This is a genomic window from Escherichia sp. 10290, assembly GCF_030295155.1.
GTDB lineage: Bacteria > Pseudomonadota > Gammaproteobacteria > Enterobacterales > Enterobacteriaceae > Escherichia > Escherichia coli_F.
In genome coordinates this window covers 5,232,138-5,347,480 of sequence record NZ_AP025741.1, presented here as the reverse complement: position 1 = coordinate 5,347,480, position 115,343 = coordinate 5,232,138, and the positions used below count along the sequence as shown (strand labels likewise).

Below are 115,343 nucleotides of genomic sequence, written 5' to 3'. Positions count from 1 at the left end.
ACGCCGATGCTGCCAGTCATGCTGGCGGAAGGCGAGTTTTCCTTTAGCGAACTCTCGTGGATCGCCAGTGGTAACTATGCCGGGTATCTGGCGGGGAGCCTGCTGTTTTCATTCGGCGCGTTTCATTTGCCCTCACGCCTGCGCCCATTCCTGTTAACTTCCGCCCTCGCAACCGGATTATTAATCCTCGCGATGGCGTGGTTGCCGCCGTTTCTTCTGGTTTTCATCATTCGCTTTCTGGCAGGGGTCGCCAGCGCCGGGATGTTGATTTTCGGCTCGACGCTTATCATGCAACACACCCGCCATCCCTTTGTTCTTGCGGCGCTATTTTCTGGCGTTGGCGTCGGTATTGCTCTGGGTAATGAATATGTACTGGCAGGCCTGCATTTTTCCCTCTCTTCACAAACGTTGTGGCAAGGTGCCGGGGCACTTTCTGCCATAATATTGCTTGTTCTGGCGCTGCTCATTCCGTCGAAGAAACATATTATCGCACCAGCACCATTGGCAAAAATTGCCCGACAACCCATGAGCTGGTGGTTACTGGCGATTCTGTATGGTCTGGCGGGTTTTGGTTATATCATCGTCGCCACGTACCTGCCGCTCATGGCGAAAGACGCGGGCCAGCCTGTGCTGACGGCTCACCTCTGGACACTGGTTGGCTTGTCAATTGTCCCAGGTTGCTTTGGCTGGCTATGGGCAGCCAAACGGTGGGGAGCATTACCTTGCCTGACCGCAAATTTGCTGGTGCAGGCTGTCTGCGTGCTGTTAACCCTCGCCAGTAGCTCTCCTTTATTACTCATCATCAGCAGTATTGGTTTTGGCGGCACCTTTATGGGGACTACCTCGTTGGTGATGACCATCGCCCGCCAGCTTAGCGTGCCGGGAAATCTTAATCTTTTGGGCTTTGTGACACTTATTTATGGTATCGGGCAAATTCTTGGCCCGGTGCTGACCAGCATGCTCGGCAACGGAACGTCGGCGCTCGCCAGTGCCACGCTCTGCGGCGCAGCTGCGCTATTTATCGCAGCGTTAATCTGCGGGATGCAAATATTCAAAATACATACGAATTACTCTTAGTTGATTTAATGAATTTAACTTTTCAGTACAGCACGTAAAATAACTAAAACACCCTTGTTCTTTGGCGGTGCTCAGCCACCGCCACTATTATTCATGGTTTAGCAAATTTACGGCTAATTCATTATTTCTGGTCATATTATAGTCAGGATCGTTTTATACCTCCGTGCTAGAAAAAACACGTTTAATTCTGTTTTTTCACGGAAGGTCACTATGGCTTCGACAAATGCGCAGCAAATAAAAAATAATGATCAAAACTCTTTATGCGGTCTGGGTGACAAAATACGCCGCCTGGCCGCCGGAGTTTGTTTATTCACACAAATTTTTTTCCCCGTCATCGCGACGGCACAAAATGTGGTACACGCTAAACCCCAGATGACAGTTTCATCTCCTCCCCCTCTTACAGAAAATAAAACCGTACCTTACACGCTTGGCGCGCTGGAATCAGCGCAAAGTGTTGCTGACCGGTTCGGTATTTCACTGGAAGAGCTTCGTCGTCTTAATCAGTTTCGTACTTTTGCTCGCGGCTTTGATAACGTGCGTCAGGGTGAAGAACTGGATGTTCCGGCAACAACCTCGCAGAGAAGTCATGAGCTACAAAATGCCGTATCACCGGCGAATGCCGAAAACACACTGGAGAATCAAATAGCCAGTACTTCACAGCGAGTTGGCACTCTGCTTTCACAAGGTATGAATAGTGAGCAGGCGAGCAGCATGGCGCGTGGTTGGGCGTCTTCAGAAGCCTCTGGCACGATGACTGATTGGTTAAATAACTTTGGCACCGCGAAAATCTCTCTGGGCGTGGATGAAGATTTTAGCCTGAAAAATTCGGAATTCGACTTCCTGCATCCATGGTATGACACACCCGATTATCTGCTCTTCAGCCAGCATACCCTTCATCGAACGGACGATCGCACCCAGATCAACACCGGTTTAGGCTGGCGTTACTTCACCCCCAGTTGGATGTCAGGCATCAACCTGTTTTTTGATCACGACCTGAGCCGCTATCACTCCCGCGCGGGACTTGGCGCAGAATACTGGCGTGACTATCTGAAGTTGAGCAGCAATGCTTATATCGGCCTGACCGGCTGGCGTAGCGCACCAGAATTGAATAATGACTACGAAGCCCGCCCGGCTAACGGCTGGGATTTACGCGCAGAAGGCTGGTTACCTGCCTGGCCGCATCTGGGTGGAAAACTGGTCTATGAACAATACTATGGCGATGAAGTGGCGCTGTTTGACAAGAATGATCGTCAAAGTAATCCCCATGCTATTACCGCAGGCCTCAACTATACCCCCTTCCCGCTTCTGACTCTCAGTGCAGAGCAGCGTCAGGGGAAACAAGGTGAAAATGACTCACGGTTTGCCGTTGATCTGACCTGGCAACCCAGCAGCTCAATGCAGAAACAGCTTAACCCGGACGAAGTGGCCGGACGGCGCAGTCTGGCCGGTAGTCGTTATGACCTGATTGATCGCAACAACAACATCGTTCTGGAATACCGCAAGAAAGAGCTTATCCGCCTGAGTCTGCTGGACCCAGTGAAAGGGAAATCGGGAGAAATAAAATCGCTGGTTTCCTCGCTACAGACCAAATATGCCCTGAAAGGCTATAAAATCGACGCTGCTGCGCTGGAATCTGCTGGAGGAAAAGTCAGCACTTCCGGAAAAGATATCACGGTCACGCTGCCTGGTTACCGCTTCACTAACACCCCGGAAACCGATAATACGTGGCCGATAGACGTTACCGCTGAGGATGTAAAAGGTAATCTGTCACATCGTGAGCAAAGCATGGTCGTCATCCAGGCTCCGACATTAAGCCAGAAAGATTCTCTGTTATCCGTTAATCCGCTAACCCTGGCAGCAGATAAAAAATCGACTACCACATTGACTGTGACTGCGCACGATTCCGACGGAACTCCGGTTCCGGGGCTGGCACTGCAAACCCGCAGTGAAGGTGTTCAGGATATCACGCTGTCTGACTGGACAGATAACGGGGATGGTAGCTACACACAGATGCTGACTGCAGGAACGACTTCAGGTTCAGTAACACTGACACCGCAACTTAACGGTGAGAGTGCGGTAAAAGAATCCATCGTCGTTAATATCGTCCCTGTTGTCTCATCCCGCGACCATTCTTCAATATCCATAGATAACATATTGTATTATGCCGGAGACGACATCAAAGTCAGGGTAGAACTGAAAGACGACAACAATAAACCGGTTGAATATCAAGAAGACGCGTTGGTAAAAGCCGTCACTGTCGAGAACAGCAAACCAGGCGCCACGGTTGTCTGGCACGAAGAGCATCCGGGCGTTTATGCAGCGAATTATCCGGCCCATAAGCAAGGAGCAGCCCTGAGGGCACAACTTAGCCTTCACAACTGGAATACTCCTCTGCAATCGCATATTTATAATATCGAAGCAAACCAGAATAAGGCTCACGTCGCTACATTATCCGCAACGAATAATGACGTTTACGCCGATAAAAAGACGTTTAATACCATCACTATTAACGTCACTGATGAGAGTGATAATCCCCTGAGAAATCATCAGGTCACCTTTAAGAATGAGAAAGGAAGCGCGGAATTTGTAGAACCGACGCAACAAAATACTGATGCACATGGTGTTGCCACAATCAACATGATAAGTCAGGTTGCGGAAGAAAATACGATTAGCGCTACGCTGCCAAATGGTTCTACTCAACGGGTAACTGCGAAATTTGTTAGCGATTCGAATACGCCAAAACTCAAACAACTGGTTGCCGCTCCAGATACCATTAGTGCTGGTAATAGCCAGGGTAGTACCCTGACCGCCACCGTCACAGACTTTCATAACAACCCGTTAAAAGATATGAAAGTGAATTTTGTGGCACCAACTGACTCGCAACTGGACAACACGACCGCCACAACTGACCAGTCCGGGATTGCGCGGGTGCACCTGACCAGTTCAAAAGCAGGTAACTATACCGTCGATGCCTCGCTTGAGGCGGATAAAAATATTCACCAGTCGGTTACGGTTACCGTGGTCCCAAACAGGGAACAATCGGTAATTATTTTGAATGCCGGATCGGGCAGTACGATTGCTAACAATACAGATACCGTTACCCTGACTGCCAGTGTGAAAGATGTTTATGGACACTCACTACCGGATGAGGATGTGAAATTTACCTTGCCAGCATCTATGACAGGGAACTTCACGCTAAGTAGTGACACCGCTCGCACCGATTCAAACGGCAATGCCGTGGTCACATTGCGAGGCACAAAAGCGGGTGAGTTTACAGTGACGGCGACACTGAGCAGAAATAATACCAGTGCTAATCAGCTAGTCTATTTTATTGGGGATACAAGCAGCGCGCAGCTCCAGCCGCTGACTGCCTCATTAAATACCATAGTTGCTGGCAACAGTACGGGGAGTACCCTGACAGCAACGATCCTGGACGCTTACCAAAATCCGCTTAAAGACCAACAGGTCACTTTCCAGAGTAACGATGTCACACTAAGCGGAACAGAAGTCACCACCAATACGCAGGGTCAAGCGACGGTAATAATGACCAGCAATATTGCCGGACAACATAACGTAGTGGTGAGCCGGAAAGCGCAATCATCCGATAATAAAACGTTTAGTTTATCAGTGCTCCCGGATGAAAGTTCGGCGAAGATAATAAGTATAACCGGAGCCGAAAAAACGATAATGGTTGGCGAAAACATCACGCTACGAATACACGTACAGGATGCGTTTAATAACGTCATAGCCGGTCAACGCGTCAGATTAAGTGCGCTGCCAACAGCTAACATTACGATAGACGATACGGCTTACACCGATAATAACGGCTATGCGTACGTTAACCTTATCAGCACCCAGCCTGGGGTCTATCAGGTGACAGCATCGCTGGACAATAACAGTAGTCGTAAAGTTGACGTGAGTGTGGCAAAGGGCAAACTCGAGTTAACATCATCGAAGCCAGAAACCACGGTCCATAACAGTGAAGGTATTACACTGACCGCAACGGCAAGAAATATTCAGGATGAATTGATGCCGGGGCAAATTATCACCTTTAGCGTAACACCTGATGGTGCAACGCTAAGCAATACAGGGGAAATCCTGACTGATCAGTCAGGTCAGGCCAAAGTGACGCTGACCAGTGACAAAGTCAATGTATATACCGTTACGGCCACAATGGGCAAAGACGTTCCCGTTCAGAGCCAGGTGACGGTTGCGGTTAAGGCTGATGCTACAACGGCACATGTTGTGAGTGTAGTGGCTTCTCCTGACACCATAATCGCCGACGGGGTTGATAGCAGCACCATCACTTCACGAGTAGAAGATGATTATGGATTCCCGGTTGAAGGTGTCGACGTTAGTTACAGCTTAGACACCAAAGGCAGCCCGGTGATTAATAATCCAACTACGCGTACCGATCAGTCCGGGCAAGTCACGGCGACAATAACAGGTACATTGGCAGAAGCTCTAATTGTCAATGTTCAGGTCCCTGGCACAGTCCACAAATCCGCAGCCATTACATTGATTCCTGGTACGGCAGATGAAAGTAAATCAACATTGAAATCTAGCGTTAGCTCTTTTATGGCTGACTTCCAGGAGAGCGCGACACTTACGTTAATATTGCAAGACAAGTACGGTAACCCGATAGTGACGTCTGATCATCTGGAATTTGTCCAGTCAGGTGCCTACGTGAACCTCCTGAAGTTGAGCAATATTGATTACAGCCAAAGAAATTACGGCGAGTACACCGTCACTGTCACTGGCGGCGTAGAGGGCAGAGCGACTCTCATTCCTATGCTGAACGGTGTTCATCAAGCAAACTTAAGCATATCACTGGATCTTGTCCGCTCAATAAAAGACATGCACGGTCATGTAACAGTCAACAACCATACCTTCACAACGGCTACATTCCCCAGTGAAGGTTTTATAGGGGCGTACTACACACTTAATGATGACAACTTTGAAGCGGGTAAAACCGTTAGTGATTATATGTTCACAAGTTCACAGAGTTGGGTGTCTGTCGATGCTTCAGGTAAAGTTTCTTTCACAAATACCGGCGACCAAACTTCAGTCGTAATAAGCGCTGTTCCCAGACAAGGAGGTACAACCTACCAGACATTAATTAAGCTGAAAGGCTGGTGGGTGAATCATGGGAATCAAACCAATATCTGGCTAACTGCCAATGCGTTCTGCAACGCGAAAAGTGATGGATATAATCTTCCTGGCGTCGCACATTTAACGTCTGGCGAAAACAAACGCACGTTGGGATCGCTATATGGTGAGTGGGGGAACGTTGGGGAGTTTTCCAGTGATTCGCAATTTACCGCGGGTGCTTACTGGACCAATCAACAGGATGATTACAATAGTCACGTCTATGTGCAGATGCTGACGGGCAGGATTGGAAGCGACGCAGATTCCAGCGCTCAACTAACTGCCTGCCGTAAATCACTTTAATTTCTGAAGTAGTTATTAAAGGATACCCTTTTGCGAGGGTATCCTTTCAGACTCATGACAAAAGCCAAATTGCCTGATGCGCTACGCTTATCAGGCTTACACTATCTCTCTAATATATTGAATTTTTATGCTTTTGTAGGGAGCACAAGGCGTTTATGCCGCATCTGGCACGAGCAAACATTAATCAGCTCTTTTCTCCGGGCACTCAAGAAACTCAACAGCAACCGTTGATGTCAGCCAGACCCCGTTTTCCGCTTGCCAGAAAGGGATGCCTCGTTTCGCCATTTCCTGTGCTTTGACGGTTAAAATAACCGGCGATCCGTGTCTTGCTCCCACTTTGCGTGCCGTTGCTTCATCAGCAGAGAGATGCACGTAATGACGCTCTCCTGGAATCAGCCCTTGTTTTTTTATCTCGTCAAGAAAGCGGCTTGCTGTACCGTGGTAGAGAAATTGTGGCGGTGTTTTTTCGGCAAAGGCAATGGCGACCTGCGAAGTCGAATGCCCCTGAACCGCGCGAATGCACCTACTATCACTGGAATAACTAAAACGCTTTTTATCGCTGGTGGCGACAACGGTATCCAGTAATGCACGGGTTAACCGCTTACCTGCTTTTTGTGCACAAAGTATGAGCTTATCAATATCCGCCCATCCTTCACGGTCAAGTACGATACCAATCGCCTCCGGTTTATGTCGGAGAACAAAACTTAAAAACTTGCTCGTATCCGCCAGCTCTTTTTCGTTGTACTTTGCCATCGCATTTTCGTCCCTGGATTTTCCGTTTTTATTTACTCACGTCATTGTCACTGGATTTATGAATTTTCTGCAACGAAATCCTTCGCAGCATCTTGTTCAAACAGCGTAATTTTTCCGCTATGCAAAAAACGCATAGCCAGAAACATACTTGCATTTTCCCCATACCCACATGGCTGATAAGGTTTTTCAGCTCCAGGAATTTTCCTGGCTAAAGCAACACACAAACACAAAAAAACAATGGGGATTGTTATGACACAACAAGGGGATGCTGTAGCCGGGGAGCTGGCGACAGAAAAAGTTGGCATTAAAGGGTATCTGGCTTTTTTTCTTACCATAATCTTTTTTTCCGGTGTTTTTTCCGGGACAGACAGCTGGTGGCGCGTTTTTGATTTTTCCGTTCTGAACGGATCGTTTGGGCAACTGCCTGGTGCGAACGGAGCCACCACCTCATTTCGCGGCGCGGGTGGCGCGGGGGCTAAAGATGGCTTTCTCTTTGCGCTGGAGCTGGCACCATCAGTCATTCTCTCTCTGGGGATTATTTCAATTACCGATGGTCTTGGCGGATTACGCGCCGCGCAGCAGTTAATGACGCCAGTGCTAAAACCGTTGCTTGGCATTCCAGGCATCTGTTCGCTGGCGCTAATCGCTAACCTACAAAACACCGATGCTGCCGCCGGTATGACCAAAGAACTGGCACAGGAAGGAGAAATTACCGAACGCGATAAAGTGATTTTCGCCGCATATCAAACCAGCGGTAGCGCCATTATCACCAACTACTTCTCTTCCGGCGTCGCGGTGTTTGCCTTTCTGGGGACGTCCGTAATCGTACCTTTAGCCGTCATCCTGGTATTTAAATTTGTCGGTGCCAATATTTTGCGCGTCTGGCTTAACTTTGAAGAACGTCGCAACCCAACGCAAGGAGCGCAAGCATGACAACTCAGGTCCGCAAAAATGTCATGGATATGTTTATCGATGGCGCGCGCCGTGGCTTTACTATCGCCACCACCAACCTGCTGCCCAACGTGGTGATGGCATTTGTCATCATTCAGGCACTGAAAATTACTGGCCTGCTCGACTGGGTGGGGCATATCTGTGAACCCGTAATGGCGTTGTGGGGATTGCCAGGTGAAGCGGCAACCGTCCTTTTAGCCGCATTAATGAGTATGGGCGGCGCAGTCGGTGTTGCCGCCAGTCTGGCGACCGCTGGCGCATTAACTGGCCACGATGTCACTGTTTTACTGCCTGCAATGTATTTAATGGGCAACCCGGTGCAAAATGTCGGTCGCTGCCTGGGGACAGCCGAAGTGAATGCCAAATATTATCCGCACATCATTACGGTCTGCGTCATTAACGCATTGCTGTCGATCTGGGTTATGCAGCTTATTGTTTAACAAGGAGTTATCATGATTGATTATTCCGCAGCCGGTTTTACCCTGCTGCAGGGAGCGCATTTGTATGCGCCGGAAGATCGGGGAATTTGCGATGTCCTCGTCGCTAACGGCAAAATTATCGCCGTTGCCAGCAATATCCCTTCTGACATCGTACCTGACTGCATGGTCGTCGATCTCCGCGGGCAGATCCTCTGCCCAGGTTTTATTGATCAACACGTCCATTTGATTGGCGGTGGCGGAGAAGCTGGTCCCACTACGCGTACGCCGGAAGTGGCGTTAAGTCGTCTGACAGAAGCGGGCGTCACGTCAGTGGTTGGACTGCTGGGCACCGACTCTGTCTCTCGCCACCCGGAATCCCTGCTCGCCAAGACCCGTGCGCTCAATGAGGAAGGCATCAGCGCCTGGATGCTGACCGGCGCTTATCATGTACCTTCCCGCACCATTACAGGTTCCGTGGAAAAAGACGTGGCAATTATCGATCGCGTGATTGGCGTGAAATGCGCTATCTCTGATCACCGCTCTGCCGCACCGGACGTTTATCACCTGGCCAATATGGCGGCGGAATCCCGCGTTGGCGGTTTGCTCGGCGGTAAGCCTGGCGTCACTGTGTTCCACATGGGCGACAGCAAAAAGGCATTGCAGCCTATCTATGACCTGCTGGAAAACTGCGATGTTCCCATCAATAAGTTGCTGCCGACCCACGTTAACCGCAACGTACCGTTGTTTGAGCAGGCGCTGGAGTTTGCGCGCAAAGGCGGTACCATCGACATCACCAGCAGCATTGACGAACCAGTCGCCCCTGCCGAAGGTATTGCCCGCGCCGTTCAGGCCGGTATTCCGCTGGCACGCGTCACCCTCAGCTCTGACGGCAACGGTAGCCAGCCGTTCTTCGATGACGAAGGGAATTTAACCCATATCGGTGTTGCAGGTTTTGAAACGTTGCTGGAAACCGTGCAGGTGCTGGTCAAAGACTACGATTTCAGTATCAGCGATGCCCTGCGCCCGCTCACCAGTAGCGTAGCCGGTTTCCTTAACCTGAGCGGGAAAGGCGAAATTCTGCCAGGCAATGACGCAGACTTGCTGGTCATGACGCCAGAACTGCGCATTGAACAGGTATACGCTCGCGGCAAACTGATGGTTAAAGACGGCAAAGCCTGCGTGAAAGGAACGTTTGAAACGGCATAAACGGTTGTCAGCCGCCCGAATGGACGTAGAATGCCCGCAAGGGCGGCTGACAGAGTAAAACGTAATGGATGACTGTGGTGCAGTTTTGCATAATATTGAAACAAAATGGCTTTATGATTTTCTGACCCTGGAAAAATGCCGCAACTTTTCCCAGGCGGCAGTCAGTCGCAACGTCTCACAACCCGCATTTAGCCGTCGCATCCGCGCGCTGGAACAGGCGATTGGCGTTGAATTGTTTAACCGCCAGGTGACACCTCTGCAACTCTCGGAACAAGGAAAAATCTTCCATTCGCAGATCCGCCATCTGCTGCAACAGTTAGAGAGCAACCTTGCAGAACTGCGTGGCGGCAGCGATTACGCGCAACGTAAAATCAAGGTAGCCGCTGCACACTCTCTTTCTCTCGGTCTTTTACCGTCCATTATCAGCCAGATGCCGCCGCTCTTTACCTGGGCGATTGAAGCCATTGATGTTGATGAAGCGGTCGATAAACTGCGTGAAGGGCAAAGCGACTGTATTTTTTCCTTTCATGACGAAGATTTGCTGGAAGCGCCGTTTGACCACATTCGCTTATTTGAATCTCAATTGTTCCCCGTCTGCGCCAGTGACGAACACGGAGAAGCACTTTTTAACCTCGCACAGCCACACTTTCCGTTACTGAATTACAGCCGCAACTCCTACATGGGGCGATTGATTAACCGTACCCTGACGCGCCACAGTGAGTTAAGTTTCAGCACCTTTTTTGTCTCGTCGATGAGCGAGCTTTTAAAGCAGGTTGCCCTCGACGGCTGTGGGATTGCCTGGCTGCCGGAGTACGCCATCCAACAAGAAATTCGCAGCGGGAAGCTTATCGTTCTGAATCGGGACGAACTGGTGATCCCGATTCAGGCCTATGCATACCGGATGAATACCCGTATGAATCCCGTGGCCGAACGCTTCTGGCGCGAACTGCGCGAGCTGGAGATTGTGCTTAGCTGACATTCTCCAGCGTCGCACTACACCAACCGCCACTATCCCAGACCAGATCATACGTTAGCGGTTCATCGTCGTGGTGCAGCATTATCTCAAGGCTGATCGCCAGCGTGTGGCTGTACGCTTCTTTCAAATTGACCTGCAACGCCGCAATCCGAGGCTCATGAAATAACAGTGCAGAACGTAGTTGACGGCAATACCAGCTCTGGAGATGTTTGTCGCTCTGGTTATGCACTTGCCACTCAGGCATACCTGAAACAAGTAATGAAGGTAATGCCGAATGAGGAGAATTAAAAAGAGTGAGGAGATCGCTGCATACCGATTTACGCAGTGATAACGTTTTATTGCCTGAAATTTCAGGTGAAACAGCCTGAAGTGATTGGCGCATCATTTTGCGCACTCCTGACGTTTAGCAACATATGTGGCTTGCCCTGAATACCGGGCACCACTGTATTGATGCTCATTTTCCATAGCCATTCCCTTTTGTTCATTACATCCATGTCAGTCTGAGACAGGCCTGAATCCTGTCAGCAAAGTATAAAACCTTACTTGCCTATGAATATCTACTGACTTTTCAGGAAAAAAGTCATGATTTGATAAAAATCATCAAACTCAAAAAAAAACCGCTAGTATATTCTGAATATTCCGAATAGTTACGTAGATGAAAATACTTGTCACCGCCGCTACTTAATTTCGGTGGGAGATTATTTATTTCCGCATAATCAGCCATGCATTATTTGAAACAATTAGTTTGTAAATAATATAAATTGATAACATATCAAATACATCAAAAACACCATTCACAGGCATTATTAATATAGACATCAATATAACAACATCAAATTCCAATTAGTAATAAGATATGCTTTTAAATTGCATGCAAATAATTTTAAATGAGCGTTTTTTGATACTTTAGAGTGTTTCCCACCCTTTAATATCACTGTGTAGAGTTGATATCACTACAACAGAAACATGCATGTCATTTGTTTACTTCTCTTTTTACTACAGAAAAATTTATCTATTTTTCTAAAACATCAGTGAAATACTCATAAAAGGTTATTAATATGTCTATGCCAATAAGCAATGCCGCTAACAACAAAATTTTTACAGATAATCATTTCGCTCATCATCCAAATGCCGATAAAGAATTAGCAGACAGTATGCCCTCGCATCTTAACTCGGAAAACATCTATGTCAGACCTCTTGTTCGTGGAAATAACCATAACTATGATGGGGGAAGTGTTGTCGAAATTAGACAGCTTGAAATTGGTAAACAAGGGTATTGGCCATTCAATTACGTAACAGCCGCATGTAAAGAATCCGATGGTATTTCAATCACAGGAAACATACGCTGTGGTACCTGGAAGGCCAGCTCAGTATTAGACGGAATATACGGTGGAGTATGTAAAAAGGCGCATGTTTCCGCAGCGTTAGAAGCTGGTCTACGGTTTAACCTAACTATGGATTCTAAAATTCCAAACACGATACATGAAATAACCCTAGGCCCTGGTTGCAATGTTCCAGGCTATGCGGGAACCACGATAGGATACCTGGCAACACTCCCCCTTGAAAAGGTTGAAAATTGGCAAGATACAACATTGCCAAGAATTGATATCTATATTGATCAGATAATGACTGTGTCAGGGGTAGCAAATTCTTCTGGATTCGCCCTTGCTGCATTACTTAATGCTAATATTGGAATGGGAAATGACCCAATAATTGGTATAGAAGCCTATCCTGGTACCGCTGAGATCCACGCTAAGATTGGATATAAAGTTATCCCCGGGGATGAAAATGCACATGTCAAACGTATGACTCTGCAACCGTCATCTCTCCCAGAACTGTTTGAATTAAAAAATGGTGAATGGAATTATATTGGTAAATAACCACTGGGAAGAATGAGTACTAACATTCAGGTTATACAGATATTTAAACAATACCCTGCAATTTACAAAGTAATACTCATTGCAACTTCTTAATTTAAGAAAGCGCAAGGAACGTTTACCCTTGCGCTTATCATAATAAGTCAGGCGTCGACTTTATCCAGCGGCCATGAATCAAACAGATAGCCATCAAAATAAATATCGTCAACGTTCGAGAATTCAAGCAGACGTTGCTTCACGTTTTCCAGATGCTGCCACATTGCCAGCTTCGCCGCTCGGGCGTCTTTTTTGATTAACGCGGCGAGGATCTGTTTGTGATCGCCCAACCACTCTTTGCGATACAGGCTGTCATCCAGATGGCTGTGCAATTGGATCCACATTGGATTGTTTTCCCGCCACTGCCAGGACTGACGGAATAGCTCCACCAGCATGCTGTTATGCGTTGCTTCGGCAATGGCGAGATGGAACTGCATATCACCGCTTTCGCTGCTACCCGGCGCGCTGGAAGCCAGTTCACGCTCTTCCAGTTGCAATGCCTGACGCATTTTGACGATATCTTCGCGGGTAGCCTGCAGGGCGGCAAATTCCGCGATGTTACTTTCCAGTAACTGACGCGCCTGTAACAGCTCAAAAGGACCCGCATCATTGCAAACGTTGGCATCCGGACCGTCTGTGTTCTGGCTGTCTGAGCTATCAAGAACATAAATACCGGCACCCCGGCGCACTTCCACCAGCCCTTTGATCTCCAGCATGATCAGCGCTTCACGTACCACCGTCCGCGTGACATCAAGCATTTCTGCAATTTCACGCTCCGGCGGCAGCCGTTCGCCAGGATTGTACGGCGTCTTTATGATCAGATCGCGGATCATCGCCCCGACTTCCTGGTAAGGTCTTTGCGCAGAGGTGGCAGATTTCATGGTGTTGTGTCCGTTAGGTGCAGTTAATCAAATTTTTGCCGGATGCGTCGTGCACGCCTTATCCGGCCTACAACGGGCGATTTTACGGCCCCCGTCAATCTCAAACTATACCATTAGCACTGGAAGTTGGCACGTACAGGTGGGCAAAAAACGAAAACTGGTCAACCAAATATTATTTTGATTGACCAGTAAGTCTGTTGGGTAATCAGTTAGTTACAGCGCAGCCACACACTCGCGCGCACCGCGTTCGCACAGCTGCTGATATGCCGCCGTCACCGCGCCAACAAAGTCGGCATTCTGCGGCAGATCATCGGCAAAAATACCGCTCAGGCCCAGCAGCGCTTTCACGCGGTCTGCGCCCTGATACTGCGCGTTAATCTTCTGGAACTCGGCCAGCATCGGGTCAACCACGTCAATGGCATTACCCTGCTCATCCACACCCTGGGTGTAGCGCATCCAGCCAGCCACGCCGAGCGCCAGGTGACGCCAGCTACCGCCGTTTTGTAGGTGCAGACGCACCGGGTCCAGCAAACGCTGCGGTAACTTCTGGCTGCCGTCCATCGCAATCTGCCAGGTACGGTGACGCAGAGACGGGTTGCTGAAACGCTCGATCAGCAGCGTCGCATAGGCGTTCAGGTCCGTACCTTCCGGCATCGACAGCGTTGGCGCTTGTTCCTGCATCATCAGGGCAAAGGCCGCTTTGCGATAATCCGGATTAGTCATGGTGTCGGCAATGGTTTCATAGCCGCCGAGGTAACCGAGGTACGCCAGGAAAGAGTGGCTGCCGTTCAGCATACGCAATTTCATCATTTCGAACGGCACAACGTCTGCAACGAACTGTGCGCCCACTTTATCCCAGTCCGGGCGACCATTAACGAAGTTATCTTCAATCACCCACTGACGGAACGGTTCGCAGGCAATGGCACACGGGTCATAAACACCCAGCTGGTCAGCAATTTCCTGTAAGGTTTCTGGCGTCGCAGCCGGAACGATGCGGTCAACCATGGTGCACGGGAAGGTGACATTCTCTTCAATCCATGCAGCCAGCTGCGGATCACGCGCCTGAGCCAGCCCCAGAACGGCAACTTTTGCCACGTGGCCGTTTTCACGCACGTTGTCGCAGGACATGACAGTAAACGCTTTCAGCCCTTTTTCACGACGCAGACGCAAAGCTTCAACGATGTAACCAATCGCGGACTTCGGCGCAGTCGGGTTTTCCAGATCGTGCTTGATCAGCGGGTTATTGAGATCCAGCTGACCGCTCGCCGCATCGGCGCAATAACCTTTCTCTGTGACTGTCAGGGAGACAATCGCCGTCTGCGGACGCGCCATCGCGTTGAGAATACCTTCACAACCGTCGATTTCCGGGTGCAGCGCTTCTTTCATCGAGCCAATAATTTTCAGCTCGGTGCTTTCTGCGCCTTTTTCCGCTACGGTGTACAGCAGTTGCTGTTTTTTCAGGTTTTCGATCAGCACACGGTCGTTGCCTGGCATCAGGTTAACTTCGCAGATCCCCCAGTCGCTATCCGTGCTTTCCAGCAGGTGATGGGTGTACAGCGCCTGGTGCGCGCGGTGAAACGCCCCGCAACCGAGATGCACAATGCGTGATTCCAGACGAGAATGATCCCATGACGGGCGGGCAACCGGCAGATTGCTGTCAACAATAGTAGTCATCGTAAACTCCAGAATCCGTCTTCAGAGAGTGACGGCAAGGAAGAAGGAACCGGCACGGCGCGCAGCCATGCCGGTGGATATTAACGGCTAAAGAAAGCGCGCTGGATCGCCATTTCGACGCCGCGAACTTCAGCCAGACCTTTCAGACGACCAATCGCGGAGTAACCTGGGTTGGTTTTCTTCTTCAGGTCGTCCAGCATCTGATGACCGTGGTCCGGACGCATCGGGATCAGGTCTTCTTTGCCTTCCGCTTTACGACGGTGTTCTTCTTCAACAATCGCTTTCACCACTTCGTACATATCAACGTCACCGTTCAGGTGCGCCGCTTCGTGGAAGGTTTTCGGGTTATCTTCACGCATGGTGGAACGCAGATGGGTGAAGTAAATACGCGGACCGAACTGCTTGATCATATCAACCAGATCGTTGTCAGCACGCACGCCGTAGGAACCGGTGCACATGGTGAAACCGTTCGCCATGCTGTTTACGGTATCAACCATCCACTGCATATCTTCAATGGTGGAAACGATACGCGGCAGGCCGAGGATTGGGCGCGGCGGATCGTCCGGGTGAACAGCCATACGCACGCCAACTTCTTCCGCAACTGGAATGATCGCCTTCAGGAAGACCGCAAAGTTTTCGCGCAGTTTGGCTTTGTCGATATCTTTGTACAGCTCCAGGTGCTTACGGAACTGGTCAAGGGTGTAGCCTTCTTCCGCGCCCGGCAGACCGGCAATGATGTTACGGGTCAGACGCGCTTTGTCTTCGTCGCTCATAGTGGCGAAGCGTTCAGCGGCCTGAGCAATTTCTTCTTCGGTGTAATCCGCTTCCGCGCCTGGACGCTTGAGGATGTGCATTTCAAACGCAGCAAATTCGATCTGGTCGAAGCGCAGAGCTTTGGAGCCATCTGGCAGCACGTATTCGAGGTCAGTACGGGTCCAGTCGAGCACCGGCATGAAGTTGTAGCACACGGTGCGAATGCCGCACTGCGCCAGATTGCGCAGAGTTTGCTGATAGTTAGCGATCCACTGCTCGTAGTTGCCAGTATGAGTTTTGATATCTTCGTGAATTGGCACGCTTTCTACGACAGACCACACCAGGCCTGCGTCTTCAACGATCGCCTTGCGTTTGAGGATCTCTTCTACGGACCATACTTCCCCGTTCGGGATATGGTGCAAAGCGGTAACCACGCCAGTCGCGCCCGCCTGACGGACATCAGCTAAAGTGACCGGATCATTAGGGCCGTACCAGCGCCAGGTCTGTTCCATGATTTTTCCTCTTTCACATAGTGGGTTCCACAGCAAAAAAACGCGGAATCCCGGAGTTGTTTAGGTATCCGGATGAACAACCAGACCGCAGCCGTGGCATTGCATCGGATGAGATGGCGTATAAGTTCTACCTTTTGGTAAGACATGTCAACCCGAATTCCAAAATTGGTTAACCACATCACAAGATTTTCACGCGCACGCTCGTTGCTGCAAATTGCAGCAAAGGGTAATTGATAGTTATTAATCAGAGGGTGTGACATTCATCGCAACAATGGTTGACCAATTTACATAACATGTCGCCCAAAATAACAACGGTTCAACCAGGTAAGGTAAAACGTTATGCATGTGCTTAACATTCTTTGGGTAGTATTCGGTATCGGTCTGATGCTGGTACTGAATTTGAAGTTCAAAATCAATTCAATGGTGGCTTTGCTAGTGGCGGCGCTATCCGTCGGGATGTTGGCGGGCATGGATTTGATGTCGCTGCTGCACACCATGAAAGCGGGCTTCGGCAACACGCTGGGGGAACTGGCAATCATTGTTGTGTTCGGTGCGGTCATTGGTAAATTGATGGTCGACTCCGGCGCGGCTCATCAGATAGCGCATACGCTGCTGGCGCGTCTCGGCCTGCGCTATGTCCAGATATCGGTGATTATCATCGGCCTGATTTTTGGTCTGGCGATGTTCTATGAAGTGGCCTTTATCATGTTAGCGCCGCTGGTTATCGTCATTGCCGCCGAAGCTAAAATTCCGTTCCTGAAACTGGCTATTCCGGCAGTAGCGGCTGCTACCACCGCACATTCACTTTTCCCTCCGCAGCCGGGTCCGGTGGCGCTGGTGAATGCTTATGGTGCAGATATGGGGATGGTTTATATCTATGGTGTACTGGTGACAATCCCAAGCGTAATCTGCGCAGGCCTGATTCTGCCGAAGTTCCTCGGTAATCTTGAGCGCCCAACGCCATCATTCCTCAAAGCGGATCAACCGGTGGATATGAATAATCTCCCCTCTTTCGGCGTTTCGATTCTGGTACCGCTGATCCCGGCGATCATTATGATCTCTACCACTATCGCCAATATCTGGCTGGTCAAAGACACCCCTGCGTGGGAAGTCGTTAACTTTATCGGTTCATCGCCGATTGCAATGTTTATTGCGATGGTGGTTGCATTCGTACTCTTTGGCACCGCGCGTGGTCATGACATGCAGTGGGTGATGAACGCCTTTGAAAGCGCGGTAAAAAGCATTGCGATGGTGATTCTGATCATCGGTGCGGGCGGCGTGCTGAAGCAGACCATCATCGACACCGGCATTGGTGACACCATCGGCATGTTGATGTCCCACGGCAATATCTCGCCCTACATCATGGCGTGGCTGATCACTGTGCTAATTCGTCTGGCGACGGGTCAAGGTGTGGTTTCGGCGATGACTGCCGCCGGGATTATCAGTGCTGCAATCCTTGATCCAGCAACCGGTCAACTGGTTGGCGTGAATCCGGCGCTGCTGGTACTGGCGACGGCTGCGGGTTCCAACACCCTCACCCACATTAACGATGCCTCATTCTGGTTGTTCAAAGGTTACTTTGACCTGTCAGTAAAAGACACGTTGAAAACATGGGGTCTGCTGGAGCTGGTCAACTCCGTGGTTGGGCTGATTATTGTGTTGATTATTAGCATGGTAGCGTAAAAGAACACCAGAGCCTGCCAATGGCAGGCTCAGTTCGGATTGTCGGCAAAGTGCGCTTTGTTTATGCCAGATGCGACGCTGGCGCGTCTTATCTGGCCTACAAAGGGCTAACGTGCGGGTTTGTAGGTAGCGTAGCGCATCAGGCAATATTGCGTACCAGCATTAGCAATGTCCTGTGATTTCTTTATTGATAAACAAAAGTCACGCCAATAATCGATTGCACATTCCCTGCAGTCACCTGCCCTCCGGTACGTGCGTAATTTGCCGTTAATCCCAGACTTACCGCCGAAGTCCCTACTGCTCCTAACGATACCGTGTTATTCGCTGGAATAATCGTACCGTTGCGCGTCAACTGTACGCCGACGCCCTGTGCTGGTGAAAACGACGCGGTATTGGTGAAAATCGAATTGCCCGCATCTGCGGTTGTGCCGGAGAGGTAATACCCCAGGTTCTGGCTTTTCGCACAATAAACGGTAAGAGGAATAGGTACCGAACCGGGATAGTCCGGCAGAGTCACGGTGACATCACGAGCAGAAACATCACAGCCGCCAGTAGGCACCACCACATCATTATTGGCGTAAATATTCCACACAAACTGGAAATCATCGCTGTTATAGTTATTGGTCTGTCGCAAAATTAGCACGGCAATTAATGAGCCAGCCTTAATCGCCACCCCACCCGCACTGCTCACAGGCGTCAAATAAAGCGCCACCGGCCACGGCTTATCCGTTCTCGAATTATAAACAACGCGCGGCGTTTCGCTGGTAGTCGGGAAAGGATAGCTACTGCCATTATATTTTACGGTCCCGGAAAAATTAGATAACACGCCGCCATAAGCCGAACCTCGTTGCAGTGTGACATAGTCTGTAATGGTTTCCGGGTAATCGTTATGGCAAAAGATTTGCGTCGAAAGATCTACGACCAGGTTTTGCCCCACATTCACGGCGGGCGCAAGGTTTACATAAACATTGGCGCTGCCACCGCCAATAGGGATAGCGGTGCCATTGGCGGTTTTACAGGCGAATGACCAGGCATTTACCGACCAGCCCATCAGCAGTACAGCAAACAGGGTAATAACTCTTTTCATTACAATCATCTCTTCGGATTCAGCTGTAGGTATAGGTGATGCTAATCACTGCCTGAATGGTTCCCTGAGTGGCTCCGCCATTTACCGTCAATGCTCTAACCTGTAACGGGAAGTGCGCTGATTGTGAGGAATCATCCACCTGAACTGTTTTGGTTGCGCCAGTATTCAATGTGTTGCCACTGTCATCTTGCAGCTCTAACTGGATGTTTTGCGCGGTCCCCTGGTTTTTATAATATCCCGTACTATCGGCTGCCCCGCTGAAGCTGGCGGTGACCCTCGATGTTCCCACCGGACAATGAGTCAACTCTAACGCAACATCATGCCAGGCCGATGCCGCACCGGCAGACACGAGACTGAAAGAATAAAGATCGCCGAGATCAACCGTGGCATTAGTGGTGGAAACCGTGCACGGTTTGGCGACGACCTTACCGTTCACGGTGATCGTGACATCGGCTGCCTGTAGCGTCGCACTTACGAGCGTCAACATTGCCGCCAATAAACACCCACGTATGCGCCATTTCATGAGCATCTCCTGTTACTGATATTCAAGAGTGAAGGTAGCCGTGGCATTGATATGCCCCGCAGTGACAGGCACCTGTGTCGCCATTAGCCGGGCGTAAAAATTCAGCGTATTTGGTTTACCCGGCGTCAGGGTCGTCCACGAAATCGCGGAGGATGGCGCATTAAGGGGGATCTGATTTTGTTGCTCATTCAGAAGCTGTATTCCCAGCCCCGCAGCCGCTGACACCGTATTTTCAAGTGCAAGCAGATTGGCATTGTGACTATCTGCAACGCCGGTAAACCCAACCTTTACGGCAGAAACGGCATTACCACAGGGTGACAGCAAAATACGAAATGGAACGACAGGAGTCGTCGCGCCAATGTTGTTAAATTGCTTCGCCGCGTTTTCCATCAGATCAACAGTAAAATTGGTTGATTCAGCGGCCACACTACAGCCGTTATCTCTGACATAGCCGCGGATAGTAATCGTGCTATCCGCAGCCAAAGCGTGACTTACCGCCAGCCACAAAAAAGCGCACAGAAGATAAAAAGGTTTGCTTTTCATCACGCCCCCTTAACGACATTCAGCTGATAGCTGGGTTAATAACTGCTGCTGACTCTCTGGTGGCAGTTGATAATTGGCGACACAGTGAGCATTTTCCTCTTCTCCCCATTTCACCTGAACTTTTCCCGCTAAAGGCATCCCGCTGAGATAAACCTGACCATTATCCGCAACAATGCCGCTACTCTGGCTACTCTCTGATGTGACCATCGCCCCAAACGGCAGCGGCTTATTATTATGGGTTAGCGTCATGAGCAGTTTTATCCCAACACGCGCTTTAAACTCTGCTCGCACAATTGCCCCACGGGTGGGAACAACGTTAGCGACCGCGTTATCTAAATCGACGTTATCAGCCAGGGTATTGGTATCCAGCGCCACTCTATTTTCCCGATATTCTGTGGCATAAGGCAGCACGGCATAGCCGCGCCAGTCGGTACGCACCCCCGTCTGGTTTTCAACTTTTGCATCTTTTGCGCCAGGCGCTTTAACAAGCACCACCGTATCGTTTAACGGCTGCCCCAGCGTTACGCCATTGGCATGAGCCAATACCCCACCGCTGATTCCGTAATAGAGCTGCTTAATATCATCGCTATGGCTGTAACCAATGTTGGCATTGCCGTAGCCACCGCGATAATTCAGCGCGGCGTAGCCTGTACTTCCGCTATTTCCATCGCCTCCCCCGGCATAGCCGGTTTGCACGCTATAACTGAGGTTGTTGTCTTCCAGCAACGTACCGTATACACCGGCCAGATTGGTCATCCGACCGTTGAGATCGTGTGACATGCTGTAGCTGGCACTGGCATGTCGCCACTGAGATTTACTGTCAGAACGCAGCCAGTGGCTGAAAGGAATATTGATGTTAAGAGCCAACATCTGATCCCGTCCTTTTTGCCACGCGTTTTTCGTCAGGCTATAGCTGAGCGTCCAGTTGATATCTTCGAAAGCAGTATTTAATCCAGCCTGGAATTGCTCATCGACATTACTCGTTCCCCAATAAGTTTGATGGCTACCACTCAAATACAGTGTTGATGTGCGTCCGAGTTGCTGAGTAACAGTGAGCTGTAATTTCCCGCGTTTGTTATAAGCGAGATTGTAATAGTCGGTAAATTTCGGCTTAACCTGAATAACACCATCCTGTGTTTCGATGTTGTAGCCACTCATTCGGCTGTATGTTGTATCAGCGAAATTAAAATACCCGCTGGTCGAGTAACGGTAACCCACTAACTGAAAATTCGTACCTGACTCATTGAGCGATTTGTTATAGAGAAAACGCACCGATTGACCGTCATGCTGACTGTCATCAGGAAGTGTGGAATTAGCCTGCGTCATATCCACGGACAGAGCGCCCAGTGCCCCCATGTTTTTCCCGATACCGAAATTAAAAGCGCGATAACGATCCGCCAGTTGCGTTCCACCATATATTGTCCAGCCAGCCGGAAGGCCGTGGAGTAATGTACTCTGGAAAAAACGGGGTTTATCCTGTTGCGCATTTCCACTACGGTATTCTCCAGCCGTAATGGAATAACGAGTATGCCCTTCACGTTGCAAAAGCGGGACTGACGAATAGGGTACGGTAAAGATCTGCGTGCTACCGTCAGCCTCTTTAATCGTTACCTGCAAGTCACCACTATTACCTGCGGCATAGATATCGTTGATGGTAAAAGGCCCCGGTGGCACCGTACTATTATAAATGTCATACCCATTTTGTTTAATAGTGACCTGTGCAGTACCACGCGCAATACCGTGGATCACCGGGGCAAATCCTCTTTGGCTATCGGGTAACATATTGTCATCTGAGGCCAATTGTGCGCCGCGAAAGTTAATACCATCGAAAATATCGCCCTGAGTATAACCATCACCCAGCGTCAGCCGGGAACGTAACGGAATTATGTCTCGCTCAAGCCAGGTATTGATATGTTGCCATTTATTTTTGCTACCTGATGAACTGTCGCTACTGTTATAACTCCAGGTGGTATTGTCGCGTAAACGCCATGCACCAATATTTAACCCACTCTGTAGGTTTAAATATGCATAATGGCTGTTACCACCAATCCGATTCTGTACACTATTTCCGCTGAAATTATAATTGAGCAATCCGGCATTAATACCGGGGTCCCATAACTCTGGAGGAATATAACCACGCGCGCGATTACTCATAAATGCCTGAGGGATCGTCAGGTTGAGTCGCTGCTGACCAACATCTAAATGCGCAGTAGCGTCATGGATCATTGTGGTTAATGGCACGCAGGCATCATCCGCCAGCAAATTCATACCGGAGACAGAAGCCGTATTCAGCCCCATACTGGCAAGTTGAGCGCGCGTCAGGCAGGGAACAATCCCTTGTTCACTGTCGCCCGTATTAAAGGTGACATCACGCGTTGCCATATAACCATTATTCAAATAGATATCGACGCGATACGTCCCAGGTGGTAATTCTTGACCATTCTCAAAACGCGATAAATCAGCCACAGCCTGGGGATCATCCGCTAAAAAACGCGGGTTAAAATAGAGTTCGGCAGATGACAAAGGTGCCTGTGTGGCAAAAACACAGGCAACAGAGAGCCGAACAAAAAAACCAGCCAGACGAGGCTTACGAATATGCAAGCATTGTGTGTTTCGCTGGTAAAGTCTTAAATTCAGATATGACATTATTCCTCCGGTTTAAAATTACCCGGCAGTCAATTCTTTTTATTCAGGCGAAAAATTCCCCCTGCGTTATACCATTACGCCCGTCATTTTTGGAGTAAGTGCGCCATAATCATTTATTGTTCGGTAAGTAATGTTGCTTCCTGCATCAGAAGGTAATTTAACTGTGCTTTCGCCCATTGGAGGCACCAATGCATTTTCAAGAACCCGAGTTCCGGCATTCAACTCTGTTACCGTCAGGTAATAGGGTGTCGGGTTAATCAGCGTCAGAGAATTCGCGCTACGACGAAATCTTAACTTTTCTGCGGCCTGATCGGGTGGCAACGCTAATTTAGCCGGGCGATAGTACAATTTAATGCGGCTGATAATTGCGAGCTGTAGCGTATTCTCAGTCAATTTTGATTTATCCATTGACGGAATCGCTTTAACGTTCATCCAGAATAAACTTTCCCGGTCCTGTGGCAATTGGTTATTTGTTGCATCAAGAATACGCAAGGTATTCTCTTTTTTTCCCTTCATCGCAAACAGAGGTGGTGTCACGATAAAACGACCATCCTTTACACCATCGGCATTTTCTACCCATGATTGAATTAAATAGGTGCTATTTTCATCATTATTTGTCACGGCAAGTTGTACTTGTTTTTGCCCTGCCGGATAAATAACGCGAGTCGCACCTAAGGCCACTCCTGCTTCCGCGCGTCCGGCAGCCATCATTGCCATGATCATCAGGATACCTGCCAGCAAGCAGAATGTTATTTCCTGCAATTTCCTTACATTGACGTTTTTATTACTCACTGTCCTGTTCCTGTTATCACATTATCTGCTGAACAATTACTGATAGGTTAAAGAGAACCAGGCCTGAGCATTGGCGATGCCGCCAGTAACCCGACGCCCGGTAGCACGATATTTGGCGATGAAATGTAACGAAGTAGAGCCTGAGTAAAGCCGTTTCCAGTTTGCTGGAGGACGATTAATCGGTACAAGGTTTCCTTCATCATCAAACAACGCTACGCCAATATTGGTGGCAATCCCTGGCCCCTCTCCCACGGAAAGCACATCCGGATTTTTACCATCCGCGACACCGTGAAACGCCACACCCACACGTTCACTCACCACCGTGCTACATTCCCGTAAATGAATAACAAAAGGCACCGGTGCGCTATCTTCCCCAACCGCATGAAACCGGTTACTGCTGATTTGCCCCATATTGACCGTCATTTGTTTATCACCAGCTTCAATCCGGCAAGCTTCTGCAATAATGACGCCCTGAAATTGCATATTTCCGCCGGGCAACGTGGTGTTCCATTTATTTCCGGCCAGAGCAAACATTGGCAGCAACGACGCTAATAGAAATAATCTCTTCCTTTTCATCGTTATTTTTATCGCACAAGGGTGGGCATCCCTGCCCGTAAAGACGTCCCTGAACCTGGGTAGGTTATTGATACTGAACCTTGAAGGTCGCATCCGCATTAGCAGCACCTGGGGTTGCGGCACCGGTTGCAAAGTAACGCGCCTGGAACGGAATGGTGTTAGTACCGTTATTCAGGGTTGTTTGTGCACTAAATGTCGCACCGTCCAGCGCCAGCGCAGCACCGGTTCTGTCCAGAATTTGCACACCAACGTTTGTTGCGCTACCTGTAGCAGAACTCTGCAGAGCCAGTACATCAGTATGCGTAGCATCAATTGCCGTACCTAAGAAGGCAACAGCGGCTTTTGTAGCAACAGTGGTATCGCAATCATTCAGCTGAATGTTAAAACCAACGGCAGAGCTGGTTGCTCCAGTCTGCTTCAGGCTAGCGGTACGAACCTGTCCTAACTGAACGGTTTGATCAACAGAGCCTGCATCAACTGCGCAAGCGGCGTTAACAACTTCCCCTTTGAAGTGAACGGTCCCACCATTTACCGTCGTAGTATCGGCCAGAGCCGCTGCGGAACTGAGGGACAGAGCCGACAGAACAACGATCGCCAAAGTTTTAATTTTCATGCTGCTTTCCTTTAAAAAAACTGTTTCTAAATCGACATGGGCAGTCGTTCTGTACACTTTGTTTTGAAACGAATTGGACTGCCAACACTGCACAGTTCTTCCCCAAAAGATGAAACATTTGGGGCCATTTTGACTCATAGAGGAAAGCATTACGCACGAACTTTCTTAGTTTATTATTTGGATTTATATTCTATTAATACATTCTTTTATAGATTTTCATATTGAACACGGTGGTTTTTGGAGAGATGAATGAGGAAGTTGCTTCGAGACACAGAAACGTTAACTTTACCTATAGCGGAGGTGATGTGAAATTAATTTATAAGAGAAACAATTTACATATCAAACAGTTAGTTGCTTTATATCGTTTTTTTATATTTTTATGCTTGAGAACAAATACAAAACTTTTTTATGATATGGACAGTTTGGCCCCAATTGTCTTATATTTCTTTATCTTTTCATATTATTATCAATAAGTTACATCAGGCATCTTCTCTTTTTAATTTTTCGTTTATGAGATTATTTCTTTCCCATAATCCGGCAAAACGTGCAGCATTACTGGCGGTATAACGCACAGTATGGCGAATATTTCGATGCCCGAGATAATCCTGAATTAAACGGGTATCTGCACCACGCTCCGCCAGTTCATAACCGCAAGCATGCCTTAACATATGAGGATGAGTCTGCGTCACGGTTCCAGCTTCAATACCGGCATCGCGAATAATGCGATAGGCCTGCTGGCGAGAAAGTCGACTCCCGCGGCGAGAAATAAATATGGCGTCGGTCTGGTCAGCGCCTTTCCAGTTAGTACGTTCCTGGGTCCAGCGCTCCACAGCTTCACGCTCATCAAAACGTAACGGGTGAACGGTAGAAAATCCGTTCTTCAGTCGGCGGATATTTATTCGACCTTCGTTAAGGTCAAGATCCTGATAATGCAGATCAAGCAGTTCACTAATACGCATCCCATGCCGATATGCCAACAAAATTAGGCAATAATCTCTGGCTCCCGTTGCCCCGTAACAAACCGCCTGCATCATGTCCTGAACTTCTTTACCGGTAAGATAACGACGTTTACTCACAATAGTAGTACTCCTGACTGAGATATATTTGAATGAATACCTATAGGAAACCTCGATCGGTTAAAATTAGCCCAATAGATAAAAAGATAACCACACAGGAAGTTATGTGGCTATCAGTCAATTACATTAAATATCATACAAAAATAAAATATCACTGATGTGACAACATCTATTTTCATTGATTTGATTCAATATAACAATAGATTGCAGCGGATTAACTTCCAGTTGCTTAAAAAATAAAGAAAAAAGTGCAGAAACAGGAGAACTTGAGTGATGTGTAAATTTATGAATGATTTTGTTTATTTATTTTGAAGAACATAAACCATTGTATTTTGTATGGATATGGTTAACTTAATGTTTATTATGATAATTAAGGATCACACTTACAATAACATCAATTAATAAATGGTTAATCATTTTTGATATATCGTAAGAATAATGTATTTTTTAACACCATCCCTGGTATCTCATCTATCTCTATAAAACAGCGTGATGCTGTCGTCCTCTGGCTCTATCCCAGATGCCGTAAAAACGCCCTGCATTGCTGGCGGTATACCAGACAGTATGACGAATATTGCGATGCCCAAGATAATCCTGGATAAGTCGTGTATCTATTCCCATATTCGCCAAAGCAAAACCACACGAATGGCGTAACATATGCGGATGAATCTCCAGTGATAACCCAGCATTACCACCAGAAGTCGAGATAATATGGTAAAACTGTTGCCGAGAAAGCGGGTTCCCCTTACGTGATAAAAATACCCACTCGCTCTCAGCATGCGGATAAGAAGTACGTATACTCAACCAGTTTTTTAAAGCCTGAACTTCTTTGTTCAATAGCGGGTGCGTTGTTGAAAAGCCTTTTTTTAATCGATGGATATATATACACTTTGCCTTAAGATCAATATCCGAAATCCTCAATCGACAAATTTCACTCGCCCGGAAACCATGAATAAAACAAAGCAAAGTCAGACAATAATTACGTGCTGCATGAGGCCCGGTATTTGCTGCTTTAAGGAGTGACTCGATTTCACTATGGGTCAGGAAGTTCCTTTTTTTGTTATCAGCCTTATTCTTCATCGTTTTCCCTTATAATTACAGACGCGCACTAGCTGTGCTGGGTTAGCAATAATCCAACATTTTAATCCTGATTATGTTTATAAAAGCGAACGTTTGCTTAATAACTAACGTAAGTGGACCAGTTCTTCTGAGTGAACTTAAATGGAGTAGCGATAGTTACTTATAATAACTTTGCCATACAAACGCCATGCTCTTGCATGCTATGTACCTTTATATATTTATCAATCTGATACGAATCTAATAATAACCCTCATCATTAATGCAACTAATCTTATCTATATATCATGTGATATGTTCTGTAACAAGTAAAATCAACATAAAAAATTCAGCAAAATTTAATATTCGTTCAACTAGCCGTCTCACATATGACATTATTAGTCAACTGCATTTGCCACAAGATGGCTATTTCATGGAACGCAGTAATTTCTTAGCGTCTATTATCATGCTAATTCTTAGGTCCCTAGCGATTATTCCAGCCTGGTTCGTCAGCTTACGCCATGAGATTGCTACATTCCTTTTTATCATGGAGATATGGGGGAAAGCAGGCGACGCTTTTTCATCTACATTCATTGGTAAATATGGCTTTGGTCACTACGCCTTAAACCTTCTTCAATCACAGCTATTCGCCGGGCGATACGGCAAACAAACTAAGTGAAGCATCATCCTGAAAACACCAATGCGTACTGAACATCAACAAGCCTCTCCTGATCGACTTCAGAAGTGACCAGTTACAAGCCACAAACCTGGAAACATATTTCATGATGAGAATTATGCTCAGCCTGATGGCGGGTAAACACTTATTTTCACCACGCTCACTGAGTTAGCCAGCAAAGGCCTCTTGTTTAGAGAGCAAATAAATTACATATAAAACAAATAGTTAATCAAATATCTTTGATTTGTGAAGGCCATCGTAAGTGTTCGTCTGACTTCACATGGCATCTTCTTCATAGAAAAATATAGACATATTTTGTGACACGAATTGCAAATCTGGTTTTGTTATATGGATTGTGTGATTTTTGATCTGGTATAACAGGTATAAAGGTGTACCGCAGTAGTCAATGAGACTGAGCATCTCGCAATCTATGACAAACATCACTTCAGTCTGAAAGGAATATGAAAATGAGATCAACAGACACTCTATTTTATGACTCTGGATAAAATGGATTGAGTAAGTGATATAGCTTACGAACATTCAAATCAATTAAACATCAGAAGAGATTTTATACTCAGGTATTTAATCTGGTTCTCTGTTTATTTAAATAATGTGGAAGATAATTTTCACAGGAGACCTTATACAAAAAATATAAAATACAGCTACCAGTTACCAAAGACACTATAAGCCTGGCAAAAAATATTACACAACATAAATGCTAATTGTTTATGCGGGCTTTGTATTGCTTTCTGTATCCTACAAATGAGTGAAATTTATGAAAAAGGCTAAAATACTTTCTGGCGTATTATTACTGTGCTTTTCGTCACCATTAATTTCTCAAGCTGCGACACTAGACGTACGTGGTGGATATCGTAGTGGAAGCCACGCCTATGAGACTCGACTCAAAGTCAGTGAGGGATGGCAAAATGGATGGTGGGCAAGTATGGAAAGTAATACCTGGAATACCATTCATGATAATAAAAAGGAAAATGCCGCACTCAATGATGTTCAGGTTGAAGTTAATTACGCGATTAAACTTGATGATCAATGGACGGTGCGCCCGGGAATGTTAACGCATTTTAGCAGCAACGGCACACGCTACGGACCCTACGTAAAACTGTCCTGGGACGCGACAAAAGATCTTAATTTTGGCATTCGCTATCGTTACGACTGGAAAGCTTACCGACTGGATTTGCCCCTATATTTCCAGACATCTGTTATCACTTAACCCATTACAAGCCCGCTGCCGCAGATATTCCCGTGGCGAGCGATAACCCAGCGCACTATGCGGATGCCATTCGTTATAATGCTCGAACGCCTCTGCAAGGTTCTTTGCTGCCGTTAACCCGTCTGGTTTGGGCATGATACTGATGTAGTCACGCTTTATCGTTTTCACGAAGCTCTCTGCTATTCCGTTACTCTCCGGACTCCGCACCGCCGTGTTCTTCGGTTCAAGTCCCAACATCCGGGCGAACTGGCGTGTTTCATTAGCCCGGTAGCATGAACCATTATCCGTCAGCCACTCCACTGGAGACGACGGAAGATCGTTGCCGAAGCGGCGTTCCACCGCTCCCAGCATGACGTCCTGTACTGTTTCACTGTTGAAGCCGCCAGTAGTCACCGCCCAGTGCAGTGCCTCACGATCACAGCAGTCCAGCGCGAACGTGACACGCAGTCTCTCTCCGTTATCACAGCAGAACTCGAACCCGTCAGAGCACCATCGCTGATTGCTTTCTTTCACGGCCACTCTGCCTGTATGTGCCCGTTTCGATGGCGGTACAGCAGGTTTTCGCTCAAGCAACAGCGCATTCTGGCGCATGATCCGGTAAACACGTTTGGCATTGATCGCAGGCATACCATCAAGTTCTGCCTGTCTGCGAAGCAGCGCCCATACCCGACGATAACCATACGTGGGCAGCTCTCCGATAACATGGTGTATACGGAGAAGCACATCCGTATCATCAGTGTGACGACTGCGGCGGCCATCCATCCAGTCATCGGTTCGTCTGAGAATGACGTGCAACTGCGCACGCGACACCCGGAGACAACGGCTGACTAAGCTTACTCCCCATCCCCGGGCAATAAGGGCGCGTGCGCTATCCACTTTTTTGCCCGTCCATATTCAACGGCTTCTTTGAGGAGTTCATTTTCCATCGTTTTCTTGCCGAGCAGGCGCTGGAGTTCTTTAATCTGCTTCATGGCGGCAGCAAGTTCAGAGGCAGGAACAACCTGTTCTCCGGCGGCGACAGCAGTAAGACTTCCTTCCTGGTATTGCTTACGCCAGAGAAATAACTGGCTGGCTGCTACACCATGTTGCCGGGCAACGAGGGAGACCGTCATCCCCGGTTCAAAGCTCTGCTGAACAATTGCGATCTTTTCCTGTGTGGTACGCCGTCTGCGTTTCTCCGGCCCTAAGACATCAATCATCTGTTCTCCAATGACTAGTCTAAAAACTAGTATTAAGACTATCACTTATTTAAGTGATACTGGTTGTCTGGAGATTCAGGGGGCCAGTCTACCGACAACAAGACTTATCCGGTGAGATGTCTCGTGATAACGTTCATCGTTGGGATGGATATGTCACTTACCATATTAATAGTGATTTCACCTTCGCATGGCAAACGACGCTATACAGCAAACAAAACGATTATCGCTATGCAAACCATAAGAAATGGGCGACGGAAAATGCATTTGTTCTACAATACCATATGACGCCTGATATTACGCCATACATAGAATATGACTACCTTGACCGTCAGGGTGTTTATAACGGCAGAGATAATTTATCAGAAAACAGTTATCGCATTGGTGTGTCATTTAAACTGTAGTAGACAGGAGACAGTCACAATGAATAAAACAATAACGGCGCTTGCTATCATGATGGCTTCATTTGCCGCAAACGCGTCTGTATTACCGGAAACTCCGGTGCCATTTAAAAGTGGTACCGGAGCAATTGATAACGACACTGTCTACATTGGTTTAGGTAGCGCAGGTACGGCATGGTACAAGCTGGATACACAGGCCAAAGATAAAAAATGGATAGCGTTAGCTGCATTCCCTGATGGGGCGAGAGATCAAGCAACCTCTGCATTTATTGATGGCAATCTGTACGTATTTGGCGGCATTGGCAAAAACAGCGAAGGCTTGACTCAGGTATTTAATGACGTACACAAATACAACCCCAAAACCAATAGCTGGGTTAAATTGATGTCGCACGCGCCGATGGGCATGGCGGGCCATGTGACTTTTGTACACAACGGCAAGGCTTATGTTACTGGCGGTGTTAACCAGAATATCTTCAATGGCTATTTTGAAGATCTCAACGAAGCTGGAAAAGATTCAACCGCTATAGATAAAATCAACGCCCACTATTTTGACAAAAAAGCAGAAGATTATTTCTTCAATAAGTTTCTGTTGTCTTTTGATCCCTCAACACAGCAATGGAGTTACGCTGGCGAATCTCCCTGGTACGGGACGGCTGGTGCAGCGGTTGTGAATAAAGGCGATAAAACCTGGCTTATTAATGGTGAAGCCAAACCAGGACTACGAACGGATGCCGTATTTGAACTTGATTTCACCGGTAATAATTTGAAATGGAATAAACTTGCTCCCGTCTCATCACCAGATGGCGTCGCTGGCGGTTTTGCAGGCATGAGCAATGACTCACTTATATTTGCCGGAGGGGCCGGATTCAAAGGTTCACGGGAAAATTACCAAAACGGTAAGAACTATGCGCATGAAGGCCTGAAAAAATCATATAGCGCTGATATTCATCTTTGGCATAACGGGAAATGGGATAAATCGGGCGAATTATCGCAAGGTCGGGCCTACGGAGTATCATTGCCCTGGAATAATAGTTTATTGATTATTGGCGGTGAAACTGCAGGCGGCAAAGCGGTAACGGATTCAGTATTGATCTCTGTGAAGGATAATAAAGTCACAGTGCAAAACTAACGCTTCAGGGCCCCAGTAAAGGGGCCCTACTATCAATTTATCATTTCAATTACGCGAAAATTATATGAACGCAATAATATCGCCCGATTATTACTATGTTCTTACCGTTGCTGGTCTGTCTAATGCCATGGCGTATGGCGAAGGACTGCCATTACCGGACAGGGAAGATACGCCTCATCCCAGAATTAAACAATTAGCGAGATTTGCGCATACGCATCCCGGAGGCCCGTCATGTCACTTTAACGACATTATTCCACTGACTCACTGCCCACACGATGTTCAGGATATGCAGGGTTATCACCATCCTCTGGCAACGAATCATCAAACACAGTACGGCACCGTTGGCCAGGCTCTGCATATTGCACGGAAATTACAGCCCTTTATTCCTGATAACGCGGGGGTTCTCATCGTTCCATGTTGCCGTGGCGGATCGGCTTTTACTGCGGGCAGCGAAGGGACATATTCAGAACGGCACGGAGCCAGCCATGATGCTTGTCGTTGGGGAACGGATACCCCTCTATACCAGGATTTAGTCAGCAGAACGCGAGCCGCACTGGCAAAAAATCCGCATAACAAATTCCTCGGCGTATGCTGGATGCAAGGCGAATTTGACTTAATGACAAGTGACTACGCGTCACACCCTCAACACTTTAATCATATGGTTGAAGCCTTTCGTAGGGATCTAAAACAATACCATTCTCAGCTTAATAATATTACTGGCGCGCCGTGGTTTTGCGGCGATACCACCTGGTACTGGAAAGAAAGTTTCCCTCATGCGTATGAAGCTATTTATGGCAATTATCAAAATAATATTTTAGCCAATATTATTTTCATCGACTTCCAGCAACAAGGTGAAAGAGGGCTGACGAACGCGCCTGATGAAGATCCGGACGATTTAAGCACGGGATATTTCGGTTCAGCGTACCGGTCACCGGAGAACTGGACGACGGCACTGCGAAGCAGTCATTTCAGCGCGGCAGCCCGTCGGGGGATTATTTCTGACAGGTTTGTAGAAGCAATTTTGCAGTTTTGGAGCGAAAGGTGAGCGGGGAGTTTATTCATGGGGGATGTCCTTGTCCGTTCCCAAAACAGGCAACAAAAAACAAATGAGATCAAGGTAATATCTCTTCACTTGCAGGCTCGAACAGCAGGCAATTGCCAATATAATAATCTGGCACAAGGGTGAAAAACGCGCACCGCATAAACCGTTGTTATTGCTTAAAGATTAGCCGGATGCCTTAATAGACATCCGCGCCTTTTCGATTATGGCTCGGAAATCTACGAACCTCTGCACAGTTTACTGGAACGTTTTGGACCACAGCGTTCACAGTACCGACCTGATATGCCGTTCTGGCGATTATAAGGCGACGGATTCTGGCAAATAGACGATGATAATATGCTTAATGATGTTCAAAGAAATTAGGCCATCATTATATTATTGCTTGCATTTTCTTTCATTCCCAAAAGCACCCGCCATTAATCCCAGGCGCATTATGCAAAGGAAAATGATTAGGTAAACAATAAGATTTATAATCAGGAAAGGCGACTCGCAATAAAACGCAAAGTCGCCTTAACATTGGTAAAATATGCCCTTTACTACTCCTGTATCATGAACGGCTCATCACATTTAAAGCTGACGTTGATCCAGACTGCTATATATTGCCTTTATTTCATTTTTTACGCTTTCGCCACGGTACACCAAAGACGTATCGTATCGTTGATACTTATCTTCCCGTGCAGCACTGAACCAGTTAAAAGATCCGACACACAGCAGTTCTTCATCCTCAATCACAATTTTGCTGTGGACACGATTAACCAATTTCGTAGCGATACCCATCTTATTGAGCTTTTCAACAGCATCATTCAGCAGATGTTTTTTCTCCTGACGCTTATCATCATCGACATGCGCTATATTGCAGTTTTTATCCGTCACCACAGTAATATCAATGCCCCGGGAACGGGCCAAAGCCATTGATGCCAGAAATCCCGTTTGCTCCATTTTTTGCCAGGATAACCAAGGGGAAATAATCGTTATTTTCTTTTGAGCTCCGGCAAGAGTCATGTTCAAAAATTCATCATGCTGCTCCACGCCATGCAGCGTTGAAATTTGTGTATGTGCGGAAATTAAATCCTGTCGTTTATGAAACTCAAATTGCAACGCATTATTATCTGAAGAAAAGAGATATTTTGCCAATAACCCTCGCGGCGAAAATGCGGGCTGCATCTCGATAAGGTCCATATCGCCAAATACCAGAAAACTATCTTTAGCGCGTGAGACAGCAACATTGAGGATACTGCTGTTGCTATCAAGAAACCTGCCATCTTCATGTTTTGAGTAGACTGGAGAAAAGAGAACAATCGCCCTTTCCGCCCCCTGCAAGGAGTGCACAGTCCCCACTGTCAGTGAACCCTCCTCGTCTTTGCCATTAATTTCCAGCTTACGCAATGACGTTTTGATAGCATTAACCTGCGCCGAAAATGGCGTCACAACACCAACAACTTTGTACAGTGGTTCCCCGTAATGGCGCTCTATATCATCCTTATGTGCCACCAGCCATGCTGCTATTGTTTCAGCTTCAAGAGGGTTATAACGGCTCCCCCCATTTGGCTTCATGCCTCTACCATCAATATGTAAATATCCCATTGCGGGGAAAATCGTCCCTTTTTCCATCCCTCTTTTAGGCTGCAACTTACCGTGATAGCAAAGTGAGTTACAGTAGCCGATGATGTTATTGAAACAGCGACGATGCTCATACAGATACATTCCGCGCTCGAACTTGGGATCATACTGGTAGTGAGAGTTAAACTGGGCTACCTGCATTACGCTGCCAGATGCTGCACTTTTTCCAGACCCACACACGTGAGTATATGTATTTATTAACTCTTCCTGAGTGCCACCAGAAATAATATTCTCCTCAAGCATATTGCCCATATCAGTGACGGGTAGACAATTCCAGATTGGAGCTATTTGCTCCGTATCGCCAATCACCAGCGCTTTCTTCGCCAATGCAAAGGAAGCTGCAGCAACCTCCGGGAGTACCTGCCCGGCTTCATCGACAATCAGTAAATCAGCAAAGTTATATAAATAATTATTATCCGATGTTCTATCGCCACCAAAAGATTTTCTTCTGTTCATATGGTAAGGCAACATGTAGCAGGTCATCACCACACAAGGAGTAAGTTTCATTCTTCTTAGCCAACGAGCCTCGGCGATAGTTATCCCGGTAATTCCTTTTTCTTTTTGCAAATTATCTATAGCTGCCATATCAATCAGCCAACGCCCCTCCCAATAATGGGTCGCTACCAAGAACGCTGGAAAACGAATCTGAGTATCGGCAAGTTCATCCGCTCCTGAAAGATTCAATTCATCGTCACCTCTGTAACCCAAAGCATAAGTCAACTCACGCCATTGTTTTGCAGCTTCTATTTCGCGTCGGGCTATATCCTTCGCATAGTTGATGTTCTGTTGGCACTCATCCTGCTCCTTTTGCGTTTTAGCAATCAAACTATCAATAAATTCATCAATATCTTCGGGATAATTTCCCTGGAACGATGTCATTCTTGTGCCAAACGTAGAGTCCAGGAAGAGGTTAATCTGGTAATGGCGTTTAGTACGAACAGCAGGAAGCCATGACAAAACCGCATACACTAGCGACTCATCAGCACGGTATTGCTGCCACTGCTTTTTACCTCTTGTTAAAAGTGAAATTTCATTGCCAATATTGAGAAGACGTGTGTTTTCGTCCTGAAGATACTGGTCGAGATTCTCACTGATGGCTCGCTGTTCATGGCGGATATCATTAAGCCTGCGCCATGTGGGTTCGATTTGCTGAAGTTGAATAAACTGTGAAGTTAAACGTTCATGCAAAAGCGTCACTACATGCTCTGGTGAATTGCACTCTCCAGCTCCAAACGCCACCTCCGCTTTTTCAAGGTAAAATGCCCGGGCTTTTTCCAGATATTCCTGGGATTCAACGTGGTTAAAAAAATCTTCAGTCTGGTATTTCTTCGCAGCCTCAACCTGACGGCTTTTAGACGGAAAATAAGCGCCATAGCTTATTACCTCCGGCAACCAACGACCAGCCATTACGCCAAAACCAGTAGAGAAATCTTTTCCAAAGGCTTCAATAATATTGGTGACGGCCTGATTGTTAGTTGATGTGGCAATAATTACAGGAGGTTCAGCTTGATTAAGTGCGGCTCTAGTCCATTCGGTGGCGATAATAGAAAGCACCAGCGTAGTTTTACCCGTTCCCGGAGGACCGTTAACAGCGAGCATATCCCCCTGCTGTTGAGTCAGATAATGGCTCAGGGCATCGCGCTGCGCCACTGCCAGCGGAAACTTATCGCCGGAATGCCCCAGACGTTCGCAGAACATAGCATTCTTAGCGAGAAGTGGCTCTAGTGGAACCATTTCATTTGAGGCAAAACGCGTTAATAGAGGAACCTTAACCTGGCTCATCAGCAGATGGTCATACAAAGGCAGGATATGAACACTGGCCCCTACATGCTGGCTAGCTTTAACAATATAACCGTATCCAGCCCGTTCGTATGGCTCAGATGTAGCGACCCAATTTCCAGCGACGTTTCTTAAAAGGTTATCTGACTGTTGAAGATAATTTTGCCAATGCTGACGATACCTGGCATGGCGTTCCGCTTTCTCTTCGTCAGTTTCTTTGTAATGTTCTGGTTGACCTTCATTAATGGTGGCTGTGTTATGCGTAGTTTTGTATTTGTCATATTGCACCAACTCACCAATAGAAAAATGACCGGAAGGGAGAGGTTCAAGCAGATCGCGGGGAATAGTGGCTGAAGCGGCAGGAAACAAAAAACCTTCCCTATTAAGAAGAGCGGAGGTAACCAGTGGCGTAATAATTGCGGGTGCACCTGCCGTTTGCTCTTTGCCATGCTTTACAATGCGGTTCCACACCTGGGGCCGTAACACGACTTCAACGTTTTTTACAGACTCCCCTTCACCGTCAAAAAATGCCCGAATAGTTTCGTCATCCAACTGCCCTGCGGTGATATTTATCCACCGAATGAATGATTCCGTATCTTTACGTGAAAACGTTCCTTTGCCAGATTCGGCGTCAGCTAGGGAGTTGCGCCAGTATGAAGTGAATCCCAATGTATTGCTGTCCATTTCTCATTCCGTGACATAATAGAAATCATTGATTTCATTGATGTAAATATTACTTATGATTAAACATTGTCCACGATGCGAGCGCGATCGCAATAAATATTGTGCCTGGAGGATGGATTAGATTTTCTGAAAGAGCTAAATCCTTAATAGATAAACGCGTACATACTTGGTTCGGTATTCTTAAGGGATTTAATATGGATTGAACCAGGTTGACGTTAGTTGAAAAAAACAGTGGAAAAGATTTGTGTGGCGCGGATTTCAGGCATAAAAAAAAGACCTCAGTTGAGGTCTATTTACATACTTTTGGTGCGAAGGCCGGACTCAAACATGTGACTTAACCTCATGATTTAAAATTGTTAATAATAAACAATATCATCTTATACCAACACAGATACCAACACGAAAAATCACTGGTTTTCGGCATCGAACCAGGACAATCAGCTCCTGATTGAGATACCGAGCTCTGTTACTCGTCATCTTCCTCGACAGGCTTCATTGCATCAAGTAGTACTCGCACCATCGCGATAGAACCAATCCGGATAAAAGCATCTTCTCCATCTATATCTGTTAACTGATATCGCTCACTTGATGCCGGATAATTGTGTCGATTTGCAGCAGTGAACTCTTTCGTACAGCCAGAATGTGGCGGATGCTGGTTGAGCAGATAACGTCCGTATTCCCGTTGACCACTTCCGGACGGTAGGCTGTGATATCAGACATAATCGATATTCCTTTTTGCAGATAAATGAAAATGCCAGCCCTGTTCAGGCTGGCGTCAGTGGAATGAAGTCTGGTGAGTAAGACTCACCGGTTCTGGTGCAGAAGCTGCAACTGGCGCAGTGTACGGATATCTTCCCTGGCCTGTTCAATACAGGGCAGCAGTGCTGCCGAATCCGTTTTATCCTCATCGTTGTCAAAGATAATTCCCGATTCGCAGTCGATATTGTCCTGCAGCCACGCAATCAGAATATCCAGTGCTGTTTCTGTGGTTAATGATTCCATACTGTGTCTTTTGTCCTGGTTACCAGTTGAAAGTGGGCAATCCCGGCAGGCATTCAGCGCTGGCATCCAGATGAATGAGACTGACGCCATAACGCCGGATTAGTGTGACAACCAGACGACGGAACGTTCTGGACAGGCCCAGGCGTTTAAGCCGCAGAACCGGATACGACCACGCATCGGTACGTAACAGATAGCCGCTGCCGGTAAAATGAATCCATTCTGATTCGCCGTCGTCATTAGTCTGGTGTGACAGCGAGTACAGCCAGGCGTTGTCTGTTTCCGTGATATGTGCGGTGCTGCAGCGTATGCCGGTAAGGGTTGTTAACGGTGGTGGTGTACTGGTTGACTGCTGGTCGGATTTATCGACCACGCGGAGTGAATAACCGTTTTCAGAGACCTTGTTAATCAGTTCAGCGAGATTAACACCATCGACGTCAACGACAATGCGCCCCATGTTCAGCGCCTGTACGTTAACGCTGTCGGCTTCCAGCGTCAGGGCCAGTTTCATCGTTTCGCCTCCGGATGCTTCCCTAGGGTAATGTTATTTACCGTTCTGTAATTGTCGCGAGTCATCAGGCCTGTTGCCCGGCGAGCCCGGAGGATATCGATGCTGTTTATTAACTGAGAGTGGGTACAGGCGCTGAATCCCGACTGGTCGGTACGTACCAGCGCGTATTTTTCAACGAGAAAGTTCACCGCGTCACACAGTGAAATGCCTGCCTCAATATGCTGCTCAATCACACGTTCATCGGCAAACGGTGTGTCATTCAGTGTAAGGCCGTAATGCTGGTCCAGCAGTCGGGAGAGCAGAGTCTGCCAGATGGTGACGGGAGACGGGCAGCGCGATGCCTCCCGTACGTGTGTATCGGGTAATGTTTTCATACTGAAGATTTTCCTGATATGCAGAGATAAAAAACGGGAAAGTGGCGTGGTGAAAAACACCAGGCCGGAGCAGAGGGTTATTCCGGTGGTTTACTTTTTCGTTTCGGGCGTCGGATAAACAGCCAGATAAACGTAACCACCGCTACCGAGGGTGTCAGCTTTGCAGGTCAGACCTTTCGCATACAGCGTGACGGTATGCTGATGGCGGGGATTCAGTTCACCGCTGGTGAGCATGAGTTCCAGTTGTTTCATCAGCAGCGGAAAGGCCTGGTCCAGATGGTATGCATCTGCGTCGCTGAAGCGGCCTCTGATACCGGCGCGGTCGGCAAGGTAATGCAGGCGGTTACCCTCCTGCACCAGACGGGCACCAAAACAGGGCCTCACTGTGCAGGGAAGCCCCCACCAGGGGCGGTCGTGATTGTCGTCGGGATGAGTTATCCCGGAGAGTTTGTCTGACACGATAAAATCCTCTCTGAAAAGTGGTTAAGAATGGTTTAACGATGACAGGTCAGCCGGCGCGCTGACCTGTTTCGGTGAAGATGTATGCATTGATGAGAATGGCCTCATCCACAGTGGCGTCTGAGTCCATCTGGTCGTACTCGCGGGTGACGGACATCAGTTCAGGGTGACGCTCATCAGCCGGACATACGGGCCAAAACTGTCCTTACGGCGTTCAGCAAACACGGCCAGCACACCGGGAATATCCTGCACTTCACGACCGGTATACGCCTCAGCACTGCCGTGCCAGCGGTATTTGCCGGTACAGAACGGAAAAAGACGGGATGCCGGATGCTGTTGGTGAATACGCATGGCTTCACCACGGGTGATAATTTTCATAATGGGATACCTCTGAAGACAGAAGATAAAAGTGAAAACAGGTGTGATGTGGTTGTGGCAGTGACGGGTTAAAGCAGACCGTGTTCCGCAAAGGAGAAAACCTGGTTGCCACCGACTATCAGATGGTCCGGCACCCGGATATCCACCAGGGCCAGTGCCTGTACCAGACGTTCGGTGATAAGGCGGTCTGCCTTACTGGGTGTGACTTCACCGGACGGGTGATTGTGTGCCAGTACCACGGCAGCGGCATTGTGGTACAGGGCGCGTTTAATCACTTCCCGGGGATGGACTTCCGTGCGGTTGATGGTGCCGGTAAAGAGGGTTTCACCGGCAATCAGCTGATTCTGGTTGTTCAGATACAGCACCCGGAACTCTTCACGCTCCAGTCCCGCCATGTTCAGAATCAGCCATTCCCGTGCTGCACGGGTGGAGGTGAAGGCCACGCCGGGTTCATGAAGATGGCGGTCCAGGGTTTTCAGGGCCCGCAGAATGAGACTGCGCTCGCCGGGCGTCATCTCTCCGGGCAGAAAGGAAAGCTGCTGCATTGTCCCTGCCTCCATTCAGTCGATAATGCGCATAATGGCGCTGCATTCCGGATGCTGCAGGACGTAATCCCGCAGCCGGTAATAATGGACCGTCATGGCATAACACTCCGTACGACAGGCATGATGGCTGTACGTCATCAGACAGGCGGCAATACCGGCGGCTTCCGGGCTCATTTCAGCGCGGTTACCGTTCATGGCATTGAACAGTACCCATGTTTCGTCATCATCGTCATCCGGTTCGGGCGCCATAAATGCCCCGCCGTTGTTCAGGGTGTACAGATTCCAGATACCACCGCAGTAGTCTTCGCACAGACGGTCCATCCAGCCGAAGACACGGGGCTCCAGGGTCACCCACTGTGGAATAAGGCCAAAATGTTGCGGCCAGAAGCTGATGCGCTGTTCATCAGGGACGAGAGTAGCAACCAGCTGAGGTGGGTTATTCCCTGATGCAGCGGTTACGGAAACAGAAGGTGTGGTGGAATTATGCGTAACGGTTGTCATGAGATTATTCCTTATAAAAAGTAAATGAATGGAAGAATGCCTGGGGACTGGTACAGACGTGAGTCAGAGCTGCACTTTCAGGGAAACAGCATCAGCGCATGCTCTCCAGCAGCGTTTCTGCCATCACCCACAATGCGCGGTTGAGCTTAATGTCAGTGTCAATGCTGTGAATGGCACGGGTATGGATACGTTTTCCTTTAGCGCTGCGACCTGAAATTCCGCCTTTCAGCATATTCTCCTGAATGGTCTGATAAGCACTCCACAGGTCCTTACCGTAATCCTCCCGGCGTCGTGGCGTCAGAATGTCGGCGGTGGTGACGGGCTGATGTTCGTCACCATAACGGTAAGTCAGTGCCGCCTGTGCCAGCGCCTGGCGTGCCGGTGGCGGCAGAATCAGCGACTGCATGGCATCACGCTTTTCCTCAATCCGGTCAAAAACCCCCACCACCTCGTAAGCCCCTTCAATGACTCTGTCCACCACATTTCCCCGGTGCGGAACACGCACTTCCCCCAGAGACTGACCACAGACGCATCCGTTCTGGCAGACGAACCTGAAGTAACCCGGCAGCATCTGGTAGCTGGAGGTACCGTCATGAGAGTTGAGCAGAATAATTTCAGGGACATGTTCTCCGTTTATCTCTCCGGCCCGCCGCAGACGCAGCATGTGTTTTGTGTATCCCCGGCGGCCCGGGTCGCGCACACGGGTCTGGCAGGCGAAGAATGGCTGAAAGCCTTCCCGCTGCAGGCTTTCCAGTACGGTGATGGTGGGGATGTACGTATAGTTCTGGCTTCGGGACGTGTGTTTATCTTCCCCGAAAATCCCCGGCACATAGTGCATCAGTTCTTCGTGTGTCAGCGGACGGTCACGGCGTATCTGGTTCGCATAACCAAAACGACTGGCTAGTCGCATAATTTGCTCCTTATCGGTGGTTAAGATTTACTGGTGTAATAAATGAAAAAGCCACGTCTCCCGGAGAAGACGCGGCCTGATGGGTGAAATGAATGACGTTTATTGTCTGAGAAGACCATCACTGGCGAGCCGCGTATTAAGCACCTTTCCGGCATCGGGTTCAGAATTCCGGCAGCGCCAGCGTCGCTGACCTTCCGCGTTGCGGATAACCCGACGGAAATGCATTCCCGGGTCATCCTGGATAAACACATTGCGGTAAGCTGTTATGACAGCAACCGCCTGCCCGTATGAGAAAGATCCTTCAGCCAGGACATACTCTGTGTAACCCGGCATATCTGTTTTCTCCTGATAAATAAAAAGCCTCTGCCACGCGTTGTGACAGAGGCTGAAGCATGAAACTGACTTCAGGGATCAGTTAACGTTTTTTCCGGAAACGGTAATCAGCAGTGGATGGTAGTCCTGGGGATTGAAAACCGATAACGGCAGACTGACACGATGGCCGTTACTTTCTTCAGTTGCTTTAATGATTTCGGTTGTGGCGACATTTTCCACGCACTCCGTTTCCAGAAATGCGTCTGTGGTTTGCGTGGCATTACTGTCACCAAAAGCTTCCGTTTCCATTTTTCTGGTCACCAGCGTCTGACCATATTTGTCTTTGAGTTGCAGAGTGATGGTGAGGGGGCCAAATCCTTCATCGTTTCCGCCATTATCCAGCCGGAACTGGTAAGCACAAATATTTCCCGGGAGCCATATCGTATCTGTATTGCGTATACTGATGTAACGTTGATCCTGTGCCCGGAGTGGGGCAGACCACGTTAACCCCAGAATGAAGGCGGTAATCATGCAGGTTTTGAACAGGTGAATCATGGTATTTACCTCTCTGAGTCATGACGATGACACTGACAAATCAGGTGATAAAGCGTAAAAGGCGCAGAATAGCCGTTATGCTGGTAACTCCGGGGGTAATGCTTCTTCCAGTCGGTTAACCATATTGCCGAGATGGGATGCATCATATTCCATGACGGGGCGTTGCCTGATGATACTGACCACCAGTGGTTTGATTAACATATTGGTCGCGGCCCGTTGTTGTATACCGGCGGCGAAAATGATCTCCAGAGCATTCTGATCGATAACACGGGCCAGATTCTCGTTCAGATTTTCAATCTCATGTCCGGTCAGCAGGAAACTGCCGGCAAGCCATGTCACCTGCTCCTGAATCATTGCCAGAATTTTGACGCGATCTTCTTCAACCAGCGCTCCGGCAATTTTTCCTGATACAGCGGAGGCAATCATTCCCCCCAGAACACCGCCAACCACACGCCCTGTCAGTACACCAAATGGTCCCAGTGGACTGAACAGTATTCCGCCCGCCACTGACCCGACAGCACCACCTGCCACACCGGAAGATGCCACGGCAAGATTCCTGATGAACTGCGTACCGGAGATCCGTCCCCGCAACATTTTGATCATGTCAGGGCCGGTTGTGACAGCTACCAGTGCCAGAGATGTCACCAGCGTACCCTTCATCACTTTGTTCAGGGCACTGATATTTCCTGCACCGGTCCCCTTCTGAAGAGCCAGTCGGACAGTCGGGCTGGCAGTCGAAAAATCAATGTGCTTCAGCATACCCTGAACAACACTGAGCCGGTGGAGTTGCTGGGTTGTGACGTAGACAGCCAGTGTGCGGGTGAAGGTTTTTCCTGCCTGGACAGCAGCTGTCTGCAGGGCAGCATCGCGATCGCCGGTGCTGAGCCAGAAGACCGATGCCGTCAGGGCAAAACTGATCCCTCCGGCCGCCAGACTGACAACCGAACCCTCGGCAATATCATAAGTGACCGATTCGATGGTCCCGAACCGGGTGATATTACGGGCCTGAGTATAAGTCAGATGTCCCCGACGAATCAGCCGGGACGCTTCTGCGGGATCGGTTACACCGGGTACTTTACCTTCGCGGATCTTATTCCTCATGGTTTCAACAGCGCCGGCATACTGATCACGGGGGACTTCCAGTTGCATGGGGCCATTATTTCCCATGTAACGATACTGTCCGTTTTGTCCGTCGAATGCCGCACCGACGCTACGGGCTGCAGTTGAACAATATTTCGTCTGGATTTCTGTTCCGCTGACCAGTCTGTCTGCTCCATTTCTGGCATTATTATCACCGAGGATCCGTGCGTTTTTCAGACGGACTCTGTCGACAATATGGTTTCCCCGTTCAGCGGCAAACCCATGTCCCTGCCCTCCGGAAGCAAACATTTTCTCATTTGTACTCCAGGTTTCCGGCAGTTTCATGAGAATCAGACCATTCGCCGTTGCATCGGAAATAAAGCTGTTGTAAGGGCGTTCATAAATTTCCTGACACAGTGTTTCTGTTTCGCGACAAAGAGAGGAGCAGTACCATTCCGGATCCGGCTTATGATTTTCCGGGGCATGATGTACTTCTGTCAGCCCGCAGGAGGCACAGATACGAAGCTCATCCACGTGATGGAATGATACAAAACGGCGACCTTCTGAAAAGGGATACCAGTCACCGCCGTCCAGGCAACGATCGAGAAAATCGTCATTCGCTTCCGGTGATAAATTCAGGCGGTTCCGGAAGAGCGTTTTCAGTTCATCAGGTGTGAATGACAGGTTCTCTTTCAACTGTTCGTTAAACCCTGCCATGTTTCTTTCATACCAGGCATTGTTCAGTAACCAGTTTCCGTCTGCCAGTTCAAATTCCCTCAGCTCTCCCCGGGAAATCCGTTGAGAAATGAGCGTCAGCCAGATGCGCTCCGTCAGTGAGTCAGGAAGGCTGTAATCGTTTTGCAAACTGGTCAGCCACGATTTACTGTTGAGCACCGGTTGTTCTTCCAGTGTCTGGCTGATGGCACAGGTCAGTTTTTTCAGCGCCTGGATTTGGCTGGCCGCCCATAGCAGCGTCACTAATGCAGCCAGCCAGTACAACAACCCGCCCCACCACATCAGTGACGGTGAAATATCGTACTGTAACGCGATCAATGGTGCGCATGCAGAACACGCCATAAGGAAAAAGGCAGTATAAAAACAGCAGTAATACCCGTTAATTTCCTTGCTGATATCTTCTGGTGTGATCCCGTTCTGCTGAATGTTTTTGATCTGCAGGGGAACAGCCAGCAGACCACCGGCGAGAGCGGTGGTCAGAATAAATTTCACAGAGTCAAAGGTGTGAGCCTCCAGCGCGATATGTTTACCATCAAGTCCCCACATGAAGCTGATGATCATTCCGGCAATCGTCAGAAATACGCCTGCCAGCCAGCGAATATGGAACAACCTGGTTATGCGTTCGGTGATATAGCCAGCCAGTAAGGCCGGGCCGAACAGACACAGCAATATGAGCCCTGCCAGCGCAGAAGCCGTGCTGATTAATGCTCTGAACAAAAGGCGAAGAATGGCAAATCCTGCGATCAGCAGGATCAGCGCGCCGACTATCTGTAACATAGTCACTCCGTGATGAATATCATGTTATTGTTAATGCCAGCGAATGTGGCGTTGAATATCCGTTGCGCCGGTCCGGGTCCCGATCATGATGACCGGGACCACAGAGAGGCGATGGTTCTGTCAGAAGGTCACATTCAGCGTGGCCTGACCGTTATAGCCTTCAGCGCTGCTGCCGCTGACGCTGTGGACATAACCAGCCTGAACGCCCAGGGTGATATTTTCCCGGACACGGGCTTCCAGTCCGGCCTGCAGGTCCAGTGACGTACCATTCTGTGACGGTGAGAACGTCATGTTACTGCCGGCTGCGGCTGTACCCATGCTCATGTCCCCCCGGGAGCTGAAGGTGCGGATAACAGAAGGCTGTACCCACCAGTTCACCGGCAGTTCACGCACACTGTGTTTGGCACTGCCGCGCAGGGTGTCACGGGATGAGGTGCCTTCACCAAAGGTCATATCGTTGTGGCTGCCCAGACGGAAACCGGCACGCACATGTTGTGCACTGCCATGCCCGAACTTCACATAACCGGCGTTATCCTGGCCGTCATCCAGGGAGAGTCCCTGCCAGGTGTACTGCAGTTGTGGCTCCAGCATCAGATTGTCAGTGATACTGAAGGGCAGACCGGTTTCCAGTGAGCCCAGCCAGCCCCAGCCCCGGGCGCGGAAGTCGTTATTGTCCGATGACGCTTTCATGCTGTGGCGGGTTCCCTGGGCCACAATGTCAGCCCACAGGCCGGAGGCGTTGTGTACCAGATTCAGGTATCCGCCCAGACTGCCGGCATCATCCCGGACCGTGCCGGCACGGGAGCCGTCATCATTCTTAACATCAACGGAAGAATGGCCTGCAGCACCATACACTCCTGTCGTCAGTGACATACCGGCAACCTCTGTTCTCAGCAGGTCACCCTCCAGACGGACGAGGCCATAGCTGCCGCTGATTTCCGGCGTGGCCCCACGGGCAATACCGCCGTTGTTATCGTGCCCGAGATGACCGCCCTGAATGCTGAGACGGACGCTGTTATTTTCACCGCTTACACCGGTCTGATGGCTGCGGGAGCCTGTCAGAATCCGGTCATAGTCCATTGCCTGTGTCAGCATGGAGGCATACAGGGGGACTTCAGCACGATAAGCATTTTCACTGCGCAGGTACCAGTCTTCATCGCTGTCACGGTTCAGGGTGTAGTTAAAGGCGCCGGCCTGAAGCGGGCGACTCAGGGCAAACGCACCTTCTTCTGTGGTGGCACCATTCTGTGCATCCACAACCCGGATACCCTGTCCGGAGGTTGCCACCCCGAGGTTACTGTTTCCGACATTTGTAAACGCAAGCCAGGTTTTGCCGGTTGCCTGACCACCATTAATCACCAGCTGGTCAGAGGCATTGCTGCCATCAAGGCGAACACGCATATTGATGGTGCCACCCTGACCGGTGAGGTTACTGGTGGTCAGTTTATGGAACGTTACCGGGGAGTCGCCTTTTGCAACAGAACGGCTCAGCACGGCATCCTGTGTCGTCTGATTATCAAAGCGAATCTCCCCTGCGTTAACAATATCGCCGGTACTGACCACATCACCATTCAGTACCATGCTGGCGCCTTTACTGAGCTGTGTTCTGCCACTCAGACTTCCCCCGGCAGCCAGCGTCAGTGTTCCACGATATCCGACAGTGGTGTTACCGGCCTGTCCCCCGGCATTAACCGTAAAGCTGCCGCCATTTTCCAGCAGCAGGCCGCTGGCCTGACCGGATATGCCATCAATACTGAACTTACCGCTGGCATTGGTCCCCTCAACAGTGGCACCACTGTCTGCAATCAGGGCACCACCGGATGTCATGGTGACATCTGTTGCCTTACCACCGGCAGACACTGCCAGGGTACCGCCGTCATCCACCCGTGTTTTCTGCGCTGAATGGCCCTCCAGTACATCCAGGCGACCGCCGGACTCCAGAACAACGCCGTCAGCCTTACCGTTTTCCACCGTGAAACTCCCCAGACGGTTGCTGCCAAGAACCGTTGCTGCAGTACTGGTGACCAGTGCGCCGCCCTGCTTCAGGGTGACATTCGTGGCTGTACCACCGGCGTTCACCTGCAGTTTGCCTTTCTGGTTAACGGTGGTGAAATCCGCCAGACCACCTTCCTTGATAATCTGCCAGCCGTCACTGTTTACAACAGTGCCAGACGCCGTACCGCCGTTGTGCACATACTGGTACCCCCCATTCAGCGTGGTATCCAGTGCGTGACCATGTACAGTCTGGTCGCCGCCGGCATAAACCACAGTGGTATTTGCCGTTCCTTCAGCAGCCACAATCTGACGACCATTTTTATTGATGGTGGTGCGTACGGCATCTCCGTAGACGGTCTGCCCGGTATCACCATTTTCTGCATCCGGTCCCCCTTCCGCGCCGGTATTCACAACCGTGTCGGTTGCCACTGCGCCGGATTTGACGGCCTGCCAGCCCTTCTCATTAATGACGGTACCCGTTGCAATCCCGCCTTCATGTACCCACTGCTCACCGCCGTTCAGAGTGGTGTTCACTGCCTGCCCCTGAAGGCTCTGTCCGCCTTCGGCACTGATAACCGTGTCTGAAACGCTTCCTCCGGCATTCACTCTCTGAAGACCACCACCGGTGACAGTAGTGTTGTTGGCGATACCGCCATTTTGTATCCATTGCCCGCCGGTATTGGCCTCGTTATCCGGCCCATACTCCAGCCCGGTACTGATGGTCATTCCGTTGGCCGTACCGAGGACAATCTGGTTGTCATGATTTGTCAGTGTTCCGCCGTTCACGGTTTCTCCCGCCTGTACAACCGTGTCAGCAGCCAGTGCCGGGACTGACGTGACAGCAGCAAGAGACAGCGCAACCGCCACACCGGCGCGTTTTCCCCGTGAGCGGGCCAGTTCGGAAGCCACCACCAGAGTGCCCGTAATGTGATTCCATACCAGCCTGTAGCTGGTGTTCAGATGTCGTTTCATCAGCTTTTCCTTACAGAGGGTGAATAAAAAAGCCGGTACCCACAAAAGTGGATACCGGCAGGTACAAAACAGCATGGTCAGATAAAGTGGTTTTTCCCGGACATAAATGCTTCCCCTCTCTCATCCGCCAGAGAAGTATCAGTCCGTTGTGTGCAATTCCGTTCTGCATGATGAAGAGATTCAGCTGCCTTTTCGCAGGCCATTAACCACCATAAACGATCGATAGTAACGATCGATACCTGTTTTATCGATCGTTTTATTCTATTAACAGCAGGGCAGTCACGCAAGAGAAACAGGAGGGGCATGAGGTGTTTGTATCATGTTTTCAGTTGGTTAACGTAATGTAATCAGGCATTTCCCTGGCAGACTGTTCAGAAGAAAATCCAGTTCCATACAGCGCGGGCAACAGAGACCACCGTGTCACGGACGGCTCGCAGAACCGTGCGTGCAACAGAGGCAATACAGACGCTCTCCGCCGTGTCAAATATCCGGTCCACCGCACCGGTAAACTGTTCACGGGCCTGAGACCGGACAGATTCCGTGCGCAGCTCGTCCTGCAGGCGGGTCATCAGGGGACTGGCGGCATGGTCGGGAAGTGCTGTCATGAGCGCACTGACCAGCGTATCCAGTTCCCAGCCGGTGCGGGCCGATACGGCAACAACCGGATGTACGGGCCGGAACAGCCGGAATACCGCCTCCGTTTTCTCGCGAATGTTCTGTGCCTGTGCGGGAGAAGGCTGAATGCCGGCCACATCCCATTCATGGCAGGGCTCCGTTTTATCGGCCTGCGTCACCACAAACAGCACCTGCTGATGTCCCCGGTGCAGGATGTGTCGCCAGAAATACTCATCCACAGACAGGGCACGGTCATCGGCTTTAATCAGCCACAGTACCAGGTCAAGTTCAGGCAGAATGTCACGGTACAGGGCTTCATACTCTGCATCCCTGTCCCGGCTCTCACCCACCCCGGGCAGGTCAGTGATAACCATGTTGTGACCATGGCCACTCAGACGGAAGCGCCGCACTTCCCGGGTGCCGGCGTGAACATCACTGACCGGGGTGACCTCCCCCTGAAACAGTGCATTACAGAGTGAGGATTTACCGGCCCCGCTTTTCCCCATAATGCCAATCACGGGTTCGTGGCTGGTGAGTTTGCGCAGATGTTCCAGGATGTGACGGGAAAGTGAGTAAGGCAGGGAGGAGAGCGGTTTTTCAATTGCCTCAATGGCATCAGACGGATTCATACATGTATTCCCGGTGAAAAAAGACAAAACCCCGCGCACCGGAAAGGTGGCGGGGGATTCACGGAGATAATATCTGTCTGAGATTATTTAGAATGTAACAGGTAATGAATTACTTCCTTCGCTTGTGTTCAAGATATTTTTCTGTAATCAGCATTTCAAAAAACTCTCCTGTTCTCAGACCGTAAACAGTTCTGAGTTCATCAAGCATTTCTTTCGCATTGCTTCTTATATGTATATTAATAGCCTTTTTACCATCATTCCGATATTTGTCTTTTTGTTTTTTTTGATGCCAGGCATGATTTATGCGTGTTCTGAACAGTTCAATGGTATCAGGTGCCTCTTTCCATAAAGCAAAGGCGACGAGAGAGGCAAGATAATATTCTTTCGTTGAAGATGGTATGAACCACCGGGTCACCGGGTTATGTACCGGATGTGTTTCATCCTGTTTTTGTTTCAGTCTTGTCCAGAACCACTGACACATTTCATCATCGTCAGGAAGGAGCCACTTAAACTTTTGACAAGCGCTTTTATTTTTAAGCCACGTCTGCCTGAGTTCCTCGAGGTATATGCTTTTTGCATTTTTATTAATTAAAGAATGACAGGAATCAAAATATAAAATGATTACTTTTATTCGTTCGTTATGGGATGATGGATTATCCGGAAGGTTACTTTTTTTGTAAGTATTTAACGTTTCATCGGTAACTGTTCGTCTTTTTCTGACTTCAATTCCGTTTTTTATCCCTGATGAATTATGGTTTATTTCCGGGAAATTTGTATGGTCTTCCTTCGACAGATAAATAGTAGTCCAGGTAAAGAAAGTCGCAAGTTCGTCAGTTTTCAACCAGAGAAAACTCTCTTCAGGCAGTATTGCCTGCCCTGCAATAATTTCAAGTTCATTAATTTCTTTGCTGAGAGCTTCTTCTGCAGTCGAACCAAAAACACCAAAAGAATTGTTTGAAGTATTACAATACTTTTCTTTTAAAAACGCATTAACATTTCTGATACAGTTTTGTGGGTTGTCAGGCGCAAACTGAGGGAATTCATTGGGGTATTTGTGATTCAGATATTCAGCATAAAACCGACATTTACGGGGATCTTTGCATTTGATAAGCATCTGTTCGTTATTCATTATCTCACTCCATGGCGCCTCTCTTATAACAAAATCGTCTCAATTTTATTTTGTCACTAAGTGATTATCAAATGTTTTTGTTGTGATTTGTTTATGTTTTTAAATGTTTATGTCATGTTATCAGTGTTTTTATATAAAGATACATTGATGTTTTTATGATGGTGAAAAATAATATTTTATTTTATATTCATTAGGTTATGCTTGTTTGTTCTGCATTTGGGGGATGACAGAAAAGAATGGGCTGTGTTGATCACATGCGCCGTATGCGCTCTCCAGGTTACAGGGCACCTCAATATTCAGTGTTTTCCTGTTGATTGGTGTTGTTAATCTTATGTTTTAGTTTTGTTTTAGTTTTGTTTTAGTTTTGTTTTATTGTGTGGTTGTAAATGTTGTATTTGTTTTGATGGTCGGGAAAGAAAAAAGAAGGCTATGATGCACTAATCAGGCAATATTTTCGATGCCGGTTGAGTTAGAAGAACAGATAGAGTGGACAGGTGTTATGTTAATAATTTACTGCTGACAGCATTCTTATTTTAATAACAGGTGTTATTATTTAGGGATTTATACAGATGATACTCCCGCTAAATAGTCAGGTGATGATGGTCGTTGAGTGGTTTTATAAGATACGTATAGCCCTGTAAAACTTATTAATTCAACGCTGACTACTGTTTGTTGATATATCTGTATTCGGGAAATGTCATAAAAAATGTCACGTTGTTTACAGAATCTTTTGTTTTTTAGTTTCTGATACGCAATGACTAAGCAGGAGGACTCACTTTGTTTATGTGCTGACCGTGATCGTCAGTGGAGATGAACGATTGACTCTTACACTGAAAAATATACTCTCTTGTATTTTATCGTTTATCTGCATGAAATAAATAATCTTCAGCATTTTTTATGTGAATTTTATCATCTTACCCTGAATGTTCATTTTATCAGTGTGATATTCCATTGTTTACTGATAAAATTAACCGATAAATGATCTTGTTAAGATTGCCAGAATGACAGTTTTCGCTGATTCCGTGCAATGGAAGATGTGTTATATCATCTATTTAAGCAATAAGTTTAATACAGATTTCAGAAGATGTGTTGGTGAGTTGATGACTGATTTTCAGAGGGGTATGGGAAAGTGTATGGGATCCCATAAAGAAAAAATCGTTATTGTTCAGTTGACGTATATTTCCGGGTGATGGCTCCAGTCAGCAGAACATGTGTTTTTCGATGAATGACCCAATAACTTTTTCGTGAATTTCCACGGAGCGTGAAAAGCAAATCGTTTTCCGGTTCAGCCGTTTGATGCGGGAACGGAGTGTCAGATGGAGGTGCTCAATGCACCGGGTAAATATCAATACGATTTGAGGAACCATTTGCTGGTTGATCTCTTTCCGATAGCATTGGATGCAGAAATAACCACATCCAATGTAAATAAGCATCAATTGCACAGAAGCAATATACCTGCGACCCTCTCCGGAAATTCCGGTATCACTGGCTACGTACCGTTTTCAGCAGAACGAAATGCGGCGAGGGTCATTTGGCGGACTGCCACAGATAGCCGTCCGGTTGTGTGCAACGATGAGGAAGGAATCCCGGGAGCGTTATGAATCAACAGGCGTATAACAGATACTCGTCAATCATCAGTTCAAGCTCGCGCTTTTCCCGTTTGCGCGCCACAGCCCAGCTTTCAAGCTCTGCGTGTGATTTATGCTTTAACTCTTCAGTCCAGGGCTGCATGGAGTGGGCACACATCAGATCATACCAGCACAGCCATATCAGCGTGTGGTAGAGATCGCGATCTTCGAAACGCCGGAGCAGACTGTTCAGCCTGTTTGCCAGCCGGCTTTCGCCCAGACGATGTAGCTCACTGAGTAAAACGCCGCCCAGATTAAAATGCGTAAGCAGCATGATTTCATGGGTCTGAATGCTGGTCATTAACCCTTCCTGAATGGCAGGAATGAACGGTGGCGTTCCCGGGTTGACGACCTGATAGAGTCCCTGTGGTGCCACTGAGATGATGGTGCCTTTTTCCGGTAGAAAAAAGTGGGCCAGGGTCAGGCGGTGATAACCATGAAGATGCGGAGAGCCCATTCCATGAGCGACAATAAACCGGGTTACACTTGCCATCCATTTCTGATGCTGAATTAGCAGCAGATCACACCGGTTTTCAAGTTTTTGCATAATATTCTCTCCTTTAGCACGCAGCAGAATGCTTCCGGAGGCCGGATAGTGTATTCGCTGCGGTTGAACGGATAACGGTCAGTAATTACGGACGGGATTGTGCAATACGCGCCTGCAACCAGGCTTCCACTTCACTTTTCAGCCATCGGGAGCTGCGGCCGAGTTTGATGGGGGCCGGAAAGGCACCATCTTTGATGAGCTTATAAAACCACTTATCGGTTAAGCCGGTCAGTTGAGTGATAAACGCCATGTCGACCATCTGGTCATCCATCAGCGAAACTGGGGTCTTCATGAAAATGTTCCTCCGGATGTTGTTAATCTCAACCGGCGTTGGTGATGAAAACGACGCACCACCTTCACCGGCATAACAACCGGGGAGAAACGTAAAAAAGTTGAGGAATATTCCTGCCAGGAGAGAAACTGTTGTGTACAGGCAATACAGGTTGTCTGTTTTGTCAGTGAAGCCGGTATAAACGGAAGATGATTTTGTGTTGCCGGAATATGGGATGGCGTTTTGCCGTGACGGGATCAGTATTTTCAGTGATGATTATTACTGCGCAGGGGAGTATCGGAGATAAACCACGCCCTGTACCTGCCAGAGCGGTGGTTTGTATTTACTGAACGGAAGATAAAGCAGAGGTAAACACTGTTGCGGTGAACGGAGAAGACTGAAATTATTCTCTGTAATTACAAACAACAGTGATCTGATCCGGTTTTTTTACCGTTAAGGGTTTCCGGGGATCAATTTTATAGACCGGGGTAATGACCACGCCGGAATTTATGGAGAAAAGCGGGATCCAGCAATAAACGTCCGGATATTTCTGTGTCTCCGGAATACCTTTTGCGCCAGAGGCCATCAAATCTTTAACGCTCACGAAAAATGACTGCCGCAGATCAAAAAAGTACTCGTCATATATCACGTCTTTTGCCAGCAGGATGACTGCATTACCAACAGCCGCTTTTACAGGTGTTTCACCGGATGGATTATCGTGATTGTATATTGTTCTTTCAATATAAATAAAACAGGCATATTTTGCCTTCTCCCCGGACAGTTGCATCTGGTATTCGCAAATGTCTTTGATACGCCGGCTTTCAACCCGTCCAATCATCTTATCCCGGCGATAGTGTCTTTTATGTTTCAGCGCGTATAGAACACCATTTGAACTGTCAAACTCCAGGATTCTTCTGGTGAAAAGTTTGTTTTCCCAGATTTCCAGACAATACTTCTCTGCACTGACGACATTGCGTTTGTGAGGAAGATCCCGTTGATACACTCCATTTAATAAGCGTGACTGCAGTTTGCCTGCAAGTTGATAATAACAGTTAATATCGTTAAGGACAGGTGCTGTGGCGCTGAGTAATGCGTCGATTACCTTAGAGCGCGAAAGTTTGTGGGTATGACAGTACTCATCCACAATTCGCAGCGTCTCATCACTGGTCATATTGAAAGTTATACGTGTTGTCATGATGAAGTTTTCTGTTAATCATATTGGTTGATATGCATAACATTCCATAAAAAACACTGTTAATTCATATAATTAATTTTTTGTGTGTTTTGTCATTGAGTGGTGGAAAGCAGGGTTACTGCCACTGTACTCAGCATAACTCTATCACATAGAACCACAGAAAATGAAGCATTGCTCAGGGGGGAGGTACTTATACGAGTTCTCTGAACCGTGATAACCAGTATTTTTCATTTTGGGTGATTTGTCGTTACAGCTACAGGCAGTTCATGTACTATTAAAAAATAATTAAGGTTAATTAGTATTATTTATAGAAGTATGGTTATGTAAATGAACCCTGTAATTCTGTAATTCCACCTTGTAACCCAATCCTGTAGACGGATCTCTCATAAAGATATGCTCATAGAAGTATCTGTACAGAGATATTCTCTGTAGTAGTACTTGTAACTCTGTCCTTAACTCTCTCTGCTGTAATGTAATCTCGTAACACCTGAATATAAATCTGTCATGTACACACACTGACTGTAATGTACTTTGTTAAGTAATGCCTGTTGTGTGGAGGCTATTCTGGCTAAATAAGAGTATGAATCGTCAGTGTCAATAGTGTGGATAACGGTGGTTGAGGGAGAACTGTTAATGATCTGCTCTTGCAACTCACCTGATGAGTATTAGTGGTAATACATAATCTTACTCGTAAAAAAGTATACCTTATGCCATTAAACAGCCTTCCGGAGTGTTGTTTACTATCCGATTGCCTCTGTTACTTCTGTAATGCATTAATACGTGTAACGCTATGTTACTTGTAATATCTGGTTATGGCGTTATGCCTTCAGCATTTAAAATATTTTGATTATCGAAGAGACAGGAAAGTGGAAAGACTTCCGGGATGACGTCAGAATACGTTATTCTAACGGTATTATGTTAACGTTAATCACAGCACAAAATAACGAGAGGATAATGGAAGTTAAGACCAAAGAAGACTGGCTATATCAGTTTCGTCGTTGTTCATCCCGGGAGACACTGGAAAAAGTGATTTCCCACACGCGTTATAAACTTACCCCTGCGGAGCTGGAAGCTTTCAACTCTGCGGTCGATCACCGGCTGGCAGAACTGACCATGAACAAACTTTACGATCGTGTTCCCGCTTCAGTCTGGAAATATGTTACCTGATAAATGTTTCTGATGAAGTACAGTCGTCACAATGACATCACTTCAGAAGTTATCTGCGCTGTGATTGACTGTCACGTATGCCGTTCTCTGTATGTATGGTTCTGCTACCCGGGTGTGGTCTCACTTCCTCTGTGGCGCCCGGGGAGTTGTGAACTTGCACGTCTCCGTGCGATAACGTTTTCTTCAAAAATTACGCCAGCGCTTCTTCCTGTGTTACAGAACACGAGGAAGAAACATGAATACTTACAATGCCAATCCCGGTTACGAAATGGATCCCCAGCTCCTGACGCACTTTAATCAGCATCTGGATTCATTATTCGGGGTCTATTCGAAGCTGTTACCGTTCAGAATGGATTTTGCTTACCGAAAAAACACATTCAGCTACGGATGCGCCTGCAGGTACGCCATGTGCGCGGAGATGCTGCAACTGATTAACGAGGTGGGAGATAAACTGGTCGGGTATGCCTGGGTAATGGAATATACGGAACGTAAAGGGCTTCACATTCATTTTGTGGGCTATCTGAACGGTCAGAGCCACAGGAGTTCGTATCTGGTATCCAGATTGATGGGAGATATCTGGAGGCGGGTTACCGAGGGTGATGGTTACTACCACTGGTGCCGGTTTAATAAAAATTATCCGGTAAACATTAACCACGTCATTCACTATTCAGACCACAAAGCGGTGAATGCTTTACGCTATGCCATTAGCTACCTTGCCAAACGAGAACAGAAAGAATGTGGCATCGTTCTTGGTTGCAGCAGGCTTCCTGAAAAAAGTCACCGGGGGCGACCGCGACTGGACAGCACCCTGCCGGGGATATGTTCTCAGGTATAAGGTTCTGAGCGACAACTGCGGACTGGCTCTAATCTTTGCAGTCGGTTCCGGAGGCTACTTCAGAGGCACTATGCATTTTTTACGATGTGGTTACTCCGTATGAACGAAACCATACGGAGACTTAACCATACATGACACACCAGTAAAACCCCTGATGGCTGCAACGGTGCTGCATGCGCTGGATGTCCATCTCTGCTTGCTGACAGTTTTTTACGTCGGTGGGCCATTGTGTGACAACCACAGTGCTGTAACAGCAGCCTGCCTGTTTTACCTTAACCCCATTCCAGATTTTTAACTGAACCGCCATTCACACCCTGACCACGCTGCCCGTACCGGGACGGTTGCTGCCTGCGTGTCGTCTGGCGGCTGAGGAATATGACGATGTACGCAAAATCTTTTCTCGCATTCGATGGCAACGGACGCCTGACCGGTGCCCGTACTGCACAGGCCGCACCTTATGCTAACTACACCTGCCACTTGTGTGGCAGTGCACTCAGATACCATCCGCAATACGAAACTGAACTTCCCTGGTTTGAACACACTGACGACAGACTGACAGAGCACGGTCAACAGTGCCCTTATGTCAGGCCGGAGCGCAGAGAAATACAGTTGATTAAACGTCTGCAGCAATTCGTACCGGATGCCTTACCCGTGGTGCGTAAAGCCAGCTGGCACTGCAGACAATGCCAGCACGATTATTATGGGGAGCGGTACTGCACACACTGTCATACAGGGCGTTTCAGTGAGGAGGCAGTGGCAGGATGAACGGTCTAAAAACGGGGCTGGGGATCACGCCGGGTGAGCACATTATCAGTGCCGATTCTGCGCTCAGCAGAAATATCAGGCATTGTTTCTGCCTTTCCTGTCGTGGTCGGTTGATTTTGCAGACAGATGCTCAGGGGGCGTGGTTTGAGCATGATTTACATGCCCTGAGCGAGCAACAGAAGGCGGCCTGTGTGGTGCTGAATCCGGAAAAATCCCATCCTTACATTGATGATATGGCGATGTTTTTTTCGCCATTACCTGTCGTGCTGGAGTGGCATTGTGTGATGTGCGGGCAGCATTTTCCCGGGAAAAAGTTCTGTGAAGCCTGTGGCACGGGGATCTATTCCAGAGCGGTATGTACAAAGTATGTTTACAGCTACCAGCCAGACTTGTTCCAGGACTGTGGAAGTGCGAGCACTTAATCCGAAATGCCCGGTCTGCGCAGGGCGTTCAATCCAACTCGACGAACATCTTCCAGTGTTGAATTAGCTGATAGCTCCTCCATTTTTTGTAAAGAACAGTTATACAGGCTTATTTGAACAGCTCTCTTTTTATTCAAACACAGCCAACAATACTCAGATGTAAGTATTTTTATATTCATGAATGGAGAGGCAAGGTCTGATGAATTTAATTACAGAACGTTCTTGAGCCATTGTCCTCTCCAGTTCATTAAAATAGTTACTACGTTAATTCACACCCAGCGCCTTATAAACAGCATCAACCGGGTCTGAGTAAAAACTCACCTGAAACTTGGTAAATAACTCTGCCGGAACCGTTGGAATATCCATAGCCGAGGACATCGGCAACAGAACCCGTTTTGCACCGCTGTCGAAGGCGAGCTGTAAACTGGCGGCAAGATCCTGCACCGGGTTAATTACCCCACCAAGCGTCATACTGCCCAACACCACCATCTGTTCCTGCACCGGTTTTGCCAGCAATATCGAACATAAAGCGATAAGCGCAGCAAGACTGGTTGCGGTGCTTGGGCCAGTATTATGCAGTTCAACGACATGAAGGTGATATTCATGATCGGAGAATTTCGCGGCCGCGCTTACCCGATTCAAATTGCCTTTGAAGTAATCGAAACCGACGCGGATAGCTTCTTTCGCGGAGGTATTTGAACCCAGACCCGATACACTATGCTTACCATTACCGGCAGTCATCTGCGTTTCGAAACGATACAACCCGGTCATGCCGCTTTCTGCCTGAGTAACCAGATGCACAACGCCCGGCTTTGGCATTCCGGCAGGAATAAGTTCGCTGCCGCCCTGTTCCGGTACGCTTACAAAAAACTCTTCCAGCGTTTCGTTATCGATGTAGCTAAAGTTCACATCGAAGAACTCCAGACCGCCCAGTTTTTTAAGTTGCTCTTTCACGCGGCGACGAACTTCCATCGCATAGGTCAGGCAGACTCGCACATCTTCTTTGCTGTACGCGCCATCGGGATGCATGAGTTTTAACAACCCCGACACGGTACGTCGAACGGCAATAACGTCACGCTGGTTGAGGTTGTTACCCAGCTTAAAGAATTTATCAATCGCATCAGAGAAACTGCGTTTGCGCATTTCGCGCATATATTCAGCGAGATAATCCGTAATCAGCCCGTAACGGTTGGTAAAGAATTCCGGGCGCATTTTGGGGATTTCCCAACCGGGAATATAGGCATGAAAGCGGTCGAAAAATGCAGTATCAATCATCGCAGCCGGAAATGGCGCCAGCAAATGGCTGGTTTTAACGAGTGTCTCTACGCTTTGATTAATGTTGCCGACGAAAACCATCGACGCTTTACCTTCAATCGAATCTCTGCCGCGAGAGAAAGATCCTGACGCCATATAATCTTTCATGATTTGCACGCCGTCTTTATCTTTGAAAGTGATCCCCGCGACTTCGTCAAACGCTACCACATCCCACATGCCAACAAGGCCGATCTGGCGACTGGCCATGTTGTAGAACAGGTTGGCAACGGTCGTTTGCCCGCCAGAAACTAACAGGGAGTTAGGAGAACACTCTTTATACACATGGCTTTTACCGGTGCCACGCGGCCCCAGCTCGCAAACGTTATAGTTGTTCTCCACGAACGGGATCATACGGGTGATAAGGTGCCATTTGGTGCGTTGCTCAATATTGGCGGGCTCCATACCCACCGAGCGCAGCAGCACATCGATCCACTGGTCACGGTTAAAGTGTTTACGCGCATCGAACACTTCTTCCATATCCATATTCGGCATCTGGATAGGCTTGAGCGTCATCAATGAGAAGGGTGAGGTCTTCTGCCCTTCTTCAAAGAAATAGTTAACGGTAATCATGCACCAGATACCGCCCGTCAGTAGCTTCTCGTTGTCTTTAACCATCTGTGATGGCACCAGCGCGTCTTTGATGCCGAGGTTAGAAAGCTGGGCTTCGTAAACGTCTTTTTTCTGGTTCAGTTTCACCGACACTTTATCGATGATTTTGTACGAACCACGCTCGCGGATCAGCGACTTCACTTTCTCTGCTTCATCCGGGCGCACATAGTTATCAGCCAGAATACGCTTAACGTTTTGCAACCCTTGCTCGACCACGTCGTCATCGTCAGAGGCGCAGTACATGCCGAGCAGATACTCAAGCACATACACCGGGACGTTTGCCCCTTCCTTGAGTTGCTTGGTGAGATCTTTACGCACCACACGACCAGCAAAATGCTGGTTCAGCAGGGCGTCCAGATCGTAACCCTCGGAGGCTATTTCCCCTGCGGATACGCCTGAAACAGGTAAATCATGATGGGTTTGCATATCGCCTCACTTAGAAGAAATCATCCTGGAACGCCAGATCGATAATGACCGGGTACTTCTGATACCCCGTTTCCGTTTGTGCGTCTTCCAGTATCAACCAGTACTCATTGCGACGGTTGAAGTTAGCGCCAATCAGCTTCAGCGTAACTTCGCGTACGCGTTTTTCCATGGTGTTGTTATCACTATCAAAGCTGATGCGCTCTTTGCCCGACACCACATTATTAGCGTTATCTACAATGTAAATGTTCAGGATACGCGGTTCATAAAGTTCGCCCACCGGATGCGTCTGCAATAGGCTCACTTTATCGATATTGTTCACCAGCTTAATCATCGGATGGTAAGCGACAATATCCACCGGGCGGCGCTGCGGCTGTTTTTCTGCGGCGGTTTTTTGCAGTGCTTTTATCTGCAATACCGGAACACAAACCTCCTGCAACATGGTGCCGCCATGAACGAAGCGCGCGCCGCCAGAGAAATGGAAGCGTTGGATCCCTTTCGGAATCAGGAACTCGCTGTTGTCGCTCACGCCTGCGGTATCTGCTACTTTACCTTTCCAGCAAAAATCATCGGCGGGAAGCTGATGGCCGATAATAAAGCGTTTGTGGTTCTTGATAGTGTTTTCCGGCTTAATTTGCAGAGTGGTTTTATCCTGAACCGAAAGCGCCTGTTGCTGGAACAGGAAACCGTGATCCGCCGTAACAAAAATGCGTGTGCCGTGGAGACGGTTGATTACTTTGGTGACTAAATCTTTCAGTTCAGTCACCGCCGTGCGGCACGCTTCGAAGGTTTTATCTTCCGTGGATGCCGTGTCGCCGGTGGCATCAATCGTGTTATGCCAGATATACACCACTTCGTAATCGCGAATAAGGTCTCGCCCTTCCTGGTTTTTTAACTCCAGAAGGTCCTTCGATTTTATCGCCATTCCCTTATAGTTCTTCAGAATGGTATCGCGGTTAGGAATACCCGAGGTCGACAGCCCATCAGCATAAACGATGTCGCCGTTACTTGGTTGATAGCAAAGTTGTTCATGGGGCAGCAACGCCGCCATTCCCAGTTGGGTGTAGCTGGGGAGCACGCCGAGCTGCGAGCGCAGTTCTGCGGTAAAGCGTTTCTCGGTATTGATTTGATTCCCCAGCTCCTCCGCCACTTCATAACGCAGGGCATCGGAAATTATCACGAACACGCGTTTGATTTGCGGATTTTGGAACTGCGGCTTCACCACCTCATTGAAGAAGTTCTGCTGACGCGGCACGCCAGGGATTTGCCACGCCTGCATACGATTTTCCGCTTCCAGCACTTCGTTCCAGTTACGGCTTAACTCTGCCAGATACCAGTTGCTGTAGAGCGCCTCGATATAATCATCCAGGCTCTTGAGGATCATCGCCCCTTTGCTGTGAACCAGCAGGGCATATTCATTAAACAGGCGATAAGCCTGGTCGAAGCGGAACAGTTCTTCGCAGTAGGCTTTCCAGAAGGTGGCGCTGTCCTGGTAGTGGAAACCATCGATGTGGCGATTGCGCAGGTTCAGCAAACGCTCTGCCTGGCGCAGCGCGTCATAGATGGCGTAATACTCAGGTTGTGTCTGGCACCAGTATTTGCTCTGGCGTTCAGAGAGCAATTTTTTAAAGGCTTCCCGATCGAGCGTGGTGCTCTCTTCCAGCAGCTGCGTTACCAGCGCATGAATAATGGTTTGTTCGATGCTGAGGGTGGTTTCGCATTCGTGCAAATCATACGGCGAGCTGAGTCGGTAATGATCTTCCGGGTGCAGGGCGGCCTGCATTTGCTGAGCGCAGTAGTCATAAGCGTCTTTATAGCGACGATCGGCACGCCAGGTCACCATAAATGCCAGGGCGGATGCTCTGCCGGATGGCGTCAGCAGGACATTTTTTTCCAGCCAGGCGCGCTGCTGTGGGTCGGCCTGGGCAGAGAGATCGGTACAAAACAGTTTCAGGAGCAGGTTTTCCAGCGATGGCTCCTCTGCCTGGTAGCCCATTTCGTGGTTGAGCATTTCCCACAATACCGATTCCAGACCGTGGCGTTTCATCATCGCCTGCGTGTTTTCCAGTTCGCTGTCGTCTTCTGTTTGTTGGTTAACGTACTGGGTAATCAGGTTGAACAAAATGTCTTCGGTTTTCGCGGTCTTTGCGCCAGCGATCACCGCAATCATTTTCTTATCCAGCGAGGCTTCATCTTCCTGTTCTGTTACCAGGTTTTTCAGCGCCTGCGTACGTTTAGTGCTGAAGAAGGCCTTGCGTCGCTGAATATGCTCGCGCAGGCCAAGCTGCGGAATGCCCAGCGTGTTCAGGGTGATGGCGGCAAAATCGGCATGGAATTCGCCGCTGTAAAGGCGGATATCCAGCAGCCAGTCTTGTTCATGAGGCGGCGCATCATGGGGGAACCACAGCAGGAACTGCTGTTCTGGCTCATCAATCTCGATGCGTTTTTTCACCTCCAGCTGTGACGCGTGGGTCATGTTGATTAGCGTAACGTTTTCAAGCTTGAGCTGTTCCAGTTCCTCAATAAAACGTTTATCGGGATCGTGCCAGAAAACGATGCGATGTTCGGCAAATTTAGCTTTAAGGCCAGCAATAAAGTCCTGATTTTGCAAGTTCACAATCCCATGTTGTTACGATGAATAAGAAAGCGCCAAAACGCGAAAAGGAGATTTTGACACGGTGGCGCATTTTATCATGAAGTGAGGTGGAGAAATGCCAGCAGCGGCGCGTTTCCCGGTGGTATTTGCCACCGGGCAGAACCCGGCGGCAGGGGAACGCATCGTCTGGTTTAGATCACCTCTGGGGCATTGCCGGTGATGGCTTTGACATCTGCCAGCAGATCGCCAAACTTGCCGTAGTTAACCTTAACGCCATCGTCGAGATCAATACTGATTCTCATATCAGCATAGTGACGCAGGCGGTCGTCATAGCTACGCAGTTCGCTGAATTTTTTGATCAGGCTGTCGCGTTCGCGTTTCAGACGCGTAGTTTCGCCACCAGAAGCCTCATCAAGTTGATCGTTCAGGCGATCGATATTGGCCTGATAACGCGCCAGCAGCGGCACCACATATTCGGTACGCATTCTCGACAGCGTGGCATCGTTATAGCGATGCAGATACACCAGGCACTCAAACGCTTTCTCTTTACCGGAGCTGAATAGCCAGTAGATTGGACGCTTTTTATACATCTTCATATGATCTTTCCAGAACTGAGTGGAAAGATAGCGGCGAATGGTCTCCAGCGCAGATTCGCCTTTTTTCGGCTTGATCGCGTATAAACAGAGACTTTCGGCGATAAATTCGAGGTTTTCCTGCAGGTGCTCTTCACCCCAGACGGTGCGGACAAACTCTTTGATGCGAGAGGTGACGTCGTCCTCAAACCACTCGTCATCCATCAGCGGCAGGATACCGTCACTGTCGGCTGGGAAGGTTTTGTAGGCACCTTCGGCGACGAGATCGGCGAAGCCTTTGTTGCCTTCGTGGGCGTAGACAAGGCCTTCGCGATCGAGGGAGTAGCGGCCCATCATGCAGCCTATAGAATAGCTTAAAAATTCAAATGCTGTATCCGATCTTTTTCGAAATTGAATTATTTTTTCATCCGAGTCGTTGTATCGATAGAAAGGATTACATAATAAAGTGATATTTTTATCCGAGTGAATGGGATTTATTTCCTCATTTAAACCGTAAGCTTTTATAAAGCAGTTATCATTCTTATTCTCAAGTCTTGCCATTAACATTACTTTATTAGAGTCACTTTCCAATAGTTTTTCATAACTATCTTTGATGTTTTTTTTATGGGTTTTTAAAAGAGGGTTGACTTTATAATCCCACGATGTTTCATAGCTATTCCAGTCACTTTTAGAAATATCAATAAGAGACTTGACAGTATCCTCTATCTCGGTAGGAAATGTCTTTGGTAATGGAAGCCTTACAATATCTGCTATTTGCAAATTAATTGTAGGGTTAAGTAATTTTAAAAGTAAAGATGCAGGCTGAGAATTCATACAGCCCAAGATGAAATATCTTGTTTTTTCATCGGCAAATACACCTGGGCCGCCAGAGTCATATAGTGCGCCGGATTCGATCCAGCGCATGCTAAACGGACCACTAGTTATATATGAAAAACCAACGGAGGGTTTAAAATAATAAGGAATATTTACTATTGTACGCGTATAGGAACTATTAATAGATTTTGCATAAGTGATGACATCACGTCCTTGCTCCTCCCAGTTTACCAAGAACTCCATATAACCATACCACTTACGATACCCACCTCCCTTACTGTAAGGGAACCATTTAGCTAAAGACGAAGCTGCTTCTTCATGACTTAGAGATGACAGTGAAGTTTTTTTCTGAGAAACCTCTGGCCAAAATCTTAAAAACAACTCATTATTTGACGTTGTCATTCCCCTTTTAACATCAGAAATATCATTTAAAGATTTAGCACCAACAAATGAATTTATCAAGGCTGAGCTAACCCAGTATGCAATAGGAGAACCCGGTATTTTTTTAAAATTGTCTGGCTGCGCTTCATAAAACCATCCACAATTATGGTGTTGTATCGCTTCAAGAGTTTTGGGACCTTGGTTTGATGCACCACGAAAATCAGAGAGGCGGATATAGCTACCAGTAAAATGGTTAATATGACCTTTCTGTAATGTGAATGTGCAAATTGGCACAGTTGCACCGTCAAAGCCTGAATATTCAAGCTGCACAAGCGATGTAATAATTTCTTGCTCTATCAGTTTTTTTCTTAATTCTTCGTACGTAGTGATAAACATCCAGACAAATGGCGTCATGAATCCAAGTTGAGCCCCTTGTTTTGAAAGCTCTAAGTTTCTGACTATAAAGGCTGAAAATAAATCCTTATCATAACCAGTAAAATTATCTTTAAGATGTTTTTTTACACTTAATGATTGGTATTTGCTTCCCATATACGGCGGATTCGCCACCACCGCATCATATCGCTGTGCCAGAATCCACGCCTGCTGAATAAACGGAATAAACGCTTTTGCCGCAGCCTTCTGCTGGAAATCACCTTCCTGTTCCAGTCGATACAGCGCATCGAGAAACGCCTTCAGTTCCGCTTCTTCTTCCTGCGGTACCTGAATCAGTGAGCCCAGCGTTTTTGCATTCACAAAGCGTTTCAGCGTGCGCATCAGCAGCTGATATTCTGCGCTGTCGGTTTGGGTTAACGCGTTATTTTCAGCAAACATATCCCCCATACTGCCGGTTTGTACCTGCTGGTGGAAATTGAGCTGCTGCCAGAGTTTGGCGATATCCAAATGCAGGCTTTCCTGCAAAGAAACAATATTCAGACGCACATCACGGGTAAATATTCTGCGGTCATCCTGACGAGCCATCATTAATAATGCAAAACCGGAAAGCTGTGCTGCGCGGTCGTCGATATCAAGACCAAAAATATTATTTTCCAGAATCAGTTGTGGAATATCACGCCCGCGATAACCACGCTCTTCGTAGATATTTTTCAGCACATTATAGGCTTCAATCAAAATATGACCGGAACCGCAGGCCGGGTCGAGCACTTTAATACTTTCGGGTTCAATGCTGGCTGGGGTAATCGCCGCCAGCTGCGCCTGCACTTCCGGCGTTTGCTCCGCAGGCTCAATGTAGTACTCCATTTTGTCTTTCAGCGGCGAGTCCGGGTAGGTCTGCAACCACTGGCGGCCAACGGAGTTCTGTACCAGATACTGCACAATCCAGTTTGGCGTAAACAGCTGGGTGGCGGCAGGAATATCTTCGCTCTTCACCACTTTGCCAATCACGGCATCTTTCTTTTCCGAAATATAGAACTGATACAGCCAGCCGATAACCTCTACCTGCTCCCAGTCTTCTTCCGGAATATCATCAACCAACCCACGCAGAATGGAGTCGGTACGGGTCAGGTTATCCGGCAGCAGCAGTTCCGCTTCGTCATCTACCGCTTCAAACAGGAACGGCATCGCGTGGTGCAGGGCGTGGCACTGCCCCAGCAGCAGTTCACGGTACAGAACTTCATCCTGATTACCGGAAAGCTTCATTTCAACCAGCTGCGCTTTATTTTCCGGCAGCAGAGCTTCTGCCACTTCCGGTACATGATCCAGCACCTCAAACGCGGCCGGGGTTTCCGGGTGGGATAACATACGGAAGCCGTGATCAAGATAACCGTGCAGCTCCATATAGCGAATTGCACATAAGCGGTTAAACCAGGTGTAGGCGCAGTGCTCAACCAGCACCTCAAAACCCTGCTCACGGGCGCGTTTTACCAGCCGTTCGCGGCGGGGAAGGGTCGATAACGGGTAATCAAACTGACCGTAACGCACGGTCTCGCCAATGGCTTCGGCCTCGGCAATCTGCAAATTGCCTTTTTTATCTGAAGTGATCCCAAGCGTCGTTAGCTTCTGGATCACCGCATCGCGGAAATCGTTACGGGCCTGTGGGGCATATTTTTTGATGTTATTGGTATTCATAGAAAATCCTGCAAAGGGCAGCAGAGTGCTGCCCTGAAATGGGAGTTACTGAAGGCGAATGCGATCGCCTGCTTTAATGGCGGCCAGCAGCGTTGTGCGTAACGTGTCGAGCGCCTTTTCCACCTGTTCGGTCGTTTCCAGAACCTCACCACCGGTGGCATTACGCATCTCACTGGCAACATTCACCAGATGCGTTTTTTTCGGTACCGGTTGGATAACGGGTTTTTCTACCACAACATAAGTCTGTTCTGACTCGGCAGCGCGTTTGGCTTCATTTGCTGCCCGGAGTTGTGCTTCTTGCTTTTTACGCAGCTCGTCGATCCACAGGTTAATCTTTTTATCTGCATCCATTTGCAGCGCTTTTGTCTCTTGCTGTTCCGCCAAAATTTCCGGAATCGACTGGCTGACTTCAGCGCGTTTTCTGGCTTTTTGCATCGGCAGCAGAACGCTGTTTTGCAGCTCTGACGTGGCGTGCGCTTCCAGCAAGCGTTGACGACTTTCCTCAATGCGGGCGTCAATGCGTTCGAGGGCGTGCTGGCGGTGCTGTTCGACTAACTGATGGTTGACGTTCTGGACCTGTTCAACCAACGGCGTGATACGATTTAGATGCTTATAAGGTTCCTGCATTTGCCAGATGCTTTCCAGCTCGCCCAGCGCTTTAACCGCCGCGGCGTCTTTTTCCAGCGCGCTGCGGTTAGATTTAAAGCTGCCATTCAGCGCAGCCCCCAGTTTTTGCCAGGTGGCGAATTGCTTACGGTAGAAATCGACCAAATCTTCACGATCTTCGCTGAAATCCAGAAGTTCATCTTTCAGCGATGATACTTTTTCGATCAGGGCAAAATCTTCTTTCTCATTAAGAATGGCATTAAGCAGGCGCAGACCGGATTCAATCTCGTTTTTCCCCGGATTGTTTCCGCCCTCTGCCTTGGCGCGGAATACGTTCAGCTCTTGCTTCCACTCTTCAAATACCTGACGAATATGTTCAACCAGCGCCGGCTCTTCCCGTTCGTTAAACGGCTGCTGAGCGATGTCAGCCATGGTTTGCGCGGCTTTACGCACCTGCGTTTCATCATGACGGCGAACTTTATGCAGACGCAATTCGCTATGGCGGCGGCTGTTATTAAATAACTCCCACGCCTGTTTTCGCTCGACGTTGTTGTTTTGCTGGCTGAAGCTAAACTTACCTTTGCAGGCCAGACGGGCTACCAGCAGTTTCACTTCGTCTTCGGGCCAGCCATAAGGGCGACGCGCGAAATGGTTCAGAATATCGCGTAAATACACCGGTTTATTGTATTCGATATTCATGCTGATCCAGGTTTCTACCTCGCGCATGGCGTCGGGGTTGGACTCTTCGAGGTTACCGAGATCCAGTTCGGTGTCGTTCTCAACCGTCAGTAATGCATGAATTTCACGGGAGATGTCACCGTTAAAAGGCCGCAGCATCTTCAGCTTGCCGAAGGTGTTTTCAATCACGTAACGGCAGGCTTCATCGACAATGTTCGATGGCGTGGAGGATTTTTTCGGTAAGCGCTCGCCAATCGCCCAGACATCTGCTTCTGCAAGTAGTGATTCCAACTGAACACGGAGTAATTTTTCCCGGTTGCTGTTTTCACGCGCTTTTTCTGAGAGCAGGGTAGCCTGTTCCGGACGTTGCCCGGCGTTATCTTTGAGGAACTTTTCAGTCTGGACGACTAAATCAATATCGCTCCAGGTACGGCCCTCTTCGGGCAGACGAATCAAAATACAGCCGTCGCCTTCTGACGTATAAGGGCGACAGGTCGCATCGCTGTTATAGAACGAATAAGTCGGATCTTTAGGGGTCAGGATCTTCACCACCAGATCGTTAAGCACTGCGCCGTCTAATGGGTGCCCGTTCAGGAAGCGACTGATATCAAAGTCTTGCTTGTTAGCCGGATAACGATATTTACGGCTTTTCAGAATGTCATCAAAGATGATCGATGCCAGTTTTTTGTTGATCGCAGAGAAATCGACATCAACGTTACGGATCTCGTTTTCGATCTCTTTCTCTTCGTTGGTCAGGAACACATATTTATCTTCAACGCGCGCAATGAGCATCAGGCGTTCAAGCGTGTTCAGACTTTTTTCGACCCGGCGGCGCAACTCAACTTTATCGGCATCGATCCTATCGATAGACAATGTGACCAGGTTATCCAGGGTGCTTTTCAGCGTTTCCACATAGCGGATCAGGAACAGCGTTTTAAGCAGGTTGCCATCGAACTCATCAAGAATGCCATTCTGGCAAGCCTGAGTGATGGTGCGGCTAACGGCAGGTTCCAGGAAGCTCTCAATGGCGGCATAGAAGCGCCAGAAAGGCACCAGAGAATCCAGCCCTTGCGCTGAGATTTGCTGCGCCGCAGTCTGGAATGCCTCCAGCTGAGAACGCTCACCCATGGCCAACTGTTTACCCGCTGCACCTTTCGTCCGAATAGATTCAAACACTTTTTGCAGAATCTGATAGTGCCACGGGACAAACGGGTAGTTGTCAACGAACTCTTCTTCGCTGGTAAAAGGACGTAGTGCAGTAGTTGTTGTAGGGTCAAAAGCCAGCTGGTTACGCAGGATATCGCCTTTCTCTTGCCACACTTTTGCCAGCGCCGCTTTTGCTTCGTCAGTCTTGACCAACAAACGTTTCTGGATAACTTCTGATGTGTTAGAGCTGGAAAGTTGCAGGCGTGTAGAAAAGCGCCCCTGGATCTTGGAGAAGTCCTGTCCGTCGCGACTGCTCATACCACCGATTGCCGCGTTGATATCGGCCTGCGAAGTCACGATAACCCATGCGCGACCACCGCAGATTACCCCAAGGTTTTCAGTAATAGTCTGCAGCTTCAGCATCATTTGCGTATTTTTGCCAATGAACTGACCGACTTCATCCACCATAAAGAGGATGTTCTTACCATTATCATCCAGCCACTCTTTTACCCACTGGCAAAAATTATTGATATCCAGCGGGAAGTTTTTGTCGAGTTGTTCCACCCATTGACGGGAGGCTTCAAGACTCTGCTGCGTAGCCTGGCTTAATGCTTGTGCCATGTCATCGCTGATGAAGTAGTAAGCGTCGCGCTCGTCTTCCCAGCGTGAGCCATTGATATCGGCAAACGCGGCTTTAAAGGTTTCATACTGACCGCGTTTATCCAGTTCGCGCTCAAGATGGGCAATATGCGGAAAATCAGCGCAGTAGCCAATGCGTTCGTTGAAAACTTTCAGGAAGACTTTAAGAATGGCATCTTCTTTGTCATCTACGTTGGCACGCGAATCAATATTGAACAGAATGACTTCAGTTGGGTAATGCACCGCTTTGTTAATATCGGCAAGGAATAATGCATCTTTGATTTTATCTTCAAAGAAGGAGTAAGCATTACGTTCCGTTCCGTTATGTGTAACTTTGCGGTTAGATAAAAGATAAGAAAGAATCTTAATAAAGTGCGATTTACCTGAACCGAAGAAGCCTGAAACCCATACGCCGATCTTGTTTTCCATACGGATCCTTTCCGGGCCAGTGGCAGGAACATAGGATTCGAAGAAATGGCGAAGATGGTTTTCCAGTTCGCGGGTGATGACATATTCATCTAACTCGATGTACGCGCTGGCATCATCGGTTTGCTCTGCTTTGACTACCCCGTTTATATTTCGTTTTAGAGGTTTTTCAAAAATCTGTTCAATATTCATTGCTATGCTCTTCATTGAGGATTCAATGTTGCTGCGGGTCCCGTATCTGGTACCAGTCTGAAAGCGCGATAATAATTTTGTGAGCCGGTGTCTGTGAGCGGGGAAAGGTTGTACCCGCTGTAGGTGCCAGGATAAAACATCAGCAGTGGGGTGAACCCCATGACATCCTGCAAGGCACTCATCAGTTCATGACCGCGTACTAATGGCCAGGCGTTGCCCATACCGGTAAGAATGACAAAATCCAGGGAAGCCAGATCGACTTTTTTCGCTATAAAATCAGCGATCTTTTTCTGATTTAACGGACCAGCAAGCTGCTTTTTCAGCGTCTCAGTACCCACTTTGACTTCCTGCTGGCAGACGCGCTCGAAAAGGCCGCGTTCATTGAGCATATCGATGATGATTTGGAAGACATTCAGACAGGCAAATTTATGGTCCTTTTCCAGATGCCGGAGCAGATATTTCAAATGCTCCCGTACCTGCAGTTCGCACTGCGCGGGATAATCAAAGATCCAAAAACCAATTTCATTTCCGGAGCCGTTATTTTTGAGGAAGCGATCTTCGTTAATGCGACTCTGGATTTGAGACAGGCGATATTCAAGAACGGGATCTATCACCGTTTTCCCTCCAGAATAGATATCAAGTCCTGTTGCCCCAGGCGCTGTAACACTGCCTGAGTTTCCGGTAAAAGGTAAACTGCCTGCAGGTTACGTCTGCGGGGCGTATCCACATAACCCGCTTCAGCAAGCGCCTTCACCAGATTGTTTCCCATTTTTGCAATAGATGAATCTGAGTAGCTGGCGAGTACCGGATGTTGGCGAACCTGGCTATTAACAAATTCGTTCCAACTATTGCCAGGCAACTTTTCCTTGAACTGCCTGCGCAGATCGTTCACCACTTCAGCCAGAAAATCCTTAACTACCGGCGAATGTAGCGTCAGAGCCACAAACAGAAGTTGTTGGCGTTCCCGCTCACTACCTTCGGCAATCAATGTCCACGCGCTTTTATCAAGCGTGTTCAGGCGAAGCCTGATTGTTGCCGCGTAACGTTTTGCGGTGTTAGGAGAAGATGCTTGTAAAATGTTGTGGCCAACAATTTGCTCTTGCCATGTCTGTTCATCGGGATCGGTTAGCAACAGTTCGGCAATGACGCGGCTTTCCCTGCTCATGAGCGGTCCGCCCAGCAAGTCTCCTATCCATGCCTTGTCATTTTTAATCATCGAAAAACCCTCTGAAGACTGGAATGCAGCTCGCAAAAAACAAAAAGTGATTGTAATGGGGGACCGGGCGAGATGCCATGAGAAAAGGCAATTTGTGAGAGGGATGATCGCGTTATGTACAACACATAAACGGTTTTGGCGAGAGTCATGCTTTAGCCATTTCTATAAGTGAGACTGGAAATGACCCTATATGATTCCCATTTAGTGCATCAGCTTAATCGATTACAGCTCAGGAAATAAAATTTTTACTGTGTTAAAGTCCCTGTAAAATCAGTTAAAAAAGGAAGATAAACGTGGCGCTGTACAATATCGCAAATAAAGAACTACATGCTTTAGAAAAAACGACCTTTACTCTGGAAGGATTACAGGAACGTTATGATTTACAAGAAGCAATCAAAAAAAAATATAGATATTATTGCTCCTGATTGTCTGGTGATTTCCGAAGAGTTTTCTGACTGGGAAGATAGCCGTCGGCGAATTGATTTATTGGCAATCGATAAACAGGCAAATTTAGTGGTTATCGAATTAAAACGAGATGAAACGGGTGCGCATATGGAGTTACAGGCACTACGATATGCAGCGATGATTTCCACAATGAGTTTTGCGAAAGCATGTGAATATTTCCAGACGTATTTGAAAAAACAAAACTGCGATGCCGATGCGAAAGAAAAAATACTTGAATTTGTTGAGCTGGATGAAACTGAGCTTGTTGATTTCGGAAAAGATATCAGAATTGTTTTGGCTTCATCGGATTTTAGCAAGGAACTGACTACCACTGCGATTTGGTTAAGAGATAAGGGGGTAGACATTCGATGTGTTCGTCTGACGCCTTATAGATTTAATGATGATGTTCTGATCAATGCAGAGCAAATCATACCGGTTCCTGAATTGGAAGAATATCAAGTTAAATTTCGTGAAAAACGTGATGAGCAGCTAATTAGCAGTCAGAAAAAAGAGAAGGACTATACGTGGTATATATATAAAGATAAAGAACTTAATAAGCGTAAATTAGCGCTTGAATTATTACGCGATTGGATAAATCAATTTAATCCTGCAAGTTATAATGATTTAATAAATGGGTTAAGTGAAGACTTTAAAAAACGTACGGTTATGCTTGTCGATCAGATACCAGAGAAGCAAAAGAGTCGCTATCATATTAATGAAGATGCGTTGATTACACTTCCTTCTGGTGAAATTGTTGCTATTTCTAATCAATGGGGCATTGTTAATATTGAACTCTTGATTGAGTTTGTACGGCAAAATGGTTTTGTTGTTGAAAAAGCTGAACAGTAAGTTTTGATATTGCTATAAATGTCTACATTTAAAAATGGGGAGAACATTTGTAGCTTTTAATATCTCAATGCAAGAGATGGCAATATTATGGGGGCACGGTATTATCAACCTCACCCCCTAAAAACCTCTTTCCGATGCCACTCCACACCCCCCTCAAAAGGGTAATTTTTACGCACCTGTGGCAACGCAATAGTTTTCCCGTCAAAATCCCAGAATAATCTCTCAACGATCCCTCCGCCGTTTACCACATCCGAGACCAGTACCCGCATATTTTCATCCAGACCAATCGATCCTTTATCAAAGACTTTATGGTGAATTGCGCAAAACGCCAGGCCATTGGGGATTTCACAAGGGCCGCCGTGCTGTTTCCATTTTATATGTGCTCGCAGATTTTCTTCCAAGAAGGGAAGTGATTTTTCCGTTTGGGAAACTATGTCAATCATCTACAATTCCCAAATGGTGAGTCAATTGACATTATGCCTAAAACCACACTTTAAGCTCCTGCTGAGATAGTCCTTCTCTGTCAAATTTTACGCCGAATGCTAAGTGGCTATTTAAAGGGAACGGGTGATTGCGGTGCTATCAGCCGGAATAAAAAAGAAATTTATTGGAGCAGGTTGCTCTTCCCCATGGGGAAGAGCATGTGTGTGAATAGCCTTCTGTCACCTTCTCAGCGGATTGTTAACATTTGCGTATTCAAACGGACTGATACCCTTCTCCCGGTTCGCATCAAGAAAATCGGCCCACCATTGCAACATCAATCGCCGTTCTTCCAGATGTTCTGCTTTATGGATATACGCGGCCCTCACTGAATTTCGCTCCATGTGGCTCATCTGACGTTCAACAGCATCACGAGACCACAAACCTGATTCGATCAATGAACTACAGGCCATTGTGCGGAAGCCATGACCACAAACCTCAACTTTTGTATCATACCCCATGACCCGTAACGCACTATTTACCGTATTTTCACTCATAGGCTTGTGCGAATCGTGATCACCAATAAATATCAAGTCATGAGACCCACAAAACTGTTTTATCTGCTTTAAAATTGCAAGGGCTTGCGTTGAAAGAGGCACTAGATGCGTTGTACGCATTTTTGAGCCTCTATGGGAATGCTTCACTCCAGGAATAGGCTCCCGTTCCGGTGGGATAGTCCATATAGACGCTTCGAAATCGATCTCTGACCAGCGAGCAAAACGCAGCTCACTGGACCGAATAAAGATCAGCAAAGTGAGTTCTGTCGCCCATCGGGTTAGCGGCCTACCAGTATAGCTATCTATTTTTGTAAGCAACTCAGGGATGCGCTTTAATTCAAGCGCCGGACGATGTTGTCGATTACAGGAAGCAACCGCCCCAGCCATCTCTTGTGCCGGGTTATAATCAATTAACCCACTTTGTACTGCATAGCGCATGATGGCTGTAGTGCGCTGTTGAAGACGAGCTGCCACTTCAAGACGTCCAGAGATCTCCACGGCCTTAATGGGTGCTAATAAATCTCGAGTTTTTAACTCAGCGATATTACGTTCACCAAGCGCTGCAAAAAGATTATCTTCCAGACTTTTTAGCACACGATGGGCGTGATCTTCAGACCACTTTTTATTGGTGCTATGCCACTCGATCGCGACTTCTTTAAAGGTTCGTGCTTTACTCTGTTCAACCTTATCATTTTTCTTTTTGTCTCCCGGATCGACTCCATTCGCAAGCAGCTTACGCGCCTCGTCACGGCGTACTCTGGCATCCGCTAGTGTGATTTCAGGATAAACCCCAAGTGCCAACATCTTTTGCTTTCCCTCATAACGGTACTGCAAACGCCAGTACTTAGAACCATTTGGATGGACAAGCAGATGCATACCGCCACCATCAGTCAGCTTATATTGCTTATCTGTTGGCTTGGCTGTTCTGACTTTGATATCTGTTAATGCCATGCGTATTCCCTCCCTGTTGGTACAAGCATTATCGAACCGGAAATACCATCATCTGTACCAACATGTGTTGGTAGATGTACGTTGATATGGGTTGACCTTGAGAGAGTTAATATAGCGGGAAAGGTAGATAAATACTGGATTTCAGACATAAAAAAAGACCTCAGTTGAGGTCTATTTACATACTTTTGGTGCCGAAGGCCGGACTCGAACCGGCACGTATTTCTACGGTTGATTTTGAATCAACTGCGTCTACCGATTTCGCCACTTCGGCACTGAAGAGGTATGCGGAAAACGTTGTGGATTATACCTGTCGCACGCCACCATGCAAGCGCCAGCTTGCTCGCACCTCGCTAAGTGCTGAAATTTTCAGCATTGCATACAGCGATGTGCAACCTTTGTCACACTCCAGGCACCACGCCCTACCATGCTCTACACTTCCCAGACAACACCAGAGAAGGACAAAAATATGTCGATGATAAAAAGCTATGCCGCAAAAGAGGCTGGCGGCAAACTGGAAGTTTATGAGTACGATCCCGGTGAACTGAAGCCACAAGATGTCGAAGTGCAGGTGGATTACTGCGGGATCTGCCATTCCGATCTGTCGATGATCGACAACGAATGGGGATTTTCACAGTATCCGCTGGTTGCCGGGCATGAGGTGATTGGGCGCGTGGTGGCGCTCGGGAGCGCCGCGCAGGATAAAGGTTTGCAGGTCGGTCAGCGTGTCGGGATTGGCTGGACGGCGCGAAGCTGTGGTCACTGCGATGCCTGTATTAGCGGTAATCAGATCAACTGTGAGCAAGGTGCGGTGCCAACAATTATGAATCGCGGCGGTTTTGCCGAGAAGTTGCGTGCAGACTGGCAATGGGTGATTCCACTGCCGGAAAATATCGATATCGAATCCGCCGGGCCGCTGCTGTGTGGTGGTATCACGGTCTTCAAACCACTGTTAATGCACCATATCACTGCCACCAGCCGCGTTGGGGTAATTGGTATTGGCGGGCTGGGGCATATCGCTATAAAACTTCTGCACGCAATGGGATGCGAGGTGACGGCCTTTAGTTCTAATCCGGCGAAAGAGCAGGAAGTGCTGGCGATGGGTGCCGATAAAGTAGTGAATAGCCGCGATCCGCAGGCACTGAAAGCACTGGCGGGGCAGTTTGATCTCATTATCAACACCGTCAACGTCAGCCTCGACTGGCAGCCTTATTTTGAGGCGCTGACGTATGGCGGTAATTTCCATACAGTCGGCGCGGTCCTCACGCCGCTGTCTGTTCCGGCCTTTACGTTAATTGCGGGCGACCGCAGCGTCTCTGGTTCAGCAACAGGTACACCTTATGAGCTGCGTAAGCTGATGCGCTTTGCCGCCCGCAGCAAGGTTGCGCCGACTACCGAACTGTTCCCGATGTCGAAAATTAACGACGCCATTCAGCATGTACGCGATGGTAAAGCGCGCTACCGCGTGGTGTTGAAAGCAGATTTTTGAAAATCATTCGCAGCGCTGATCTGAGGCGCTGCCCTCTTTCGCACATATTCTGTTTTGTCTTATCGCCAGCACAGCCTGCCGACATTGTTCGGTGACATTGGCAATATCATGGTTGATATCAATGCGCACAATATCCTGTTCATCTGCTTGTGGTCGCTCCAGCGCCTCAAACTGACTTTTTAGTAACGCTACCGGCATAAAATGCCCAGCCCGACGCTGCATTCGCGCGAGAATAGTTTCATAATCGCCATCTAACCAGAGGAAATGAACATGGAGGCTACCCTTGCGTAAAATATCACGATACTGTTTTTTTAATGATGAACAGACAATAAATCCTGTTTCATTCTTTTTATAAAGACTGTATGAAGCATCATTTAAGCGTTCCAGCCAGGGAAGTCGATCTTCATCAGATAATGGAATGCCTTGCGACATTTTATCTATATTTTTGGCTGGATGAAGATCGTCACCATCAATAAATTTCGCAGACAATAACGCGGCAACCTTGCTACCAATTAATGTTTTACCACTCCCTGATACGCCCATCAAAATAAAGCTTTCACCCGCCATTTAAAATCTCCTGAATCATCTTACCTGCGGCGATACTACGCCTGGCGGCATAATAATTTCACGTTTTTTTATTTCTGTTGATAAGAATTACAAGGCACATCACGTTATGCGTAACATAGTAATGTAACAATTTTCTGACGTGATCTTCATCACAAATAATGACAATTAAAACCGCTTAAATGCTTCCGAGGTGTCTACCTGACCAGTGAGGAATTTATGCAAGTGAAAACACAGTCCTGCGTTGTTGCGGGCAAGAAAACTGTTGCCGTTACCGAGCAGACGATAGATTGGAATAATAATGGAACATTAGTACAAATAACCCGAGGTGGAATTTGCGGTTCCGATTTACATTATTATCAGGAAGGAAAAGTAGGTAATTTCATGATAAAGGCACCGATGGTGTTAGGTCATGAAGTTATCGGTAAAGTTATTCATAGCGACTCATCAGAATTACATGAAGGGCAAACGGTAGCCATTAATCCGTCTAAACCTTGCGGTCACTGCAAATACTGCATTGAACATAACGAGAATCAGTGTACAGAGATGCGTTTTTTTGGCAGTGCCATGTATTTCCCTCATGTTGATGGTGGCTTTACCCGTTATAAAATGGTCGAAACGTCGCAATGTGTCCCTTATCCGGCCAAAGCTGACGAAAAGGTTATGGCTTTTGCCGAACCTTTAGCCGTCGCGATTCATGCCGCACATCAGGCCGGCGAGTTACAGGGCAAGCGAGTATTTATTTCCGGTGTTGGGCCCATTGGCTGCCTGATTGTCAGTGCTGTGAAAACACTGGGGGCCTCGGAAATTGTCTGTGCCGATGTGAGTCCCCGTTCCCTTTTGCTGGCCAAAGAGATGGGGGCGGATGTGCTCGTAAACCCACAAAACGACGACATGGATCACTGGAAAGCGGAAAAAGGCTATTTCGATGTCAGCTTTGAAGTGTCCGGTCATCCTTCATCAGTGAATACCTGTCTGGAGGTCACTCGTGCACGCGGCGTAATGGTGCAGGTAGGTATGGGAGGCGCGATGGCAGAATTCCCAATGATGACGTTGATTGGTAAGGAGATTTCACTCAAAGGCTCTTTCCGTTTTACCAGCGAATTTAATACCGCAGTGTCATGGCTGGCGAATGGCGTTATCAATCCACTGCCTTTACTGAGTGCTGAATATCCCTTCACTGACCTGGAAGAGGCGCTACGTTTCGCCGGTGATAAAACCCAGGCAGCAAAAGTCCAGCTTGTTTTCTAAGAGATAAATAAAGGAATAATACAATGAACGATCTATTTTCACTGGCAGGAAAAAATATCTTGATTACCGGTTCAGCACAGGGCATTGGCTTTTTACTGGCAACCGGCCTGGGTAAATATGGCGCACAAATAATTATTAATGATATTACTGCCGAACGCGCAGAACTTGCTGTAGAAAAACTCCGCCAGGAGGGTGTTCGGGCCGTTGCCGCACCTTTTAATGTTACCCATAAACATGAAATTGATACCGCCGTTGAACATATCGAAAAGGACATCGGCCCCATTGATGTGCTGGTGAATAACGCCGGTATCCAGCGCCGTCATCCTTTTACTGAGTTCCCTGAACAAGAGTGGAATGATGTGATCGCAGTAAACCAGACCGCCGTGTTCCTGGTGTCGCAAGCGGTAACTCGTCACATGGTTGAACGCAAGGCGGGTAAAGTTATTAATATTTGCTCGATGCAAAGCGAACTGGGACGTGACACCATCACCCCTTATGCCGCATCGAAAGGAGCGGTAAAAATGCTCACCCGCGGCATGTGCGTCGAGCTGGCGCGCCACAATATTCAGGTCAACGGTATTGCGCCGGGCTATTTCAAAACAGAAATGACTAAAGCACTGGTTGAGGACGAAGCCTTCACCGCCTGGTTGTGCAAACGGACCCCCGCCGCACGCTGGGGCGATCCGCAGGAACTGATTGGTGCTGCGGTGTTCCTTTCTTCAAAAGCCTCTGATTTCGTAAACGGCCACCTGTTGTTTGTTGATGGCGGCATGTTGGTGGCTGTTTAACAGCCACTACCCTGCGTGCAGCGCGAAAGCGCTGCTTTTCTGGCACTAATAAGAGATAAAGACTATGCCATTAATCATTATTGCGGCAGGCGTCGCGCTGCTTCTTATCCTGATGATCGGCTTTAAAGTTAACGGCTTTATTGCCCTCGTTCTGGTAGCTGCCGTCGTCGGATTTGCCGAAGGGATGGATGCACAGGCCGTCCTGCACTCTATACAAACTGGTATCGGCAGCACGCTCGGCGGGCTGGCAATGATCCTCGGTTTCGGGGCCATGTTAGGCAAGCTGATTTCTGATACGGGCGCGGCACAACGTATCGCCACTACGCTGATTGCTACTTTTGGTAAAAAACGCGTGCAATGGGCGCTAGTGATCACCGGTCTGGTTGTGGGCCTCGCCATGTTTTTTGAAGTGGGTTTTGTCCTGCTGTTGCCGTTGGTATTTACCATCGTAGCATCATCAGGATTACCCCTGTTGTATGTTGGCGTACCAATGGTAGCAGCGCTCTCTGTAACCCACTGTTTTCTGCCGCCACATCCTGGTCCTACTGCCATCGCGACTATCTTTGAGGCTAATCTCGGAACGACTCTACTGTATGGATTTATCATTACCATTCCGACAGTTATTGTCGCAGGACCGCTGTTTTCTAAACTGCTAACTCGCTTTGAGAAAGCACCACCAGAAGGCTTATTTAATCCTCATCTGTTTAGCGAAGAGGAGATGCCCTCCTTCTGGAACAGTATTTTCGCTGCCGTGATCCCGGTCATCCTGATGGCTATCGCCGCCGTTTGTGAAATTACGTTACCGAAAACTAACACCGTGCGCCTCTTCTTTGAATTTGTCGGTAGCCCTGCCGTTGCGCTGTTTATTGCCATTGTTATTGCGATTTTCACACTGGGCCGACGTAATGGACGCACCATCGAGCAAATCATGGATATCATTGGGGATTCTATAGGCGCTATCGCGATGATTGTGTTTATTATCGCTGGCGGCGGCGCGTTTAAGCAGGTATTAGTAGATAGCGGTGTCGGGCAGTATATTTCACACTTAATGACCGGAACTACGCTTTCGCCGTTATTGATGTGCTGGACTGTTGCGGCGCTGTTGCGTATCGCTCTGGGCTCTGCCACCGTCGCGGCCATTACCACCGCGGGTGTGGTGTTGCCGATTATCAACGTTACCCATGCCGATCCCGCTTTAATGGTACTGGCAACCGGTGCGGGCAGCGTGATCGCGTCACACGTAAACGACCCTGGCTTCTGGCTATTTAAAGGGTATTTTAATCTGACGGTTGGTGAAACGTTGCGTACCTGGACGGTGATGGAAACCCTTATTTCTATTATGGGTTTGCTGGGCGTGTTAGCCATTAACGCCGTATTGCACTGAAAGAATAAAATATTGTGATGTAGTTTCGGGGGAAGATTGAAGATTCCCCCGACGTTGGGAGAAGTTATGCTCAATCACAGAATTTCTTTACAGGATATCGCTACGCTGGCTGGCGTAACAAAAATGACCGTGAGTCGTTATATCCGCTCGCCGAAAAAGGTGGCAAAGGAAACAGGCGAGCGCATCGCCAAAATTATGGAGGAGATCAATTATATCCCTAATCGCGCTCCCGGCATGTTGTTGAATGCACAAAGTTATACCCTCGGTATCTTGATTCCGTCATTTCAAAATCAACTCTTCGCTGACATTCTCGCGGGAATAGAATCCGTCACCTCTGAGCATAATTATCAGACCCTTATTGCTAATTACAATTACGATCGCGATTCCGAAGAAGAGTCGGTGATTAACCTGCTCTCTTATAACATTGACGGGATTATTCTTTCGGAAAAATATCACACCATCAGGACGGTGAAATTTCTGCGTTCAGCCACCATTCCGGTCGTGGAATTGATGGATGTACAGGGAGAACGGCTGGATATGGAGGTCGGTTTTGATAATCGGCAGGCCGCTTTTGACATGGTGTGTACCATGCTGGATAAGCGAGTCAGGCGCAAAATTCTGTATCTCGGTTCCAAAGATGACACCCGCGATGAACAGCGTTATCAGGGGTATTGCGATGCGATGATGCTGCATAATCTTTCCCCGTTACGCATGAATCCACGCGCCATCTCATCCATTCATTTAGGAATGCAATTAATGCGTGATGCCCTTAGCGCAAACCCGGATTTAGACGGTGTATTTTGCACCAATGACGATATTGCGATGGGTGCGCTTCTGCTGTGCCGCGAGCGAAACCTCGCCGTGCCAGAACAAATTTCCATTGCGGGTTTTCATGGGCTGGAGATTGGCAGGCAAATGATCCCAAGCCTCGCCAGCGTAATTACTCCCCGTTTTGATATTGGTCGGATGGCCGCCCAAATGTTGCTGAGCAAAATTAAAAATAACGATCACAACCACAACACTGTTGACCTCGGGTATCAGATTTATCACGGTAACACGCTTTAGGTTATTTTCTCTTCATTACACGTATTCTCTTTGCCGGACGTTGCCTATACTCCAGGCAGGAAACTGGAGGAAATCTCATGAGCGAACCCCTGTTAATTGCCCGCACGTCGGACACAGAACTGTTTTTATTGCCGGGAATGGCTAACCGTCACGGGCTGATTACTGGCGCAACGGGGACGGGTAAGACCGTTACGCTGCAAAAACTGGCGGAGTCATTGTCGGAAATCGGTGTACCGGTGTTTATGGCTGATGTAAAAGGCGATCTGACCGGCGTCGCGCAGGCAGGAACTGCGTCGGAAAAACTGCTCGCAAGGCTTAATAATATCGGCGTCAATGACTGGCAACCACATGCTAATCCGGTGGTGGTGTGGGATATCTTTGGCGAGAAAGGCCACCCGGTGCGGGCGACGGTTTCAGACCTGGGGCCGCTGTTGCTGGCACGACTGTTGAATCTCAACGATGTGCAATCTGGCGTGATGAATATTATCTTCCGCATTGCGGACGATCAGGGATTGTTGCTGCTCGACTTTAAAGATTTGCGGGCGATTACCCAGTACATCGGCGATAACGCCAAATCCTTCCAGAATCAGTACGGTAATATCAGTAGCGCATCGGTTGGTGCCATCCAGCGCGGGCTGTTATCGCTGGAACAGCAAGGCGCAGCACACTTCTTTGGTGAGCCGATGCTGGATATCAAAGACTGGATGCGTAGCGATACCAAAGGTAAAGGCGTTATCAATATCCTCAGCGCTGAGAAGCTTTATCAGATGCCGAAACTGTACGCCGCCAGCCTGCTGTGGATGCTTTCAGAGTTATATGAACAATTGCCGGAAGCGGGCGATCTGGAGAAACCAAAACTGGTGTTTTTCTTCGACGAAGCACATCTGCTGTTTAACGATGCGCCACAGGTACTGCTGGATAAGATTGAGCAGGTGATAAGGCTTATTCGCTCAAAAGGCGTGGGCGTCTGGTTCGTTTCGCAAAACCCGTCAGATATTCCGGATAATGTGCTCGGACAGCTCGGTAATCGCGTTCAACACGCTTTGCGGGCTTTTACGCCCAAAGATCAGAAAGCAGTAAAAGCTGCGGCGCAAACCATGCGGGCCAATCCGGCGTTTGATACCGAAAAGGCAATCCAGGAACTGGGGACCGGCGAGGCGTTAATCTCGTTTCTCGATGCGAAAGGAAGTCCTTCAGTGGTGGAATGGGCGATGGTTATCGCGCCTTGTTCGCGAATGGGGCCGGTGACGGAAGATGAGCGTAACGGCCTGATTAATCACTCCCCGGTGTATGGCAAGTACGAGGATGACGTGGACCGGGAATCCGCCTATGAGATGTTGCAAAAAGGCTTTCAGGCCAGTACCGAGCAGCAAAATAATCCTCCCGCGAAAGGGAAAGAGGTGGCGGTGGATGACGGTATTCTTGGTGGATTGAAGGATATTTTGTTTGGCACTACCGGACCACGCGGCGGGAAGAAAGATGGTGTGGTGCAAACAATGGCGAAAAGCGCCGCCCGCCAGGTGACGAATCAGATTGTACGCGGTGTGCTGGGGAGTTTGCTGGGGGGGAGAAAAAGGTAAGTCAGGTGCGATTTGTCTTTGCCTGATGCGACGCTGGCGCGCCTTATCATGCCTACACTACTGCAATATATTGAATTTTCATGATTTTTCAGGCATGAACGAAGCACACTTTGCTAACAATAATAAAGGGAGCTTTCGCTCCCCTTATACGTTCATCCAGTTACGATTTTCTCATTAACAGCCACAGGCTGATTAAGAAGAAGCTGGCGCTTGGCAACAGTGCGCCGATGATCGGCGGGATGCCGTAAACCAGCGTCAGCGGGCCGAAGATCTGGTCCAGTACGTAGAAGACAAAACCGAAGCTGATACCGGTGACCACACGCACGCCCATCGGCACGCTACGCAGTGGGCCGAAGATGAACGACAGCGCCATCAGCATCATCACCGCCACGGATAACGGCTGGAAGATTTTGCTCCACATGTTGAGCTGATAACGTCCGGCATCCTGACCGCTCGACTTCAGATACTTCACGTAGTTGTGCAAACCACTGATGGAGAGTGCATCCGGGTCCAGCGCCACCACGCCCAGTTTGTCTGGCGTGAGGTTGGTTTTCCAGGTGCCGCTCACCGTCTGCGAACCGGTGATCTGTTTCGGATTGGTCAGATCAGATTCATCAACCTGCGACAGACGCCAGACTTTATGTTCCGGGTCAAACTTCGCGGTAGCGGCATAGCGTACAGATTCCAGACGACGATTCTCATTAAAGGCATAGATACTGATGCCACCTAACTCTTCGTCACCTTTAACCCGCTCAATGTAGACGAAGTTGTTGCCATCTTTTGCCCATAAACCTTGCTGGGTAGAGAGCAACGAGCCACCGTACATCGCCTGCGCACGGTAGTTACGCGCCATCTGCTCGCCCTGCGGTGCGACCCATTCGCCAATCGCCATCGTCAACAAGACCAGCGGAATGGCGGTTTTCATCACCGACAGCGCCACCTGCATACGGGTAAAACCAGAAGCCTGCATGACCACCAGTTCGCTGCGCTGCGCCAACATCCCAAGACCAAGCAACGCCCCAAGCAGAGCCGCCATCGGGAAGAAGATTTGCACATCTTTCGGCACGCTCAGCAAGGTATACATTCCTGCGCCTAACGCGTCGTAACTCCCCTGCCCGGCTTTTTTCAGCTGATCGACAAACTTGATAATGCCCGACAGCGACACCAGCATGAACAGCGTCATCATGATGGTGGTGAAAATAGTTTTACCGATATAGCGGTCAAGTACGCCAAAAGGTTGCATCACACCGCTCCTTTACGCGAAAAACTGGCGCGCAGGCGGCGGACCGGCACGGTGTCCCAAAGGTTGAGAACAATCGCCAAAGCCAGATAAATCAGGTTTACGGTCCACATCCACAGCGTCGGGTCCAGCTTACCTTTACCGCCGTTCGATTTCAGGGAGGTCTGGATCAGGAAGAACAACAGATACAGCAGCATGGCTGGCAGCATCGACAGTACGCGCCCCTGACGCGGGTTAACCACGCTCAGCGGAACGACCATAAGCGCCATCATAAACACGGTGAATACCAGCGTGATACGCCAGTTCAGTTCTGCGCGGGCACGATCGGTGTCAGTGTTCCACAATGTGCGCATGTCCATCTGGTCAGTATCGTTCGGGTCGAGCGCCACCGCCTGGTGACCAATGATCGCCTGATAATCCTGGAAGTCCGTAATGCGAAAATCACGTAACAGTGCAGTGCCTTCGAAACGCGTTCCCTGGTTGAGAGTGACGACCTGGGAGCCGTCGCGCAGCTGGGTTAAATGTCCGGAATCGGCCACCACCACAGAAGGACGTGCATTACCTTTTGGTCGAATTTGCGCGAGGAACACATCTTTGAAATCGCTGCCGTCAACGCTTTCGATGAACAGCACCGAGCTGCCATTAGTCGCTTGCTGGAATTGCCCTTGCGCCAGCGCCGCCATGCCAGGGTTCGCTTTCGCTTCTGCTAACACTTCATCCTGATGACGCGATGACCACGGTCCCGCCCACATCACGTTAACCGCCGCGACGATTGCCGTGAATACCGCAAGGATCATTGCCGCTTTCACCAGAACCGCTTTGCTCAAGCCGCAGGCATGCATTACCGTAATTTCACTTTCGGTATACAGTTTGCCCAGCGTCATCAGCAGCCCGAGGAACAGGCTTAATGGCAGGATAAGCTGCGCCATTTCCGGCACGCCCAACCCGAGAAGGGAGAGCACCAGATTCGCCGGAATATCGCCGTCAACCGCTGCGCCGAGGATCCTCACTAACTTTTGACAGAAGAAGATCAAAAGCAAGATGAAGAGTATCGCCAGCTGGCTTTTGAGCGTCTCCCGCACCAGATATCTTATGATTATCACTTTAAATACGCCCGTAAAAACTCGTCTTTTGCAGGATTTTAGCTTGTTTCATGGCTTAAACGTCATTTATTCTCTTGAGTCGTCGAAATCGTCGCTAAGATAATTATACTCAACGGATTCACCTCTCAGATTTTGTTCTGACGTGCCAATGCCGTAATAACGTTAAGATTAACACGAAGTCATCGCAACAGCGGACATGAGTTACGAAAGCTTGCAATTCTATCTGTAGCCACCGCCGTTGTCTTTAAGATTCAGGAGCGTAGTGCATGGAGTTTAGTGTAAAAAGCGGTAGCCCGGAGAAACAGCGGAGTGCCTGCATCGTCGTGGGCGTCTTCGAACCACGTCGCCTTTCTCCGATTGCAGAACAGCTCGATAAAATCAGCGATGGGTACATCAGCGCCCTGCTACGTCGGGGCGAACTGGAAGGAAAACCGGGGCAGACACTGTTGCTGCACCATGTGCCAAACGTGCTTTCTGAACGCATCCTCCTTATTGGTTGCGGCAAAGAACGTGAGCTGGATGAGCGTCAGTACAAGCAGGTTATTCAGAAAACCATTAATACGCTGAATGATACTGGCTCGATGGAAGCGGTCTGCTTTCTGACTGAACTGCACGTTAAAGGCCGTAACAACTACTGGAAAGTGCGTCAGGCTGTCGAGACGGCAAAAGAGACGCTCTACAGCTTTGATCAGTTGAAAACGAATAAGAGCGAGCCGCGTCGCCCGCTGCGTAAGATGGTCTTCAACGTGCCGACCCGCCGTGAACTGACCAGCGGCGAGCGCGCGATCCAACACGGTCTGGCGATTGCCGCCGGGATTAAAGCAGCAAAAGATCTCGGCAATATGCCGCCGAATATCTGTAATGCCGCTTACCTCGCCTCTCAGGCGCGCCAGTTGGCTGACAGCTACAGCAAGAATGTCATCACCCGCGTTATCGGCGAACAGCAGATGAAAGAGCTGGGGATGCACTCTTATCTGGCGGTTGGTCAGGGTTCGCAAAACGAATCGCTGATGTCGGTGATTGAGTACAAAGGCAACGCGTCGGAAGATGCACGCCCAATCGTGCTGGTAGGTAAAGGTTTGACCTTCGACTCCGGCGGTATCTCCATCAAGCCTTCAGAAGGCATGGATGAGATGAAGTACGATATGTGCGGCGCGGCGGCGGTTTACGGCGTGATGCGTATGGTCGCGGAGCTGCAACTGCCGATTAACGTTATCGGCGTGCTGGCAGGTTGCGAAAACATGCCTGGCGGCCGAGCCTATCGTCCGGGCGATGTGTTAACCACCATGTCCGGTCAAACCGTTGAAGTGCTGAACACCGACGCTGAAGGCCGTCTGGTACTGTGCGACGTGTTAACTTACGTTGAGCGTTTTGAGCCGGAAGCGGTGATTGATGTGGCGACGCTGACCGGTGCCTGCGTTATCGCGCTGGGTCATCACATTACCGGCCTGATGGCGAACCATAACCCACTGGCCCATGAGCTGATTGCCGCGTCTGAACAATCCGGTGACCGCGCATGGCGTTTGCCGCTGGGTGACGAGTATCAGGAACAGCTGGAGTCCAATTTTGCCGATATGGCGAACATTGGCGGTCGTCCTGGCGGGGCGATTACCGCAGGTTGCTTCCTGTCGCGCTTTACCCGTAAGTACAACTGGGCGCACCTGGATATCGCCGGTACCGCCTGGCGTTCTGGTAAAGCAAAAGGCGCAACCGGTCGCCCGGTGGCGTTGCTGGCACAGTTCCTGCTCAACCGCGCCGGTTTTAACGGCGAAGAGTAATTGCATCAGGCTGTGTTGTTATTGTCGGATGCGGCGTGAACGCCTTATCCGACCGACACAGAGCACCGGACCCGTAGGCCTGATAAGACGCGACAGCGTCGCATCTGGCAATGTTGTTATTGTCGGATGCGGCGTGAACGCCTTATCCGACCGACACAGAATACCGGACCCGTAGGCCTGATAAGACGCGACAGCGTCGCATCAGGCAACGCTGTGTATTACCAAATGCATATTTAAATCCACCACAAGAAGCCCCATTTATGAAAAACGCAACGTTCTACCTTCTGGACAATGACACCACCGTCGATGGCTTAAGCGCCGTTGAGCAGCTGGTGTGCGAAATTGCCGCAGAACGTTGGCGCAGCGGTAAGCGCGTACTCATCGCCTGTGAAGATGAAAAGCAGGCTTACCGACTGGATGAAGCCCTGTGGGCGCGTCCGGCAGAAAGCTTTGTTCCGCATAATTTAGCGGGAGAAGGACCGCGCGGCGGTGCACCGGTGGAGATCGCCTGGCCACAAAAGCGTAGCAGCAACCCGCGCGATATATTGATTAGTCTGCGAACAAGCTTTGCAGATTTTGCCACCGCTTTCACAGAAGTGGTAGACTTCGTTCCTTATGAAGATTCTCTGAAACAACTGGCGCGCGAACGCTATAAAGCCTACCGCGTGGCTGGTTTCAACCTGAATACGGCAACCTGGAAATAATGGAAAAGACATACAACCCACAAGATATCGAACAGCCGCTTTACGAGCACTGGGAAAAGCAGGGCTACTTTAAGCCTAATGGCGATGAAAGCCAGGAAAGTTTCTGCATCATGATCCCGCCGCCGAACGTCACCGGCAGTTTGCATATGGGTCACGCCTTCCAGCAAACCATCATGGATACCATGATCCGCTATCAGCGCATGCAGGGCAAAAACACCCTGTGGCAGGTCGGTACTGACCACGCAGGGATCGCTACCCAGATGGTCGTTGAGCGCAAGATTGCCGCAGAAGAAGGTAAAACCCGTCACGACTACGGCCGCGAAGCTTTCATCGACAAAATCTGGGAATGGAAAGCGGAATCCGGCGGCACCATTACCCGTCAGATGCGCCGTCTCGGCAACTCCGTCGACTGGGAGCGTGAACGCTTCACCATGGACGAAGGCCTGTCCAATGCGGTGAAAGAAGTTTTCGTTCGTCTGTATAAAGAAGACCTGATTTACCGTGGTAAACGCCTGGTAAACTGGGACCCGAAACTGCGTACCGCTATCTCTGACCTGGAAGTGGAAAACCGCGAATCGAAAGGTTCGATGTGGCACATCCGCTATCCGCTGGCTGATGGCGCGAAAACAGCAGACGGTAAAGATTATCTGGTGGTTGCGACTACCCGTCCGGAAACCCTGCTGGGCGATACCGGCGTGGCCGTTAACCCGGAAGATCCGCGTTACAAAGATCTGATTGGCAAATATGTCATTCTGCCGCTAGTTAACCGTCGTATTCCGATTGTTGGCGACGAACACGCCGATATGGAAAAAGGCACCGGCTGCGTGAAGATCACTCCGGCGCACGACTTTAACGACTATGAAGTCGGTAAACGTCACGCCCTGCCGATGATCAACATCCTGACCTTTGACGGTGATATCCGTGAAAGCGCCCAGGTGTTCGATACTAAAGGTAACGAATCTGACGTTTATTCCAGCGAGATCCCGGCAGAGTTCCAGAAACTGGAGCGTTTTGCCGCGCGTAAAGCAGTCGTTGCTGCGGTTGATGCACTCGGCCTGCTGGAAGAAATTAAACCGCACGACCTGACCGTTCCTTACGGCGACCGTGGCGGCGTAGTTATCGAACCGATGCTGACCGACCAGTGGTACGTGCGTGCCGATGTACTGGCGAAACCGGCAGTTGAAGCGGTTGAGAACGGCGACATTCAGTTCGTACCGAAGCAGTACGAAAACATGTACTTCTCCTGGATGCGCGATATTCAGGACTGGTGTATCTCTCGTCAGCTGTGGTGGGGTCACCGTATCCCGGCATGGTACGACGAAGCGGGTAACGTTTATGTTGGCCGCAACGAAGACGAAGTGCGTAAAGAAAATAACCTCGGTGCCGACGTTGCCCTGCGTCAGGACGAAGACGTTCTCGACACCTGGTTCTCCTCCGCGCTGTGGACCTTCTCCACGCTCGGCTGGCCGGAAAACACCGACGCACTGCGCCAGTTCCACCCAACCAGCGTGATGGTATCCGGCTTCGACATCATCTTCTTCTGGATTGCCCGCATGATCATGATGACCATGCACTTCATCAAAGATGAAAATGGCAAACCGCAGGTGCCGTTCCACACCGTTTACATGACCGGCCTGATTCGTGATGACGAAGGCCAGAAGATGTCCAAATCCAAGGGTAACGTTATCGACCCGCTGGATATGGTTGATGGAATTTCTCTGCCGGAACTGCTGGAAAAACGTACCGGCAATATGATGCAGCCGCAGCTGGCGGACAAAATCCGTAAGCGCACCGAGAAGCAGTTCCCGAACGGCATTGAGCCCCACGGCACTGATGCCCTGCGCTTTACCCTGGCCGCACTCGCTTCTACCGGTCGTGACATCAACTGGGATATGAAGCGTCTGGAAGGTTACCGTAACTTCTGTAACAAGCTGTGGAACGCCAGCCGCTTTGTGCTGATGAACACAGAAGGTCAGGATTGCGGCTTCAACGACGGCGAAATGACGCTGTCGCTGGCGGACCGCTGGATTCTGGCGGAGTTCAATCAGACCATTAAAGCGTACCGCGAAGCGCTGGACAGCTTCCGCTTCGATATCGCCGCAGGCATTCTGTATGAATTCACCTGGAACCAGTTCTGTGACTGGTATCTGGAGCTGACCAAGCCGGTAATGAACGGTGGCACCGAAGCAGAACTGCGCGGTACTCGCCATACGCTGGTGACTGTACTGGAAGGTCTGCTGCGCCTCGCGCATCCGATCATTCCGTTCATCACCGAAACCATCTGGCAGCGTGTGAAAGTACTTTGCGGTATCACTGCCGACACCATCATGCTGCAACCGTTCCCGCAGTATGATGCATCTCAGGTTGATGAAGCCGCACTGGCCGACACCGAGTGGCTGAAGCAGGCGATCGTTGCGGTACGTAACATCCGTGCAGAAATGAACATCGCACCGGGTAAACCGCTGGAGCTGCTGCTGCGTGGTTGCAGCGCGGATGCAGAACGTCGCGTAAATGAAAACCGTGGCTTCCTGCAAACGCTGGCGCGTCTGGAAAGCATCACCGTGCTGCCTGCCGATGACAAAGGTCCGGTTTCCGTTACGAAGATCATCGACGGTGCAGAGCTGCTGATCCCGATGGCTGGCCTCATCAACAAAGAAGATGAGCTGGCGCGTCTGGCGAAAGAAGTGGCGAAGATTGAAGGTGAAATCAGCCGTATCGAGAACAAACTGGCGAACGAAGGCTTTGTCGCCCGCGCACCGGAAGCGGTCATCGCGAAAGAGCGTGAGAAGCTGGAAGGCTATGCGGAAGCGAAAGCGAAACTGATTGAGCAGCAGGCTGTTATCGCCGCGCTGTAATCAACACCGTGATGAAAACGAAGGCCGGAGCATGCTCCGGCCTTTTTTATCTCTTACAGAAATGGTAAAGAAGGCATAACTCCCCGAGAAATACTGGCTAAGAAGCCTTTATCTGGTTGTTCTTCTTTATTGATTAAAGGAAGGTCATCCAAATCGCCCAGCAAATACGTATTTTTTGCCTGCCAGTCAATCATCCATATTTTCAACAGTGGATAAGCCAGACCGCCCGTAATCCCGGATATCACCACCAACGCACACATGCGATAAAGCATACCGTGGTACGTTAAAGTTGAGCGAAAACGAATACGCCCATCATTCAGTGATAGGTTGCTCATAAAATGGTTTCGCAACGACACCGTTAAATAACTGGTGCTAACAGCAATCCCAAAATAATAGATTAACTGCGCGATTATCATTTTACGTTGCATTTCCATAAATTGCTGTAAATTCTCAATGTCATCATTTGCATATACAGAACTATCATACGCATTTAATATTTGATCGAAGATAATATAACCAGCAACAGCGAGAAAAGGCAATAAAGCTAAAAATGCGAGAATGGCATATTTTATACAATACGTAGTATCTAATTTCACCTTGAAACGATGTATACCGAAACTGGTATTGCTCCAGAGAAAACTCATTACCAGACTATATAAAGTACCATTAAAAATACCAATGGAAACAATACCAACTATTGCCATCAGAACCATAGATATAATAACACTACTTGAACTATTGGCATGTAGCATCTTTGTCGAGATAAAGAAAACAGTCCCCATCCCAACGGCCATTAAAATCGGCAAGAAAAAGGTCACCCACCAGAACCCTTTCATAGAGCAATTAAAACTAAATCTTACGCCGTTGAGACTGGTCATTAAGGCCTGATGACGCAGTCCTTTTGCTGCCATAAATATAAGCAAAACCAACAGTAACAAAGTCAAAACACAACCAACAAGCGGCATATCTGCTGACACTGTCATTAAGATTGCGAAATAGAAAAAAACAAAAACAAGACAACTAACAAAAACATTCCCACCGGTAATTCCATAAGAAAATCGTTGTCCGTTAACTTCCATATTAGCATAAAGATAACGCTTACATTTCATTAATGCCCATGGTAAATAGATACCTAACGTTATAATCGTTAACAACACATTCACCACACAAATAAGAAAATACCTCTCACCTGTACCATGAAAAACAAACGAATGGGACGGAACATCCATTTCATTAATAACTTGAGCCATAAAAAATCCCTGAATTAAAAAATCCATTGATATAACTTATATATACAGACAGTAAAATGTTCTGCCACGTTACAATACTCTTATCAGTAATAGACTGGCAAAAACTTTATTACTTTATAAGTCGCTTGCGCACGTAAGAAGAGAGTGGTATTAAACAAATGTATAATTACTTTATTTTTATTGGGTTAAACTATGAATAACATTGCGCCGCAATCACCTGTAATGCGTCGCCTGACGCTGCAGGATAATCCTGCTATCGCCCGCGTCATTCGTCAGGTATCCGCCGAATACGGTCTTACCGCTGATAAAGGCTACACCGTCGCCGATCCGAATCTTGACGAGCTGTATCAAGTGTATAGTCAGCCTGGCCATGCATATTGGGTAGTTGAGTACGAGGGTGAAGTGGTCGGCGGCGGTGGGATAGCGCCATTAACCGGGAGTGAGTCGGACATTTGCGAACTGCAAAAGATGTATTTTCTTCCGGCTATCCGCGGCAAAGGGCTGGCAAAAAAACTGGCCTTAATGGCGATGGAGCAGGCGCGAGAGATGGGTTTCAAACGCTGCTATCTGGAAACGACAGCTTTTTTAAAGGAAGCCATTGCGCTTTATGAGCATTTGGGCTTTGAGCATATCGACTATGCGCTTGGCTGCACGGGCCATGTCGATTGTGAAGTGCGGATGTTGCGCGAACTCTAAAAAAATGCCCGCGTGTTCAACTCGCGGGCATTCGAACATTAACAACGTACGTTTTGTTTATGCCGGATGTGACATGAATGCCTTATCCGGGCAACAAATTCACCAGGTTGCAGGAACTACCTGGGCCTGATGCGCTACGCTTAATTAGTGGCGAACTCCGTCATCGTCTTCATCGACAAAATCTTCATCGTCGCCATCTTCGCCGTTAGGATCTTCAAAGTAAGTGCCCCAACCGTCGTACTCAACGTCAAATTTCTCTGCCAGCGTCATCAGTTGTTCAACCTGGGCATCGATCAGATCGGCATTCAACGCGCACTCGCTGAGGATGTCGCAGCAAATCACCACATCACCATCCTCTACTTCCAGTTCTTCCGGATCGGTGACTTCATATCCGAGTTTAAACGCTTCTACCGCTGCTTTCTCCAGCGTTTCAAGGTCGTCTGCGGAAAGATGGTGCTCAATGGTGTACAGCGCATCTGGATCGCTGCCATCTTCCAGTAATTCTTCAATAATTAAACGTGTTTCTTCACGCTGTTCTTCCAGTTGTTCCGGGTTTGCCATGGCTCATTCCTCTTAATGTCCTGCCGATACTCTTATTGTCACACACCACTGACATTGCCTCCACCTTTGTGATAAAGATTTATGCTTTAGACTTGCAAATGAATAACCATACATATAAATTGAATTTTAATTCATTTAGGCGTTAGCCACAGGAGGGATCTATGTCCGGGTTTTATCATAAGCATTTCCTGAAATTACTCGATTTCACGCCAGCTGAACTTAACAGCCTGCTGCAGTTAGCCGCGAAGCTGAAAGCCGATAAGAAAAGCGGTAAAGAAGAAGCCAAACTCACTGGTAAAAACATCGCGCTCATCTTCGAAAAAGACTCGACCCGTACCCGATGCTCTTTCGAAGTTGCCGCATATGACCAGGGTGCTCGCGTTACTTATCTCGGTCCAAGCGGCAGCCAAATTGGTCATAAAGAGTCGATTAAAGACACTGCCCGCGTGCTTGGTCGCATGTATGACGGTATTCAGTATCGCGGCTATGGTCAGGAGATTGTCGAAACACTGGCGGAATACGCTGGCGTGCCGGTATGGAACGGCCTGACCAATGAGTTTCACCCCACGCAGCTGCTGGCGGATCTCCTCACCATGCAGGAGCATTTGCCCGGCAAAGCGTTCAACGAAATGACGCTGGTCTATGCAGGTGACGCACGTAACAACATGGGCAATTCGATGCTCGAAGCTGCAGCGCTTACCGGTCTGGATTTGCGTCTGGTCGCGCCACAGGCGTGCTGGCCAGAAGCTGCGCTGGTTACGGAATGCCGCGCCCTGGCACAACAAAATGGCGGGAATATTACGCTGACGGAAGATGTAGCTAAAGGAGTTGAAGGTGCTGACTTTATCTATACCGATGTATGGGTGTCGATGGGTGAAGCAAAAGAAAAATGGGCTGAACGCATTGCATTACTGCGTGATTATCAGGTGAACAGCAAGATGATGCAGTTGACCGGTAACCCGGAGGTCAAATTCCTCCACTGCCTGCCCGCGTTTCATGACGACCAAACGACGCTTGGCAAAAAAATGGCGGAAGAGTTTGGCCTACATGGCGGAATGGAAGTGACTGATGAGGTCTTCGAATCTCCCGCCAGCATTGTATTTGATCAGGCGGAAAACCGCATGCATACCATCAAAGCGGTGATGGTCGCGACGCTCAGTAAATAATTGACATCTCTATAAAGATGCCGGGAAATACAAAAAATATCCCGGCATCATATTATTTTATGCAGTGTGAGTTCTATCCTTCCACCCCCATTTTTCTATTACTGTTCGTAAATTTTCCGGAGGATTTAATTTTTCTAACTGTTTTTCATTAATATAATTATATATATTGATTTTCCCATCCCGGAGGACTTCCATCATTCTTGTTCTAATTTTTAATTCATTAACCATCTTTTCTTCAAAAATCTTAACGACATAACCCGGAAATTTATTTACAATTTCTTTTGTTTTTTCTTCATCACCATAAACATATCCTAACTCATTAAGATACAGCTGTTCGCCCTCATAACACTTAAGTAATTGATAGAAGTACCACTTAGCAAAATCAGGTTGCTTCATGAAAAAACCCTTCAAAAAAATATCATTTACTAAAATGCTGACAGGCACTTCATTAAATAGCAACTTAACATCATCAAATAACTTTAGTATTAAGCGTGATTTTTCTTGATTGCTTAAGTTAAAATCATTGACATATGCAACCAACTTATCCCAAATCAATTCCTGTAATTTACGGCTATTTTTATAGGGTTCTTTATCGAGATTGAAAAATAAGGTCTCAGCTATTTTAATTTTAGATTGATCGCAGCTAAAATCTTTAGATTGATCGCGGCTAAAATCAATATGATTTATCACAGAGCATGCATGCTTTATCTTTGCAGAATCACCAAAATATTGCATGCTTTTATTAAAACACCAATCCAGTATTCTTACATCATCAATATATGGGGATTTTAAAAAAGTCTCCAGAATCGAATCGATGACCGGTGTAAGGTTAACTTTTGCATCATCTAAGGAATCAATAAGAATATGAGACAGGTTAACTTTGATGTCATTAATTTCATTGTCAGTAGCTTTTTTATTATTAATAATATAATTATTTAATACGTTAAGGTCATCTATTTCTTTCAGTATCCCTTTTTTACCCAGCAAGTATGAAATCGATTCATTACATACATAAGGCATTAATAGCAGATGTTCTTTCCTTATTGCTAATAATGCATTATTCAATGGTTTTTCTAATAAATCCGTAATCGTAGAATCAACTGAACCTTTACAACTCACCTGCGAGTTATTTAAGCCATGAGAATTATTTAACTCCTGCGGAATATTTAATAGACGAGCTATTTCCTTGTTAGCTTCGCGTTGGTAACACGCCAGAATCTTGTTAGTAATCAGGTGTAATGAACTCTCATCTTTTCTTTCAAAGGACTTTCCTTCATAACGATTAGTCGAACCATCAGGTTGTTGAAATATAATAGCCGTATGTCCTTGACGAGTTCCCATAGTAGTGATAGTGGAAAGTGTAATTTCTATTTCCACCTTAGATAAATCCGCTCGTTCCCCTTCAGGATTATTCATAACAAACTTCATTATCTCACTGCCATCATTATTTTTGATATAAGATGAGGACTCAATATGAGCCATCATATTTCTTCCCGCTTCGTTGGAGCGTTTGCTAAAATCCACATAACCCAGGGTAAATATTTTTACCAAAAACTCCAAAAATGTCTTAGGATCAAGGATATTTCTTGTATTATCCTGCCCCTCGGCATTACGGGCAAAATTATTCATTCCAACACGCCAGGTATTTAAAACTTCACTTTTTTGTTTAAAATTGTCGGCTAATGTAATGTGTCGAGAATAATTCAAATCTGATATTTTGCTCATGACGAACTCCTTGAGTTAATAAGAACGTCTAAGCATTACAAATTTTACTCACAAAAAAATATCAAAAAACGCTCTTTTCACAAACTCGCCGTAAACCTGGAGTTATTTACGGCGAAAAGTCATCACGCCATCAGCATCTTCACTACTGCTTTGCGAACCTGGGCTGGCGCGCCCACTGCGCACAGCGGTTTATGCACTTCCCCCGGATAAAACACAACAAAATCACCTTCATTAAGGATAACTTTTTTCTCATCAACGCCTTCCGGCAAAAATGCGATGTCTTTGTCTGCTAACCAGTCGGTATCCGGGGTGCCTGCAGGTTGCGTGCTGAAGGTCATGCCTTCCTGACCTTTTAACACAATCTGAATGTCGAGATAGCGGGCATGGTACTCCGCACGGCGAGGTTCGTACGGCTCGGTCATATCTTCCGAGATAAGATAAAACAGACGATTGCCTTCGATATCGTGCTTGCCCTTGGGCGTTTCTGCCGTAACGTTTGCTTTGATATGCTCAATCGCCTGGCGTAACTCCTGGGGTAGCCACGGCTGAAGATTATGAATATTTCCGATGATCATCTTTTCCACTCCTTAATTAAAACAATGTTTCATTTCTATCGTTATACGAAAAGATGATCAATTCCGCCAGCCTTAACGCGTGAATTATTGTCTTATCACAACTTATCGGCAGGCGCGTTCCCGCCTTTCGGATCAAGGCCAGCATCACTCCTTGAGAAGAGTTTTTATCGCTTCCCCCGCCAGGGCAGCTGTTGCACAGAGTTGTTCGATGGAGTGCCCCTCTCGTGCCTTCGCAGAAAGCCCAGACATCACGGTACTCATAAAATCAGTCACACATTGTGCGCTTTGTGGATGCCGCCTTGCGATATAGTCATAAATGGTTGTTTCTGCGGCGTGATAATATTGAACGGCAATACCACGCGCTTGTGGATCATGACTATGAATACCTTCAAGAACCATACAGCCAGCGCAGCCGCCGTTTTGGCTATATCTGCGCGCCGCTTCTTTTAATACCTCAACCAGGCACTCGCCTACCGGACGATCATCACGAAGAATATCGGCAAGCGGAATAGCTTCCGTACCGACATATTCATTGAGTACACGGCTAAATAACCCAGCCTTACTGCCAAAAGCCGCGTAGAGGCTCGGGGGGTTAATACCAAGATAATCAGTAACTTCAGCAACACTGACAGCATCGAAACCTTTTTGGTGAAAAAGCACTTTTGCCGCAGAGACTGCCTGCTCAGGAGCGAAACGTCTGGGACGACCTGGAACGCGAGATTGTTTTTTAGTGACCATTACAAAACTTGTTGACAGAAAGTTAAAACAGTTTTGTAATGCATGTTACATAATAAATCAAGGAGTCCTTATGGGCGCTTTTACAGGTAAGACAGTTCTCATCCTCGGTGGCAGTCGTGGAATCGGTGCTGCTATCGTACGTCGTTTCGTCACCGATGGGGCCAATGTACGATTCACCTATGCGGGGTCGAAAGATGCCGCTGAACGCCTGGCACAAGAGACGGGAGCGACAGCAGTATTCACAGATAGTGCTGACAGAGACGCTGTCATTGATGTCGTTCGTAAGAGCGGTGCATTGGATATCCTGGTGGTAAATGCAGGTATTGGCGTCTTTGGCGATGCCCTGGAATTAAATGCCGACGATATTGATCGCCTTTTCAAAATCAATATTCATGCTCCTTACCATGCCTCTGTTGAAGCCGCCCGGCAGATGCCCGAAGGCGGGCGCATCTTAATCATCGGCTCCGTGAATGGCGATCGTATGCCTGTTGCAGGCATGGCTGCTTATGCCGCCAGTAAATCTGCCCTGCAAGGTATGGCGCGCGGGCTGGCCCGTGATTTTGGACCGCGTGGGATCACCATCAACGTCGTCCAGCCAGGGCCAATTGATACCGACGCGAATCCCGCCAACGGGCCAATGCGCGATATGTTGCATGGTTTTATGGCTATCAAAAGACATGGGCAACCGGAAGAGGTCGCTGGTATGGTCGCATGGTTAGCAGGGCCAGAAGCCAGTTTTGTTACCGGTGCGATGCATACCATTGATGGCGCGTTTGGCGCATAACCGACTACGCTCAATTAAGCCCAGCCATTATCCATGATGTCTGGGTTTTGTTTACTCACGTCGTCCCCTAAAAGCGGCTCCCGGTAAATATAAATCTTCTGTTCATGTCGTAAATCTTGAGGATAACCAAATGGTAGAAAGAAACGCTGTTTTCCCTGCTGGCCGACATTCACTGTATGCTGAACATCGTTATTCTGCGGCTATCCGTTCCGGCGATTTGCTGTTTGTTTCCGGGCAAGTAGGAAGTCGAGAAGACGGAACACCTGAACCCGATTTTCAGCAACAAGTCAGACTGGCATTTGATAATTTGCATGCGACCCTGGCAGCTGCGGGATGCACTTTTGACGATATCATTGATGTGACGAGCTTTCATACCGATCCGGAAAAACAATTTGAAGACATCATGACAGTCAAAAATGAAATATTTAGCGCCCCACCTTACCCAAATTGGACGGCGGTGGGTGTTACCTGGCTGGCAGGCTTTGATTTTGAAATTAAAGTGATAGCGCGCATCCCTGCGCAGTAAGCAATAGTGTTAGCCGTTCGTTTTCACACTCCGCCCTATAAGTCGGATGAATGGAATAAAATGCATATCTGATTGCGTGAAAGTGAAAAAGAAAAAAGCAGGAAATGTCTGCAATTATTGATACCGAACGACAGTTCTCCTCCAGAATCACATCAAATAAAAATGCATATATTTTGACTTATAATTCAAATAAACCGTTTGCGCAGACAAAATATTGCATCAAATGCTTGCACCGCTTCTGACGATGAGTATAATGCCGGACAATTTGCCGGGAGGATGTATGGTTCAGTGTGTTCGACATTTTGTCTTACCACGTCTGAAAAAAGACGCTGGCCTGCCGTTTTTCTTCCCGTTGATCACCCATTCCCAGCCCCTCAATCGAGGGGCTTTTTTTTGCCCAGGCGTCAGGAGATAAAAGATGGCTAATCCGCTATATCAGAAACATATCATTTCCATAAACGACCTTAGTCGCGATGACCTTAATCTGGTGCTGGCGACAGCGGCGAAACTGAAAGCAAACCCGCAACCAGAGCTGTTGAAGCACAAAGTCATTGCCAGCTGTTTCTTCGAAGCCTCTACCCGTACCCGCCTCTCTTTCGAAACTTCCATGCACCGCCTGGGTGCCAGCGTGGTGGGCTTCTCCGACAGCGCCAATACATCACTGGGTAAAAAGGGCGAAACGCTGGCCGATACCATTTCGGTTATCAGCACTTACGTCGATGCGATAGTGATGCGTCATCCGCAGGAAGGTGCAGCGCGTCTGGCCACCGAGTTTTCCGGCAATGTACCGGTACTGAATGCCGGTGATGGCTCCAACCAACATCCGACACAAACCTTGCTGGACTTATTCACCATTCAGGAAACCCAGGGGCGTCTGGACAATCTCCACGTCGCAATGGTTGGTGACCTGAAATATGGCCGCACCGTTCACTCTCTGACCCAGGCGTTAGCGAAGTTCGACGGCAACCGTTTTTACTTCATCGCGCCGGACGCGCTGGCAATGCCGCAATACATCCTGGATATGCTCGATGAAAAAGGGATCGCCTGGAGTCTGCACAGCTCCATTGAAGAAGTGATGGCGGAAGTGGACATTCTGTATATGACTCGCGTGCAAAAAGAGCGTCTGGACCCGTCCGAATATGCCAACGTGAAAGCACAGTTTGTTCTTCGCGCCAGCGATCTCCACAACGCCAAAGCCAATATGAAAGTGCTGCATCCGCTACCGCGTGTCGATGAGATTGCCACCGATGTTGATAAAACACCGCACGCCTGGTACTTCCAGCAAGCAGGCAACGGAATTTTCGCTCGCCAGGCGTTACTGGCACTGGTTCTGAATCGCGATCTGGTACTGTAAGGGGAAATAGAGATGACACACGATAATAAATTGCAGGTTGAAGCTATTAAACGCGGCACGGTAATTGACCATATCCCCGCCCAGATCGGTTTTAAGCTGTTGAGTCTGTTCAAGCTTACCGAGACAGATCAGCGTATTACCATCGGCCTGAATCTGCCTTCTGGTGAGATGGGGCGTAAAGATCTGATCAAAATCGAAAATACCTTTTTGAGTGAAGATCAGGTAGACCAACTGGCATTGTATGCGCCGCAAGCCACGGTTAACCGTATCGACAACTATGAAGTGGTGGGCAAATCGCGCCCCAGCCTGCCGGAGCACATCGACAATGTGCTGGTCTGCCCGAACAGCAACTGTATCAGCCATGCCGAACCGGTTTCTTCCAGCTTTGCAGTACGAAAACGCGCCAATGACATCGCGCTCAAATGCAAATACTGTGAAAAAGAGTTTTCCCATAATGTGGTGCTGGCCAATTAATTGCGGTTGGTAATAAAAGTCTGGCTCCCTATAATGAGCCAGACTTTTTACCGCTGTAATAAAGGAGAAATCATGAGCAAAACTATCGCGACGGAAAATGCACCGGCAGCTATCGGTCCTTACGTACAGGGCGTTGATCTGGGCAATATGATCATTACCTCCGGTCAGATCCCAGTAAACCCGAAAACCGGCGAAGTACCGGCAGACGTCGCTGCACAGGCACGTCAGTCGCTGGATAACGTAAAAGCGATCGTCGAAGCCGCTGGCCTGAAAGTGGGCGATATCGTTAAAACCACCGTGTTTGTGAAAGATCTGAACGACTTCGCAACCGTAAACGCTACATACGAAGCCTTCTTCACCGAACACAACGCCACCTTCCCGGCGCGTTCTTGCGTTGAAGTTGCCCGTCTGCCGAAAGACGTGAAGATTGAGATCGAAGCGATCGCTGTTCGTCGCTAATCTCTTTCAAAAAGATAATCCAGGTTTCGCGCCTGGATTATCTGATTCAACCACGGAGGGTTGAAGATGGCTAAATCCCGTTTCACAGATAAGCAAATTGCTGAAATTTTACAGCAGTCAAAAGAGGGGGCATCTAATAAGGAGCTTTGTGAACACTATCAATTTAGCGTTAACACGCTGCGGCGCTGGCAAGAACAGCACGCTGACGGCATCAGAAGCGAATTAAAAAAAATAGAATCTAAAGCACAGATCGTCTTTCTGCTTTTCATTGCTATCGTCATTATACTCACGCTTATATTTGGTAAACCTACAGGTGGATGGGCAATACCGCCTTTATTACTCTATTGTGTTTATTATATCCGCCTGTATCGCAACATCTCCGCCAGACATATAAAAAAAGAAGACATTTTTCTCTCTCGTTCTGTTAATAACAGCTATAGCGCCCTTTATAATTTGAGCTGGACGTTTATTTGTTTTTTTATTTTTGCAGTAATCTATTTTTTTATTCAAGTGTTTTCGTAACAGACTGACCTGAAAGAGTATTTCAGGCCAGCTTCATCACTTGCTTACTGCCAGCCGTAACGACGGCTATAGAACCCTTTCACCAGCTGGGTTAACGTCATATACCCTGCCAGAATCGCAACCAGCCACGGGAAATAGCTTAACGGCAGCGCCTGCAGTTGCAGATAACTGGCCAACGGCGAAAACGGCAATGCGATCCCGACTATCATCACAATCACGGTCATGATCATTAACGGCCACGATGCACAGCTCTGAATAAACGGTACACGACGGGTACGGATCATATGCACAATCAGCGTTTGCGACAGTAAGCCCACCACAAACCAGCCCGACTGGAACAGCGTTTGCGTTTCCGGCGTGTTGGCATGGAATACCCACCACATCAGGCAAAACGTCAGAATATCGAAGATCGAACTGATCGGTCCGAAGAAGATCATAAAGCGCCCCAAATCCGCCGGATTCCAACGCTGCGGCTTTTGAATTTGCTCGTCGTCGACGTTATCAAACGGGATCGCCACCTGTGACACATCGTACAGCAGGTTCTGGATCAGTAAGTGTAAAGGCAGCATCGGCAGGAAGGGCAAGAAAGCACTCGCCACCAGCACGCTGAACACATTACCGAAGTTAGAACTCGCCGTCATTTTTATGTATTTCAGCATGTTGGCGAAAGTCCGGCGTCCTTCAATAACCCCCTCCTCCAGCACCATCAGGCTTTTTTCCAGCAGGATGATATCAGCCGCTTCACGGGCAATATCTACCGCACCGTCCACAGAAATGCCGATATCCGCAGCGCGTAAGGCGGGCGCATCATTAATACCATCGCCCATAAAGCCAACCACATGCCCTTCGCGCTTTAGCAAGGTCACGATGCGTTCTTTATGCATCGGCGTCAGGCGAGCAAACAGCGTGGTGCGCTGTGCAAGATTTGCCAGTTCGTCGTCAGATAGCGTTTCAATATCACTACCAATGACCACCTCTCCCGCGTCCAGTCCCACTTCATGGCACACTTTCGCCGCCACTAACTCGCTGTCGCCAGTAAGGATTTTCACGGTAATGCCACTCGCTTTTAATGCCTTCAGTGCCGGAGCTGTTGTCTCTTTCGGCGGATCAAGGAAAGCAATATATCCTTCGAGGATCAGGTCGGATTCATCCGCCCGCTGGTAATCCCCTTCACGTGCTGGCAGGTATCTCGTCGCCACCGCAACCACGCGCAGCCCCTGACGATTCAGCGTATCAGTAACGCGCTTAATCTTACGCAGTATGATGTCATCAAGCGGCACAATCTCACCATTGTGACGCACCTGCGAACACACATTGAGGATTTCCTGCAATGCGCCTTTGCAAACCAGTTGATGATGTTCGGTATTCTCTGCCACTACCACCGACATCCGGCGACGCTCGAAATCAAACGGAATCTCATCAATTTTTTGCCAACGACTGGCCAGCGAGCGCGCTGACTCTTCATCCGTACCTTCGAGCACCGCTGTATCAAGCAGGTTTTTAAGTCCGGTCTGATAATGACTGTTCAACCACGCGCTATGCAGCACGCGTTCGCTGGTTTTACCGGAGATATCGGTATGATTCTCCAGCACAATTTTATCCTGCGTCAGGGTGCCGGTTTTATCAGTGCACAGAATATCCATAGCGCCAAAGTTCTGAATGGCATCCAGATGTTTGACGATCACTTTCTGTTTCGACAGCTTTACGGCACCACGCGCCAGCGTCGAAGTGACAATCATCGGCAACATTTCTGGCGTTAAGCCTACCGCGACCGAAAGTGCGAACAGTGCCGCTTCCCACCAGTCACCTTTGGTGTAACCGTTGATCAGCAACACCACCGGAGCCATCACCAGCATAAAGCGAATCAGCAGCATACTGACGCGGCTAATCCCTTGCTGAAAGGCATTCGGCTCGCTTTCCTGCTCACTAACACGCCCCGCCAGTTGACCAAACCAGGTGTTGGCTCCTGTAGCAATCACCATTGCTTGTGCCGTGCCGCTTACCACGGTGGTGCCCATAAAACACAGGGTGTCGCACTCCAGCGGATTGCTGTGCTCCGGCTGGCGAGTGGTAGCAGCTTTTTCCACGGGCAGAGACTCACCGGTTAACGACGCCTGAGCGACAAACAGATCCCGCGCCTGCAAGATACGTAAATCTGCCGGGATCATATCCCCCGCCGCCAGTTTTATAATATCGCCGGGCACCAGCTGGTCGATCGGGATCTCCAGCCAGCCATTTTCGCCTTTGTCGTTAATTACGCGCAGCACCGTCGCGGTATTGCTGACCATCGCTTTCAGGGCATCTGCCGCTTTGGTGGAACGAGCTTCCTGAATAAAGTTCAGCAACGTAGAAATAGCGACCATTAGCGCGATAACACCTGCGGCAAATAAATCTTCCGTGGCGTAAGAAATAGCACCGAGAATGGTGAGCAAAATATTAAAGGGGTTGCGATAGCAGACCCATAAATGCACCCACCACGGCGACGGTTGTTGCGCGGGTAATTTATTTTCACCATGTTGTTCGCGGGCAGATTCCACTTCCGCCTGATTTAACCCTTCCGGATGGGTATTGAACGTTTTCCATAATTCCTGTTCTGGCATCACTGCCATTTTCAGGCAATGCGCACTTAAGGACGGCGGGACCGCCGTATTCACTGTCTGCTGCGCGCCAGGCAATGGATCGCGATGAACCAGACGGGAAGGTAAATGGCGAATGAGCCGGGTAAAAATTTCTTTAAACATAAGGAGTCCCTCCGCACTGTCTGAAACAGTGCAGAAATGTCTTCAGGCGTGGCGAAGCCTTACCTGAAGGTAATAAAGCTGAGCTGGGACGTTAAAACGTCACGGCCTTACGCATCCGGTAACGCCGTGAAAAGACGGGCTTACCGGAAAAGTTTTAATCTCCGTCGAGGGAGAGGCGTGGGATCAGGTTCCATATAACCTCCGGTAAGTGAAAAAAGCGCCGCAAATAATAAGGAGAATCCAATAATATTCGTGGCATTTATGGCGATATAATACCTACTGGCAACTAAACCAACGATAAACCAGACTTTACCCATTGCTGAATGCACGGGTAAAGTTAGGCTCAAATAATGAAACGCAATTACGGGACAACAGGATGCAAAATCGGCTGACCATCAAAGACATCGCGCGCTTAAGCGGCGTGGGGAAATCTACGGTTTCCCGAGTGCTGAATAACGAAAGCGGCGTGAGTCAGCGCACGCGCGAGCGCGTGGAAGCAGTGATGAATCAGCATGGATTTTCCCCTTCCCGCTCCGCACGCGCTATGCGTGGGCAAAGCGACAAAGTCGTCGCCATCATCGTGACCCGTCTGGATTCGTTGTCAGAAAATCTCGCCGTCCAAACCATGCTGCCAGCGTTCTATGAACAAGGTTACGACCCGATCATGATGGAAAGTCAGTTTTCTCCGCAATTAGTTGCCGAACATTTGGGGGTGCTGAAACGGCGTAATATCGACGGCGTAGTGCTGTTCGGTTTTACCGGCATAACCGAAGACATGTTAGCCCACTGGCAGTCATCGCTGGTTCTGCTGGCGCGTGACGCAAAAGGCTTTGCTTCGGTCTGTTATGACGACGAAGGGGCAATCAAAATCCTGATGCAACGGCTGTATGACCAGGGACATCGTAATATCAGTTATCTCGGCGTGCCGCATAGTGACGTGACGACCGGTAAGCGACGTCACGAAGCCTACCTGGTGTTCTGCAAAGCGCATAAACTGCATCCCGTTGCCGCTCTGCCAGGCCTTGCGATGAAGCAAGGCTATGAGAACGTAGCAAAAGTGATTACGCCTGAAACTACCGCGTTACTGTGCGCAACCGACACGCTGGCACTTGGCGCAAGTAAATACCTGCAAGAGCAACGCATCGACACCTTGCAACTGGCGAGCGTCGGTAATACGCCGTTAATGAAATTCCTCCATCCGGAGATCGTCACCGTTGACCCAGGTTACGCCGAAGCTGGACGCCAGGCGGCCTGCCAGTTGATCGCGCAGGTAACCGGGCGCAGCGAACCGCAACAAATCATCATCCCCGCCACCCTGTCCTGATCGTTTCCTGAACGATAAATTGTGATCTTCGCTGCGTTTCGGGAACGTTCCCGTTTTTAAATTTTTCCGCGCACTATATTCTGCAGCCAACCAAAAATGTCATCTGCCATGGGGCTTTATGATGAGCAAAATAAACCAAACGGATATCGATCGGTTGATTGAACTGGTCGGCGGGCGCGGCAACATTGCGACGGTGAGCCACTGTATTACTCGCCTGCGCTTTGTCCTCAACCAACCGGCCAATGCCAGACCGAAAGAAATTGAGCAACTCCCCATGGTGAAAGGCTGTTTCACCAATGCCGGGCAATTTCAGGTGGTAATTGGCACCAACGTGGGTGATTACTATCAAGCGCTGATAGCGACGACCGGACAGGCGCAGGTTGATAAAGAGCAGGTGAAAAAAGCCGCCCGGCAGAATATGAAATGGCATGAGCAGTTGATCTCTCATTTCGCGGAGATCTTCTTCCCGCTGCTGCCCGCGTTGATTAGTGGTGGTTTGATCCTCGGTTTTCGCAATGTGATCGGCGATTTGCCCATGAGCAACGGTCAAACGCTGGCGCAAATATACCCTTCCCTGCAAACGATCTACGATTTTCTATGGTTGATCGGTGAAGCGATCTTCTTCTACCTGCCGGTCGGAATTTGCTGGTCAGCGGTGAAAAAAATGGGCGGCACGCCGATCCTCGGTATCGTGCTTGGCGTGACGCTGGTTTCCCCACAGTTGATGAACGCTTATCTGCTCGGGCAGCAGCTGCCGGAAGTATGGAACTTTGGCATGTTCAGCATCGCCAAAGTGGGCTATCAGGCACAGGTTATTCCGGCATTGTTAGCCGGGCTGGCGCTGGGCGTGATAGAAACTCGCCTTAAGCGTATCGTGCCGGATTACCTCTATCTGGTGGTGGTGCCGGTCTGTTCGCTGATCCTCGCGGTCTTCCTCGCCCATGCGCTGATCGGTCCGTTTGGTCGCATGATTGGCGATGGCGTTGCCTTTGCGGTGCGTCACCTGATGACCGGCAGCTTTGCCCCCATTGGTGCGGCATTGTTTGGCTTCCTTTACGCACCGCTGGTGATCACCGGCGTACACCAGACCACGCTTGCTATAGATTTGCAGATGATTCAAAGCATGGGTGGCACGCCAGTATGGCCGCTTATTGCGCTGTCGAATATCGCTCAGGGCTCCGCCGTGATAGGCATTATCATTTCCAGCCGCAAGAGCAATGAACGCGAGATCTCCGTACCTGCCGCTATCTCCGCCTGGCTTGGGGTCACTGAGCCTGCAATGTACGGCATCAACCTGAAATATCGCTTCCCGATGCTGTGCGCGATGATTGGTTCTGGTCTGGCTGGATTGCTATGTGGTCTGAACGGCGTTATGGCGAATGGCATCGGCGTAGGCGGCCTGCCGGGAATTCTCTCTATTCAACCGAGCTATTGGCAAGTGTTTGCGCTGGCAATGGCTATCGCCATCATCATCCCGATTGTACTCACCTCATTTATCTACCAGCGGAAATACCGCCTGGGTACGCTGGACATTGTTTAATTTTCTTCGGGGCGCAATTGCGCCCCCTCGCATTTGCAGGAATAACGTAATGACGAATCTTCCCCACTGGTGGCAAAACGGCGTTATCTACCAGATTTATCCCAAGAGTTTTCAGGACACCACGGGCAGCGGCACCGGCGATTTACGTGGCGTTATCCAACGCCTGGACTATCTGCATAAACTGGGCGTCGATGCTATCTGGCTAACCCCCTTTTATGTCTCTCCCCAGGTCGATAACGGATACGACGTAGCGAACTATACGGCGATAGATCCCACTTACGGTACGCTGGACGATTTTGACGAAATGGTGACGCAGGCGAAATCGCGCGGCATTCGTATCATTCTCGATATGGTGTTTAATCATACTTCTACCCAACATGCCTGGTTTCGTGAGGCGCTGAGCAAAGAAAGCCCTTACCGCCAGTTTTATATCTGGCGCGATGGTGAACCAGAAACGCCACCGAATAACTGGCGTTCAAAATTTGGCGGTAGTGCGTGGCGCTGGCATGCGGAAAGCGAACAGTACTATTTGCATCTCTTTGCACCAGAACAGGCGGATCTCAACTGGGAGAATTCGGCGGTACGCGCCGAGCTGAAAAAAGTCTGTGAGTTCTGGGCCGATCGCGGGGTCGACGGGTTACGCCTGGATGTAGTGAATTTGATCTCTAAAGATCTGCGTTTTCCTAATGACCTGGATGGCGATGGGCGTCGCTTCTACACCGACGGGCCACGAGCACACGAGTTTTTGCATGAGATGAACCGCGATGTGTTTACGCCTCGCGGTTTAATGACCGTGGGTGAAATGTCCTCCACCAGCCTTGAGCATTGCCAGCGATACGCGGCACTAACAGGCAGTGAATTGTCGATGACCTTTAATTTTCATCACCTGAAGGTCGATTATCCCGGTGGTGAAAAATGGACGCTGGCTAAACCTGACTTTGTGGGGTTGAAAGCATTGTTCCGCCACTGGCAACAAGGAATGCACAACGTGGCATGGAATGCCTTGTTCTGGTGTAACCACGATCAGCCGCGCATTGTTTCTCGTTTTGGTGATGAAGGGGACTACCGCGAACCTGCGGCAAAAATGCTGGCGATGGTGCTGCATGGCATGCAGGGAACGCCATATATCTATCAGGGCGAAGAGATTGGCATGACTAACCCACATTTCACGCGCATTACTGACTATCGCGACGTGGAGAGCCTCAATATGTTTGCCGAACTGCGCAACGATGGGCGTGACGCCGAGGAGTTATTGGCAATCCTCGCCAGTAAATCCCGTGACAATAGTCGCACGCCAATGCAATGGAGCAACGGCGATAATGCCGGGTTTACAACGGGTGAACCGTGGATTGGCCTGGGCGATAACTATCAAGAAATCAACGTAGAAGCCGCGCTGGCCGATGAGTCCTCGGTGTTTTACACCTACCAAAAGTTAATCGCACTGCGTAAGCAAGAAGCCGTCCTGACATGGGGCAATTACCAGGATCTGCTGCCAGACAGCCCTGTATTGTGGTGCTATCGCCGTGAATGGAAGGGGCAAACCTTGCTGGTCATTGCCAACCTTAGCCGTGAGACCCAACCCTGGCAGCCAGGGCAAATGCGCGGCAACTGGCAGTTGCTGGTGCATAACTACGAAGAAGCCTCAGCACAACCCTGTGCCATGACTTTACGGCCTTTTGAGGCCGTCTGGTGGTTACAGAAGTAAGTATCCGCTAAGCCCCGGTAATACTGGTCATTCCGGGGTTTTGCCTTTCAGCATGTTGTTTTTGTTGATTTTATAATCAAAAAATTCATTAAAAAATTTACATAACGCTGTAGCGCCCGTCATCCGTACGCTCTGCTTTTTACTTTGAGCTACATCAAAAAAAGTTCAAACATCCTTGATGCAAAGCACTATATATAGACTTTAAAATGCGTCCCGACCCAATATGTTGTATTAATCGACTATAATTGCTACTACAACTCCCCACGAAAAAGGTGCGGCGTTGTGGATAAGCGGATGGCGATTGCGGAAAGCGCCGGAAAACGAAACGAAAAAACCGGAAAACACCTTTCCCAATTTCTGTGGATAACCTGTTCTTAAAAATATGGAGCGATCATGACACCGCATGTGATGAAACGAGACGGCTGCAAAGTGCCGTTTAAATCAGAGCGCATCAAAGAAGCGATTCTGCGTGCAGCTAAAGCAGCGGAAGTCGATGATGCAGATTATTGCGCCACTGTTGCCGCGGTTGTCAGCGAGCAGATGCAGGGCCGCAGCCAGGTGGATATCAACGAGATCCAGACCGCCGTTGAAAACCAGCTGATGTCGGGTCCATACAAACAACTGGCTCGTGCTTACATCGAGTACCGTCACGATCGCGACATTGAACGTGAAAAACGCGGTCGCCTGAATCAGGAGATCCGTGGTCTGGTCGAGCAGACCAACGCCTCGTTGCTCAACGAAAACGCCAACAAAGACAGCAAGGTGATTCCAACCCAGCGCGACCTGCTGGCCGGGATTGTGGCTAAACACTATGCACGTCAGCACCTGCTGCCGCGTGACGTGGTGCAGGCGCATGAGCGTGGCGATATTCACTATCACGATCTCGATTACTCGCCGTTCTTCCCGATGTTCAACTGCATGTTGATCGACCTGAAAGGTATGCTGACCCAGGGCTTTAAGATGGGGAACGCCGAGATTGAACCACCGAAGTCGATCTCTACGGCAACCGCGGTAACTGCGCAGATTATTGCTCAGGTCGCCAGTCATATTTATGGCGGCACCACCATTAACCGTATCGATGAAGTGCTGGCACCGTTTGTCACCGCCAGCTACAACAAACACCGCAAGACCGCAGAAGAGTGGAATATCCCGGACGCCGAAGGTTACGCTAACTCTCGTACCATCAAAGAGTGCTACGATGCCTTCCAGTCGCTGGAGTACGAAGTAAACACCCTGCACACCGCCAACGGTCAAACACCGTTTGTGACCTTTGGTTTTGGTCTGGGCACCAGCTGGGAGTCTCGCCTGATTCAGGAGTCTATCCTGCGTAACCGTATCGCGGGCCTCGGTAAAAACCGCAAAACTGCGGTGTTCCCGAAACTGGTGTTTGCGATTCGCGATGGCCTGAACCATAAAAAAGGCGATCCGAACTACGACATCAAACAGCTGGCGCTGGAGTGCGCAAGCAAGCGCATGTATCCGGATATCCTGAACTACGATCAGGTAGTGAAAGTCACCGGTTCGTTTAAAACCCCGATGGGCTGCCGTAGCTTCCTCGGCGTGTGGGAAAATGAAAACGGCGAACAGATCCACGATGGTCGTAACAACCTCGGCGTGATCAGCCTGAACCTGCCGCGCATTGCTCTGGAAGCGAAAGGCGATGAAGCCACCTTCTGGAAGCTGCTGGATGAACGTCTGGTGCTGGCACGTAAGGCGCTGATGACCCGTATCGCTCGTCTCGAAGGCGTTAAAGCGCGCGTGGCCCCGATCCTCTATATGGAAGGTGCTTGTGGCGTTCGTCTGAATGCTGACGACGACGTTTCTGAAATCTTCAAAAACGGTCGTGCGTCTATTTCGCTGGGTTACATCGGCATCCACGAAACCATTAACGCGCTGTTTGGCGGCGAGCATGTGTATGACAACGAGCAGCTGCGCGCGAAAGGTATCGCCATTGTTGAACGTCTGCGTCAGGCGGTGGATCAGTGGAAAGAAGAAACGGGTTACGGTTTTAGCCTTTACAGCACGCCAAGTGAAAACCTGTGCGACCGCTTCTGCCGTCTCGATACCGCAGAGTTTGGCGTGGTGCCGGGCGTGACTGATAAAGGTTACTACACCAACAGTTTCCACCTCGATGTGGAGAAGAAGGTGAACCCGTACGACAAGATCGACTTTGAAGCGCCTTACCCGCCGCTGGCGAACGGTGGCTTCATTTGCTACGGCGAATATCCAAACATTCAGCACAACCTGAAGGCGCTGGAAGATGTCTGGGATTACAGCTATCAGCATGTACCGTATTACGGCACCAATACGCCGATTGATGAGTGTTACGAGTGTGGTTTTACCGGTGAGTTTGAGTGCACCAGTAAAGGCTTCACCTGCCCGAAATGCGGTAACCATGACGCCTCCCGTGTGTCGGTGACTCGCCGCGTGTGCGGATATTTAGGTAGCCCGGATGCGCGTCCGTTTAACGCTGGTAAGCAGGAAGAAGTTAAGCGCCGCGTTAAACATTTGGGAAATGGGCAGATCGGTTAATCTTCACTCTGCGCTAAGCAAATGCCGGATGCGGCGTAAACGCCTTATCCGGCCTACATTTGGCAACGGCTGTAGGCCTGATAAGACGCAACAGCGTCGCATCAGGCGTTGATTGCCTGATACCGCCTACACGCGGACTGATAAGCCAGGCGAAATAATGAATTATCATCAGTACTATCCTGTCGACATCGTCAACGGTCCCGGCACTCGCTGCACCCTGTTTGTCTCCGGGTGTGTTCATGAATGCCCCGGTTGCTATAACAAAAGCACCTGGCGGGTAAATTCCGGTCAGCCATTTACCAAAGCAATGGAAGACCAGATCATTAACGATCTGAACGACACCCGCATCAAACGCCAGGGTATTTCCCTCTCCGGCGGCGATCCGCTGCATCCGCAAAACGTGCCGGATATTCTGAAACTGGTACAACGCATCCGCGCCGAATGTCCGGGTAAAGACATCTGGGTGTGGACAGGCTATAAACTCGACGAACTCAACGCTGCGCAAATGCAGGTTGTTGATTTGATTAACGTGCTGGTCGACGGCAAATTTATGCAGGATCTAAAAGACCCTTCCCTGATCTGGCGCGGCAGCAGCAATCAGGTGGTGCATCATTTGCGATGATAAGTTCCCTGTTACCTGAGTGCAGGCAACAGGGAAATAAGGAATTAACGATACTTCTGGTGATAGGCGTTGCGGGTCGTTTTCAGTTGCTCTGCGGCAGCCTGCGCTTCTTTTACTTTACCTTCATTAGCCAGCTTCAGCGCGTCGTCAATCTGACCGACCAGAATGTCGAAACCGTGGCGGAAGTCTTTCATCTCCGGGCTGTCTGGCGATTTGCCTTCGAGCTTCGGCGGCGTTGCTTTTTGCGCATCCAGCGCCGCTGCGCGCATTTTGGTTAACGCGTCTTTGACTTGCGCCGCGTTATCGGCTTTTTCGACCACTTTTAAATTGTCGTTGAGGGTTTCCATATTGTCTTCAAGATCAGCGGCAAACGACGCCGAACTGAATACCAACGAGGAGACTGCAAGAATAGCTAACAGGCTTTTACGCATTGCTCACTTCCTTTTTCTTATTAAGATTTGGCGCGGCAGGTCGCGCCTTTTTTTACTGCCCGGCGATTTTCATCTCCGGCAACAGCACAGAACCACACTGTATATTGCTGCGTGTTTCAATATCGTTACCGACGGTGACAATATTGCGCCACATATCTTTTAAATTACCTGCGATGGTGATTTCGCTAACCGGATACTGAATTTCGCCATTCTCTACCCAGAAGCCCGCAGCACCACGGGAATAATCACCGGTAATGGCACTCACGCCCTGGCCCATCAGCTCCGTCACCACCAGCCCGGTGCCCATCTCTTTGAGCATTTGTTCGAAGCTTAGCCCTTGCCCGGCAATCCGCCAGTTGTGAATACCGCCCGCATGTCCGGTGCTTTTCAGCCCCAGTTTCCGCGCCGAATAGCTGGTCAGCAGCCACTGAGTCAGGATACCATCTTTGACGATATCGCGGCGCTCGGTGCGCACACCTTCGCTGTCGAATGGTGTAGATGCCAGTCCTTTCAGCAGATGCGGATGCTCTTCAATGGTCAGCCAATCCGGCAGAATTTGTTTACCCAGCGAATCCAGCAGGAAGGTGGATTTACGGTAAACCGATCCACCCGCTATCGCCCCCACCAGATGCCCAAAAAGTCCGGTTGCCACTTCATTGGCAAAAATTACCGGCGCTTTCATGGTGGAAAGTTTACGCGGTGACAGGCGCGATAAAGTACGACGAGCACAATCGGCCCCGACCCACTCTGGCGTCTGCAGATCGCTCATCGCGCGACCAATGGTGTAGGCGTAATCACGCTCCATATCGCCATTTTCTTCGGCAATTACGCAGCTTGAGAGTGAATGACGCGTTGAGCAATAACCCTGCAACATGCCGTGGCTGTTGCCAAAAACTTTTACGCCGTAGTGGCTGTTAAAACTGCCACCTTCGGTATTGGTAATACGCTTGTCCGCCTGTAATGCTGCCTGTTCTGCGCGAGCCGCCAGTTCAATAGCTTCATCCGGGGAAACTTCCGCAGGGTGAAACAAGTCGAGATCCGGCGCGTCAAAGGCCAGCAGCTCTTTGTCTGCCACGCCGGCACAGGGATCTGGCGAGGTATAACGGGCAATATCCAGCGCTGCCTGTACGGTGCGGGCAATGGCCTGCGGACTTAAATCGGTAGACGATGCGCTGCCTTTGCGGTTCTGGTGATAAACAGTGATCCCCAGCGCGCCATCGCTATTGAATTCGACATTCTCCACTTCGCCATATCGCGTGCTAACGCTAATGCCGGTGGTCTTGCTGACGGCAACTTCCGCACCGTCCGATTTGCCTGAGGCCAACTCCAGCGCAGTGGAAACTGCTTCTTCCAGAATCTTGCGCTGCGCTTCAACTTGAGAGATTACTTTCATTGCAAGTGCCATAATGTAGAGAGTTTCTCTGAAGTCTAACAGAGAACCGTTTTTCAGTGCGCATCTTAACTGGTAACATTAGCCTCTTTTTTTAAGGAGCCTGAGATGACTAAGCAGCCCGAAGACTGGCTCGACGACGTTCCCGGTGATGACATCGAAGACGAAGACGATGAAATTATCTGGGTCAGTAAAAGTGAAATTAAACGTGATGCCGAGGAGCTAAAACGCCTTGGCGCAGAAATTGTTGATCTGGGGAAAAACGCGCTGGATAAGATCCCGTTAGACGCGGATCTGCGCGCGGCTATTGAGCTCGCCCAGCGTATTAAGATGGAAGGTCGCCGCCGCCAGTTGCAGCTCATCGGTAAGATGCTGCGCCAGCGCGACGTAGAACCGATCCGTCAGGCGCTGGATAAGCTGAAAAACCGCCACAACCAGCAAGTGGTGTTGTTCCATAAACTGGAAAACCTGCGCGATCGTCTGATCGAGCAAGGTGATGACGCCATCGCTGAAGTATTGAATCTGTGGCCCGATGCCGATCGTCAGCAACTGCGAACTCTGATCCGCAACGCGAAGAAAGAGAAAGAAGGGAATAAGCCGCCGAAATCCGCGCGCCAGATTTTCCAGTATCTGCGTGAGTTAGCGGAAAACGAAGGGTAATTTTCGTTGTTGATGTGAGTATGGTTTGCCGGATGCGGTGCACCTGTAGGCCTGATAAGACGCATCAAGCGTCGCATCAGGCACTATGCTCAAATGCCGGATGCGGCGTGAACGCCTTATCCGGCCTACACACACTATATCAGGCTGAGGCCGAATTACTGCGCGGCTTCCGCTTTCTTCGCTAGCCCATCCAGCAGTTTCTGATGAATTCCACCAAAACCGCCGTTGCTCATCACCAGAATATGGTCGCCAGGCTGAGCGGTTTTCACCACCATATCTGCCAGCGTATCAACATCGCCACTCCAGTGTGCAGGCTGAACGCAGGCTTCTGCCACTTCTGCGACCTGCCACGGAATATGCGCCGGTTGCAGCAGGAAGACTTCATCGGCACGACCTAATGAAGGTGCCAAATCGTCTTTGCAGATCCCCATTTTCATGGTGTTTGAGCGCGGTTCCAGCACGGCAATAATGCGCGCCGTACCGCCAACTTTGCCGCGCAGCGCAGCCAGCGTTGCCAGAATCGCCGTCGGGTGATGGGCAAAATCGTCATACACCGTCACGCCATTTGCTTCACCGCGCAACTCCAGACGACGACGAGCGTTAATAAACGAACCCAGCGCGTTAGCAGCATCTGCCGGCGCTACGCCAACATGACGGGCCGCCGCAATCGCCATCAGGCCGTTATGCATATTATGTTCGCCCACCAGCGACCATTTCACTTCGCCCACTTTTTCGCCATCCAGCAAGACTTCCCATTCGGAAGCGTCAGTGGTCAGCTTTTTCGCCTGCCAGTGCCCCTGCTCGCCCACCAGCTCCTGCTCGCTCCAGCAGCCCATCGCCATGGTTTGTTTCAGGTTGATGTCGTTTTCCGGCCAGATAATACGCCCCTGCCCCGGAACGATACGCACCAGATGGTGGAACTGTTTCTGGATCGCTTTCAGGTCGTCAAAGATATCGGCATGATCGAACTCAAGGTTGTTGAGGATCAGCGTACGCGGGCAGTAATGGACAAATTTAGAGCGTTTGTCGAAGAAGGCGCAGTCATACTCATCCGCTTCGATAACAAAGAAGTCGCTTTCGCCTAAACGTGCCGAAACGTCAAAGTTCCCCGGAACACCGCCGATCACAAAACCCGGTTTATAGCCACACTGTTCCAGAATCCAGGTCGCCATTCCCGCGGTGGTGGTTTTGCCGTGTGTACCGGCAACGGCCAACACCCAGCGGTCACGCAGCACAAAATCGTGCAGCCACTGCGGGCCAGACATATAAGGGATGTTTTTTTCCAGTACCGCTTCCACACACGGATTTCCACGGGTCATGGCGTTGCCAATGATCACCAGATCCGGCTGCGGGTCGAGCTGGCTGGCATCGTAACCCTGAATCAGTTCAATGCCTTGCTTCTCAAGTAAGGTGCTCATCGGCGGATACACATTGGCGTCCGAACCCGTTACTTCATGGCCTAACTGGCGCGCCAGCATCGCCAGACCGCCCATAAATGTGCCACAAATTCCTAAAATATGAATGCGCATACGTCACTATCCTTTTTTAATCTGCCGCTCATTTTACGCATATGTCGGGCAAGTGAGAAACGC

96 protein-coding genes, 1 tRNA gene and 9 pseudogenes (1 of these 106 only partly in view) are annotated in these 115,343 nt (G+C 48.7%); 43 read left to right on the top strand and 63 right to left on the bottom strand.

Annotation, left to right across the window (positions count from 1 at the left end; translation table 11 throughout):
- Positions 1–1,077, top strand: the 3' portion of a protein-coding gene (locus tag QUE74_RS26530; RefSeq protein WP_001089438.1) for an MFS transporter. Its footprint begins 102 nt before the window's first position; 1,077 of the gene's 1,179 nt are visible here — the last part of the coding sequence; its start codon lies beyond the left edge, outside the window; the stop codon is at positions 1,075–1,077.
- Between the two features lie 210 nt (positions 1,078–1,287).
- The gene (iatD, locus tag QUE74_RS26525) at positions 1,288–6,528 is read left to right on the top strand and encodes an inverse autotransporter IatD (protein WP_000168888.1); all 5,241 of its coding nucleotides are present in this window, start codon (positions 1,288–1,290) and stop codon (positions 6,526–6,528) included.
- 180 nt (positions 6,529–6,708) lie between these two features.
- Here iatD and kptA read toward each other — a convergent pair whose 3' ends face one another.
- Positions 6,709–7,281 carry an RNA 2'-phosphotransferase gene (gene kptA, locus QUE74_RS26520; protein WP_001151862.1) on the bottom strand — a complete coding sequence of 191 codons (573 nt, stop codon included), beginning with the start codon at positions 7,279–7,281 and terminating at the stop codon, positions 6,709–6,711.
- Positions 7,282–7,530: 249 nt separating this feature from the next.
- On the opposite strand from kptA, the gene QUE74_RS26515 reads away from it, so the two are divergent.
- From QUE74_RS26515 to hypT, 4 genes are all read left to right on the top strand, one after another.
- Complete coding sequence (locus QUE74_RS26515; protein ID WP_001295597.1) at positions 7,531–8,214, top strand: nucleoside recognition domain-containing protein; 684 nt, start codon at positions 7,531–7,533, stop codon at positions 8,212–8,214.
- Positions 8,211–8,672, top strand: coding sequence for a YjiG family protein (locus QUE74_RS26510; RefSeq protein WP_000211971.1), 462 nt, complete (start codon positions 8,211–8,213; stop codon positions 8,670–8,672). Before QUE74_RS26515 ends, QUE74_RS26510 begins: the two co-directional genes overlap by 4 nt.
- 12 nt (positions 8,673–8,684) lie before the next feature.
- Entirely contained in the window at positions 8,685–9,857 is a 1,173-nt protein-coding gene (gene iadA / locus QUE74_RS26505; RefSeq protein ID WP_000568398.1) for a beta-aspartyl-peptidase, read from the top strand.
- 64 nt (positions 9,858–9,921) lie between these two features.
- A complete protein-coding gene (gene hypT / locus QUE74_RS26500; protein ID WP_000340767.1) occupies positions 9,922–10,833 on the top strand; it encodes a hypochlorite stress DNA-binding transcriptional regulator HypT in 912 nt (303 codons plus the stop codon).
- On the opposite strand, the gene iraD is transcribed toward hypT, so the two are convergent.
- The 4 genes from iraD to ytiC all read right to left on the bottom strand — a co-directional run bounded on the left by iraD (position 10,826) and on the right by ytiC (position 11,604).
- Positions 10,826–11,218, bottom strand: a complete 393-nt coding sequence (iraD, locus tag QUE74_RS26495; protein ID WP_000986226.1) for an anti-adapter protein IraD — start codon at positions 11,216–11,218, stop codon at positions 10,826–10,828. The genes hypT and iraD overlap by 8 nt on opposite strands.
- Positions 11,215–11,298 carry an iraD leader peptide IdlP gene (gene idlP, locus QUE74_RS26490; protein ID WP_123009414.1) on the bottom strand — a complete coding sequence of 28 codons (84 nt, stop codon included), beginning with the start codon at positions 11,296–11,298 and terminating at the stop codon, positions 11,215–11,217. Before idlP ends, iraD begins: the two co-directional genes overlap by 4 nt.
- 115 nt (positions 11,299–11,413) lie before the next feature.
- Positions 11,414–11,557 carry a hypothetical protein gene (locus QUE74_RS26485; protein WP_270615807.1) on the bottom strand — a complete coding sequence of 48 codons (144 nt, stop codon included), beginning with the start codon at positions 11,555–11,557 and terminating at the stop codon, positions 11,414–11,416.
- Entirely contained in the window at positions 11,536–11,604 is a 69-nt protein-coding gene (gene ytiC, locus QUE74_RS29660; RefSeq protein ID WP_418886186.1) for a small protein YtiC, read from the bottom strand. The genes QUE74_RS26485 and ytiC overlap by 22 nt, the downstream gene beginning before the upstream one ends.
- Before the next feature lie 287 nt (positions 11,605–11,891).
- Between ytiC and QUE74_RS26480 the strand changes: the two genes are divergently transcribed.
- Positions 11,892–12,713, top strand: a complete 822-nt coding sequence (locus tag QUE74_RS26480; protein WP_000062493.1) for a DUF2686 family protein — start codon at positions 11,892–11,894, stop codon at positions 12,711–12,713.
- A 140-nt stretch (positions 12,714–12,853) separates the two neighbouring features.
- On the opposite strand, the gene uxuR is transcribed toward QUE74_RS26480, so the two are convergent.
- The 3 genes from uxuR to uxuA all read right to left on the bottom strand — a co-directional run bounded on the left by uxuR (position 12,854) and on the right by uxuA (position 16,566).
- Positions 12,854–13,627 (bottom strand): Uxu operon transcriptional regulator, encoded by a 774-nt coding sequence (gene uxuR, locus QUE74_RS26475; RefSeq protein WP_000833681.1) that lies wholly within the window; start codon positions 13,625–13,627, stop codon positions 12,854–12,856.
- 213 nt (positions 13,628–13,840) lie between these two features.
- Positions 13,841–15,301 carry a fructuronate reductase gene (locus QUE74_RS26470; RefSeq protein ID WP_000208194.1) on the bottom strand — a complete coding sequence of 487 codons (1,461 nt, stop codon included), beginning with the start codon at positions 15,299–15,301 and terminating at the stop codon, positions 13,841–13,843.
- Positions 15,302–15,381: 80 nt separating this feature from the next.
- Positions 15,382–16,566, bottom strand: coding sequence for a mannonate dehydratase (gene uxuA, locus QUE74_RS26465; RefSeq protein WP_000438605.1), 1,185 nt, complete (start codon positions 16,564–16,566; stop codon positions 15,382–15,384).
- 339 nt (positions 16,567–16,905) lie between these two features.
- Between uxuA and gntP the strand changes: the two genes are divergently transcribed.
- Together gntP and QUE74_RS26455 are read left to right on the top strand one after the other, a co-directional pair.
- Positions 16,906–18,249: a gluconate permease GntP gene (gene gntP / locus QUE74_RS26460; RefSeq protein ID WP_000558243.1), complete on the top strand. Its 1,344-nt coding sequence runs from the start codon at positions 16,906–16,908 to the stop codon at positions 18,247–18,249.
- A 20-nt stretch (positions 18,250–18,269) separates the two neighbouring features.
- Positions 18,270–18,428: a hypothetical protein gene (locus QUE74_RS26455; RefSeq protein WP_001355118.1), complete on the top strand. Its 159-nt coding sequence runs from the start codon at positions 18,270–18,272 to the stop codon at positions 18,426–18,428.
- Between the two features lie 5 nt (positions 18,429–18,433).
- Here the strand turns inward: QUE74_RS26455 and fimH are convergent, their stop codons facing one another.
- The 9 genes from fimH to fimB all read right to left on the bottom strand — a co-directional run bounded on the left by fimH (position 18,434) and on the right by fimB (position 27,185).
- Positions 18,434–19,336, bottom strand: a complete 903-nt coding sequence (gene fimH / locus QUE74_RS26450; protein ID WP_000832216.1) for a type 1 fimbria D-mannose specific adhesin FimH — start codon at positions 19,334–19,336, stop codon at positions 18,434–18,436.
- A 19-nt stretch (positions 19,337–19,355) separates the two neighbouring features.
- Positions 19,356–19,859, bottom strand: coding sequence for a type 1 fimbria minor subunit FimG (gene fimG / locus QUE74_RS26445; protein WP_000872000.1), 504 nt, complete (start codon positions 19,857–19,859; stop codon positions 19,356–19,358).
- Between the two features lie 12 nt (positions 19,860–19,871).
- Positions 19,872–20,402: a type 1 fimbria minor subunit FimF gene (gene fimF / locus QUE74_RS26440; RefSeq protein ID WP_001355117.1), complete on the bottom strand. Its 531-nt coding sequence runs from the start codon at positions 20,400–20,402 to the stop codon at positions 19,872–19,874.
- Between the two features lie 9 nt (positions 20,403–20,411).
- On the bottom strand, positions 20,412–23,048 hold the full coding sequence (fimD, locus tag QUE74_RS26435; protein WP_000121031.1) for a fimbrial usher FimD: 2,637 nt from the start codon (positions 23,046–23,048) through the stop codon (positions 20,412–20,414).
- A 66-nt stretch (positions 23,049–23,114) separates the two neighbouring features.
- The gene (gene fimC / locus QUE74_RS26430; protein WP_000066537.1) at positions 23,115–23,840 is read right to left on the bottom strand and encodes a type 1 fimbria chaperone FimC; all 726 of its coding nucleotides are present in this window, start codon (positions 23,838–23,840) and stop codon (positions 23,115–23,117) included.
- 36 nt (positions 23,841–23,876) lie between these two features.
- Entirely contained in the window at positions 23,877–24,416 is a 540-nt protein-coding gene (gene fimI / locus QUE74_RS26425; RefSeq protein WP_000824095.1) for a type 1 fimbrial minor subunit FimI, read from the bottom strand.
- 64 nt (positions 24,417–24,480) lie between these two features.
- Positions 24,481–25,029, bottom strand: a complete 549-nt coding sequence (gene fimA / locus QUE74_RS26420; RefSeq protein WP_000695549.1) for a type 1 fimbrial major subunit FimA — start codon at positions 25,027–25,029, stop codon at positions 24,481–24,483.
- A 479-nt stretch (positions 25,030–25,508) separates the two neighbouring features.
- Positions 25,509–26,105 carry a type 1 fimbria switch DNA invertase FimE gene (gene fimE / locus QUE74_RS26415; protein WP_000044721.1) on the bottom strand — a complete coding sequence of 199 codons (597 nt, stop codon included), beginning with the start codon at positions 26,103–26,105 and terminating at the stop codon, positions 25,509–25,511.
- A gap of 477 nt (positions 26,106–26,582) precedes the next feature.
- Positions 26,583–27,185, bottom strand: coding sequence for a type 1 fimbria switch DNA invertase FimB (gene fimB, locus QUE74_RS26410; RefSeq protein WP_000790582.1), 603 nt, complete (start codon positions 27,183–27,185; stop codon positions 26,583–26,585).
- Positions 27,186–28,612: 1,427 nt separating this feature from the next.
- Here fimB and nanC (QUE74_RS26405) point away from each other — a divergent pair.
- A pseudogene (gene nanC / locus QUE74_RS26405) lies at positions 28,613–29,023 on the top strand (N-acetylneuraminic acid outer membrane channel NanC); the annotation flags it as partial.
- 12 nt (positions 29,024–29,035) lie between these two features.
- Here nanC (QUE74_RS26405) and QUE74_RS26400 read toward each other — a convergent pair.
- A protein-coding gene (locus QUE74_RS26400) for an IS3-like element IS2 family transposase (protein ID WP_088895425.1) occupies positions 29,036–30,264 on the bottom strand; the annotation gives its coding sequence in 2 pieces (ribosomal slippage) (positions 29,036–29,949 and positions 29,949–30,264; 1,230 coding nt in all).
- 86 nt (positions 30,265–30,350) lie between these two features.
- Between QUE74_RS26400 and nanC (QUE74_RS26395) the strand changes: the two are divergent.
- The 3 genes and pseudogenes from nanC (QUE74_RS26395) to QUE74_RS29655 all read left to right on the top strand — a co-directional run.
- Positions 30,351–30,665: pseudogene (gene nanC, locus QUE74_RS26395) on the top strand (N-acetylneuraminic acid outer membrane channel NanC); the annotation flags it as partial.
- A gap of 19 nt (positions 30,666–30,684) precedes the next feature.
- Complete coding sequence (nanM, locus tag QUE74_RS26390; protein WP_001355113.1) at positions 30,685–31,791, top strand: N-acetylneuraminate epimerase; 1,107 nt, start codon at positions 30,685–30,687, stop codon at positions 31,789–31,791.
- A 64-nt stretch (positions 31,792–31,855) separates the two neighbouring features.
- Positions 31,856–32,422: pseudogene (locus QUE74_RS29655) on the top strand (sialate O-acetylesterase); the annotation flags it as partial.
- Positions 32,423–32,754: 332 nt separating this feature from the next.
- Here QUE74_RS29655 and QUE74_RS29650 read toward each other — a convergent pair.
- Positions 32,755–32,853: a hypothetical protein gene (locus QUE74_RS29650; RefSeq protein ID WP_418930496.1), complete on the bottom strand. Its 99-nt coding sequence runs from the start codon at positions 32,851–32,853 to the stop codon at positions 32,755–32,757.
- Positions 32,854–32,945: 92 nt separating this feature from the next.
- Here QUE74_RS29650 and QUE74_RS26380 point away from each other — a divergent pair.
- Positions 32,946–33,151, top strand: a pseudogene (locus QUE74_RS26380) (phosphorothioated DNA-binding restriction endonuclease family protein); the annotation flags it as partial.
- Positions 33,152–33,418: 267 nt separating this feature from the next.
- Here the strand turns inward: QUE74_RS26380 and yjhR are convergent.
- The 21 genes and pseudogenes from yjhR to QUE74_RS26280 all read right to left on the bottom strand — a co-directional run bounded on the left by yjhR (position 33,419) and on the right by QUE74_RS26280 (position 54,051).
- Entirely contained in the window at positions 33,419–36,934 is a 3,516-nt protein-coding gene (gene yjhR, locus QUE74_RS26375) for a helicase YjhR (protein WP_000378101.1), read from the bottom strand.
- 466 nt (positions 36,935–37,400) lie between these two features.
- Positions 37,401–37,529: pseudogene (locus QUE74_RS29495) on the bottom strand (helix-turn-helix transcriptional regulator); the annotation flags it as partial.
- Positions 37,505–37,654, bottom strand: a pseudogene (locus QUE74_RS26370) (hypothetical protein); the annotation flags it as partial. The pseudogenes QUE74_RS26370 and QUE74_RS29495, both read right to left, overlap by 25 nt.
- 84 nt (positions 37,655–37,738) lie before the next feature.
- Positions 37,739–37,936 carry a DUF957 domain-containing protein gene (locus QUE74_RS26365; protein WP_021581277.1) on the bottom strand — a complete coding sequence of 66 codons (198 nt, stop codon included), beginning with the start codon at positions 37,934–37,936 and terminating at the stop codon, positions 37,739–37,741.
- A gap of 19 nt (positions 37,937–37,955) precedes the next feature.
- Entirely contained in the window at positions 37,956–38,444 is a 489-nt protein-coding gene (locus QUE74_RS26360) for a DUF5983 family protein (RefSeq protein ID WP_001559914.1), read from the bottom strand.
- Positions 38,441–38,818, bottom strand: coding sequence for a TA system toxin CbtA family protein (locus tag QUE74_RS26355; RefSeq protein ID WP_001559913.1), 378 nt, complete (start codon positions 38,816–38,818; stop codon positions 38,441–38,443). The genes QUE74_RS26360 and QUE74_RS26355 overlap by 4 nt, the downstream gene beginning before the upstream one ends.
- 90 nt (positions 38,819–38,908) lie before the next feature.
- Positions 38,909–39,277, bottom strand: coding sequence for a type IV toxin-antitoxin system YeeU family antitoxin (locus QUE74_RS26350; protein ID WP_001540478.1), 369 nt, complete (start codon positions 39,275–39,277; stop codon positions 38,909–38,911).
- A gap of 156 nt (positions 39,278–39,433) precedes the next feature.
- On the bottom strand, positions 39,434–39,655 hold the full coding sequence (locus QUE74_RS26345; protein WP_000692300.1) for a DUF987 domain-containing protein: 222 nt from the start codon (positions 39,653–39,655) through the stop codon (positions 39,434–39,436).
- A gap of 68 nt (positions 39,656–39,723) precedes the next feature.
- Positions 39,724–40,200, bottom strand: a complete 477-nt coding sequence (locus QUE74_RS26340; RefSeq protein WP_032186123.1) for a JAB domain-containing protein — start codon at positions 40,198–40,200, stop codon at positions 39,724–39,726.
- Positions 40,201–40,215: 15 nt separating this feature from the next.
- Positions 40,216–40,701, bottom strand: a complete 486-nt coding sequence (locus QUE74_RS26335) for an antirestriction protein (RefSeq protein WP_064236914.1) — start codon at positions 40,699–40,701, stop codon at positions 40,216–40,218.
- Positions 40,702–40,792: 91 nt separating this feature from the next.
- A complete protein-coding gene (locus QUE74_RS26330) occupies positions 40,793–41,611 on the bottom strand; it encodes a DUF932 domain-containing protein (RefSeq protein WP_001234621.1) in 819 nt (272 codons plus the stop codon).
- A 99-nt stretch (positions 41,612–41,710) separates the two neighbouring features.
- Positions 41,711–41,944, bottom strand: coding sequence for a DUF905 family protein (locus QUE74_RS26325; RefSeq protein WP_001119729.1), 234 nt, complete (start codon positions 41,942–41,944; stop codon positions 41,711–41,713).
- Positions 41,945–42,022: 78 nt separating this feature from the next.
- Positions 42,023–42,478 (bottom strand): IrmA family protein, encoded by a 456-nt coding sequence (locus QUE74_RS26320; protein WP_064236915.1) that lies wholly within the window; start codon positions 42,476–42,478, stop codon positions 42,023–42,025.
- Between the two features lie 75 nt (positions 42,479–42,553).
- Positions 42,554–45,070 carry a YeeR family protein gene (locus QUE74_RS26315; protein ID WP_023145614.1) on the bottom strand — a complete coding sequence of 839 codons (2,517 nt, stop codon included), beginning with the start codon at positions 45,068–45,070 and terminating at the stop codon, positions 42,554–42,556.
- Positions 45,071–45,190: 120 nt separating this feature from the next.
- Positions 45,191–48,037 carry an Ag43/Cah family autotransporter adhesin gene (locus QUE74_RS26310; RefSeq protein ID WP_127790593.1) on the bottom strand — a complete coding sequence of 949 codons (2,847 nt, stop codon included), beginning with the start codon at positions 48,035–48,037 and terminating at the stop codon, positions 45,191–45,193.
- A 371-nt stretch (positions 48,038–48,408) separates the two neighbouring features.
- Positions 48,409–49,281 (bottom strand): GTPase family protein, encoded by an 873-nt coding sequence (locus QUE74_RS26305; protein WP_023145612.1) that lies wholly within the window; start codon positions 49,279–49,281, stop codon positions 48,409–48,411.
- A 109-nt stretch (positions 49,282–49,390) separates the two neighbouring features.
- Positions 49,391–50,410, bottom strand: coding sequence for a hypothetical protein (locus QUE74_RS26300; protein ID WP_023145611.1), 1,020 nt, complete (start codon positions 50,408–50,410; stop codon positions 49,391–49,393).
- 1,199 nt (positions 50,411–51,609) lie between these two features.
- Positions 51,610–51,756 (bottom strand): annotated as a pseudogene (locus QUE74_RS26295) (IS1 family transposase); the annotation flags it as partial.
- A gap of 256 nt (positions 51,757–52,012) precedes the next feature.
- Positions 52,013–52,585: a hypothetical protein gene (locus tag QUE74_RS26290; RefSeq protein ID WP_001170555.1), complete on the bottom strand. Its 573-nt coding sequence runs from the start codon at positions 52,583–52,585 to the stop codon at positions 52,013–52,015.
- An 85-nt stretch (positions 52,586–52,670) separates the two neighbouring features.
- The gene (locus QUE74_RS26285; RefSeq protein WP_000856891.1) at positions 52,671–52,877 is read right to left on the bottom strand and encodes a helix-turn-helix transcriptional regulator; all 207 of its coding nucleotides are present in this window, start codon (positions 52,875–52,877) and stop codon (positions 52,671–52,673) included.
- Between the two features lie 382 nt (positions 52,878–53,259).
- A complete protein-coding gene (locus QUE74_RS26280) occupies positions 53,260–54,051 on the bottom strand; it encodes a YagM family protein (RefSeq protein WP_064236807.1) in 792 nt (263 codons plus the stop codon).
- Between the two features lie 954 nt (positions 54,052–55,005).
- Between QUE74_RS26280 and hha the strand changes: the two genes are divergently transcribed.
- The 4 genes from hha to QUE74_RS26260 all read left to right on the top strand — a co-directional run bounded on the left by hha (position 55,006) and on the right by QUE74_RS26260 (position 57,240).
- Complete coding sequence (hha, locus tag QUE74_RS26275) at positions 55,006–55,218, top strand: hemolysin expression modulator Hha (protein ID WP_000453333.1); 213 nt, start codon at positions 55,006–55,008, stop codon at positions 55,216–55,218.
- Between the two features lie 235 nt (positions 55,219–55,453).
- Positions 55,454–56,053 carry a YagK/YfjJ domain-containing protein gene (locus QUE74_RS26270; protein WP_064236806.1) on the top strand — a complete coding sequence of 200 codons (600 nt, stop codon included), beginning with the start codon at positions 55,454–55,456 and terminating at the stop codon, positions 56,051–56,053.
- A gap of 381 nt (positions 56,054–56,434) precedes the next feature.
- Positions 56,435–56,818 (top strand): putative zinc ribbon protein, encoded by a 384-nt coding sequence (locus tag QUE74_RS26265; RefSeq protein WP_064236805.1) that lies wholly within the window; start codon positions 56,435–56,437, stop codon positions 56,816–56,818.
- Positions 56,815–57,240, top strand: a complete 426-nt coding sequence (locus QUE74_RS26260) for a putative zinc ribbon protein (protein ID WP_064143487.1) — start codon at positions 56,815–56,817, stop codon at positions 57,238–57,240. Before QUE74_RS26265 ends, QUE74_RS26260 begins: the two co-directional genes overlap by 4 nt.
- Before the next feature lie 264 nt (positions 57,241–57,504).
- Here QUE74_RS26260 and brxL read toward each other — a convergent pair whose 3' ends face one another.
- From brxL to brxA, 6 genes are all read right to left on the bottom strand, one after another.
- On the bottom strand, positions 57,505–59,589 hold the full coding sequence (gene brxL / locus QUE74_RS26255; RefSeq protein WP_001193073.1) for a protease Lon-related BREX system protein BrxL: 2,085 nt from the start codon (positions 59,587–59,589) through the stop codon (positions 57,505–57,507).
- A gap of 10 nt (positions 59,590–59,599) precedes the next feature.
- Complete coding sequence (pglZ, locus tag QUE74_RS26250; RefSeq protein ID WP_286332254.1) at positions 59,600–62,197, bottom strand: BREX-1 system phosphatase PglZ type A; 2,598 nt, start codon at positions 62,195–62,197, stop codon at positions 59,600–59,602.
- Between the two features lie 176 nt (positions 62,198–62,373).
- Entirely contained in the window at positions 62,374–66,054 is a 3,681-nt protein-coding gene (gene pglX / locus QUE74_RS26245; RefSeq protein WP_064236803.1) for a BREX-1 system adenine-specific DNA-methyltransferase PglX, read from the bottom strand.
- A gap of 45 nt (positions 66,055–66,099) precedes the next feature.
- Positions 66,100–69,741, bottom strand: coding sequence for a BREX system P-loop protein BrxC (gene brxC / locus QUE74_RS26240; protein WP_286331879.1), 3,642 nt, complete (start codon positions 69,739–69,741; stop codon positions 66,100–66,102).
- Positions 69,742–69,752: 11 nt separating this feature from the next.
- Entirely contained in the window at positions 69,753–70,355 is a 603-nt protein-coding gene (gene brxB, locus QUE74_RS26235; protein ID WP_047644003.1) for a BREX-1 system protein BrxB, read from the bottom strand.
- A complete protein-coding gene (gene brxA / locus QUE74_RS26230; RefSeq protein WP_077907039.1) occupies positions 70,352–70,954 on the bottom strand; it encodes a BREX-1 system protein BrxA in 603 nt (200 codons plus the stop codon). Before brxA ends, brxB begins: the two co-directional genes overlap by 4 nt.
- A 296-nt stretch (positions 70,955–71,250) precedes the next feature.
- Between brxA and QUE74_RS26225 the strand changes: the two are divergent.
- Positions 71,251–72,250, top strand: a pseudogene (locus QUE74_RS26225) (hypothetical protein).
- A gap of 110 nt (positions 72,251–72,360) precedes the next feature.
- Here QUE74_RS26225 and QUE74_RS26220 read toward each other — a convergent pair.
- The 3 genes and pseudogenes from QUE74_RS26220 to QUE74_RS26210 all read right to left on the bottom strand — a co-directional run.
- Positions 72,361–72,633 (bottom strand): annotated as a pseudogene (locus QUE74_RS26220) (HNH endonuclease); the annotation flags it as partial.
- Positions 72,634–72,912: 279 nt separating this feature from the next.
- Entirely contained in the window at positions 72,913–74,178 is a 1,266-nt protein-coding gene (locus QUE74_RS26215) for a tyrosine-type recombinase/integrase (RefSeq protein WP_032408829.1), read from the bottom strand.
- 186 nt (positions 74,179–74,364) lie between these two features.
- Positions 74,365–74,449, bottom strand: a tRNA-Leu gene (locus tag QUE74_RS26210).
- 195 nt (positions 74,450–74,644) lie between these two features.
- Here QUE74_RS26210 and ahr point away from each other — a divergent pair.
- Positions 74,645–75,664 carry an NADPH-dependent aldehyde reductase Ahr gene (ahr, locus tag QUE74_RS26205; RefSeq protein WP_001361150.1) on the top strand — a complete coding sequence of 340 codons (1,020 nt, stop codon included), beginning with the start codon at positions 74,645–74,647 and terminating at the stop codon, positions 75,662–75,664.
- Positions 75,665–75,667: 3 nt separating this feature from the next.
- Here ahr and idnK read toward each other — a convergent pair whose 3' ends face one another.
- A complete protein-coding gene (gene idnK / locus QUE74_RS26200; protein ID WP_000896736.1) occupies positions 75,668–76,231 on the bottom strand; it encodes a gluconokinase in 564 nt (187 codons plus the stop codon).
- Positions 76,232–76,447: 216 nt separating this feature from the next.
- Here idnK and idnD point away from each other — a divergent pair, with 216 nt between their 5' ends.
- From idnD to QUE74_RS26175, 5 genes are all read left to right on the top strand, one after another.
- Positions 76,448–77,479 (top strand): L-idonate 5-dehydrogenase, encoded by a 1,032-nt coding sequence (idnD, locus tag QUE74_RS26195; protein WP_001197418.1) that lies wholly within the window; start codon positions 76,448–76,450, stop codon positions 77,477–77,479.
- A 23-nt stretch (positions 77,480–77,502) separates the two neighbouring features.
- Positions 77,503–78,267: a gluconate 5-dehydrogenase gene (gene idnO / locus QUE74_RS26190; RefSeq protein WP_000998701.1), complete on the top strand. Its 765-nt coding sequence runs from the start codon at positions 77,503–77,505 to the stop codon at positions 78,265–78,267.
- A 64-nt stretch (positions 78,268–78,331) separates the two neighbouring features.
- Entirely contained in the window at positions 78,332–79,651 is a 1,320-nt protein-coding gene (gene idnT / locus QUE74_RS26185; protein WP_001128345.1) for a gnt-II system L-idonate transporter, read from the top strand.
- Between the two features lie 66 nt (positions 79,652–79,717).
- Positions 79,718–80,716 (top strand): DNA-binding transcriptional regulator IdnR, encoded by a 999-nt coding sequence (gene idnR, locus QUE74_RS26180; RefSeq protein ID WP_001355112.1) that lies wholly within the window; start codon positions 79,718–79,720, stop codon positions 80,714–80,716.
- Between the two features lie 77 nt (positions 80,717–80,793).
- A complete protein-coding gene (locus QUE74_RS26175; RefSeq protein WP_286331878.1) occupies positions 80,794–82,296 on the top strand; it encodes a helicase HerA-like C-terminal domain-containing protein in 1,503 nt (500 codons plus the stop codon).
- 160 nt (positions 82,297–82,456) lie between these two features.
- Here QUE74_RS26175 and lptG read toward each other — a convergent pair whose 3' ends face one another.
- The 3 genes from lptG to ytgA all read right to left on the bottom strand — a co-directional run bounded on the left by lptG (position 82,457) and on the right by ytgA (position 84,752).
- Complete coding sequence (gene lptG, locus QUE74_RS26170) at positions 82,457–83,539, bottom strand: LPS export ABC transporter permease LptG (protein WP_001355111.1); 1,083 nt, start codon at positions 83,537–83,539, stop codon at positions 82,457–82,459.
- Positions 83,539–84,639, bottom strand: a complete 1,101-nt coding sequence (gene lptF, locus QUE74_RS26165; protein WP_000584114.1) for an LPS export ABC transporter permease LptF — start codon at positions 84,637–84,639, stop codon at positions 83,539–83,541. Before lptF ends, lptG begins: the two co-directional genes overlap by 1 nt.
- Before the next feature lie 62 nt (positions 84,640–84,701).
- On the bottom strand, positions 84,702–84,752 hold the full coding sequence (ytgA, locus tag QUE74_RS26160) for a protein YtgA (RefSeq protein ID WP_211180521.1): 51 nt from the start codon (positions 84,750–84,752) through the stop codon (positions 84,702–84,704).
- Positions 84,753–84,905: 153 nt separating this feature from the next.
- Here ytgA and pepA point away from each other — a divergent pair, with 153 nt between their 5' ends.
- The 3 genes from pepA to valS all read left to right on the top strand — a co-directional run bounded on the left by pepA (position 84,906) and on the right by valS (position 89,976).
- Positions 84,906–86,417 carry a leucyl aminopeptidase gene (pepA, locus tag QUE74_RS26155; protein WP_000397144.1) on the top strand — a complete coding sequence of 504 codons (1,512 nt, stop codon included), beginning with the start codon at positions 84,906–84,908 and terminating at the stop codon, positions 86,415–86,417.
- A gap of 260 nt (positions 86,418–86,677) precedes the next feature.
- Positions 86,678–87,121, top strand: coding sequence for a DNA polymerase III subunit chi (gene holC / locus QUE74_RS26150; protein ID WP_000786397.1), 444 nt, complete (start codon positions 86,678–86,680; stop codon positions 87,119–87,121).
- A complete protein-coding gene (gene valS / locus QUE74_RS26145; RefSeq protein ID WP_000416378.1) occupies positions 87,121–89,976 on the top strand; it encodes a valine--tRNA ligase in 2,856 nt (951 codons plus the stop codon). Before holC ends, valS begins: the two co-directional genes overlap by 1 nt.
- Before the next feature lie 53 nt (positions 89,977–90,029).
- Here the strand turns inward: valS and QUE74_RS26140 are convergent, their stop codons facing one another.
- On the bottom strand, positions 90,030–91,226 hold the full coding sequence (locus QUE74_RS26140) for a YjgN family protein (protein ID WP_000079650.1): 1,197 nt from the start codon (positions 91,224–91,226) through the stop codon (positions 90,030–90,032).
- A 192-nt stretch (positions 91,227–91,418) separates the two neighbouring features.
- Here QUE74_RS26140 and QUE74_RS26135 point away from each other — a divergent pair, with 192 nt between their 5' ends.
- Positions 91,419–91,922 (top strand): GNAT family N-acetyltransferase, encoded by a 504-nt coding sequence (locus QUE74_RS26135; RefSeq protein ID WP_001059402.1) that lies wholly within the window; start codon positions 91,419–91,421, stop codon positions 91,920–91,922.
- A 144-nt stretch (positions 91,923–92,066) separates the two neighbouring features.
- Here the strand turns inward: QUE74_RS26135 and rraB are convergent, their stop codons facing one another.
- Positions 92,067–92,483 (bottom strand): ribonuclease E inhibitor RraB, encoded by a 417-nt coding sequence (rraB, locus tag QUE74_RS26130; protein WP_000002959.1) that lies wholly within the window; start codon positions 92,481–92,483, stop codon positions 92,067–92,069.
- A 161-nt stretch (positions 92,484–92,644) separates the two neighbouring features.
- Between rraB and argF the strand changes: the two genes are divergently transcribed.
- Positions 92,645–93,649: an ornithine carbamoyltransferase gene (gene argF, locus QUE74_RS26125; protein WP_000012912.1), complete on the top strand. Its 1,005-nt coding sequence runs from the start codon at positions 92,645–92,647 to the stop codon at positions 93,647–93,649.
- Between the two features lie 57 nt (positions 93,650–93,706).
- Here the strand turns inward: argF and QUE74_RS26120 are convergent, their stop codons facing one another.
- From QUE74_RS26120 to QUE74_RS26110, 3 genes are all read right to left on the bottom strand, one after another.
- Positions 93,707–95,374: a DNA-binding protein gene (locus QUE74_RS26120; protein WP_000036518.1), complete on the bottom strand. Its 1,668-nt coding sequence runs from the start codon at positions 95,372–95,374 to the stop codon at positions 93,707–93,709.
- A gap of 122 nt (positions 95,375–95,496) precedes the next feature.
- Positions 95,497–95,949: a toxin-antitoxin biofilm protein TabA gene (tabA, locus tag QUE74_RS26115; RefSeq protein ID WP_286331877.1), complete on the bottom strand. Its 453-nt coding sequence runs from the start codon at positions 95,947–95,949 to the stop codon at positions 95,497–95,499.
- A gap of 144 nt (positions 95,950–96,093) precedes the next feature.
- Positions 96,094–96,687 (bottom strand): TetR/AcrR family transcriptional regulator, encoded by a 594-nt coding sequence (locus QUE74_RS26110; RefSeq protein ID WP_000256677.1) that lies wholly within the window; start codon positions 96,685–96,687, stop codon positions 96,094–96,096.
- 70 nt (positions 96,688–96,757) lie between these two features.
- Here QUE74_RS26110 and bdcA point away from each other — a divergent pair, with 70 nt between their 5' ends.
- From bdcA to QUE74_RS26075, 7 genes are all read left to right on the top strand, one after another.
- Positions 96,758–97,471: an SDR family oxidoreductase gene (gene bdcA, locus QUE74_RS26105; RefSeq protein ID WP_000500711.1), complete on the top strand. Its 714-nt coding sequence runs from the start codon at positions 96,758–96,760 to the stop codon at positions 97,469–97,471.
- Between the two features lie 130 nt (positions 97,472–97,601).
- Positions 97,602–97,997 carry a RidA family protein gene (locus QUE74_RS26100; protein ID WP_000230254.1) on the top strand — a complete coding sequence of 132 codons (396 nt, stop codon included), beginning with the start codon at positions 97,602–97,604 and terminating at the stop codon, positions 97,995–97,997.
- A gap of 280 nt (positions 97,998–98,277) precedes the next feature.
- Positions 98,278–98,412, top strand: a complete 135-nt coding sequence (gene pyrL / locus QUE74_RS26095) for a pyr operon leader peptide (protein ID WP_001296693.1) — start codon at positions 98,278–98,280, stop codon at positions 98,410–98,412.
- Between the two features lie 3 nt (positions 98,413–98,415).
- Positions 98,416–99,351, top strand: a complete 936-nt coding sequence (gene pyrB, locus QUE74_RS26090) for an aspartate carbamoyltransferase (protein ID WP_000013046.1) — start codon at positions 98,416–98,418, stop codon at positions 99,349–99,351.
- 12 nt (positions 99,352–99,363) lie between these two features.
- Entirely contained in the window at positions 99,364–99,825 is a 462-nt protein-coding gene (pyrI, locus tag QUE74_RS26085) for an aspartate carbamoyltransferase regulatory subunit (RefSeq protein WP_000148577.1), read from the top strand.
- 72 nt (positions 99,826–99,897) lie between these two features.
- Complete coding sequence (gene ridA / locus QUE74_RS26080) at positions 99,898–100,284, top strand: 2-iminobutanoate/2-iminopropanoate deaminase (protein ID WP_000047539.1); 387 nt, start codon at positions 99,898–99,900, stop codon at positions 100,282–100,284.
- A gap of 66 nt (positions 100,285–100,350) precedes the next feature.
- Positions 100,351–100,806, top strand: coding sequence for a transposase (locus tag QUE74_RS26075; RefSeq protein WP_001130088.1), 456 nt, complete (start codon positions 100,351–100,353; stop codon positions 100,804–100,806).
- A gap of 44 nt (positions 100,807–100,850) precedes the next feature.
- Here the strand turns inward: QUE74_RS26075 and mgtA are convergent, their stop codons facing one another.
- Positions 100,851–103,547, bottom strand: coding sequence for a magnesium-translocating P-type ATPase (mgtA, locus tag QUE74_RS26070; RefSeq protein WP_000471877.1), 2,697 nt, complete (start codon positions 103,545–103,547; stop codon positions 100,851–100,853).
- A gap of 140 nt (positions 103,548–103,687) precedes the next feature.
- Positions 103,688–103,741 (bottom strand): mgtA regulatory leader peptide MgtL, encoded by a 54-nt coding sequence (mgtL, locus tag QUE74_RS26065; RefSeq protein WP_001387276.1) that lies wholly within the window; start codon positions 103,739–103,741, stop codon positions 103,688–103,690.
- A 125-nt stretch (positions 103,742–103,866) separates the two neighbouring features.
- Between mgtL and treR the strand changes: the two genes are divergently transcribed.
- The 5 genes from treR to nrdG all read left to right on the top strand — a co-directional run bounded on the left by treR (position 103,867) and on the right by nrdG (position 111,270).
- The gene (gene treR / locus QUE74_RS26060; RefSeq protein ID WP_274540867.1) at positions 103,867–104,871 is read left to right on the top strand and encodes a trehalose operon repressor TreR; all 1,005 of its coding nucleotides are present in this window, start codon (positions 103,867–103,869) and stop codon (positions 104,869–104,871) included.
- 118 nt (positions 104,872–104,989) lie between these two features.
- Entirely contained in the window at positions 104,990–106,411 is a 1,422-nt protein-coding gene (gene treB, locus QUE74_RS26055) for a PTS trehalose transporter subunit IIBC (protein ID WP_001355108.1), read from the top strand.
- A 49-nt stretch (positions 106,412–106,460) separates the two neighbouring features.
- Complete coding sequence (gene treC / locus QUE74_RS26050) at positions 106,461–108,116, top strand: alpha,alpha-phosphotrehalase (protein WP_001355107.1); 1,656 nt, start codon at positions 106,461–106,463, stop codon at positions 108,114–108,116.
- A 393-nt stretch (positions 108,117–108,509) separates the two neighbouring features.
- A complete protein-coding gene (gene nrdD / locus QUE74_RS26045) occupies positions 108,510–110,648 on the top strand; it encodes an anaerobic ribonucleoside-triphosphate reductase (protein WP_000187805.1) in 2,139 nt (712 codons plus the stop codon).
- A 157-nt stretch (positions 110,649–110,805) separates the two neighbouring features.
- Positions 110,806–111,270, top strand: a complete 465-nt coding sequence (nrdG, locus tag QUE74_RS26040; protein WP_001106232.1) for an anaerobic ribonucleoside-triphosphate reductase-activating protein — start codon at positions 110,806–110,808, stop codon at positions 111,268–111,270.
- A gap of 44 nt (positions 111,271–111,314) precedes the next feature.
- Here nrdG and cybC read toward each other — a convergent pair whose 3' ends face one another.
- Together cybC and pmbA are read right to left on the bottom strand one after the other, a co-directional pair.
- Positions 111,315–111,701: a cytochrome b562 gene (cybC, locus tag QUE74_RS26035; protein WP_001232246.1), complete on the bottom strand. Its 387-nt coding sequence runs from the start codon at positions 111,699–111,701 to the stop codon at positions 111,315–111,317.
- Positions 111,702–111,753: 52 nt separating this feature from the next.
- Positions 111,754–113,106 carry a metalloprotease PmbA gene (gene pmbA, locus QUE74_RS26030; RefSeq protein WP_001162173.1) on the bottom strand — a complete coding sequence of 451 codons (1,353 nt, stop codon included), beginning with the start codon at positions 113,104–113,106 and terminating at the stop codon, positions 111,754–111,756.
- 93 nt (positions 113,107–113,199) lie between these two features.
- Here pmbA and yjgA point away from each other — a divergent pair, with 93 nt between their 5' ends.
- The gene (gene yjgA, locus QUE74_RS26025) at positions 113,200–113,751 is read left to right on the top strand and encodes a ribosome biogenesis factor YjgA (RefSeq protein WP_000166277.1); all 552 of its coding nucleotides are present in this window, start codon (positions 113,200–113,202) and stop codon (positions 113,749–113,751) included.
- 155 nt (positions 113,752–113,906) lie between these two features.
- Here yjgA and mpl read toward each other — a convergent pair whose 3' ends face one another.
- A complete protein-coding gene (gene mpl / locus QUE74_RS26020) occupies positions 113,907–115,280 on the bottom strand; it encodes a UDP-N-acetylmuramate:L-alanyl-gamma-D-glutamyl-meso-diaminopimelate ligase (RefSeq protein WP_001219783.1) in 1,374 nt (457 codons plus the stop codon).
- Positions 115,281–115,343: the final 63 nt, after the last annotated feature.

What these genes read in the sequence shown, in the direction of transcription:
- iatD (WP_000168888.1), top strand. Translation starts at nt 1,288, where the DNA reads ATGGCTTCGACAAATGCGCAGCAAATAAAAAATAATGATCAAAACTCT.
- kptA (WP_001151862.1), bottom strand. Translation starts at nt 7,281, where the DNA reads ATGGCAAAGTACAACGAAAAAGAGCTGGCGGATACGAGCAAGTTTTTA.
- QUE74_RS26515 (WP_001295597.1), top strand. Translation starts at nt 7,531, where the DNA reads ATGACACAACAAGGGGATGCTGTAGCCGGGGAGCTGGCGACAGAAAAA.
- QUE74_RS26510 (WP_000211971.1), top strand. Translation starts at nt 8,211, where the DNA reads ATGACAACTCAGGTCCGCAAAAATGTCATGGATATGTTTATCGATGGC.
- iadA (WP_000568398.1), top strand. Translation starts at nt 8,685, where the DNA reads ATGATTGATTATTCCGCAGCCGGTTTTACCCTGCTGCAGGGAGCGCAT.
- hypT (WP_000340767.1), top strand. Translation starts at nt 9,922, where the DNA reads ATGGATGACTGTGGTGCAGTTTTGCATAATATTGAAACAAAATGGCTT.
- iraD (WP_000986226.1), bottom strand. Translation starts at nt 11,218, where the DNA reads ATGATGCGCCAATCACTTCAGGCTGTTTCACCTGAAATTTCAGGCAAT.
- idlP (WP_123009414.1), bottom strand. Translation starts at nt 11,298, where the DNA reads ATGGAAAATGAGCATCAATACAGTGGTGCCCGGTATTCAGGGCAAGCC.
- QUE74_RS26485 (WP_270615807.1), bottom strand. Translation starts at nt 11,557, where the DNA reads ATGGCTGATTATGCGGAAATAAATAATCTCCCACCGAAATTAAGTAGC.
- QUE74_RS26480 (WP_000062493.1), top strand. Translation starts at nt 11,892, where the DNA reads ATGTCTATGCCAATAAGCAATGCCGCTAACAACAAAATTTTTACAGAT.
- uxuR (WP_000833681.1), bottom strand. Translation starts at nt 13,627, where the DNA reads ATGAAATCTGCCACCTCTGCGCAAAGACCTTACCAGGAAGTCGGGGCG.
- QUE74_RS26470 (WP_000208194.1), bottom strand. Translation starts at nt 15,301, where the DNA reads ATGACTACTATTGTTGACAGCAATCTGCCGGTTGCCCGCCCGTCATGG.
- uxuA (WP_000438605.1), bottom strand. Translation starts at nt 16,566, where the DNA reads ATGGAACAGACCTGGCGCTGGTACGGCCCTAATGATCCGGTCACTTTA.
- gntP (WP_000558243.1), top strand. Translation starts at nt 16,906, where the DNA reads ATGCATGTGCTTAACATTCTTTGGGTAGTATTCGGTATCGGTCTGATG.
- QUE74_RS26455 (WP_001355118.1), top strand. Translation starts at nt 18,270, where the DNA reads ATGGCAGGCTCAGTTCGGATTGTCGGCAAAGTGCGCTTTGTTTATGCC.
- fimH (WP_000832216.1), bottom strand. Translation starts at nt 19,336, where the DNA reads ATGAAAAGAGTTATTACCCTGTTTGCTGTACTGCTGATGGGCTGGTCG.
- fimG (WP_000872000.1), bottom strand. Translation starts at nt 19,859, where the DNA reads ATGAAATGGCGCATACGTGGGTGTTTATTGGCGGCAATGTTGACGCTC.
- fimF (WP_001355117.1), bottom strand. Translation starts at nt 20,402, where the DNA reads ATGAAAAGCAAACCTTTTTATCTTCTGTGCGCTTTTTTGTGGCTGGCG.
- fimD (WP_000121031.1), bottom strand. Translation starts at nt 23,048, where the DNA reads ATGTCATATCTGAATTTAAGACTTTACCAGCGAAACACACAATGCTTG.
- fimI (WP_000824095.1), bottom strand. Translation starts at nt 24,416, where the DNA reads ATGAAAAGGAAGAGATTATTTCTATTAGCGTCGTTGCTGCCAATGTTT.
- fimA (WP_000695549.1), bottom strand. Translation starts at nt 25,029, where the DNA reads ATGAAAATTAAAACTTTGGCGATCGTTGTTCTGTCGGCTCTGTCCCTC.
- fimB (WP_000790582.1), bottom strand. Translation starts at nt 27,185, where the DNA reads ATGAAGAATAAGGCTGATAACAAAAAAAGGAACTTCCTGACCCATAGT.
- nanM (WP_001355113.1), top strand. Translation starts at nt 30,685, where the DNA reads ATGAATAAAACAATAACGGCGCTTGCTATCATGATGGCTTCATTTGCC.
- QUE74_RS29650 (WP_418930496.1), bottom strand. Translation starts at nt 32,853, where the DNA reads ATGAATAAACTCCCCGCTCACCTTTCGCTCCAAAACTGCAAAATTGCT.
- yjhR (WP_000378101.1), bottom strand. Translation starts at nt 36,934, where the DNA reads ATGGACAGCAATACATTGGGATTCACTTCATACTGGCGCAACTCCCTA.
- QUE74_RS26365 (WP_021581277.1), bottom strand. Translation starts at nt 37,936, where the DNA reads ATGGAATCATTAACCACAGAAACAGCACTGGATATTCTGATTGCGTGG.
- QUE74_RS26360 (WP_001559914.1), bottom strand. Translation starts at nt 38,444, where the DNA reads ATGAAACTGGCCCTGACGCTGGAAGCCGACAGCGTTAACGTACAGGCG.
- QUE74_RS26355 (WP_001559913.1), bottom strand. Translation starts at nt 38,818, where the DNA reads ATGAAAACATTACCCGATACACACGTACGGGAGGCATCGCGCTGCCCG.
- QUE74_RS26345 (WP_000692300.1), bottom strand. Translation starts at nt 39,655, where the DNA reads ATGAAAATTATCACCCGTGGTGAAGCCATGCGTATTCACCAACAGCAT.
- QUE74_RS26340 (WP_032186123.1), bottom strand. Translation starts at nt 40,200, where the DNA reads ATGCAGCAGCTTTCCTTTCTGCCCGGAGAGATGACGCCCGGCGAGCGC.
- QUE74_RS26335 (WP_064236914.1), bottom strand. Translation starts at nt 40,701, where the DNA reads ATGACAACCGTTACGCATAATTCCACCACACCTTCTGTTTCCGTAACC.
- QUE74_RS26330 (WP_001234621.1), bottom strand. Translation starts at nt 41,611, where the DNA reads ATGCGACTAGCCAGTCGTTTTGGTTATGCGAACCAGATACGCCGTGAC.
- QUE74_RS26325 (WP_001119729.1), bottom strand. Translation starts at nt 41,944, where the DNA reads ATGCCGGGTTACACAGAGTATGTCCTGGCTGAAGGATCTTTCTCATAC.
- QUE74_RS26320 (WP_064236915.1), bottom strand. Translation starts at nt 42,478, where the DNA reads ATGATTCACCTGTTCAAAACCTGCATGATTACCGCCTTCATTCTGGGG.
- QUE74_RS26315 (WP_023145614.1), bottom strand. Translation starts at nt 45,070, where the DNA reads ATGTTACAGATAGTCGGCGCGCTGATCCTGCTGATCGCAGGATTTGCC.
- QUE74_RS26310 (WP_127790593.1), bottom strand. Translation starts at nt 48,037, where the DNA reads ATGAAACGACATCTGAACACCAGCTACAGGCTGGTATGGAATCACATT.
- QUE74_RS26305 (WP_023145612.1), bottom strand. Translation starts at nt 49,281, where the DNA reads ATGAATCCGTCTGATGCCATTGAGGCAATTGAAAAACCGCTCTCCTCC.
- QUE74_RS26300 (WP_023145611.1), bottom strand. Translation starts at nt 50,410, where the DNA reads ATGAATAACGAACAGATGCTTATCAAATGCAAAGATCCCCGTAAATGT.
- QUE74_RS26290 (WP_001170555.1), bottom strand. Translation starts at nt 52,585, where the DNA reads ATGCAAAAACTTGAAAACCGGTGTGATCTGCTGCTAATTCAGCATCAG.
- QUE74_RS26285 (WP_000856891.1), bottom strand. Translation starts at nt 52,877, where the DNA reads ATGAAGACCCCAGTTTCGCTGATGGATGACCAGATGGTCGACATGGCG.
- QUE74_RS26280 (WP_064236807.1), bottom strand. Translation starts at nt 54,051, where the DNA reads ATGACAACACGTATAACTTTCAATATGACCAGTGATGAGACGCTGCGA.
- hha (WP_000453333.1), top strand. Translation starts at nt 55,006, where the DNA reads ATGGAAGTTAAGACCAAAGAAGACTGGCTATATCAGTTTCGTCGTTGT.
- QUE74_RS26270 (WP_064236806.1), top strand. Translation starts at nt 55,454, where the DNA reads ATGAATACTTACAATGCCAATCCCGGTTACGAAATGGATCCCCAGCTC.
- QUE74_RS26265 (WP_064236805.1), top strand. Translation starts at nt 56,435, where the DNA reads ATGTACGCAAAATCTTTTCTCGCATTCGATGGCAACGGACGCCTGACC.
- QUE74_RS26260 (WP_064143487.1), top strand. Translation starts at nt 56,815, where the DNA reads ATGAACGGTCTAAAAACGGGGCTGGGGATCACGCCGGGTGAGCACATT.
- brxL (WP_001193073.1), bottom strand. Translation starts at nt 59,589, where the DNA reads ATGCAAACCCATCATGATTTACCTGTTTCAGGCGTATCCGCAGGGGAA.
- pglX (WP_064236803.1), bottom strand. Translation starts at nt 66,054, where the DNA reads ATGAATACCAATAACATCAAAAAATATGCCCCACAGGCCCGTAACGAT.
- brxC (WP_286331879.1), bottom strand. Translation starts at nt 69,741, where the DNA reads ATGAATATTGAACAGATTTTTGAAAAACCTCTAAAACGAAATATAAAC.
- QUE74_RS26215 (WP_032408829.1), bottom strand. Translation starts at nt 74,178, where the DNA reads ATGGCATTAACAGATATCAAAGTCAGAACAGCCAAGCCAACAGATAAG.
- ahr (WP_001361150.1), top strand. Translation starts at nt 74,645, where the DNA reads ATGTCGATGATAAAAAGCTATGCCGCAAAAGAGGCTGGCGGCAAACTG.
- idnK (WP_000896736.1), bottom strand. Translation starts at nt 76,231, where the DNA reads ATGGCGGGTGAAAGCTTTATTTTGATGGGCGTATCAGGGAGTGGTAAA.
- idnD (WP_001197418.1), top strand. Translation starts at nt 76,448, where the DNA reads ATGCAAGTGAAAACACAGTCCTGCGTTGTTGCGGGCAAGAAAACTGTT.
- idnO (WP_000998701.1), top strand. Translation starts at nt 77,503, where the DNA reads ATGAACGATCTATTTTCACTGGCAGGAAAAAATATCTTGATTACCGGT.
- idnT (WP_001128345.1), top strand. Translation starts at nt 78,332, where the DNA reads ATGCCATTAATCATTATTGCGGCAGGCGTCGCGCTGCTTCTTATCCTG.
- idnR (WP_001355112.1), top strand. Translation starts at nt 79,718, where the DNA reads ATGCTCAATCACAGAATTTCTTTACAGGATATCGCTACGCTGGCTGGC.
- QUE74_RS26175 (WP_286331878.1), top strand. Translation starts at nt 80,794, where the DNA reads ATGAGCGAACCCCTGTTAATTGCCCGCACGTCGGACACAGAACTGTTT.
- lptG (WP_001355111.1), bottom strand. Translation starts at nt 83,539, where the DNA reads ATGCAACCTTTTGGCGTACTTGACCGCTATATCGGTAAAACTATTTTC.
- pepA (WP_000397144.1), top strand. Translation starts at nt 84,906, where the DNA reads ATGGAGTTTAGTGTAAAAAGCGGTAGCCCGGAGAAACAGCGGAGTGCC.
- holC (WP_000786397.1), top strand. Translation starts at nt 86,678, where the DNA reads ATGAAAAACGCAACGTTCTACCTTCTGGACAATGACACCACCGTCGAT.
- valS (WP_000416378.1), top strand. Translation starts at nt 87,121, where the DNA reads ATGGAAAAGACATACAACCCACAAGATATCGAACAGCCGCTTTACGAG.
- QUE74_RS26140 (WP_000079650.1), bottom strand. Translation starts at nt 91,226, where the DNA reads ATGGCTCAAGTTATTAATGAAATGGATGTTCCGTCCCATTCGTTTGTT.
- QUE74_RS26135 (WP_001059402.1), top strand. Translation starts at nt 91,419, where the DNA reads ATGAATAACATTGCGCCGCAATCACCTGTAATGCGTCGCCTGACGCTG.
- rraB (WP_000002959.1), bottom strand. Translation starts at nt 92,483, where the DNA reads ATGGCAAACCCGGAACAACTGGAAGAACAGCGTGAAGAAACACGTTTA.
- argF (WP_000012912.1), top strand. Translation starts at nt 92,645, where the DNA reads ATGTCCGGGTTTTATCATAAGCATTTCCTGAAATTACTCGATTTCACG.
- QUE74_RS26120 (WP_000036518.1), bottom strand. Translation starts at nt 95,374, where the DNA reads ATGAGCAAAATATCAGATTTGAATTATTCTCGACACATTACATTAGCC.
- tabA (WP_286331877.1), bottom strand. Translation starts at nt 95,949, where the DNA reads ATGATCATCGGAAATATTCATAATCTTCAGCCGTGGCTACCCCAGGAG.
- QUE74_RS26110 (WP_000256677.1), bottom strand. Translation starts at nt 96,687, where the DNA reads ATGGTCACTAAAAAACAATCTCGCGTTCCAGGTCGTCCCAGACGTTTC.
- bdcA (WP_000500711.1), top strand. Translation starts at nt 96,758, where the DNA reads ATGGGCGCTTTTACAGGTAAGACAGTTCTCATCCTCGGTGGCAGTCGT.
- QUE74_RS26100 (WP_000230254.1), top strand. Translation starts at nt 97,602, where the DNA reads ATGGTAGAAAGAAACGCTGTTTTCCCTGCTGGCCGACATTCACTGTAT.
- pyrL (WP_001296693.1), top strand. Translation starts at nt 98,278, where the DNA reads ATGGTTCAGTGTGTTCGACATTTTGTCTTACCACGTCTGAAAAAAGAC.
- pyrB (WP_000013046.1), top strand. Translation starts at nt 98,416, where the DNA reads ATGGCTAATCCGCTATATCAGAAACATATCATTTCCATAAACGACCTT.
- pyrI (WP_000148577.1), top strand. Translation starts at nt 99,364, where the DNA reads ATGACACACGATAATAAATTGCAGGTTGAAGCTATTAAACGCGGCACG.
- ridA (WP_000047539.1), top strand. Translation starts at nt 99,898, where the DNA reads ATGAGCAAAACTATCGCGACGGAAAATGCACCGGCAGCTATCGGTCCT.
- QUE74_RS26075 (WP_001130088.1), top strand. Translation starts at nt 100,351, where the DNA reads ATGGCTAAATCCCGTTTCACAGATAAGCAAATTGCTGAAATTTTACAG.
- mgtA (WP_000471877.1), bottom strand. Translation starts at nt 103,547, where the DNA reads ATGTTTAAAGAAATTTTTACCCGGCTCATTCGCCATTTACCTTCCCGT.
- treB (WP_001355108.1), top strand. Translation starts at nt 104,990, where the DNA reads ATGATGAGCAAAATAAACCAAACGGATATCGATCGGTTGATTGAACTG.
- treC (WP_001355107.1), top strand. Translation starts at nt 106,461, where the DNA reads ATGACGAATCTTCCCCACTGGTGGCAAAACGGCGTTATCTACCAGATT.
- nrdD (WP_000187805.1), top strand. Translation starts at nt 108,510, where the DNA reads ATGACACCGCATGTGATGAAACGAGACGGCTGCAAAGTGCCGTTTAAA.
- nrdG (WP_001106232.1), top strand. Translation starts at nt 110,806, where the DNA reads ATGAATTATCATCAGTACTATCCTGTCGACATCGTCAACGGTCCCGGC.
- cybC (WP_001232246.1), bottom strand. Translation starts at nt 111,701, where the DNA reads ATGCGTAAAAGCCTGTTAGCTATTCTTGCAGTCTCCTCGTTGGTATTC.
- pmbA (WP_001162173.1), bottom strand. Translation starts at nt 113,106, where the DNA reads ATGGCACTTGCAATGAAAGTAATCTCTCAAGTTGAAGCGCAGCGCAAG.
- yjgA (WP_000166277.1), top strand. Translation starts at nt 113,200, where the DNA reads ATGACTAAGCAGCCCGAAGACTGGCTCGACGACGTTCCCGGTGATGAC.
- mpl (WP_001219783.1), bottom strand. Translation starts at nt 115,280, where the DNA reads ATGCGCATTCATATTTTAGGAATTTGTGGCACATTTATGGGCGGTCTG.